Source organism: Modestobacter sp. DSM 44400, from assembly GCF_900107175.1.
Taxonomy (GTDB): domain Bacteria; phylum Actinomycetota; class Actinomycetes; order Mycobacteriales; family Geodermatophilaceae; genus Modestobacter.
Genome location: NZ_FNOZ01000017.1, coordinates 1 through 88,408, shown reverse-complemented (window position 1 = coordinate 88,408; position 88,408 = coordinate 1). Strand labels below are relative to the sequence as shown.

The 88,408-nt window shown below is 73.6% G+C and carries 90 protein-coding genes, 1 tRNA gene, 2 pseudogenes and 2 riboswitches; of the genes and pseudogenes, 39 read left to right on the top strand and 54 right to left on the bottom strand.

What is annotated here, in order from left to right; all coding sequences use genetic code 11:
* Positions 1-142 precede the first annotated feature (142 nt).
* Together BLW04_RS12670 and BLW04_RS12665 are read left to right on the top strand one after the other, a co-directional pair.
* Positions 143-1,411, top strand: coding sequence for an aspartate kinase (locus BLW04_RS12670; protein WP_091541331.1), 1,269 nt, complete (start codon positions 143-145; stop codon positions 1,409-1,411).
* Positions 1,408-2,460, top strand: a complete 1,053-nt coding sequence (locus BLW04_RS12665; protein ID WP_091541327.1) for an aspartate-semialdehyde dehydrogenase — start codon at positions 1,408-1,410, stop codon at positions 2,458-2,460. The genes BLW04_RS12670 and BLW04_RS12665 overlap by 4 nt, the downstream gene beginning before the upstream one ends.
* Positions 2,461-2,540: 80 nt before the next feature.
* Here the strand turns inward: BLW04_RS12665 and BLW04_RS12660 are convergent, their stop codons facing one another.
* The 5 genes from BLW04_RS12660 to BLW04_RS12640 form a co-directional block, all read right to left on the bottom strand.
* Positions 2,541-4,337, bottom strand: coding sequence for a S9 family peptidase (locus BLW04_RS12660; protein ID WP_091541323.1), 1,797 nt, complete (start codon positions 4,335-4,337; stop codon positions 2,541-2,543).
* Positions 4,338-4,341: 4 nt separating this feature from the next.
* Positions 4,342-5,460 (bottom strand): hemolysin family protein, encoded by a 1,119-nt coding sequence (locus BLW04_RS12655; RefSeq protein WP_091541320.1) that lies wholly within the window; start codon positions 5,458-5,460, stop codon positions 4,342-4,344.
* A complete protein-coding gene (locus tag BLW04_RS12650) occupies positions 5,457-6,821 on the bottom strand; it encodes a hemolysin family protein (protein WP_091541316.1) in 1,365 nt (454 codons plus the stop codon). The genes BLW04_RS12655 and BLW04_RS12650 overlap by 4 nt, the downstream gene beginning before the upstream one ends.
* Before the next feature lie 71 nt (positions 6,822-6,892).
* Positions 6,893-6,969, bottom strand: a tRNA-Pro gene (locus BLW04_RS12645).
* Between the two features lie 148 nt (positions 6,970-7,117).
* Positions 7,118-8,029, bottom strand: coding sequence for a metallophosphoesterase (locus BLW04_RS12640; protein ID WP_091541310.1), 912 nt, complete (start codon positions 8,027-8,029; stop codon positions 7,118-7,120).
* Between the two features lie 69 nt (positions 8,030-8,098).
* On the opposite strand from BLW04_RS12640, the gene BLW04_RS12635 reads away from it, so the two are divergent.
* Complete coding sequence (locus BLW04_RS12635; protein WP_091541304.1) at positions 8,099-8,551, top strand: GatB/YqeY domain-containing protein; 453 nt, start codon at positions 8,099-8,101, stop codon at positions 8,549-8,551.
* Between the two features lie 97 nt (positions 8,552-8,648).
* Here BLW04_RS12635 and BLW04_RS12630 read toward each other — a convergent pair whose 3' ends face one another.
* The 4 genes from BLW04_RS12630 to BLW04_RS12615 all read right to left on the bottom strand — a co-directional run bounded on the left by BLW04_RS12630 (position 8,649) and on the right by BLW04_RS12615 (position 14,593).
* Complete coding sequence (locus tag BLW04_RS12630; protein WP_091541301.1) at positions 8,649-11,009, bottom strand: penicillin-binding protein; 2,361 nt, start codon at positions 11,007-11,009, stop codon at positions 8,649-8,651.
* 69 nt (positions 11,010-11,078) lie between these two features.
* The gene (locus BLW04_RS12625) at positions 11,079-12,197 is read right to left on the bottom strand and encodes a fatty acid desaturase (protein ID WP_217631019.1); all 1,119 of its coding nucleotides are present in this window, start codon (positions 12,195-12,197) and stop codon (positions 11,079-11,081) included.
* Positions 12,198-12,311: 114 nt separating this feature from the next.
* Positions 12,312-13,604: an ATPase BagB gene (locus tag BLW04_RS12620; protein ID WP_254781453.1), complete on the bottom strand. Its 1,293-nt coding sequence runs from the start codon at positions 13,602-13,604 to the stop codon at positions 12,312-12,314.
* Complete coding sequence (locus tag BLW04_RS12615; RefSeq protein ID WP_091541365.1) at positions 13,601-14,593, bottom strand: ATPase BagA; 993 nt, start codon at positions 14,591-14,593, stop codon at positions 13,601-13,603. Before BLW04_RS12615 ends, BLW04_RS12620 begins: the two co-directional genes overlap by 4 nt.
* A gap of 61 nt (positions 14,594-14,654) precedes the next feature.
* Between BLW04_RS12615 and BLW04_RS26705 the strand changes: the two genes are divergently transcribed.
* The 3 genes from BLW04_RS26705 to BLW04_RS12600 are packed head-to-tail and all read left to right on the top strand — an operon-like array spanning position 14,655 to position 16,097.
* Positions 14,655-14,822 (top strand): DUF4177 domain-containing protein, encoded by a 168-nt coding sequence (locus BLW04_RS26705; protein ID WP_091541295.1) that lies wholly within the window; start codon positions 14,655-14,657, stop codon positions 14,820-14,822.
* A gap of 10 nt (positions 14,823-14,832) precedes the next feature.
* Positions 14,833-15,303, top strand: a complete 471-nt coding sequence (locus tag BLW04_RS12605) for a RidA family protein (protein WP_091541292.1) — start codon at positions 14,833-14,835, stop codon at positions 15,301-15,303.
* Positions 15,300-16,097, top strand: coding sequence for an NUDIX hydrolase (locus tag BLW04_RS12600; RefSeq protein ID WP_091541289.1), 798 nt, complete (start codon positions 15,300-15,302; stop codon positions 16,095-16,097). Before BLW04_RS12605 ends, BLW04_RS12600 begins: the two co-directional genes overlap by 4 nt.
* Before the next feature lie 77 nt (positions 16,098-16,174).
* On the opposite strand, the gene BLW04_RS12595 is transcribed toward BLW04_RS12600, so the two are convergent.
* Complete coding sequence (locus BLW04_RS12595) at positions 16,175-16,849, bottom strand: Crp/Fnr family transcriptional regulator (protein ID WP_091541362.1); 675 nt, start codon at positions 16,847-16,849, stop codon at positions 16,175-16,177.
* A 146-nt stretch (positions 16,850-16,995) separates the two neighbouring features.
* A complete protein-coding gene (locus BLW04_RS12590; RefSeq protein WP_254781451.1) occupies positions 16,996-17,280 on the bottom strand; it encodes a hypothetical protein in 285 nt (94 codons plus the stop codon).
* Positions 17,281-17,431: 151 nt separating this feature from the next.
* Between BLW04_RS12590 and nth the strand changes: the two genes are divergently transcribed.
* The 5 genes from nth to BLW04_RS12565 are packed head-to-tail and all read left to right on the top strand — an operon-like array spanning position 17,432 to position 21,269.
* Positions 17,432-18,232, top strand: a complete 801-nt coding sequence (gene nth, locus BLW04_RS12585; RefSeq protein WP_254781449.1) for an endonuclease III — start codon at positions 17,432-17,434, stop codon at positions 18,230-18,232.
* Positions 18,229-18,822, top strand: a complete 594-nt coding sequence (locus BLW04_RS12580; protein ID WP_091541282.1) for a TlpA family protein disulfide reductase — start codon at positions 18,229-18,231, stop codon at positions 18,820-18,822. Before nth ends, BLW04_RS12580 begins: the two co-directional genes overlap by 4 nt.
* Positions 18,819-19,595 carry an NUDIX hydrolase gene (locus BLW04_RS12575; RefSeq protein WP_254781447.1) on the top strand — a complete coding sequence of 259 codons (777 nt, stop codon included), beginning with the start codon at positions 18,819-18,821 and terminating at the stop codon, positions 19,593-19,595. Before BLW04_RS12580 ends, BLW04_RS12575 begins: the two co-directional genes overlap by 4 nt.
* Positions 19,592-20,083: a plastocyanin/azurin family copper-binding protein gene (locus tag BLW04_RS12570; protein WP_091541278.1), complete on the top strand. Its 492-nt coding sequence runs from the start codon at positions 19,592-19,594 to the stop codon at positions 20,081-20,083. Before BLW04_RS12575 ends, BLW04_RS12570 begins: the two co-directional genes overlap by 4 nt.
* A 4-nt stretch (positions 20,084-20,087) precedes the next feature.
* Positions 20,088-21,269 carry a MarP family serine protease gene (locus BLW04_RS12565; protein WP_091541273.1) on the top strand — a complete coding sequence of 394 codons (1,182 nt, stop codon included), beginning with the start codon at positions 20,088-20,090 and terminating at the stop codon, positions 21,267-21,269.
* A 93-nt stretch (positions 21,270-21,362) separates the two neighbouring features.
* On the opposite strand, the gene BLW04_RS12560 is transcribed toward BLW04_RS12565, so the two are convergent.
* The 3 genes from BLW04_RS12560 to acs all read right to left on the bottom strand — a co-directional run bounded on the left by BLW04_RS12560 (position 21,363) and on the right by acs (position 24,954).
* A complete protein-coding gene (locus BLW04_RS12560; RefSeq protein WP_254781445.1) occupies positions 21,363-22,202 on the bottom strand; it encodes an alpha/beta fold hydrolase in 840 nt (279 codons plus the stop codon).
* 112 nt (positions 22,203-22,314) lie between these two features.
* The gene (locus BLW04_RS12555) at positions 22,315-22,815 is read right to left on the bottom strand and encodes a phage holin family protein (RefSeq protein ID WP_091541265.1); all 501 of its coding nucleotides are present in this window, start codon (positions 22,813-22,815) and stop codon (positions 22,315-22,317) included.
* A 177-nt stretch (positions 22,816-22,992) separates the two neighbouring features.
* Positions 22,993-24,954, bottom strand: coding sequence for an acetate--CoA ligase (gene acs, locus BLW04_RS12550; RefSeq protein ID WP_091541261.1), 1,962 nt, complete (start codon positions 24,952-24,954; stop codon positions 22,993-22,995).
* Positions 24,955-25,081: 127 nt separating this feature from the next.
* On the opposite strand from acs, the gene BLW04_RS12545 reads away from it, so the two are divergent.
* A complete protein-coding gene (locus BLW04_RS12545) occupies positions 25,082-25,813 on the top strand; it encodes a (2Fe-2S)-binding protein (RefSeq protein ID WP_254781443.1) in 732 nt (243 codons plus the stop codon).
* 60 nt (positions 25,814-25,873) lie between these two features.
* On the opposite strand, the gene BLW04_RS12540 is transcribed toward BLW04_RS12545, so the two are convergent.
* From BLW04_RS12540 to BLW04_RS12510, 7 genes are all read right to left on the bottom strand, one after another.
* Positions 25,874-27,190, bottom strand: coding sequence for an alpha/beta hydrolase (locus BLW04_RS12540; RefSeq protein WP_091541253.1), 1,317 nt, complete (start codon positions 27,188-27,190; stop codon positions 25,874-25,876).
* Positions 27,191-27,270: 80 nt separating this feature from the next.
* Positions 27,271-28,506 (bottom strand): uroporphyrinogen-III C-methyltransferase, encoded by a 1,236-nt coding sequence (gene cobA / locus BLW04_RS12535; RefSeq protein ID WP_091541250.1) that lies wholly within the window; start codon positions 28,504-28,506, stop codon positions 27,271-27,273.
* Positions 28,506-29,597, bottom strand: coding sequence for a nicotinate-nucleotide--dimethylbenzimidazole phosphoribosyltransferase (gene cobT / locus BLW04_RS12530; RefSeq protein ID WP_091541245.1), 1,092 nt, complete (start codon positions 29,595-29,597; stop codon positions 28,506-28,508). Before cobT ends, cobA begins: the two co-directional genes overlap by 1 nt.
* Positions 29,594-30,982 carry an Rv2231c family pyridoxal phosphate-dependent protein CobC gene (gene cobC, locus BLW04_RS12525; protein ID WP_254781440.1) on the bottom strand — a complete coding sequence of 463 codons (1,389 nt, stop codon included), beginning with the start codon at positions 30,980-30,982 and terminating at the stop codon, positions 29,594-29,596. The genes cobT and cobC overlap by 4 nt, the downstream gene beginning before the upstream one ends.
* An 87-nt stretch (positions 30,983-31,069) precedes the next feature.
* Complete coding sequence (locus BLW04_RS12520) at positions 31,070-32,461, bottom strand: cobyrinate a,c-diamide synthase (protein WP_091541242.1); 1,392 nt, start codon at positions 32,459-32,461, stop codon at positions 31,070-31,072.
* 103 nt (positions 32,462-32,564) lie between these two features.
* Positions 32,565-33,179 carry a cob(I)yrinic acid a,c-diamide adenosyltransferase gene (gene cobO, locus BLW04_RS12515; protein WP_091541238.1) on the bottom strand — a complete coding sequence of 205 codons (615 nt, stop codon included), beginning with the start codon at positions 33,177-33,179 and terminating at the stop codon, positions 32,565-32,567.
* A 76-nt stretch (positions 33,180-33,255) separates the two neighbouring features.
* Positions 33,256-35,334, bottom strand: coding sequence for a putative cobaltochelatase (locus tag BLW04_RS12510; RefSeq protein WP_091541233.1), 2,079 nt, complete (start codon positions 35,332-35,334; stop codon positions 33,256-33,258).
* Positions 35,335-35,394: 60 nt separating this feature from the next.
* Positions 35,395-35,521: riboswitch (cobalamin riboswitch) on the bottom strand.
* A 99-nt stretch (positions 35,522-35,620) separates the two neighbouring features.
* Between BLW04_RS12510 and BLW04_RS12505 the strand changes: the two genes are divergently transcribed.
* The 4 genes from BLW04_RS12505 (at position 35,621) to BLW04_RS12490 (ending at position 37,896) form a co-directional block, all read left to right on the top strand.
* A complete protein-coding gene (locus tag BLW04_RS12505) occupies positions 35,621-36,109 on the top strand; it encodes a hypothetical protein (RefSeq protein WP_139306833.1) in 489 nt (162 codons plus the stop codon).
* Complete coding sequence (locus tag BLW04_RS12500; RefSeq protein WP_091541225.1) at positions 36,106-36,399, top strand: transcriptional regulator; 294 nt, start codon at positions 36,106-36,108, stop codon at positions 36,397-36,399. Before BLW04_RS12505 ends, BLW04_RS12500 begins: the two co-directional genes overlap by 4 nt.
* Positions 36,400-36,480: 81 nt before the next feature.
* On the top strand, positions 36,481-37,539 hold the full coding sequence (locus BLW04_RS12495; RefSeq protein WP_091541352.1) for an AbrB family transcriptional regulator: 1,059 nt from the start codon (positions 36,481-36,483) through the stop codon (positions 37,537-37,539).
* Between the two features lie 24 nt (positions 37,540-37,563).
* Positions 37,564-37,896, top strand: coding sequence for a hypothetical protein (locus tag BLW04_RS12490; RefSeq protein ID WP_254781438.1), 333 nt, complete (start codon positions 37,564-37,566; stop codon positions 37,894-37,896).
* A 16-nt stretch (positions 37,897-37,912) separates the two neighbouring features.
* Here the strand turns inward: BLW04_RS12490 and BLW04_RS12485 are convergent, their stop codons facing one another.
* The gene (locus tag BLW04_RS12485) at positions 37,913-38,461 is read right to left on the bottom strand and encodes a type II toxin-antitoxin system PemK/MazF family toxin (RefSeq protein ID WP_091541222.1); all 549 of its coding nucleotides are present in this window, start codon (positions 38,459-38,461) and stop codon (positions 37,913-37,915) included.
* Positions 38,462-38,716: 255 nt separating this feature from the next.
* On the opposite strand from BLW04_RS12485, the gene BLW04_RS25885 reads away from it, so the two are divergent.
* Positions 38,717-38,911, top strand: a complete 195-nt coding sequence (locus BLW04_RS25885; protein WP_139306832.1) for a hypothetical protein — start codon at positions 38,717-38,719, stop codon at positions 38,909-38,911.
* A gap of 130 nt (positions 38,912-39,041) precedes the next feature.
* On the opposite strand, the pseudogene BLW04_RS28395 reads toward BLW04_RS25885, so the two are convergent.
* The 5 genes and pseudogenes from BLW04_RS28395 to BLW04_RS12460 form a co-directional block, all read right to left on the bottom strand.
* Positions 39,042-39,134: pseudogene (locus BLW04_RS28395) on the bottom strand (VOC family protein); the annotation flags it as partial.
* A gap of 47 nt (positions 39,135-39,181) precedes the next feature.
* Positions 39,182-40,681, bottom strand: a complete 1,500-nt coding sequence (locus BLW04_RS12475) for a cobyric acid synthase (RefSeq protein WP_091541218.1) — start codon at positions 40,679-40,681, stop codon at positions 39,182-39,184.
* Entirely contained in the window at positions 40,678-41,343 is a 666-nt protein-coding gene (locus tag BLW04_RS12470) for a lysophospholipid acyltransferase family protein (RefSeq protein ID WP_091541215.1), read from the bottom strand. Before BLW04_RS12470 ends, BLW04_RS12475 begins: the two co-directional genes overlap by 4 nt.
* A gap of 112 nt (positions 41,344-41,455) precedes the next feature.
* Positions 41,456-42,202: a PAS and ANTAR domain-containing protein gene (locus tag BLW04_RS12465; protein WP_091541211.1), complete on the bottom strand. Its 747-nt coding sequence runs from the start codon at positions 42,200-42,202 to the stop codon at positions 41,456-41,458.
* 200 nt (positions 42,203-42,402) lie between these two features.
* Positions 42,403-43,368 (bottom strand): cobalamin biosynthesis protein, encoded by a 966-nt coding sequence (locus BLW04_RS12460; protein ID WP_091541208.1) that lies wholly within the window; start codon positions 43,366-43,368, stop codon positions 42,403-42,405.
* Between the two features lie 113 nt (positions 43,369-43,481).
* On the opposite strand from BLW04_RS12460, the gene def reads away from it, so the two are divergent.
* From def to cobM, 3 genes are all read left to right on the top strand, one after another.
* Entirely contained in the window at positions 43,482-44,039 is a 558-nt protein-coding gene (def, locus tag BLW04_RS12455; RefSeq protein ID WP_091541204.1) for a peptide deformylase, read from the top strand.
* Positions 44,036-45,259: a precorrin-6y C5,15-methyltransferase (decarboxylating) subunit CbiE gene (gene cbiE / locus BLW04_RS12450; RefSeq protein ID WP_091541201.1), complete on the top strand. Its 1,224-nt coding sequence runs from the start codon at positions 44,036-44,038 to the stop codon at positions 45,257-45,259. The genes def and cbiE overlap by 4 nt, the downstream gene beginning before the upstream one ends.
* 79 nt (positions 45,260-45,338) lie before the next feature.
* Positions 45,339-46,079 carry a precorrin-4 C(11)-methyltransferase gene (gene cobM / locus BLW04_RS12445; protein WP_091541196.1) on the top strand — a complete coding sequence of 247 codons (741 nt, stop codon included), beginning with the start codon at positions 45,339-45,341 and terminating at the stop codon, positions 46,077-46,079.
* Between the two features lie 71 nt (positions 46,080-46,150).
* On the opposite strand, the gene BLW04_RS12440 is transcribed toward cobM, so the two are convergent.
* Positions 46,151-47,242 carry a cobalt-precorrin-5B (C(1))-methyltransferase gene (locus BLW04_RS12440; protein ID WP_091541192.1) on the bottom strand — a complete coding sequence of 364 codons (1,092 nt, stop codon included), beginning with the start codon at positions 47,240-47,242 and terminating at the stop codon, positions 46,151-46,153.
* Between the two features lie 17 nt (positions 47,243-47,259).
* On the opposite strand from BLW04_RS12440, the gene BLW04_RS12435 reads away from it, so the two are divergent.
* A complete protein-coding gene (locus BLW04_RS12435; RefSeq protein WP_254781436.1) occupies positions 47,260-48,015 on the top strand; it encodes a cobalt-precorrin-6A reductase in 756 nt (251 codons plus the stop codon).
* Positions 48,016-48,085: 70 nt separating this feature from the next.
* On the opposite strand, the gene BLW04_RS12430 is transcribed toward BLW04_RS12435, so the two are convergent.
* The gene (locus tag BLW04_RS12430; RefSeq protein WP_091541185.1) at positions 48,086-48,988 is read right to left on the bottom strand and encodes an SGNH/GDSL hydrolase family protein; all 903 of its coding nucleotides are present in this window, start codon (positions 48,986-48,988) and stop codon (positions 48,086-48,088) included.
* A 205-nt stretch (positions 48,989-49,193) separates the two neighbouring features.
* Between BLW04_RS12430 and BLW04_RS12425 the strand changes: the two genes are divergently transcribed.
* The 6 genes from BLW04_RS12425 (at position 49,194) to BLW04_RS12395 (ending at position 55,618) form a co-directional block, all read left to right on the top strand.
* On the top strand, positions 49,194-49,856 hold the full coding sequence (locus tag BLW04_RS12425) for an HAD hydrolase-like protein (protein WP_091541182.1): 663 nt from the start codon (positions 49,194-49,196) through the stop codon (positions 49,854-49,856).
* Complete coding sequence (locus tag BLW04_RS12420; RefSeq protein WP_091541179.1) at positions 49,853-50,797, top strand: FAD-dependent oxidoreductase; 945 nt, start codon at positions 49,853-49,855, stop codon at positions 50,795-50,797. The genes BLW04_RS12425 and BLW04_RS12420 overlap by 4 nt, the downstream gene beginning before the upstream one ends.
* 96 nt (positions 50,798-50,893) lie before the next feature.
* A complete protein-coding gene (locus BLW04_RS12415; RefSeq protein WP_091541176.1) occupies positions 50,894-51,382 on the top strand; it encodes a hypothetical protein in 489 nt (162 codons plus the stop codon).
* A complete protein-coding gene (locus BLW04_RS27545) occupies positions 51,379-52,215 on the top strand; it encodes a GNAT family N-acetyltransferase (RefSeq protein ID WP_217631017.1) in 837 nt (278 codons plus the stop codon). Before BLW04_RS12415 ends, BLW04_RS27545 begins: the two co-directional genes overlap by 4 nt.
* Before the next feature lie 116 nt (positions 52,216-52,331).
* Positions 52,332-54,032 (top strand): GTPase family protein, encoded by a 1,701-nt coding sequence (locus BLW04_RS12400; protein ID WP_091541172.1) that lies wholly within the window; start codon positions 52,332-52,334, stop codon positions 54,030-54,032.
* On the top strand, positions 54,029-55,618 hold the full coding sequence (locus tag BLW04_RS12395; protein WP_091541168.1) for a GTPase: 1,590 nt from the start codon (positions 54,029-54,031) through the stop codon (positions 55,616-55,618). Before BLW04_RS12400 ends, BLW04_RS12395 begins: the two co-directional genes overlap by 4 nt.
* A gap of 13 nt (positions 55,619-55,631) precedes the next feature.
* On the opposite strand, the gene BLW04_RS12390 is transcribed toward BLW04_RS12395, so the two are convergent.
* The 8 genes from BLW04_RS12390 to BLW04_RS12355 form a co-directional block, all read right to left on the bottom strand.
* The gene (locus tag BLW04_RS12390; protein ID WP_091541160.1) at positions 55,632-56,867 is read right to left on the bottom strand and encodes an MFS transporter; all 1,236 of its coding nucleotides are present in this window, start codon (positions 56,865-56,867) and stop codon (positions 55,632-55,634) included.
* Between the two features lie 101 nt (positions 56,868-56,968).
* Positions 56,969-58,468, bottom strand: a complete 1,500-nt coding sequence (locus BLW04_RS12385; RefSeq protein ID WP_091541156.1) for a precorrin-2 C(20)-methyltransferase — start codon at positions 58,466-58,468, stop codon at positions 56,969-56,971.
* Positions 58,465-59,085, bottom strand: a complete 621-nt coding sequence (locus BLW04_RS12380; RefSeq protein ID WP_091541153.1) for a precorrin-8X methylmutase — start codon at positions 59,083-59,085, stop codon at positions 58,465-58,467. Before BLW04_RS12380 ends, BLW04_RS12385 begins: the two co-directional genes overlap by 4 nt.
* Positions 59,085-60,272, bottom strand: a complete 1,188-nt coding sequence (gene cobG / locus BLW04_RS12375) for a precorrin-3B synthase (RefSeq protein WP_091541149.1) — start codon at positions 60,270-60,272, stop codon at positions 59,085-59,087. Before cobG ends, BLW04_RS12380 begins: the two co-directional genes overlap by 1 nt.
* Before the next feature lie 28 nt (positions 60,273-60,300).
* Positions 60,301-61,116 (bottom strand): DUF4383 domain-containing protein, encoded by an 816-nt coding sequence (locus BLW04_RS12370; RefSeq protein WP_091541145.1) that lies wholly within the window; start codon positions 61,114-61,116, stop codon positions 60,301-60,303.
* Between the two features lie 136 nt (positions 61,117-61,252).
* On the bottom strand, positions 61,253-61,582 hold the full coding sequence (locus BLW04_RS12365; protein ID WP_091541141.1) for a tetratricopeptide repeat protein: 330 nt from the start codon (positions 61,580-61,582) through the stop codon (positions 61,253-61,255).
* A complete protein-coding gene (locus tag BLW04_RS12360) occupies positions 61,579-62,004 on the bottom strand; it encodes a hypothetical protein (protein ID WP_091541138.1) in 426 nt (141 codons plus the stop codon). Before BLW04_RS12360 ends, BLW04_RS12365 begins: the two co-directional genes overlap by 4 nt.
* 19 nt (positions 62,005-62,023) lie before the next feature.
* Positions 62,024-63,478 (bottom strand): GntP family permease, encoded by a 1,455-nt coding sequence (locus BLW04_RS12355; protein ID WP_091541135.1) that lies wholly within the window; start codon positions 63,476-63,478, stop codon positions 62,024-62,026.
* Positions 63,479-63,671: 193 nt separating this feature from the next.
* On the opposite strand from BLW04_RS12355, the gene BLW04_RS12345 reads away from it, so the two are divergent.
* The gene (locus BLW04_RS12345) at positions 63,672-64,178 is read left to right on the top strand and encodes an FKBP-type peptidyl-prolyl cis-trans isomerase (protein WP_175484030.1); all 507 of its coding nucleotides are present in this window, start codon (positions 63,672-63,674) and stop codon (positions 64,176-64,178) included.
* Between the two features lie 27 nt (positions 64,179-64,205).
* Here the strand turns inward: BLW04_RS12345 and BLW04_RS12340 are convergent, their stop codons facing one another.
* Positions 64,206-64,580: a type II toxin-antitoxin system VapC family toxin gene (locus BLW04_RS12340; RefSeq protein ID WP_091541128.1), complete on the bottom strand. Its 375-nt coding sequence runs from the start codon at positions 64,578-64,580 to the stop codon at positions 64,206-64,208.
* Positions 64,577-64,825, bottom strand: coding sequence for a type II toxin-antitoxin system Phd/YefM family antitoxin (locus BLW04_RS12335; protein ID WP_254781434.1), 249 nt, complete (start codon positions 64,823-64,825; stop codon positions 64,577-64,579). Before BLW04_RS12335 ends, BLW04_RS12340 begins: the two co-directional genes overlap by 4 nt.
* 353 nt (positions 64,826-65,178) lie before the next feature.
* Here BLW04_RS12335 and BLW04_RS12330 point away from each other — a divergent pair, with 353 nt between their 5' ends.
* The 5 genes from BLW04_RS12330 to BLW04_RS12310 all read left to right on the top strand — a co-directional run bounded on the left by BLW04_RS12330 (position 65,179) and on the right by BLW04_RS12310 (position 71,547).
* On the top strand, positions 65,179-65,979 hold the full coding sequence (locus BLW04_RS12330; RefSeq protein ID WP_091541118.1) for a sensor histidine kinase: 801 nt from the start codon (positions 65,179-65,181) through the stop codon (positions 65,977-65,979).
* Positions 65,967-66,025: riboswitch (cobalamin riboswitch) on the top strand. (Overlaps the previous gene by 13 nt.)
* 59 nt (positions 66,026-66,084) lie before the next feature.
* A complete protein-coding gene (gene cobN, locus BLW04_RS12325; protein ID WP_091541114.1) occupies positions 66,085-69,750 on the top strand; it encodes a cobaltochelatase subunit CobN in 3,666 nt (1,221 codons plus the stop codon).
* A 43-nt stretch (positions 69,751-69,793) separates the two neighbouring features.
* A complete protein-coding gene (locus tag BLW04_RS12320) occupies positions 69,794-70,873 on the top strand; it encodes a WD40/YVTN/BNR-like repeat-containing protein (RefSeq protein ID WP_091541110.1) in 1,080 nt (359 codons plus the stop codon).
* A 97-nt stretch (positions 70,874-70,970) separates the two neighbouring features.
* Positions 70,971-71,255, top strand: a complete 285-nt coding sequence (locus BLW04_RS12315) for a MoaD/ThiS family protein (RefSeq protein ID WP_091541106.1) — start codon at positions 70,971-70,973, stop codon at positions 71,253-71,255.
* 31 nt (positions 71,256-71,286) lie between these two features.
* A complete protein-coding gene (locus BLW04_RS12310) occupies positions 71,287-71,547 on the top strand; it encodes a hypothetical protein (RefSeq protein WP_139306831.1) in 261 nt (86 codons plus the stop codon).
* A 12-nt stretch (positions 71,548-71,559) separates the two neighbouring features.
* On the opposite strand, the gene BLW04_RS12305 is transcribed toward BLW04_RS12310, so the two are convergent.
* From BLW04_RS12305 to BLW04_RS12295, 3 genes are all read right to left on the bottom strand, one after another.
* Complete coding sequence (locus BLW04_RS12305; protein ID WP_091541100.1) at positions 71,560-72,330, bottom strand: adenosylcobinamide-GDP ribazoletransferase; 771 nt, start codon at positions 72,328-72,330, stop codon at positions 71,560-71,562.
* On the bottom strand, positions 72,327-72,893 hold the full coding sequence (cobU, locus tag BLW04_RS12300) for a bifunctional adenosylcobinamide kinase/adenosylcobinamide-phosphate guanylyltransferase (protein WP_091541096.1): 567 nt from the start codon (positions 72,891-72,893) through the stop codon (positions 72,327-72,329). Before cobU ends, BLW04_RS12305 begins: the two co-directional genes overlap by 4 nt.
* Positions 72,894-73,128: 235 nt before the next feature.
* The gene (locus tag BLW04_RS12295; RefSeq protein ID WP_091541093.1) at positions 73,129-73,692 is read right to left on the bottom strand and encodes a histidine phosphatase family protein; all 564 of its coding nucleotides are present in this window, start codon (positions 73,690-73,692) and stop codon (positions 73,129-73,131) included.
* 38 nt (positions 73,693-73,730) lie between these two features.
* Between BLW04_RS12295 and BLW04_RS12290 the strand changes: the two genes are divergently transcribed.
* Both BLW04_RS12290 and BLW04_RS12285 read left to right on the top strand, forming a co-directional pair.
* Positions 73,731-74,531 carry a Fic family protein gene (locus tag BLW04_RS12290; RefSeq protein WP_217631016.1) on the top strand — a complete coding sequence of 267 codons (801 nt, stop codon included), beginning with the start codon at positions 73,731-73,733 and terminating at the stop codon, positions 74,529-74,531.
* Positions 74,532-74,651: 120 nt separating this feature from the next.
* A complete protein-coding gene (locus BLW04_RS12285; protein WP_091541089.1) occupies positions 74,652-75,620 on the top strand; it encodes an aldo/keto reductase in 969 nt (322 codons plus the stop codon).
* Positions 75,621-75,634: 14 nt separating this feature from the next.
* Here the strand turns inward: BLW04_RS12285 and BLW04_RS12280 are convergent, their stop codons facing one another.
* Together BLW04_RS12280 and BLW04_RS12275 are read right to left on the bottom strand one after the other, a co-directional pair.
* Entirely contained in the window at positions 75,635-75,907 is a 273-nt protein-coding gene (locus tag BLW04_RS12280; RefSeq protein WP_139306830.1) for a hypothetical protein, read from the bottom strand.
* Positions 75,908-75,994: 87 nt separating this feature from the next.
* Positions 75,995-76,843, bottom strand: coding sequence for an HAD family hydrolase (locus tag BLW04_RS12275; protein WP_091541083.1), 849 nt, complete (start codon positions 76,841-76,843; stop codon positions 75,995-75,997).
* 126 nt (positions 76,844-76,969) lie between these two features.
* On the opposite strand from BLW04_RS12275, the gene ssd reads away from it, so the two are divergent.
* On the top strand, positions 76,970-78,046 hold the full coding sequence (gene ssd / locus BLW04_RS12270) for a septum site-determining protein Ssd (protein WP_091541080.1): 1,077 nt from the start codon (positions 76,970-76,972) through the stop codon (positions 78,044-78,046).
* Complete coding sequence (locus tag BLW04_RS12265) at positions 78,043-78,912, top strand: TadA family conjugal transfer-associated ATPase (RefSeq protein WP_254781432.1); 870 nt, start codon at positions 78,043-78,045, stop codon at positions 78,910-78,912. Before ssd ends, BLW04_RS12265 begins: the two co-directional genes overlap by 4 nt.
* Positions 78,913-78,937: 25 nt before the next feature.
* Here BLW04_RS12265 and BLW04_RS12260 read toward each other — a convergent pair whose 3' ends face one another.
* The 4 genes and pseudogenes from BLW04_RS12260 to BLW04_RS12250 form a co-directional block, all read right to left on the bottom strand.
* Entirely contained in the window at positions 78,938-79,372 is a 435-nt protein-coding gene (locus BLW04_RS12260; RefSeq protein WP_091541076.1) for a hypothetical protein, read from the bottom strand.
* 60 nt (positions 79,373-79,432) lie between these two features.
* Positions 79,433-79,516: pseudogene (locus BLW04_RS29640) on the bottom strand (HGGxSTG domain-containing protein); the annotation flags it as partial.
* Positions 79,517-79,641: 125 nt separating this feature from the next.
* Positions 79,642-81,081: a major capsid protein gene (locus BLW04_RS12255; protein WP_091541072.1), complete on the bottom strand. Its 1,440-nt coding sequence runs from the start codon at positions 81,079-81,081 to the stop codon at positions 79,642-79,644.
* Positions 81,082-81,453: 372 nt separating this feature from the next.
* Complete coding sequence (locus BLW04_RS12250) at positions 81,454-81,780, bottom strand: hypothetical protein (RefSeq protein ID WP_091541069.1); 327 nt, start codon at positions 81,778-81,780, stop codon at positions 81,454-81,456.
* 224 nt (positions 81,781-82,004) lie between these two features.
* Between BLW04_RS12250 and BLW04_RS12245 the strand changes: the two genes are divergently transcribed.
* Positions 82,005-82,298: a hypothetical protein gene (locus BLW04_RS12245; protein WP_091541062.1), complete on the top strand. Its 294-nt coding sequence runs from the start codon at positions 82,005-82,007 to the stop codon at positions 82,296-82,298.
* A 92-nt stretch (positions 82,299-82,390) separates the two neighbouring features.
* Here BLW04_RS12245 and BLW04_RS12240 read toward each other — a convergent pair whose 3' ends face one another.
* The 6 genes from BLW04_RS12240 to BLW04_RS26695 all read right to left on the bottom strand — a co-directional run bounded on the left by BLW04_RS12240 (position 82,391) and on the right by BLW04_RS26695 (position 88,067).
* The gene (locus BLW04_RS12240; protein WP_091541058.1) at positions 82,391-83,026 is read right to left on the bottom strand and encodes a recombinase family protein; all 636 of its coding nucleotides are present in this window, start codon (positions 83,024-83,026) and stop codon (positions 82,391-82,393) included.
* A gap of 109 nt (positions 83,027-83,135) precedes the next feature.
* Positions 83,136-83,456: a hypothetical protein gene (locus BLW04_RS12235; RefSeq protein ID WP_091541054.1), complete on the bottom strand. Its 321-nt coding sequence runs from the start codon at positions 83,454-83,456 to the stop codon at positions 83,136-83,138.
* Positions 83,457-84,589: 1,133 nt separating this feature from the next.
* Positions 84,590-85,210, bottom strand: coding sequence for a hypothetical protein (locus tag BLW04_RS12230; RefSeq protein WP_091541050.1), 621 nt, complete (start codon positions 85,208-85,210; stop codon positions 84,590-84,592).
* Positions 85,207-85,785 carry a hypothetical protein gene (locus BLW04_RS12225; RefSeq protein ID WP_091541047.1) on the bottom strand — a complete coding sequence of 193 codons (579 nt, stop codon included), beginning with the start codon at positions 85,783-85,785 and terminating at the stop codon, positions 85,207-85,209. Before BLW04_RS12225 ends, BLW04_RS12230 begins: the two co-directional genes overlap by 4 nt.
* Positions 85,785-87,809 carry an AAA family ATPase gene (locus tag BLW04_RS12220; RefSeq protein WP_139306827.1) on the bottom strand — a complete coding sequence of 675 codons (2,025 nt, stop codon included), beginning with the start codon at positions 87,807-87,809 and terminating at the stop codon, positions 85,785-85,787. Before BLW04_RS12220 ends, BLW04_RS12225 begins: the two co-directional genes overlap by 1 nt.
* Positions 87,810-87,911: 102 nt before the next feature.
* On the bottom strand, positions 87,912-88,067 hold the full coding sequence (locus tag BLW04_RS26695; protein WP_175484029.1) for a hypothetical protein: 156 nt from the start codon (positions 88,065-88,067) through the stop codon (positions 87,912-87,914).
* Between the two features lie 124 nt (positions 88,068-88,191).
* On the opposite strand from BLW04_RS26695, the gene BLW04_RS27540 reads away from it, so the two are divergent.
* A partial coding sequence (locus BLW04_RS27540; RefSeq protein WP_217631015.1) for a transposase family protein occupies positions 88,192-88,408 on the top strand: 217 nt, incomplete at its 3' end.

Here is an 88,408-nt window from a genome sequence, read left to right as displayed (position 1 = left end):
CGCTACGACAAGAAAGCCGTCAACTACCGCGCCGGGATCGTCCTCGCCAGCATGATCATCTGGCTCACGACATGATCCAGGAGACACGCCCTAGGGCGCGCATGCGCCGGTCGGAGCCGCTGCGCCGGTAGTCTGTGGACCCGTGGCCCTTGTCGTGCAGAAGTACGGCGGTTCCTCCGTCGCGAACCCCGAGCGCGTGAAGCGCGTGGCCGAGCGCATCGTCCAGACCAAGAAGAACGGCGACGACGTCGTCGTGGTGGTCTCCGCTATGGGCGACACCACCGACGAGCTCCTCGACCAGGCCAGCCAGATCACCGCCGACCCGCCCGGTCGCGAGCTGGACATGCTGCTCACGGCCGGCGAGCGCATCTCCATGGCGCTGCTGGCGATCGCCATTTCCACCCACGGCTACGAGGCCCGCTCGTTCACCGGCTCGCAGGCCGGGGTGATCACCACCTCCAGCCACGGCCGGGCGCGGATCATCGACGTCACCCCGGGCCGGCTGCGGCAGGCGCTGGACGAGGGCTCGATCGTCATCGTCGCCGGCTTCCAGGGCGTCAGCCAGGACACCAAGGACATCACCACGCTCGGCCGCGGCGGGTCGGACACCACCGCCGTCGCCGTCGCCGCCGCCCTGCGCGCCGACGTCTGCGAGATCTACACCGATGTGGACGGCGTCTTCACCGCCGACCCGCGCATCGTCCCCAACGCCCGTCGGCTGGAGACGATCACCTACGAGGAGATGCTCGAGCTGGCCGCCTCCGGGGCGAAGGTGCTCATGCTCCGGTGCGTCGAGTACGCCCGACGGGAGAACATCCCGGTGCACGTCCGCAGCTCCTACTCACAGCTCCCCGGCACGATCGTCGCCGGCTCGATGGAGGACCTCACCGTGGAACAGGCCATCATCACCGGCGTCGCGCACGACCGCAGCGAAGGCAAGATCACCGTCTACGGCGTGCCGGACCGGCCGGGCGAGGCCGCGCAGATCTTCCGCGTCCTGGCCGACGCCGAGATCAACATCGACATGATCGTGCAGAACGTCTCGGCCGAGGCCAGCAAGCTCGCCGACATCTCCTTCACCCTGCCGGTCAGCGACGGCCCGACCGCGCTGGCCGCGCTGGAGCGGGTCAAGCACACCGTCGGCTACACCGACCTGCGCTTCGACCAGCACATCGGCAAGGTGTCGCTGGTGGGCGCCGGCATGCGGTCACACCCGGGTGTCTCGGCCAAGTTCTTCGGCGCGCTCGCCGACGCCGGGGTGAACCTGGAGCTGATCAGCACCTCGGAGATCCGCATCTCGGTGACCTGCCGGGACACCGACGTCGACCTCGCCGTCCGCGCGGTGCACGACGCCTTCGATCTCGGCACCGATCAGGCCGAGGCCGTCGTCTACGGAGGGACCGGACGATGAGCAGCTTCGCCCGTGACGGCTTGCGGGTCGGCATCGTCGGCGCGACCGGCCAGGTGGGCGGCGTGGTGCGCCGTCTCCTCGCCGAGCGCGCCTTCCCCCTCGCCGAGTTGCGGTTCTTTGCCTCGGCCCGCTCGGCCGGCAGCACCCTGCCCTGGGCCGGCGGCGAGATCACCGTGGAGGACGCCGCGACCGCGGACCCGGCCGGCCTGGACATCGCCATCTTCTCCGCCGGCGCGACCACCTCCCGGGCGCAGGCGCCGCGCTTCGCCGCGGCCGGGGTGACCGTGATCGACAACAGCTCGGCGTGGCGGCGGAACCCCGACGTCCCGCTGGTGGTCAGCGAGGTCAACCCGCAGGCGCTGGCCGAGATGCGCAGGGGCATCATCGCCAACCCCAACTGCACCACCATGGCCGCGATGCCGGTGCTCGCACCGCTGCACGCCGAAGCGCAGCTGACCCGGATCGTCGCCAGCACCTACCAGGCGGTGTCGGGCAGTGGGGTGGCCGGCGTGGAGGAGCTCGACGGCCAGGTGAGGGCAGCCGTCGACAAGGCCGCCGAGCTCACCCACGACGGTTCGGCGGTGACCTTCCCCGAGCCGCAGAAGTACGTGCGACCGATCGCCTACAACGTGCTGCCGCTGGCCGGCTCGATCGTCGACGACGGATCGTTCGAGACCGACGAGGAGCAGAAGCTCCGCAACGAGAGCCGCAAGATCCTCGGCATCCCTGACCTGCTGGTCTCCGCCACCTGCGTGCGGGTGCCCGTGTTCACCGGGCACTCGCTGTCGCTGAACGTCGAGTTCGCCCGCCCGCTGTCGGTCGATCGGGCCACCGAGCTGCTCGCATCCGCTTCCGGAGTCGAGCTCTCCGACGTCCCGAACCCGCTGCAGGCCGCCGGCCGCGACCCGAGCTACGTGGGTCGCATCCGGCAGGACCCGGGCGTCCCCGACGGCCGCGGCCTGGCGCTGTTCATCAGCAACGACAACCTGCGCAAGGGCGCGGCGCTGAACACCGTGCAGATCGCCGAACTCATCGCCGCCAACCGCTAGCGGAACCGCCAAAATGGCCATTTCGGCGGCAGGGGGATCCGGTCACCTTCAGCGGTCGGCAAGAATGGCCATCGTGGCCCTCAGGGCTTCACGTGCCGCAACGCGAAGTCCAGAGCCACCTCCACCTGGCGGATGGTCTCCTCGACCACCAGCGACCCGTGGCCGGCGTCGAACCGGTACACCTCGTGCGGCTTGCCCCGCTCGTCCAGCGCGGTGAGGTAGTTGTCGATCTGCCGGATCGGGCAGCGCGGGTCGTTGGCGCCGGCGACCACGAGCATGGGCGCGGCCACCGCATCGACGTAGGTCAGCGGCGAGGAGCGCACGTAGACGTCGTGCACCTCGGCCGGCGAGCCCCCGAACAGCGCACGGTCGTAGGCACGCAGGCCCTCCATCTCGTCCTCGTAGGCGGCCAGGTAGTCCGCCACCGGGACCTCGGCGATGCCTGCGGTCCAGCGCTCGGGCTGGGTGCCCAGGCCGAGCAGGGTGAGGAATCCACCCCACGAGCCGCCGGACAGGATGGTGCGGAACGGGTCGACCACGCCCTCGGCGACCAGCGCGTCGTAGACGGCAGCGACGTCCTCGAGCTCGGTGAGCCCCGGCCGGCCGGTCAGCGCGTCCCGCCACTCGCTGCCGTAGCCGGTCGACCCGCGGTAGTTCACGTGCACCACGGCGTACCCGGCGTCGACGTAGGCCGCCCGGCGGGCGCGGTAGGAGTCGTCGTCCTGCGCCTCCGGCCCGCCGTGCACCAGGAAGGCGGTCGCGTACGGGGCGGTCCCGGCCGGGCGGACCAGCAGGGCGTGCACGTTGCCACCGGGGCCGGGCACCCAGCGGTCCTCGACCGGGTACGCGGCCGGCGGCTCGTTGCCGGGGGCGGCCAGGACGACGGGACCGTCGGCCCGGCGGATCACCGGCGGCCGTTCGGACGACGACCAGGCGAGTTCCACGCTGCCGTCGGGCCGCGCCGTGGCGCCGCGGACGACGCCGCGCGGGGTGTCCAGCGCCTGCACTGTCCCGGTGACCAGGTCGTAGCGGTACAGCTCGCTGCGCGCGGCGGTGTCGTGCCCGACGAGCAGCGCGGTGCCGTCGGGGTACCAGCCGGCGGTCACGTCGCCGGGCAGGTCGAGCACCAGCTCGGTTTCGGCGCCGCTGACGACGTCCCAGACCAGCAGCTCCTCGCGGCCGCGCCGTTCGTGGCCGACCAGCAGCCGGGTGTCACCGGGCCGCGGGGCGAAGGCGAGCGCGTGCAGTCCGCGGCCCTCGCCGTCCCACTTGTCGGCGACCACCGACCGGTCGGTGGTGCGCACCACCCGCAACGCCGGGTAGCGGGGGTCGCCGTGCTCCGAGTGGGAGTAGACGAGCAGCGTGTCGTCGTGGGACAGCGCATCGACGCCGGCGGTGTCCGGAGTCGAGTAGAAGACCGACGGGGTGCCGCCGAGGGGGCCGAGCCACAGCTCGCTGCCGTCGTCGGTGGACCGGCCGACCGCGACCATGACCCGGCCGATCTCCAGCCCGGCGGGGTAGGCGGGCCCCACGTCGGGGAGCGCCACCGCGTCGTCCCCGCCGGCGAAGGGCTGGGTGCACCAGACGCCGAACTCGTCGCCGTCGGTGTCGGCGAACCACCAGATCGTCTCGCCGTCCGGGCTGAGGGTGCCGTACGCCGTCCCGTTGGGCCGGTCGGTGACCTGGCGGTGGGTGTCGGTGTCGCGGTCCCAGGCGTACTGCTCGACGACGCCGCTGACGTCGGAGGAGTACAGGCAGCGCTGGGGGGCGTCCTCGGCCCAGTCGGGGAGGCTGACCCGCGGGGCGCGGAAGCGCGCCTGCCAGCGGGCGGTGATCTCGGGCGGCAGGGCGGTGGCAGGGGTCGGCTCGGCGCTCACCGGCTCATCTTCCCCCGGCGCCCGCACCCGCTGTGCCCCCGGCCCGAGCCCCGACCTCCGACGCGGTGCCGGCCAGCGCCTCTTGGCGGCCGTCGACGACGGCGTCCCGGACGTCGCCGATCAGCGTCTCCAGCACGTCCTCCAGCGCCACCAGGCCGAGCAGCCGGCCGTCGGCGACGACCCGGCCCAGGTGTGCGCCCGAGCGGCGCATCGCGTGCAGCACCTCCGGCAGCGGCTCGTCGGGGGAGAAGTCGACGAAGGCGTTGACCGCCTGGTCCGGCACCGGCTGGTCGCGGGACGTCGGCCCCGAGCCCAGCACGTCCTTCACGTGCACGTACCCGATCAGCGCACCATCGGCGCCGCGCACCGGGTACCGGCTGAAGCCGTGCTCGGCGACCACGCCCTCCAGGTCCCGGGGCGTGGAGTTCCGCGGCACGGTGACCAACGAGTCGGGGAAGAGCATCACCGAGCCCGCGTCGTGCTGCTCGAAGGTGAGCGCACCGGCGGCGAGCTCGCTCACCTCGCTGCCCAGCAACCCCTGCTGCCGCGACTGGCTGATCATCGAGCGGATCTCCGACTCGTCGAAGCTGGCCGAGATCTCGTCGGTGGGCTGCACGCCGAACAACCGGACGAAGCCGTTCGCGGTCACGTTGAAGAACCAGATGAAGGGCTTGAGCAGCCGCACCAGGACGGCGAGGGGTGGGCCCAGGGCGATCGCGGCGCGGTCCGGGCCGGCGATGGTGATGTTCTTGGGCACCAGCTCGCCCAGCACCATGTGCAGCACGGTGACCAGTGCGAGGGCGATCACCAGCGACACCGGGTGCAGCAGGGCATCGGACGCGCCGACCGCCGCCAGCGGTGCCTCCACGAGGTGTGCGACTGCGGGCTCGCCGACCGCACCGAGGCCCAGCGAGCACAGCGTGATGCCCAGCTGCGCGCCGGCCATCATCTGGGACACGTCGCGCATCGCCGCGAGGGTCTTCTGCGCCCGCACCGAGCCGGCGGCCGCCCGCGGCTCGATCTGGTCGGCCCGGGCGGACACCAGGGCGAACTCCGCGGCAACGAAGAAGGCGTTGCCCAGCAGCAGGGCGACGAGCAGCAGGAGGCTCAGGACCTCGTTCATGCCTGCGCCACCGCCTGCTCGCGACCCGCCGGTGCGCCCGGAGCGTCGTCCCGGCCCTGGTCGTCGTCCTGGGGCAGTGGCAGGGCGCGCAGCCGCGCCACCCGCCGTCCCTCGACGCCGGTGACGGTCAACCGGACGCCGCCCACCTCCACCGCATCGCCCTCCTCGGGCAGCCGGCCGAGCCGTTCTACGACGAAGCCGGCGATGGTCTCGTAGCGGCCCTCCGGGACGTCGATGCCGGTGCGGTCGCGCACCTCGTCGGGGCGGAGCAGGCCGGAGACGTCCCAGCCGCCGCCGTCGACCCTGCGCAGCTGCCGGAGCGGGCGGTCGGTCTCGTCGGTGATCTCCCCGACCAGCTCCTCGACGATGTCCTCGAGGGTCACGATGCCGTGGGTGGCGCCCCACTCGTCGACGACCAGCGCCAGCTGAAGGCCCTGCTCGCGGAGCTGGTCCAGCAGCGGGTCCAGCCGCAGCGACGAAGGAACGGCGAGCACCGGGGCGGCCAGCTCGCCGGCGGTCCGCTGCTCGCGCTCGGCGTCGGGGACGGCGACGGCGTTCTTCACATGCACCACGCCGGTGACCTCGTCCAGGTCGGCGCCGTAGACCGGGAAGCGGCTGTTGCCCGAGCGGATGGCGGCGTCGATCACGTCGGCGGCGGTGGCGCTCGCGCTCAGCGTCCACAGCCGGGTGCGTGGGGTCATCACATCGGTGGCGTACTTCTCGCGCAGCCCCAGCGAGCGGCTCAGCAGCCGGGCGGCGACGGGAGAGAGGTCGCCGTCCTCGGCCGACCGGCGGGCCACCGAGGCCAGCTCCTCGGCGCCCCGGACGTCGTCCAGTTCCTCCCTCGGCTCGATTCCCATCCGGCGCACGATGCCGTTGGCCAGCGCCTGCAGCACCCGGACGACCGGGCCGGTCACCGTGGTGAAGGCGCGCATGCCCGGGGCGACGAGCGAGGCGGTGCGCAGCGGGCGGGCGATGGCCAGGTTCTTGGGGCCGAGCTCGCCCAGCAGCATCTGCAGGAAGGTCGCCAGCGCGATCCCCATCGCCACGGCCACGGGACCGACGGCGCCCTCGGGCAGCCCGAGCCCGGTCAGCACCGGTTCGAGCAGCCCGCCCAGCGCCGGTTCGGCGAGGAAGCCGACGATCAGCGTGGTGAGTGTGATGCCCAGCTGGGCGGCCGACAGCTCGGTCGACAGCCCGCGCAGCGCCCGGACCACGCCGGCGGCACCGCGGTCACCGGCGTCGGCGGCCTGCTGGGCCTGCCCGCGGTCGACGGTCGTGAAAGCGAACTCGGCTGCCACGAAGAAGCCGGTCAGTGCGGTGAGCAGCACCGCGGCCAGCAACAGCAGCCACTCGGTCATCCGTGCACCTGTGCCCGGCGCGAGAGGCCCGGAAACGACTCAGGGACCGCCGATCGGCGGTCCCTGAATGCTGGTCGGGGTGACAGGATTTGAACCTGCGGCCTCGTCGTCCCGAACGACGCGCGCTACCAAGCTGCGCCACACCCCGAGGTGCGCGGACAACTGTAACCGACGCACCTGGCGGCCGTTCGGCCCCCTGCAGGGTCCCACCGCCGAGCGTCGGGACGTGCTGGAACGGCCCCGCTGCAGGGTCCTGCCGCGAGCGTGCGAGTGGCGGGGGGCAGCGGGGTCCTTTTTCAGCCGGTCCGGGCGGTCAGGGTCAGTAGTGTCGCCTCCGGCGGGCAGGCGAAGCGCACCGGGGCGTACGGGCTGGTGCCCAGGCCGGCCGAGACGTGCAGCCACGTGCCGGCCGGGTGCTCCGGTGACGGGTCGGCCCAGCGGTGCAGCCAGCGGACGTGCTCCCGGTCGAGGCCACAGTTGGTGACCAGGGCGCCGTAGAAGGGCACGCGCAGCTGGCCGCCGTGCGTGTGCCCGCACAGCAGCAGGTCGTAGCCGTCGGCGGCGAAGCGGTCTAGCACCCGGGGCTCGGGGGAGTGGACCAGGCCCAGCCGCACGTCAGCGGCCTGGTCGGCCGGGCCGGCCACCAGCTCGTAGCGGTCCCGTTTGAGGTGCGGGTCGTCCAGTCCGGACAGGCTGATCCGCCGGCCGTCCACGGTGAGCTCCCCACGGGCGTTGGTGAGGTTGGCCCACCCGCGGGCGATCATGCCGTCGCGCAGGTCCCGCCAGGGCAGATCGATGCCCTGCACCCGCTTGTGCTCGGTCCGGAAGTACTTCAGCGGGTTCTTGGGGCGCGGGGCGTAGTAGTCGTTGCTGGACAGGACGAACGCGCCGGGGAGGTCCATCAGCGGGTCCAGCGCCTGCAGCGTGGCCGGCACGGCCGCCATCCCGGCCAGGTTGTCGCCGGTGGTGATGACCAGGTCGGGCTCGAGTGCGGCCAGCCCGGCGACCCACTCCTGCTTGCGGGTCTGACCGGCGGTCATGTGCAGGTCCGACAGCTGCAGGACCGTCAGCGGCCGGGAACCCGGGGCCAGCACCGGCACGTCGAAGCGGCGCAGTGTCCAGTGGGTGCGCTCGTAGAGGCTCGCGTAGGCCACGGTCGCGGCGCCGGTGGCGAGGACAGCGGTGGGGACGGCGGTGATCGCGCGCATCCCGGAAGACTAGGGGGCGCCGCGGGAAAGCCGTCGTCCCCGCCGGCGGGCGGGTGGGAGGCTGAGGGCGTGCCCCAGCTGAAGGACCGACTCCGATCCGATCTGACCACCGCCATGAAGGCCCGCGACGAGCTGCGCACCGCGACGCTGCGCATGGTGCTGTCCGCCGTGAGCACCGAGGAGGTGTCCGGCAAGGAGGCCCGCGAACTCTCCGACGACGAGGTCCAGGCCGTGCTGCGCCGGGAAGCGAAGAAGCGCCGTGAGGCGGCCGAGGCCTTCGCCGGTGCGGGCCGGGCCGACCAGGCAGCGCGGGAGCAGGCGGAGGAAGGGGTTCTCGTGGACTACCTGCCCGCGCAGCTCGAGGACGCCGACCTGGTCGCCATCGTCGCCGACGTGGTCACCCGAACCGGCGCGTCGGGGATGAAGGACATGGGCAAGGTCATGGGGGCGGTGACCCGGGAGGTGGCGGGCCGGGTCGAGGGTGGCCGGGTGGCCGCCGAGGTCCGCCGCCAGCTCGGCTGAAGAAGGACCCCGCTACCGGCCCCGCTCCGGCCCGGCCCGGCCCGGCTGCAGGGTCCCGCTGCAAGTGTGCGACCAGTGGGGGCAGCGGGGTCCTGTTTCAGCCCGGCAGGCCGTCGCCGTTGGTGTCCGGCGGCGGTGCCGGCGCGGCCGGAGGAGCGGGGGCCGGTGCGGGGGCCGGCGCGGGGGCCGGCGCGGGTGCCGGCGCGGGTGCGGGGGCCGGCGCGGGTGCCGGCGCGCGGCGGCGGCCCCTGCCGTTGCTCACCTGGATGGTGACCTGCTGGCCGGGATTGGCCGCTGCGCCCGCCCGCGGGCTGGTGCCCAGGAACGTCCCGGCCGACTGGGCGCTGGTGACCTGCGCGGTCCGCGTGGTGTAGCCGGCCTGGGTGAGGGCTTCCTGGCACGCGTCCACCGAGTCGCAACTCGGCACCGTCGGTCGGTTGCCCGCGACGACGACCGGGTCGGCCGGCGGGAAGTCGTGCGCCGGCTCATTGGCCAGGATGGGCGCCATCGCATCGTGGTAGATGGTGGCGGGCTTGTTGCCGCCGTAACCGCCGACGTTCTCCTGCTTCTTGGGGTTGAAGACCATCACGCTGGCCGTGTAGTCGGGCGTCGACCCGATGAAGGTGGCCGAGTTGTTGTCCTGCGAGGTACCGGTCTTGGCGGCGATCTGGTGCCCGGGGATCGCGGCCCGCTTCGCGGTGCCGAAGGACTGCGTGGTGTCCCCGATCATGATCTGGTTCAGCGTGGTGGCCACGCCGGCGGGGATGGCCTCGGGGGTGCACTGGTCGCCGGCGTACACCGGCGTCCCGTCCTCCTTCAGCGCCGGCTCACCGTTACTGCCCAGGATCGAGACCAACGGCGTGGGCGCGCACCGGGTGCCGTTGGCGGCCAGCGTGGAGTAGGCACTGGCCAGGTCCAGCGGGCTGGTGGCGTAGGGGCCGAGGGTGAAGGACCCGTTGTTCTCGGCGATGATCTGGTCCAGCGACTTCTGGTTGGGCTGGTCGAAGTGCATGCCCATCGCCGCGGCCATCCGGGCCGGCGCCTCGATGGTGCCCAAGGCGTCCTCCAGCGCTACGAAGTAGGTGTTGGAGGACATGACCAGCGCCTTCTCCATGTCCAGCGTGTCGGGGTAGTTGTTGCCCACGTTGCTGATCGTGTACGGCTTGCCGCCGTTCTTGTAACGCTTGGACGTGTACGGCTGCGGGGTGGTGATCGTGTAGTGCGAGCCGTAGCCCTGCGCCAGGGCGGCCGCGGCGGTGAACGTCTTGTAGGTCGAGCCGGCGCCGGCGCTGGCCGTGGTGTTCAGGTTCACCGACTCGCACTCGTACTCGCTGCAGCCGTAGCGGCGGTTGACGCTCATCGCCAGCACGTGCCCGGTGCCCGGCTGCACGGCGGTGAAGACACCGGCCAGGTCGTTGCCGCCGCCCATCGGGAGGGTATTGAGCACCGCCTGGTCGCCGGAGGCCTGGATGTCGGGGCGCAGCGTGGTCTGGATCGTCCAGCCGCTGTTCTCCAGCCGGGTCTTGGTGATCTTCAGCTGCTGGCTGAGGTAGGTCTGCAGGTAGTCGCAGAAGTACCCGCCGATGGTGGCCGAGGAGCAGCCGTTCGGGGCCTTGGCGCCTTCGGCGGCGGTCTGGATCGGGCTGGCGGAGACGTCGGCCAGCTCCTGATCGGTGATGTGGCCCAAATCGTGCATCCGGTTCAGCACCTGGTTACGCCGGGTCTGCGCGGCCTCGGGGTAGGCGATCGGGTTGAACTTGGGGCTCTGCACCAGGCCGGCCAGCACGGAGGCCTGGGGGAGGGTGAGGTCGGCGGCGTTGACGCTGAAGTAGGTCTGTGCGGCGGCCTGGATGCCGTAGGCGCCCGCGCCGAAGTAAGCGATGTTGAGGTAGCGGGTGAGGATCTCGTCCTTGGAGTAGGTCTGCTCCAGGGCGAGGGCCAGCCGGGCTTCCTTGAGCTTGCGGCCCACGGTTTCCGCGTCGGCTGCCTGGCGCTCCTCGCTGGTCTTCGCCGTCTGCAACAGGGTCTGCTTGACCAGCTGCTGGGTCAGCGTCGAGCCGCCCTCCTCGACGCCGCCGGCGGCCACGTTGGTGACCAGCGCGCGCAGCGTGCCCTGTACGTCGATGCCGTTGTGCTCGTAGAAGCGGGAGTCCTCGATGTCGACGATCGCCTGCTTCATGATCGGCGCGATCTGATCCGCCGTCGCCGGGGTGCGGTTGTTCGAGTAGAACTCCGTGATCAGCGACCCGTCCGCGGCCAGCACCTTGGTGTTGCCGTTCGGCGTCTGGTCGGTGAGCTCCACCGGCAGGGCGTCGAGCAGGGAAGCGGAGTTGCGGGCCGCGAGGCCCGTCCCCCCGACCCACGGGAACAGCATCGCGGCGACCAGGACGCCGGCCGCGACGACCATCGCGACCAGCTTGCCCAGGGCGCCGAGGCGGAAGCGCGCAGTATCAGACATCGCAGGCCAAGGTACCTGTCTCCGCGGGGGTGGTGCTCTGCCTCGGACCCCGACGCGCAGGCGTCTCGGTCACGGCGCGCCGTACCGGTTCGCTCGCGCGAAGGTGCCCATGTCGTTGAACCGGACGCCGTTGGCCGCGAGCACAGGGTGGATGTCGCGCTCCATCAGCTGACGCACGTAGCACGGGTCGGCCACGTAGAAGTGGTGGATCGGGTGTGTGCTGCCGAAGTTCAGGCAGAACACCTGGAACGGCATGAGGTACCAGCGGTTGAACACCTGGGTCTGCTGGAGGACGTTCCCCTGCTCGACGTCTCCCTGGTAGTGCATGTTGCTGCTGATGAAGTGCAGGCAGAAGCCGCGCCACACGTTCGGGCCGACCCACACGACTGTCAGCACGGTCAGGGCGTGCAGCAGGCCGTGCGGCACCGACGCACCCAGCCACCCGGCCACGTGCAGGCCCAGGAACGCGTACCAGATGCTGATCGCCACCGGTGTCAGTCCGACGCTCGCCTTGAGGATGGTCCGGCGCCACAGCGCGTCCTCGGCGTCCTTCGGCTTCGTGGTCACGATCCGCACCAGCGCCGGCACGTAGGGGTCGAGCAGGCTGTAGAGCCGGACGACGCCCCACGGCTTGCCGTTGGTGATCGACACCTCCTCTATGTCGTCCGGCAGGCCCGAGTAGGCGTGGTGCCTCAGGTGCAGCCGGATCCGGAAGACCGGGTTGATCGTGTACGGGCGGATCGCCCAGACGCCGAAGAGCAGCCCGTACCGGACCGCGCGGTGCCGGCGGAAGTACAGCGCGTGGATGAGGTCGTGCTCCACCTCGTGCCCGACCGCGGCGAACGCGGCCGAGAGCAGCAGCGTGACGTACCAGGGCAGGACGCCGGTCAGGTACAGCGCGCCGCTGCCGGCGAAGCCGAGGACGGCGACGGCGAACGCCGCGAGCCCGAGCGCGTCCTGGTGCCGCAGCACGGGGTGCTCCCGGCGGAGCTCCTGGGACCGCTGGCGGATCGCCGAGGTGATGACCCGCGCCCGCGCCCGGTCGTCGGCGGACAGGCCCGTGGTGTCGACCGGGATGTCGACGTCGGAGAGGTCCAGGGCGACGGCGTCGCCGGTTCGGAAGAGACCAAGCCCGTCGCCCGTCGGCCGCCCGACGTCCATTTTGTCGGTCCGGGGTGCTGCGGTCATCGGCTGCCTCACTCGAGTGGGGGAACGGTCGGCGCACCGTAACCGTGCGTGACCGGCCCGTCGAGATTGTGACCCCGCGTGTCACTCGCCACCTCCCCGGAGGTGGTGGGGGTCTCAGCTGGCGGGCTGGCGGACCGGCAGCACCCGGCTGCGCGGCGTTCCGGTGGGGGTGTCGCCCTCGGCCCCCAGCAGCGCGGCCGCCATCGTGCGCAGCCCGTCCAGGTCGTGCACGTCACCGGCCGCGGCCGGCACGGTCCGGATGCCGACCTCCGGGTGGGCGCTGGTGAACCGGTCGGCCAGCCGCTGCTCCCGGATGGCCAGGGTCATCCGCTCGGCGTGCACACGCAGCGCCCCGGCGGCGAGCTTGGCGCCCTTCCCGCCGGCCTCGGCCACCGCCTCCGCGGCGGCCTCCGCGCGGGTGGCCGACAGCTGGGTGGTCGCCGGCGGGTGGGTGCGGTTGAGCACCAGCCCGGCCAGCGGCATTCCCTCGGTGGACAGCCGGTCGACGAAGTAGGAAGCCTCCCGTAGTGCGTCGGGCTCGGGCGCGGCGACCACCACGAACGACGTCCCCGGCTGGCGGAGCAGCTCGTAGGTCGCGGTCGCGCGCTCGCGGAACCCGCCGAACATGGTGTCCAGCGCCGAGACGAACGCGGAGATGTCGGTCAGCAGCTGCCCCCCGAGAATCTTGCTGATGATCCGGCTGAAGATCATGAAGCCGGCCCCGACCAGCCGGACCCCGGCGCGGCCGCCGGCCCGGGCAGGTGCGGTCAGCAGCCGGATCATCGTGCCGTCGAGGAACCGGCTCATCCGGTTCGGGGCGTCCAGGAAGTCCAGCGCCGAGCGGGACGGGGGGGTGTCGACGATGACCAGGTCCCACCGCTCGCTGGCCCGCAGCTGCCCCAGCTTCTCCATCGCCATGTACTCCTGCGTGCCGGCGAAGGAGGAGGACAGCGCCTGGTAGAAGGGGTTGACCATGATCTGCTCGGCCCGCTCGGGGGTCGAGTGAGCGGTGACGACGTCGTCGAACGTCCGCTTCATGTCCAACATCATCGCGTCGAGCCGGCCGCTGGCCCCGGGGACCTCGACCTGCCGCGGCTCGTTGTCCAGCTCCTCCAGCCCGAGGGACTGGGCGAGCCGGCGGGCCGGGTCGATGGTGAGGACGACGACGGTGCGGCCGGCCTCGGCCGCGGCCAGCGCGAGGGCCGCCGACGTCGTGGTCTTTCCCACCCCGCCCGACCCGCAGCACACGACGATCCGGGTGTCCGGGTCGGCGACCAGCGCGGCCAGGTCCAGCGCCGGCGCGGTGTGGCCCTGCTGGGGAGTGGTGCCAGGCCCGGTGCTGTGCTCTCCTCGTGAGGTCGCCCGCTCGCTGCTGTGCTCACCTCGTGAGCTCGCCCGCTCGCTCACGCCGCGGCCTCGGTGCTCAGGTGGCCCTCGAGCCGGCCGGCCAGCTCGAACAGGCAGCCGACGTCGATCGGGCCCACGGACAGCGGCAGCTCCACCGTCGGGCGGCCGAACGCTTCCACCTCACCGCGCAGCGCGTCCTGCGCGACCCACCGCTGGGCGTGCTCGACGGCCTCGGCGGCCAGCCCGGCGACCACGTCGGGGCCGCCGGGCAGCGCGGCGGCCGCCAGGGCGGGGGCCAGATCGGCGCCGGTGAGCCGGCCCTCCGACGTCCGGGTCAGGCTGGCCGCCGGCAACAGCGGCTCGGCGGCCATGTTCACCACGACCGAGCCGACCGGCAGCCCGGCGGCGGTCAGGTCCCTGATCGCGTCGGCGGTCTCCTGCACGGGCATGTCCTCCAGCAGGGTCACCAGGTGCACCGCAGTCTGCGGGGAGCGGAGCACCGCCATGACCCCGTCGCTCTGGGTCTTGATCGGACCCGACCGGGCGAGGCCGGCGACCTCGCCGGTGACGTTCAGGAAGCGGGTGATCCGGCCGGTGGGCGGGGCGTCGACAACGACGGCGTCGTAGACGTGCCGGCCCTCGCGGCGTCGGGACACCGCCTCCTTGATCTTGCCGGTGAGCAGCACGTCCCGCAGCCCCGGCGCGATGGCCGTGGCGAAGTCGACGGCGCCCATCTTGCGCAGCGCCCTGCCGGCGCGCTTGAGGTTGTAGAACATGTCCAGGTACTCGAGGAAGGCCGCCTCGACGTCGATGGCCAGGGCCTTCACCTCGCCGCCGCCGCGGGTGACCGCCACCCGGCGCTCCTCGTAGGGCAGCGGCGGCGTGTCGAAGATCTGGGCGATGCCCTGCCGGCCCTCGGTCTCGATCAGCAGGACGTGGCGGCCGTCGGCGGCCAGGGCCAGGGCGAGGGCGGCGGCGACCGTGGTCTTCCCGGTGCCGCCCTTGCCGGTGACGATGTGGCACCGCACGGACGACGACTGGAGGCTCACCCGCACCAGCCTACGAGCGGTGGCGGACTCGGGCCCGTCCCGGCTGCGCTAGCGTCGCCGCATGAGCGAACGCCGCACCTGGGAGTACGCCACCATCCCGCTGCTGATCCACAACACCAAGGCGATCCTCGACTCGTGGGGTGTCGACGGCTGGGAGCTGGTCACGGTCCTGTCCGGGCCGGGCGGGGGCGACCAGCTGGTCGCCTACCTCAAGCGCCCGTCGAACTGAGGTCCCGGCAATGACTTCCCCGGCACCGTCCTGGCACGCCCGTCTCGCCGAACTGGGTGTCCGGCTGCCCCCGGTGGCCGCTCCCGTCGCGGCCTACGTGCCCGCGGTGCGCACCGGGCAGCTGGTCTTCACCTCCGGGCAGCTGCCCTTCGTCGACGGCGGGCTCCGCCGCACCGGCAAGGTCGGGGGCTCGGTGGAGATCGAGGAGGCCGCGGCCGACGCCAAGGTCTGCGTGCTCAATGCTCTGGCCGCCGTCGATGACCTGGTCGGGCTCGACTCCGTCGCGCGCATCGTCCGGGTGGTCGGCTACGTGGCGAGCGCCGAGGGGTTCACCGGCCAGCCACGCGTGGTCAACGGGGCGAGCGAGTTCCTCGGCCGGGTGTTCGGTGAGGCCGGCCAGCACGCCCGCAGCGCGGTCGGGGTGGCCGAGCTGCCGCTGGGCGCCCCGGTCGAAGTCGAGCTGACCGTTGAACTGAGATGAGTGAGGCAGTGCCCATCCGGCAGGCGGCGACCGTCCTGCTGCTGCGCGACGGCGCGGCCGGGGTGGAGGTCTACCTGCTGCGCCGCACCAAAGGGATGCCCTTCGCCGGCGGGATGACCGCCTACCCGGGAGGTGGGGTCGACCCCCGCGACGGCGACACCGACGTGGCGTGGGTCGGTCCGGCGGAGGGGGAGTGGGCAACCGCCTGGGGCTGCGACGAGCGCACCGCCCGCGAGCTGGTCTGCGCCGCGGTGCGGGAGACCTTCGAGGAGGCCGGCGTCCTGCTGGCCGGCCCGGCCGACGGGCCGAGTGTCGTCCCCGACGTGTCCGGCGACGAATGGGAGGCCCAGCGGAAGGCGCTGCTGGCCCGCGAACTGTCGATGGCCGAGCTGCTCGCCGGCCGCGGCCTGGCGCTGCGGGCGGACCTGCTGCGGCCCTACGCGCACTGGATCACCCCGCCCGGGGAGAAACGCCGATACGACACCAAGTTCTTCACCGCGCTGATGCCGGTCGGCCAGGAGGCGCGCGACGTCTCCGGCGAGGCCGACGAGGCGGTGTGGACGACGCCATCCGCGGCACTGGCCGAGTACGCCGCCGGCACCCGCCCGATGCTGCCGCCGACGGTGCACACGCTCCGCCAGCTCGAGTCCTTCCCGGACGCGGCCGCCGCGATCGCCGGCTCACCTCCCGCGTCGCTGGAGCCGATCAGCCCGACGTTCGAGCAGACCGACGAGGGTGTGCTTGCCGTGCTGCCCGACGGCACCCGCATCCGGATCCCACTTCCAGTGAGGTAGCGGAACCGCTGGGCGGTGCTGTCCAGCACATCAGGAGGGGGCCTGCGGCCCCAGGTGAGGAATGGCTTCGCGAAGCCTCACCTGGCGCGCCGGCGCAGCCGCTCCTCGTCGAGGACGACGACCGACTTGCCCTGCAGCTGGATCCAGCCGCGGTGCACGAAGTCGGCGAGCGCCTTGTTCACCGTCTCGCGGGAGGCGCCCACCAGCTGGGCGAGCTCCTCCTGGGTCAGATCGTGCTTGACCCGCAGCCCGTCGGTCTCGCGGCTGCCGAAGCGGTCGGCCATCTGCAGCAGCGCCTTGGCCACCCGGCCGGGGACGTCGGTGAAGATCAGGTCGGCGACCGAGTCGTTGGTGCGCCGCAGCCGGCGGGCCAGCACCTGCAGGAGCCGCTCACCCACCTCGGGGTGCGCCTCGATCCAGGGCCGGAGCATCGTCTGCGGCATCTTGGCCATCCGGACGTCGGTGACCGCGGTCGCCGTGGCCGTGCGCGGGCCGGGGTCGAACACCGACAGCTCACCGAACTGGTCGGAGGGACCCATCACGGCCAGCACGTTCTCCCGGCCGTCGGGGGCACGGCGGGACAGCTTGATCTTCCCGGAGAGGATGACGTAGAGGCTGTCGCCCGGCTCGCCCTCGTTGAAGACGACCCGGCCGCGCGGCAGCGTCACCGTTTCCAGGGAGCTGGCCACCGGCTCGACGGACTCCTCCGACAAACCCTGGAAGAGCCCGGACTGGGCAAGGACCTCGTCCACGTGCACCTCTCGCAACGTCCTCACGGGTGCGATGGCGACCCGCGTCACGGGCAGTCTAGGGCCTGTGGAGATCCGCACCACTGCGGAACGTCACCGGGATGCCCACTCTGGGTGGGACCGGCGGCGCGGCCAGGCCGGGTACCGTGTCAGTCCAGGTCAGAGTCGTCGTCGATGGACCGGACGCCCCGGTCGGTGACGGCCCGCCGGCCCGGGGGTGAAGCCGGCCGGCGCCGGCGGAGGCGCCACCGGGTCATCGCCCGGCGGATGCCTGACTGGGCGAGTGCGTCCACCTCGCCTACCGTCGCCGAGCCCAGGAACTCCTCCACCTCGCGCTGGGACGTGGGACGCCGCAACGGCTCCTCCACGCGCTCCATGACCAGCAGGAAGGCGATCAGCAGCGGTGGGAACAGGATGACGATGAGGGCGACCACGCAGCACCTCCTCGGCGACGTCTCCGGGCGGGTCGACCCTGGGGGGTCAACGGCGTCCAACGGGCGGGCCGCCCGGCGGGGTCCGGGGCGGCGCCCCGCCGTCGAGTATGACCCGTCGATGGGTGTCAGCAGCTCGGCCTACCCTCGTCGCGTGTCCCAGCCCGTCCTCCAGTCGGACCTCATCCGCTCCGTCAAGGCCCGGCGCCCGGGCCGGGCCGCGCGCCTCGGGGTGTCACCCTTCGACCCCGACGAAACCCCACTGGCCCGCACCCGGCGGGCCCGGCGGATGGCCCGCGAGCTGGCCGACATCCATTCCGACGCGCACTGCGAGCTGGACTTCACCACCCCGCTGGAGCTGCTCGTCGCCACGGTCCTGTCGGCGCAGACCACCGACAGAATGGTGAACCGGGTCAGCCCGGCGCTGTTCGCCCGCTACCCCGATGCGGTGGCCTACGCCGGAGCCGACCGGGGGGAACTCGAGGAGGTCCTCAAGCCCACCGGCTTCTTCCGCGCCAAGGCGAACTCGGTCATCGGCCTGGGGCAGACGCTCGTCGAACGGTTCGCCGGCGAGGTGCCCGGCAACCTGCCCGATCTGGTCACCCTCCCCGGCGTCGGCCGCAAGACGGCCAACGTCGTCCTCGGCAACGCCTTCGAGGTGCCCGGGCTGACCGTCGACACCCACTTCGGCCGGCTGGTCCGCCGCTTCGGCTGGACGGCGGAAGAGGACCCGGTGAAGGTCGAGACCGAGGTCGCCGAGCTGGTGCCGAAGAAGGAGTGGACGATCTTCTCCCACCGGGTGATCTTCCACGGCCGGCGTGTCTGCCACGCCAAGAAGCCGGCCTGCGGCGCGTGCGGGCTGGCCGCCTGGTGCCCCTCGTTCGGCATCGGGCCGCTGGACCCGGAGGTGGCCGGCAAGCTGGTCAAGAGCCCGGCCGCCTCGGACACCGAGTGACCCGCCCGTCCCGGCTGGCCGCCCCGCTGCTGGCGGTGGCCCTGCTGCTCGCCGGCTGCGCCAGCGGCTCGGACGACGACATCGCGGCCGCCCCCTCCAGTGCCGACGAGGTGGTGCCGGCCGACACCGACCTCGCCCCCTGCCCGGACCAGCCCGACCAGCCGGCGGCCGACAGCGACGTGTCCGACCTGCGCTTCGACTGCTTCAACGGCGGCTCCCTCGACTTCGCCAAGGCCCCCGGCGTCCCGACCGTGGTCAACCTCTGGGCCAGCTGGTGTGGTCCGTGCCGGGAGGAGCTGCCGATCGTGCAGCAGCTCGCCGACGCGTCCGGCGACCAGCTCCGGGTACTGACCGTCAACAGCCAGGACCGGGTCTCCGCCGCCACCTCTTTCGCGGCGGACGCCGGCATCACCATCCCGACCGCTGTCGACGCCAGCGGTGACCTCGCGGCCGGACTGGGCCTGCGCGGGCTGCCGTACACCCTCTTCCTCGCCGCCGACGGGTCGGTCGCCTACGTCCAGCGGGTGCCGGTCGACTCGCTGGCCGAGTTCGAGCAGCTGGTCGCCGAGCACCTCGGGGTGCAGCTGTGACCGCCACGGCGGACCTACCCGAGTACCTGCAACGCATGGTGGCCACCGCCGCAGACCTGCCGCTGCCCCGCCGGCACGGGAAGCCCAGCGAGACCGCTCGCCGGTCGGCGGTGCTGATCCTGTTCGGCGAGGGACAGGGCGGGCCGGACGTGCTGCTCATCGAGAAGTCCCAGCGGCTGCGCAGCCACGCCGGGCAGCCGGCGTTCCCCGGTGGCGGCGCCGACCCCGGGGAGGACTACCCGGTCGGCACCGCATTGCGCGAGGCGCACGAGGAGGTCGGCGTCGACCCGTCCGCGGTGCGGGTCGTCGCCACGCTGCCCGAGCTGTTCCTGGGCCCCTCGGACAACGTCGTAGTCCCGGTGGTGGGTTGGTGGGACGACCCGCGCGACATCGCCACCGGCGACCCGCACGAGGTCGCCCGGGTGGCCCGAGTGCCGCTCGCCGACCTGGTCGACCCGGCCAACCGGTTCCGCGTCCGGCACCCGGCGGGTTATGTCGGCCCGGCCTTCGGCGTCGCCGGCATGGTCGTGTGGGGCTTCACCGCCGGGCTGTTGGACGCCGTCCTGGAAGCGGCCGGGCTCAACCGGCCGTGGGACGACCGCGACGTCCGCCCGCTGGCCGTCCTGCCGCCCTCGCAGGAGTGGTCCGGTGAGGAGGAGGCCGAAAACGCCGACGTCGACCCGCTGGACGCGGACGTGGCCGACCGCGCCGCGCCGACGGTCGCCGAGGACGCCGGGTCACCGGCCGCGCCGCGTACGGTTCCGGGGCGATGAGCACCGCCCGCCGCACTCCACGCACGACGACCCTGCGCGCGCGCCGGCGGCGCGTACCCGCGGCCGCGCTCGGCGGTCTGCTGCTGGTGCTGGGCCTGCTCGCCGGGTGCGGCAACGGCGAGCCGACGCTGCCCGCGGCGACCCGGACGGCCGACGCGGCGGTGGGCACCGTCAGCGCCGCCCCGGACGGGGTCCAGGAGATCACCCTGGAGACCGGCGACGACTATGTCTTCACCCCGGTGAACTTCACCGTCGCCACGGGGCAGGTACGGCTGACCGTGCGCAACACCGCCACGCAGCTCACCCACAACTTCGCCTTCACCCCCGGCACGGGCCCCTCGACGATTGCCGAGGGCATCCCGCTGCTGGCGCCCGGGGAGTCGGACACCATCGAGTTCACCGTGACCGCGGCCGGCAACTACCCCTTCGAGTGCAGCTTCCACACCGCTCTCGGGCAGGTCGGCACGATGACGGTCAGCGGCGGCTGATCCCGTGTCCGTGGTGGACCTGGCGCTGATCGCGCTCGCCCTGCTGTTCGCGCTGTCGGGGTTCCGGCAGGGCCTGATCGTCTCGGTCGCCTCGTTCGTCGGCTTCTTCGGTGGCGCGGTGCTCGGCGCCCAGCTGTCCGGTCCGCTGGCCGACGACCTGGCCGACTCCACGGTGACCCGGGTCTTCGTCGCCCTCGTCGTCGTGCTGGCCGGGGCGCTGCTCGGCCAGTTGCTCGCCGGGGTGATCGGGCGGGCCGTCCGCAAGCGGGTCACCTGGGAACCGGCCAGGGCCGTCGACGCCGTCGCCGGGGCCGTCGTGTCGGCGCTCGCCGTCCTGCTGGTCGCCTGGATGGTGGCCATCCCGCTGGCGACCTCGCCGTTCCCCGTGGTGGCCGGCCAGGTCCGGCAGTCGACGCTGGTGCAGGCCGTCGACCAGGGCGTCCCGGACGGCGTCCGCTCGCTGTACGACTCGCTGCGGGAGGCCATCGACCGGCAGGGCCTGCCCGACGTACTCGATCCGCTCACCCCCACGCAGGCCCGCGACGTACCCGCGCCGGACCAGACGCTGCTGGCCAGGCCGGTCGTCGACAACGTCAAGGGGTCGGTGGTGCAGATCCGCGGCATCGCGATCTCCTGCGCGCGGCAGATCGACGGCTCCGGTTTCGTCTACGCCGACCAGCGGGTGATGACGAACGCGCACGTGCTGGCCGGGGTCACCGAGCCGGTGGTCACCGCGGAGGGCGAGAGCTACGACGCCACACCCGTCTACGTCGACGCCGAGACCGACGTCGCCGTGCTGTCGGTCCCCGGCCTTCCGGAGCTGCCGCTCGCCTTCGCGCCGGCTCCGGTCGACACCGGTGCCGACGCCATCGTGATGGGCTACCCGGGCGGCGGCGGGCTGTACGTCGGACCGGCCCGGGTGCGGGACCGCGGGGAGATCAGCGGCCCGGACTTTCGGGCGGACCAGACCGTGCAGCGCGACGTCTACGCCCTCTTCGGCCAGGTGCGGGCCGGAAACTCCGGCGGGCCGCTGTTGGCCACCGACGGCTCCGTGCTCGGGGTGGTCTTCGCCTCGGCCATCGACGACCCGGACACCGGCTACGCACTCACCGCCGCGGAGGTCAGTGACGCCGCCCGGGTCGGGCGGACCGCCGTCGCCGCGGTCGACACCGGCCCCTGCGAATGACCCACCTCCGGTGTAGGAGCGGACCGGCTACGCCGGGCTGCCGAGCCTCTTCGGTCCGGCCTTCGGCCCGATCTGACGATGGCTCCGCGATCGTCAGATCGCGAAGTCGGCGATCGCGGCGGTGACCTCAGCCGTTGCCTCCTCGTGCGGGAAGTGGCCCACGCCGGGTAGCTCGCGCCACTCGTAGGCGCCGGCCACGTAACGGTCCGAGCCGCGGGCGGTGGCCGGCAGTACGCAGCTGTCGACCGCGCCGTGCAGCTGCAGCGTCGGGGCGGTGATGGGCGCGGCCATCCGGCGGGCGAACCGCAGCCCGTCGGGGCGCACCTGGGACCGCCCGGCCCAGCGGAAGTACTCCATCGCCCCGTAGGCGGCCTGCGGGATCCGGGTCGCCGATCGGTAGCGGTCCACCGCCTCGGCGAAGTCGGCGGTCTGTACCCAGTCCGGCCCCGACCAGCGGCGCATCAGCTCGGCCACCGGGTCGTCGTCGGCGCGGGTCAGCTGCCGCTCGGGCAGCCGGGGCAGCTGGAAGGGCAGTGCGTAGGCCGACGCCCGGCGCTGACCCGCATCGGCCATCCCGGCCCGCATCCGGCGGGGGTGCGCGGTGCCCAGGACGACGAGCTTGCGTACCGTCCGCGGGTGCAGCGCGGCCATCGTCCAGCCGACCAGGCCACCCCAGTCGGAGCCGACGACGACGGCGTCCTGTTCGCCGAGCGCCCGGACGACGGCGGCGGCGTCGGAGGCCGCGGTCGGCAGGTCGTAGCCGCGCGGGGGCTTGTCGCTGGCCCCGTAGCCGCGCAGGTCGGGGGCGACCACCCGCAGCCCGGCGGCCGCCAGCCCGGTCAGCTGCGCCCGCCAGGCCCACCAGAACTGGGGGAAGCCGTGCAGCAGCAGCACGAGCGGGCCCTCGCCGGCCTCGGCGGCGTGCAGCCGCACGCCGTTGGCGGAAACGTCCCGGTGTGCCCAGGGACCGGGCAGCAGGACGCTCGTGGCATCGGGGCGCCCGGCGGGGCCGGGGCCGCCGGCGGGGGTGGTCAGTTCGGCGCGGTCAGCTCAGGCGGGCGTGCGGATCCTGTCGCACGACCTGGCCGTTGCGGACCACCGGCAGGTCGTGCTGCCGCTGCCCCGGGGCCTTGCGGCGCATCACGTCGGGGAGGTCGTGCAGCGTCTCGAGGGTGCGCTCGGGCTTCTCGATCTTCTTCAGCATCCGCCACCCCACCAGGCCGGCGAGCCCGGCGATCAGCAGGAGGAAGGCGAACACGATCAGGTAGGCGACCCAGCGGGCCAGCCCGAGCCAGGTGAGGAACTCGGCCAGGGCGATGAAGAAGAAGATGCCGGCGAAGGCGGCCATGACGCCCGCGACGGCGAAGGAGGCGATGCTCACGCCGCCGCGCTTGACCGACGTCCCGACCTCGGCCTTGGCCAGCTCGATCTCGCTGCGGATGAGCGTGGAGACGTCGGTCATGGCGCTCTTGGCGAGCGTGCCGAGCGAGGGCTCGGCCGGCCCGCCGGTCGGGCCGGGGACGTGCGTGGAGACGCTGTGGGCCACGGGGGTTCCTCCCTGGTCAGCGCCGATGTGCAGCGCGGTCGTTTCGCTGATCGTGCCGCATCATCGCGTCGCGCGCGTCCCGGTCCCCTCCTGAGGCCCCCTCCTCGGCCTCCCCGAGCGTCAGATGGCCCCCTGCAGGGCGCGCCCGAGCCTGCGAGGGGACCCAGGAGGGGTCCGTCAGTCTTCCTTGGCGCCGGGGAGCTTGCTGCTGATCAGGTCCATCACCGAGGAGTCGGTGAGCGTGGAGACGTCGCCCAGTTCCCGGTTCTCGGCGATGTCGCGCAACAGCCGGCGCATGATCTTGCCCGAACGGGTCTTGGGAAGCTCGGCAACGACCATGATCTGCCGCGGGCTGGCGATCGGCCCGATCTCCTTGCGGACGTGCTGGCGCAGGGTCTTCACCAGTTCTTCACCGGAGTCCTCGGCGTCCCCGCGCAGGATCACGAAGGCCACGATGCCCTGACCGGTGGTCGGGTCGGTGGCGCCGACGACGGCGGCCTCGGCGACGGTCGGGTGACTGACCAGCGCGGACTCCACCTCGGTGGTGGAGATGCGGTGCCCGGACACGTTCATGACGTCGTCGACCCGGCCGAGCAGCCAGATGTCGCCGTCCTCGTCGAGCTTGGCGCCGTCCCCGGCGAAGTAGACGCCCGCGCCGTACCGGCTCCAGTAGGTGTCCTTGTAGCGATCGTCGTCGCCCCAGATGGTGCGCAGCATCGCCGGCCACGGCTCGGTGAGCACCAGGTAGCCGGTGGCGCCGGCCTCGATGGGCTTGCCCTCCTCGTCGACCACGCTGGCCGCGATCCCGGGGAACGGGCGTTGCGCGGAGCCGGGCTTCAGCGTCGTCACGCCGGGCAGCGGGGTGACCATGTGCGCGCCGGTCTCGGTCTGCCACCAGGTGTCCATGACCGGGCAGCGGCCGCCGCCGATGATCTTGTGGTACCAGAGCCATGCCTCCGGGTTGATCGGCTCACCGACCGACCCGAGCAGCCGCAGCGAGGACAGGTCGAAGCCGGCCGGCACGTCCTCGCCCCACTTCATGAACGTGCGGATCGTGGTGGGCGCCGTGTAGAGCACCGTCACGCCGTACTCCTGGACGATCTCCCACCACCGGCCCTGGTGCGGGGTGTCCGGCGTGCCCTCGTACATGACCGAGGTGGTCCGGTTCGCCAGCGGCCCGTAGACGATGTAGCTGTGGCCGGTGACCCAGCCGACGTCGGCCGCCGTCCAGAAGACGTCGGTGTCGGGCTTGATGTCGAAGGTCGCCCAGTGGGTGTAGCTGACCTGGGTCAGGTAGCCACCGGAGGTGTGCAGGATGCCCTTGGGCTTCGCCGTCGTCCCGGACGTGTACATGATGTAGAGCGGGTGCTCGGCGTCGAAGGAGTCAGCCTGGTGCTCGGTCGACTGGCCGCCGACCACGTCGTGCCACCAGAGGTCGCGGCCCTCGGTCCACTCCACTTCCTGCTCGGTCCGCTTCACCACCAGCACGCTCCGGACGCCCTCGGTCTTCGTCAGAGCCTCGTCGACGTTCGGCTTGAGCGCGCTGGGCGCCCCGCGTCGGTAGCCGCCGTCGGCGGTGATCACGACCTTCGCACCGGCGTCGGTGATCCGGCTGGCCAGCGCGTCGGGGGAGAAGCCGCCGAACACGACCATGTGGACGGCGCCGATCCGGGCGCAGGCGAGCATGGAGACCACTGCCTCCGGGATCATCGGCAGGTAGATCGCCACCCGGTCACCGGACTGGACGCCGAGCTCGGTCAGCGCGTTGGCCGCCCGGCACACCTCGTCCTTGAGCTGGGCGTAGGTGATCGTCCGGGTGTCGCCGGGCTCGCCGACCCAGTGGTAGGCGACCTGCTCGCCGTGGCCAGCGTCGACGTGCCGGTCCACGCAGTTGACCGCCACGTTGAGCTTCCCGCCGGCGAACCACTTGGCGAACGGCGGGTTGCTCCAGTCCAGCGCCTGGTCCCACTCCTGGGTCCAGTCCAGCCGGCGCGCGGCGTCCTCCCAGAAGCCGACCCGGTCGGCCGCGGCCCGCTCGTACGCTTCCTCGCCGACATTGGCCTGCGCGGTGAACTCCGCTGGCGGGGGAAAGCCGCCTTCGGGGTTGGTCAGGCCGTGGGCCTCGGTCGTTCCGCTCATGTGGCACCTCCGGATCCGGGCGCCGCCGTTCCGGCCGGGCGGCGCTGACTCTCATGCACAACCTATGGCTTCGGTCACCCCCGCGTCGCCCGGACCTGACCTGCCCCGGAGGCGCAGACTGTCCGGAGTGAGGGACGAGGAGAGCGACGACGGCGCGCAGGCTGCCGTCGCAGCCCGGCTGCCCGGTGCGGCCGCGCTCGGGCTGGTCGCCCCGCCGATGGGCGTGGTGGTTCCGGCGACCCGGCTGGCCGACGCGTGGTGGACGGCACACGTGCTCACCGAGCGGGCCGCGCGCCAGCGCACGACCGACCGCCGGGTGCTGGCCACGGTGTGGTGGTATTCGGTGTCGAGCGTGCTGCTGACCCCGGCGCTGGCCGGGCTGGTCACCGGCCGGCCGCTGTCGGCCCGGCTGTCCGACACCCGGCTGCACCTGCTGTCCGGCGGGGTGCCGATCGCGGCGACCACCGCCGCCGGCCACTCCACCGACCTGGAAGCGGACCTGCGCGGCACGCTCACCGCGGTGGTCGGCGCGGTCGCCGAGGCCGGCGGCACGCGCACCCGCCCGCTGTGGGCCATCGCCACCGACTCCCTCGCCAACCGGCTGCTGGCGCTGGGCCGGGCGGTCGGCGACGTGGACGCCGTCACCGCGCTGGCCGGACCGCTGGCCGCCGCGATCGGGGCGCCGATGCCCGCCCCGCGCTACGTCGAGGTGGTCGGCACCCGCTTCACCCGGCGGGCGTCCTGCTGCCTGCTCTACCGGGTCCCGCACGAGGCCGTCTGCACCTCTTGCCCGCGGCGGGACCCGGCCGAACGCCAGGTGCTCCTGGAGGACGCCGCCGCCCGGATCCCCCCGGCATAGGAAGCTCTGCACCCGGTTCCGGCGCGAGAACCGGGGGGAAAGCTTCCTATGCCTGGTCCGTCAGCTGCAGTCCTGGGTGTCGAAGTCCCGCTGCGGCATGGTGAACCGGCAGCCGTAGCGGGGGTCGGCCACCACGGTCGGGTTCAGGACGTCGTCCCCCTCCGGCCGGACGCCGTCCTCCACCCAGGTGACCAGGTCGGCGAACGCCTGCTGGTACTCCTCGGGGCTGAAGTCGCAGTGCGCGACGCCGCGGATCGCCCGCTGCACCAGCAGGTCGGAGTTGCCGCGCCGGGCGGCGTCCCGGGCGTACTCCTGTTCCATGCTGAATGGCACGAACAGGTCGCCGAGGTCGTGCATCGTCAGCACCGGGATGCGGAACCTTCCGTCGATGGTCGGCACGCCGGACAGCCCGCGGTGGCTGCGCGCCGCCTCGACCCGCAGGACCTCGGCGTTGAGCGCCTGCTCCTCCGCGGTCAGCGCCGGGTCCGCATCGAGCTGGTAGACGGTGTCGGCGTTGCCGCCGACGGCTCCCTTCTCCTCGCCGAGGCCGGGGAAGACCGGGTACACGGTGAACAGGAAGTTCGCGAAGTTTGCGAAGCCGGCGTCGAACAGCGGCCGCTCACCGCCGGTGCGCTGCTCGGTGACCGCTCGCAGCTCCTCACCGGCCGGGGTGAGGGCGTCAGGCAGCCCCAGCTCGGTCTTCATCTGCGCGGCGGTCGTCGTCACGTAGTCGGCCGGGGCCGGGTAGACCGGCGGGGTGTCGGTCAGCGCTTGCGCAGCGGCGTTGTAATCGAGGAACGTGTCGAACAGCCGGCGGTCGCCCATCACGCCGCAGACCGGCATCGCGCCGACGTACTCGGCCCGGTACTTCTCGATCGAGACGCCGGTGACGTGGCCGCCCATGGAGACCCCTGCGAGGTAGCGCTGGTCGGGTTTGCCGACGGCCTTGTCGAAGTACCTGACCAGCCGGTGCGTGCTCTCCACCCCCGAGTCGACGTCGTAGCCGTTCTCGTCGTAGCTGGACGCCGCCCAGGCGTAGCCGTGGTCGACCAGGTACTGCCGCAGGCCGTCGGGCGGCGCACTGACGGTGAGCTCGGCGCCGGTGCCCCGGTAGCCGTGGGCCCACATCACCAGGTCGCCGTTCCAGTGGTCGGGCACCTCGATCTGGTACCCGGCGCCCTGGAGCACGCCCCAGGTGCGGGTGGTCGTCGTTCCGGGGAGCGCGTCGAAGGGAAGGGTCGCCTCGTTGACGAAGTAGTCGACCTCCGGCGGCTGCGGGTACCGCGTCGGGGCGGCCGAGGCCGGGCTGACCAGCGTGGTGGTGAGCAGGCCGAGGGCCAGGGGCACCAGGAGGGCGCGGATGCGGTGGCGGGTCATGGAGGGCCTTCCGGACGGTGACGGTGCGCCGACGGTAGCCCCGAGTGACCAAGATCACACAGCGAGCACCCGGCCGGCGCTCAGGCACCGAGGGAGACGACGTCGCCGACCACCCACACCGCGGGCGGCCGGACACCCTCGTCGGCCAGCGTCCGGGCCAGCCCGGCCAGCGTCGTCCGCAGCATCCGCTGCGCGGGGGTCGCCCCGTCGGAGACCACCGCCACGGGGGTGTCGGCGGGGCGGCCGTGCTCGACCAGCGCGGCGGCGATGGCCGGCGCGGTGTCCACGCCCATCAGCACGACGACGGTCCCGCGCAGCTTCCCCAGCGCTGCCCAGTCGACCAGCGAGGCGGGGTGGCCGGGGGGCACGTGCCCGGAGACGACGACGAACTCGTGGGTCATCCCGCGATGGGTGACCGGCACGCCGGCCAGCCCCGGGACGGCGATGGCGCTGGTCACGCCGGGCACCACCTCGACCGGAATGCCGGCGGCGGTGCAGGCCGCGAGCTCCTCGTAGCCGCGGCCGAAGACGAACGGGTCCCCGCCCTTGAGCCGCACGACCCGCTTGCCCGCCCGGGCCCGGTCGATGAGCAGGGAGTTGATCTGCTCCTGGGCCATCGCACGCCCGCGCGGCAGCTTGGAGGCGTCGATGACCTCCACGCCCACCGGCAGCGAGGCGAGCAGACCTTGCGGGGCGAGGTGGTCGGCGATGACGACGTCCGCGGTCGCCACCGCCTGCCGCCCGCGCACGGTGACCAGCCCGGGGTCGCCGGGTCCGCCGCCCACCAGGACGACGCTGCCCGGCGCCCCGGTGGGTGCCCGGGAGGCCCGGTCGGCGATCGAGCCGTCGGTCAGCCCGGCCAGGACGGCGTCCCGGACGCCGACGGCCCGCTGGGGGTCGCCCCCGCCGTGCACACCGACCACGAGGTCGCCCTGCCTGCCGACCGCCGGGGTCCAGACGCTGGACGCGGACCGGTCGTCGGCCCGGGCACAGAAGATCCGCAGCCGCTCGGCCTCCTCGGCCACCGCCGCGTTCACCGCCGGGTCGTCGGTGGCGGCCACCGCGTACCAGGTCCCGGCCAGGTCGCCGCGGACGTAGCGGCGCGGGTGCCAGGTAACCGCGCCGGGGGCGACGAGGGCCTCCAGGGCCGGCGTGACCTCGGGGCTGACGACGGTGACGTGCGCGCGGGCCTCGAGCAGCCCGGCGACCCGGCGGTGGGCCACCTGGCCGCCGCCGACGACGACGACCCGACGGCCACCGAGGCGCAGGCCGACCGGGTAGACCGCGGCGGAGCCCGGATCGGGTGGAGGGCTCATCAGCTCTTCTCGGTGACGCCGGCGGAGTCGAACGTCGCCACGTCCTGCAGCGCCCGGGCGGCGCTGGCCACCAGCGGCACCGCCAGCAGCGCGCCGGTGCCCTCGCCCAGTCGAAGGTCCAGGCCCAGCAGCGGGCGGAGGCCGAGCGCCCGCAGCGCCAGGGAGTGTCCCGGCTCGGCCGAGGTGTGCCCGGCCAGCGCGTGCTCCAGCGCGGTCGGGCACAGCGCGGCAGCGACCAGCGCGGCCGCGCCGGCGATGACGCCGTCCAGCAGCACAGGGACGCGCGCCGCTGCGGCGCCGAGCACGAACCCGGCCAGCGCGGCGTGTTCGAGGCCGCCCACCTCGGCCAGTGCCGCCAGCGCCTGCTCCGGTGTCGCCGGCCGCGCCGGCACCCGGGCGACGGCCCGGGTCACGACGTCGACCTTGCGGGCCAGCGTCGGGTCGTCCACGCCGGTGCCACGCCCGGTGGCCGCGACCGGGTCGGCGCCGGTGAAGGCGCAGATCAACGCAGCGGACGCCGTGGTGTTGGTGATCCCCATGTCGCCGGTGACCAGGCAGCCGTGCCCGTCGGCGAGCGCCGTCGCCACCTCGATGCCGACCTCGACCGCCCGCCGGGCCTCGTCCAGGCTCATCGCCGGACCGACCGCGAGGTCAGCGGTACCGCGGCGGACGTTGCGGTCCCACAGCGCCGGGGCGGGCTCGGCGGGCGTGGCCACGCCGACGTCCACAACCACGACATTGGCTCCCAGTTGCGCGGCGAAGGCGTTGATCACCGCGCCGCCGGCGACGAAGTTGGCGACCATCTGGGCGGTCACCTCCTGCGGCCACGGGGTGACGCCCCGGGCGTGCACGCCGTGGTCACCGGCGAAGACAGCGACTGCGGCCGGGGTGGGCAGCGGTGCCGGGCACCGGCCCGCGGTGCCGGCCAGCTGCGCGGCGACGTCCTCCAGCACGCCGAGGGCGCCCGGCGGCTTGGTCATCCGGTCCAGCCGGTCGCGGGCGGCCCGCTCGGCGGCGGCCTCCCGGGGGCGGACGGCGGCGATGGTGTCGCCCAGGAGGGTTCCCGGGAACGGAGGTGGGTCGGTGTTCAACGGTGCTCCTCGGGGACGTCCATCCGGGCAAGGATCTCAGCCAGCGCGGCGGCGAACGCACGCGAGGTGGCGGGTTCCCGGACGGCGACCCGCAGATGGTCGTCGGACAGGCCCGGGAACGTGTCGCCCCGGCGCACCGCCCAGCCGGCGTCGCGCAACCGCTTTCGCACCGCCGCGCCGCCGGGCACGCCGAGGAGCACGAAGGACGACGTCGGTACCCCGATCACCTGCACCGAGGGCGGCAGGGCGGCCAGCAGCGCGGCCCGGTGGACGGCGGTCTCGGTGGCGAGGGCGGCGGCCTCGGTGCGGGCGGCCTCGCTCGTGCAGGCCACCAGTGCGGCCAGCGCCGGCGTGGACACCGGCCAGTGCGGCTGCGCGGCGGCCAGCGCGGCCACCAGGTCCGCAGGCCCCAGCGCGTAGCCGACCCGCAGCCCGGCCAGGCCCCAGGTCTTGGTCAGGCTGCGCACCACCAGGACGCCGGGCAGGTCGCCGCGCCCGACCAGCGACGCCGGTTCCCCGGGCACCGTGTCGGCGAACGCCTCGTCGACCACGAGCACCCGCCCGGGCCGGGCGAGCGCGGCGACGGCGGCGGCGGGGTGCAGCACCGAGGTGGGGTTGGTCGGGTTGCCCAGCACGACCAGGTCGGCGTCCTCGGGGACGGCGGCGGGGTCCAGCCGGTAGCCGTCCTCGCCGCGCAGGTGCACCCGCTGCACGGCGTGCCCGGCCGCGCGCAGCGCCGCCTCTGGCTCGGTGAACGAGGGGTGCACGACGAACGGCCGCCGCGGCCGGAGAGCCCGGGCGACCAAGGTGAAGACCTCGGCCGCGCCGGCGGCCAGCAAAACCTCCTCCTCGGCCCGGCCGTGCACGGCGGCCACGGCCCTCCGGGCCGGCCCGGGGTCGGGATAGGCGGCGCTGTCCTCGACCGCGGCGTGCAGCACGGCGCGCAGCCAGGCCGGCGGGGCGCCGGCGCGCACGTTGACCGCCAGGTCGACCAGCCCCGGCGCGAGTTCGACGTCCCCGTGGTGGTGCAGGTCCTCGTCGGTCCGGGCGACCGCGACCGTCACCCGCCCGTGCACCGTCCTGCCGACGACCAGCTGCCCGCCGCCGAGCAGCGCGGCGGCCTCGGCGACCGAGGGCGTGCCGACGGCGGCGGCCACCCGGGCCGACGGCGCCGGCACCGGCACAGCGGCCAGCGCAGCCGCCGGGTGCCCCGTCAGCGGCCAGCCCCGCCGCTCGGCCGCCTCGCGCAGCCCGGGTTCGGTGGCCCGGACGTCGAGGGTGGCGAGGGTGACGCGCCCGGTGGAGGCGGGCACGACGGCGTCCAGCGCGGCGAGCACCTCCTCGGCGGGCACCCCGGCCGAGGCGCCGACGCCGACGGTCATCATGCGCGGACGCCGGGGGAGCTGGGCAGCGCGGCGAGCAGGGCGGCGGCGATCGTCCAGCCCAGCGTGTGGACGGGCGGGTGGACGCCCTCAGCGATGTGCACTGAGCACGCCCACCCGGGCCGCGGCGGCGACGAACCGGCCGGCCATTCCCGGCGATCCCGCCCAGTTCAGGTGCAGGTAGCTGGCGTGCACCGACCCCTGCGCGAACCCCTCCGGGCCGTCGGCGCTCCACTGCCAGGCTGGGGTCGCGCCGGCGCCCGGGTCGGCGGTGGTGCGGTGGAACTCGTGACCGCGCACCCGGGTGCCGGCCGCAGCGAGCACGCTGTCGGTGAGCGCCACCGCCGCGCGGTAGCCCAGGGCCAGCCGGGAGTGCATCGCGGTGCCGGTGTCCAGCACGCCGCACATCGGTGCGCCGTCCAGTTCCCGGGACAGGTACAGCAGCCCGGCGCACTCCGCGGCGATCGGGCCGCCGGCGGCGGCGAGGGCGGCGACTGCCGTCCGCAGGCCGACGTTGGCGCTCAGCGCACCGGCGTGCACCTCGGGAAAGCCGCCGCCGACGACCAGCGCGCGGGTGCCCTCGGGCAGCGCCTCGTCCGTCAGCGGGTCGACGGTTCGGACGTCGGCGCCCGCGGCGGCGAGCAGCTCAGTGGTCTCGGCGTAGCCGAAGGTGAACGCCGGTCCGCCGGCGACGGCGACCACCGGCCGGCCTTCGATCGGGGTCACTTCGGCGGCCGGGTCCCAGGGGGTGTCGTGCAGGTCCGGAGCCGAGCGGGCCAGCCGGAGGACGGCGTCCAGGTCGACGCCCGCCTCGACGACGGCCCCCAGCGCACCGACCGTCCGCACGGCCTGCGCCGAGCGTTCGGCGGCCGGCACCAGGCCCAGGTGCCGCGAGGGGGTGTGCAGCGCCTCGATCCGACGCACCGCGCCCAGCACCGGGACCCCCGCCGCGCCCAGTGCCTCGCGCAGGATCGTTTCGTGCCGGTCGCTGCCGACCCGGTTGAGGACGACGCCGCCCAGGCGCACCGCCGGGTCGAAGGTGGCGAACCCGTGCACCAGCGCGGCGACACTGCGGGCCTGCGCGGCGGCGTCCACCACCAGGACGACGGGCGCCGCGAGCTGGGTGGCGACCTGTGCGGTGGACCCGTAGCCGGGCTCGACGCTGGCGTGGGCGGCGCCGTCGAACAGGCCCATGACGCCCTCGACCACCGCGACGTCGGCCGGGCGCGGGGTGAGCGCGCCGTGCAGGAACAGCGGCACGATGCGGTCCTCGCCGACCAGCCAGTTGTCCAGGTTGCGACCCGGGCGGCCGGCGGCCAGACCGTGGTAGCCGGGGTCGATGTAGTCCGGTCCGACCTTGTGCGGGGAGACGGTGAGGCCGCGGGCGGTGAGCGCGGCGATCAGGCCGGTGGCGATCGAGGTCTTGCCGGCGTTGCTGGCGGGCGCGGCCAGCACGATGCGCGGGACCCGGTGTGCGCTCACCGGCCGACCCCCTGATACGTGTTGATCATCGGCATCTGGCCGCGACCGTTCGGCGTGTCGCTAGCCATTCGCCGATGATCAACAGAGGAGGCGGGCGCGGCGGTCACCACTCGATCCCCCGCTGGCCCTTCTGCCCGGCGTCCATCGGGTGCTTGACCTTGGTCATCTCCACGACCAGGTCCGCCGCCTCGATGAGCGCCGGGTGGGCGTTCCGGCCGGTGATCACCACGTGCTGGCTGCCCGGCCGGTTCGTCAGGGTCTCCACCACGTCCTCGACGTCGACCCAGCCCCAGGTCATGGGATAGGTGAACTCGTCGAGCACGTAGAACCGGTGCGCCTGCGCGGCCAGGTCGCGCTTGATCTGCGCCCAGCCCTCGGCGGCGTCGGCGGCGTGGTCGGTCTCCTCGCCGTGCTTGCGCGACCACGACCAGCCCGAGCCCATCTTGTGCCAGATGACCGGCCCGCCCTCGCCCGTCGTCTCGTGCAGCCGGCCGAGCGCGGTCAGCGCGTTCTCCTCGCCGACCTTCCACTTGGCGCTCTTCACGAACTGGTACACCGCAACCGACCAGCCCTGGTTCCACGCCCGCATGGCCATGCCGAACGCGGCGGTGGACTTGCCCTTCATCTCCCCGGTGTGCACCGCGAGCAGCGGGCGGTTGCGGCGCTGGCGAGTGCTCAGCCCGTCGGCCGGGACGTCGCTGACCTGGCCCTGGGGCACTAGTCCTCCTCGTTGGCGCTCGTCGGCCGGGTGCCTCGGCGCCCCGTGCTGATGGGTGAGCTCGCGCGCTTGCTCACTAGGCCGCCTTCCGCGCGTTGCGCACCGTGCTCGCCAGTGACTCCGCGGCCAGTTCTTCCAGGCGAAGCGTCTGCGCTCCCAGGACCGTGCCGAGGCTGCCCGCCAGGCCCAGCCGCACCGGTCCGGACTCGCAGTCGACGACGACGCTCGCCGTTCCGGCCGCCGCCAGCATCGCGGCGGCGCGGCGGGCGTCGGCCAGGTGGTTCCCGCCGCGGGCACCGGTGGCCCGGCCGTCGGTGACGACCACCAGCAGCGGACGGCGCTGCGGGTCGCGCACCCGCTCCACCCGCAGCACCTCGTGCGCACGCAGCAGCCCGGCGGCCAGCGGCGTCCGGCCGCCGGTGGCCAGGCCGGTCAGCCGCGAGGCCGCGGCCTCGACCGACCACGTCGGCGGCAGGGCCAGCTCGGCGTCGCCGCCGCGGAAGGTGATCAGCCCGACCTTGTCCCGGCGCTGGTAGGCGTCCAGCAGCAGGGAGAGGACGGCGCCCTTCACCGCGGCCATCCTGGAGCGGGCGCCCATCGACCCGCTGGCGTCGACGACGAACAGGACGAGATTACCCTCCCGTCCCTCGAGCGTGGCCTGGCGCAGGTCCTCCCGCTCCAGCCGCAGCCCCGGCCCGGTGCGGCCACGGGCCCGCTGGTGCGGAGCCGCGGCGAGCACGGTGTCGGTCAGGTGCAGCTTCGTGACGGCGCCCTCGGGACGCCGGGAGCCGACCACCCGGCCGCGCTCGCTGCGCGCCCGGGACCGCCGACCGGCCGCCCCCGCGCCGATGCCGGGGACCTCCAGCCGGCGGGTGCGGAACGGGTCGGACGGCGCGACCGCGGCCTTTTCCGGAGCCGGGGTCGCGTCGGTGTGCCCGCCGCCCTCGCCCCGCGGCGCCGTCGTGGGTTCTTCCGCCTCCCCAGGCAAAGGATCCTTTCCACCGGTATCGGGCTCCGATCCGCCGGTAGAGCTTCCTTTGCCTGGGGCGGAGCCGCGCCCGGGGGAGGGGTCGTCGGGGGTCGGGCCGCCGCCGTCCGGGCCGTCGGTCGGGGGCTCGTCGTCGGGGGAGTCCGGGCCGTCGTTCTCGGGGCGGGCGTCGGACAGCGCCTGCTCCAAGGTGTCGTCGTCCAGGCCGGGTGCGTCGAAGGGGTTGCGTCGTCGGCGGTGGGGGAGGGCGAGCCGGGCGGCGACCCGGACGTCATCCTCGGTGACCTCCGTGCGACCGGCCCAGGCGGCGTGCGCGATGGCGGCGCGGGCGGTGACCAGGTCCGCCCGCAGGCCGTCGACGTCGAATGCCGCGCAGACCGAGGTGACCTGGCGCAGCGCGGCGTCGGAGAGGACGACCTGGGGCAGCAGTGCTCGGGCGGCGGCGATCCGCTCGGCGAGCGCGGACTCCTCGCCGGCCCAGGCGGCGGCGAAGCCGGCCGGGTCGGCGTCGGAGGCGAACCGGCGGCGGACCACCTCGGCGCGCAGCGTGGTGTCCCGGGGGGCCGCGACCTCGACGGTCAGCCCGAAGCGGTCCAGCAGCTGCGGGCGGAGCTCGCCCTCCTCGGGGTTCATGGTGCCGACCAGCAGGAAGCGCGCCGCGTGCCGGACCGACACCCCCTCCCGCTCGACGTAGGCGGTGCCCAGCGCGGCGGCGTCCAGCAACAGGTCGACCAGGTGGTCGTGCAGCAGGTTGACCTCGTCGACGTAGAGCACGCCCCGGTTCGCGGCGGCCAGCAGACCGGGCTCGAAGGCCTTGACGCCCTCGGTGAGCGCGCGCTCGAGGTCCAGCGCGCCGACGACCCGGTCCTCCGACGCGCCGACCGGCAGCTCGACCAGCCGGGCCGGACGGGACAGCGACGGCTCCTCGGGGGAGTGCGGTCCGTCGGGGCAGGCCGGGTCGGGAGCGGCCGGGTCGCAGGCGAAGCGGCAGCCGGCGACGGCGTCCACCGGCGGGAGGACGGCGGCCAGGGCGCGCACCGTCGTGGACTTGGCGGTGCCCTTCTCCCCGCGCACGAGCACCCCGCCGACGGCGGGGGAGACGGCGTTGAGGAGCAGCGCCAGACGGAGGTCGTCCATGCCGACGACAGCGCTGAAGGGGTAGGTCACGAGAGACCACGGTTCCTCTCCCCGGGTGTCCGCGCCCGGAGGTGGCAGGGACGACGGCTGGAGTCTCCTGGCTCCCGGATCGGCGCCCGTCCCCGCCTTCCCGCCCGGTGAGGGGCAGTGGCGTGCATGGGGTCGGACTCCCCGGTCACAGTGGCGGGACCGCGCCGGAATCGCACCGGACTTCCTCCACTGCCGTCGCAGTTCGGGGTCATTCCACCACGCGTCCCGGCCGCGGCACACCCCGTCCTCCTTGCCGACCTGGAAAGCGATTGCCCTACTTTCCGACATGGAAAGTGACGAGCGGCCGGCGGCCGCCTCGGGAAATCCGACCGTGCAGGCGGCCGCCCAGCTGGCCGTCCTGCGCGCCGACCGGGCCGCGGTGGCCGAGCGGGCGATGCAGCCGTGGTGGTACGACGCGCTCCTGGGACTGCTGGTGTTCGGGCTGGTCAGCTCCTACTCGGCGCACGAGTCGTGGGTGACGGCGGTCGCCCTGGCGCTCTTCCTCGCCGGCTGCTGGGCGCTGATGGTCGTCTACAAGCGGATCACCGGCTTCTGGGTCAACGGCATGCGCCCCGGCCGTACCCAGCGGGCCACCCGGGTGTGGCTGCTGGGCTACGTGGTCGTCCTGGCCCTGGCCCTGGCCGCGGGCGCGGAGTACGGGGCCGGCCTGCGCGGCGCGATGGTGGTCGGCGGGGCCGTCCTCGGAATCGGCGTCGCGCTGATCAGCCGGTGGTGGAGCCGGATCTACATCGCCGAACTGCGCGAGGAGCTGTGACCGCCGTCCGACCGCACTTCGACCCGGTGGTGCACGCGCCGCCCCGCCTGCAGATCTGCGGGCTGCTGGTCGCCGTCGACACCATGGACTTCGCCGCCGTCCGCGATGCCGTCGGGGTGAGCGACTCGGTGCTGTCCAAGCACGTCAAGCAGCTCGAGGAGGCCGGGTACGTGAAGGTCCGCAAGGCCACGATCACCTCCCGGGTCCGCACCAGCCTCGCGCTGACCAAGGCCGGCCGGGCGGCCTTCGCCGCCCACGTCGCCGAGCTCCGCCGCATCACCGGCGCCTGAAGAAGGGCCCCTCCCGGGTCCACTCGCAGGCTCGGGGACGCCCTGGAGGGGGCCGACTGGCGCTCGGGCAGAGTGACCCGCGTGGACGGCGGGTGGCGGCGGCTGCTGCTCGACTGGGCGGTGGTCCTCCTGGCCGCCGTGGTCGTCAGCGTCCTGCTCGGCCTGCTGCACATTCCTTCCCCGGCACTGTTCGGCGCACTCGTCGCGGGCCTCGGCCGGGCGCTGGTGCGGCCGATCCGGCTCGCCGTTCCGCAGGTCGCGGGAACGGGCGCGCAGGCCGTGATCGGCGTCTCGATCGGCGGGCTGGTCGAGGCCGGGACCTTGCGCAGCCTCGCGGCGCACTGGGTGTCGGTGCTCGCGGTGACGGTCGCCACCCTGCTGGTCAGTCTCGTGGCCGGGCAGCTCATGCGCCTGCATCCCGATGTCAGCGCGGTGACCGGGGCCTTCGCGTTGATCGCCGGCGGCGCTGCCGGGGTGACCGCCATGGCCCGGGACCTCGGTGCGGACGAACGGGTGGTCGCCGTCCTGCAGTACCTGCGGGTGCTGCTGGTCCTGGTCGCGATGCCCGTGGTGGCCACCGTGGTGTACGGCGCGTCGGGCGGCTCCGGCGCCGCCGCGGCCGCGGGCGGGCCCGGCTGGCCGGCGGGGTTGCTGTTCACCGGAGTCTGTGCCGTGGTCGGCGTGCTGATCGGGCGGCTCGCCCGGGTGCCGGTGGGGATGCTGCTCGGGCCGATGGCGGTGGCCGCCGGGCTCGAGCTGGCCGGGCTCTCCGCCGGCGCCACCGTGCCGGGGTCCGTCGAGTCGGCTGCCTTCCTCGCCATCGGGCTGCAGGTGGGCCTCAGCTTCACCCGGGACAGCCTGCGCCTGGTGGGCCGTGCCCTTCCGCTGGCGCTCGTCCTCATCGTCTGCATCGTGCTGGCCTGCGCCGGTCTGGGCGCGGTGCTGTCCGCCACCGCCGGGGTCACGCCGTTGGAGGGCTACCTCGCGACCACACCCGGCGGGATCTACGCGGTACTGGCAACGGCGACCGGCAGCGGGGCGGACGCCACCTTCGTGCTGGCCGTCCAGGTGCTCCGGCTGTTCGTCATGCTGTTCTCCGCGCCGCTGGTCGCGCGCTGCTTGCGACCCCGGCCGGCCTGAGGTTGTCGGCCGGTGCGGCGGCGGATGCCTGACCGCAGGCCATCGCGCGCCTACCCTGGTCGAGGTCTGACCGAGCCGAGTGAGGGGGTCCCGCTGTCCGACGACGTTGCGGCCGCGACGAGCACGAGCACCGAGGACGCCGTCCTGCAGTTCGTCGGCGGTCCCCTCGATGGAAGGGTCGAGGTGCGCGAGGCCCGGCACGGCGCCCCGCTGCCCACGATCACCCACGTCCACCTGCATGCCGGGCCCAAGGTCGTGCACCGCTACGACCTGCAGTCGGCGGACGGCCAGGGCGGGGTCTACCAGCTGCGCCCGCCGGTGCGCCGGGCCGCGCACGACGAGTCGCCCACGGGCTGAGGCTCGCCCGCCGAGGTCACCAGCGGTGTACCCGGCGGACCTCCGCGGCGACCTCGTCGAACCGCGCCCGGTTCAGCACGGCACCCTCCCGTCGCACGTCGGCCGGATCCAGCCGTAGCACCCGGTCCACGCGCACCTCGCTGGGCCGGCCCTGCCGGTCCCACGCACCGCTGCCGACGTCCACCCACGACCGGCCGTGGCGGGCCTCGTCGGCGGCGTCCAGGTCGTGGTCCTTGCTGCTGAGCATCAGACCGAGCAGTGTCCCGCCCTGACGTGCGACGACGAGCACGGGGCGGTCCTTGCCGCGTCCGTCGTCCTCCTCGTAGGGCACCCACGCCCACACGATCTCGCCGGGGTCGGGTCGGCCGTCGGCCCGCGGGCGGTACTCGAGGTGGATCGCCTCCTCCCCAGGGCGAGGAGTGCCGGCCGGCGGCCTCCGCCGCCCGCGGGCCGGGATTCGCGGGGACGCGCCGTTCCGGACGCCGCGCCGCAGCGACCGCGTTCCCTCGCGCAGTGCCACCGTCGCCAGCCGTCCGAGCACGCTCCGCCAACCACCGTTCGACATGCACCGGGACGCTAGGACATCGGCGCAGCGGACGACGCCGGCGCGCTGTCGGGGCCCGTAGTGGCCCGGCCAGCTGACATTGCGCTCCGCTGTCAGCGCGTCGCTGGACGTGATGACTACACGCATGTGATTCTTGTGACAGGTGGGGCGTCGATCGGTACCAACCGGTCACACCCGCGGTTCGAACCGCCGAGACGGGGTCACACTCTCCTCGGCGGCTCGACCACCAGCTGCCACGGGGGAAAGAGCGCGCAGATGAACACAGCCCAGCCGGCCCGACCGGCGACGGTTCCAGCCACTCCGGTGCGGGCCAGTGCGCTCGCTGCCTGGCAGCTCGTCGAGGATGCCCGTAACCGGCCCGAGCGCCGCCCGCGCAACGACCGCAGTCGGGTGCTCGCCCAGCGCGCGGTCGCCGACCGCCGGGCCGAGCGGGAGCGCCGCGCCAGCTGACGGCACTCGGGCGCGCCCGGTAGTCAGGTCGGGCAGAGCTCGTTGCCCTCCGGATCGGCGATCGTACCCAGCGGTGCGGGCCCTGCCGGCCCTCGTGCAGCACGGTCGCCCCGCGGGCGACGAGCCGCTCGACCTCGGCATCCACCCGGTCGGCGCCGCCCCGGACGTCCAGGTGTACCCGGTTCTTGACCGTCGCCGGCTCGGGGACCAGCTGGAAGAGCACCCGCGGCGCGCCCCCGGTCGGGTGGCCGGACGGCGTGCGGGCCCGACTCAGCGCGGGCTGAACCCGGCCGGGAGCAGCGGCAGGCCCGCCGGTGGGCCGGACTCGACCAGTCGCCACAGCGCGTCGGTGTCGGCGTGCTCGGCGACCAGGTCACCGAGGGCGTCCAGCCGGGCCTCGCGGACGGCGGCGAAGTCGGTGTCCGGGGCGGGCACGAAGCGGCGGCCGCTGATCCGGGCGACCTCGGCGAGGAAGGCGCGGCGGAATCCGTCGTCCTCCAGCGCGCCGTGCCACGTCGTCCCGAACACCGACCCGGCGCGGGCGCCGTCCAGGAAGGGCTCCGCGCCCTCGTCGACGGCGACGACCCCGTGGTGGATCTCGTAGGCGTGCACCGACTGGCCCAGCGCCGTCCCGACCGGGCGGCCCAGGGTCTTCTCCCGGGCGAACCGGACGTCGGTAGGCAGCAGCCCGAGCCCCGGGACGACGCCGGCCCCGGACTCCACGTCGTCGCAGATGGTGCGGGCCAGCATCTGGTGCCCGCCACAGATGCCCAGCACGGCCCGCCCCTCGGCGGCCCGTCGGGCGACGGCGTCGGCCAGGCCGGTGGACCGCAGCCAGCCCAGGTCGGCCACGGTGGAGCGGGTACCGGGCAGCACCACCAGGTCGGCGTCGGCCAGCTCTTCCGGGCGGGTGGCGTAGCGCAGCAGCACCCCCGGCTCGGCGGCGAGCGCGTCCAGGTCGGTGAAGTTGGACAGCCGGGGCAGTCGGGCGACCGACACCCGCAGCACGTCCTCGCCGTGCGGCGGGCCGGCGGAGGCGCGGGCGGCGTCCACGCCGAGGGAGTCCTCGACGTCAAGCTCCAGCCCGGACCGCCAGGGCAGCACGCCCAGCGTGGGGCGGCCGGTCAGCGCGGCCAGCTGCTCGAGGCCGGGGGTGAGCAGCCGGACGTCGCCACGGAACTTGTTGACCAGGAAGCCGGCGACCAGCCGCTGGTCGGCCGGGGGCATGAGGGCGACGGTGCCGTAGAGCGCGGCGAAGACCCCGCCCCGGTCGATGTCGCCGACCACCACGACCGGCAGCTGGGCCGCGGTGGCCAGCCCCATGTTGGCGATGTCGTCGGCGCGCAGATTGATCTCGGTGGGGGACCCGGCGCCCTCGCAGACGACGACGTCGAACCGGGACCGCAGGTCGGCCAGGCTGGCCAGCACCTGCTCGAGCAAGGCGGGCTTCATCGGCCGGTAGGACAGCGCGGTGACCTCGGCGACCGGGCGGCCCAGGACGACGACCTGGCTGGAGTCCGCACCACCGGGCTTGAGCAGCACCGGGTTCATCGCCGCCTCCGGCTCGACCCGGGCGGCGGCGGCCTGCATCACCTGCGCCCGGCCGATCTCCGCCCCGTCGGCGGTGACCATCGAGTTGTTGCTCATGTTCTGCGCCTTGAACGGCGCCACCGAGACCCCCTGCCGGGCCAGCCAGCGGCAGATCCCGGCGGTGACCACGGACTTGCCCGCGTCGGAGCTGGTGCCGGCGACCAGCAGCGCCCCGTTCACGGGGCGGCGGTCGTGGTTCCCCAGCCGGCCTTCTCCTGGCCGGACAGCTCCGCGATCGCCTCCATCACGCGGTCGGTGACCACCCGACGGGCCGGGCCCCGGCCGGCCTGGCCGCGCTGCTCATGGAAGGTAAGCGGCGTCCCGAAGGTGATCGAGACCCGGTGCGGCCGTGGCCAGCTGGCGCCGACCGGCTGGACGCGGTCGGTCCCCGCGACCGCGACCGGGACGACGGGGCAGTCGGCGGTGAGCGCCAGCCAGGCCACCCCGGTCTTGCCCCGGGCCAGCCGGCCGTCCTTCGAACGGGTGCCCTCCGGGTAGATGCCGAAGGCCCCGCCGGTCTGCAGCACCCCCAGCGCGGTGTCCAGCGCGGCCTGGGCCGCCCGGTGGGTGCCGCGTTCCACCGGCAGCGCCCCCAGGGCGGTGAACAGGGCGCGCTGCAGCCACCCGGTGAAACCGCTGCCCTGCCAGTACTCGGCCTTGGCCAGGTAGCCGACCTTGCGCGGTGCCACCAGCGGGATGGCGATGCTGTCGATGAACGACAGGTGGTTGCTGGCCAGGATCACGGGGCCGGTGGCGGGCACGTTCTCCCGGCCGGTGATCGTGGGGCGGCAAGTCAGCCAGAACAGTGGTCTCAGCACGAACCGGACGAGCAGGTAGAACACGCGCAGGCCTCCCCTCGCCTCGTCGCGGTCCTGGCGCCGGCACGGATCGGGCGGCGCTGGGCGCTGGGCGCATCATCGCTGACGCCGGGGTCGACCGGACGGGCAGGGCCGGTCAGGCCGCGGGGGCTCCCGGCGGGCAGGCATCGTGCAGAATCGCCCGGACGTCGGCGGGCAGGGCAGTTCCGCCACCGGCCGACTCGACGATCGCGGTGGCGACGTCGCGCACCTTGCGGTGGGTGTGGCTGGAGATGTGGGTCAGCAGGTCGAAGGCGACGCTGTCCGCGCAGCCCATCAGCAGCATCAGCACGCCCTTGGCCTGCTCGATCGACACCCGGCTGACCATGGCCGTGCGCAGTTGCTCGATCTCGGACTCCAGGGCGCGGATCTGGTCGCCGGGCTCCGCGGCGGCCCGGCCGTCGGTCACGTCGATGACGAGGCCGCTCAGCGCGGTCGCCTCGCCGTCCGAGCTGATCTCCAGCTCTCCGACCAGGACCGCGGTGCGGATCTCGCCGTCGCTGCGGACCACCCGGTGCTCCACGGCGAACGGGACGCCGGCGGTGCAGGCGTCGGTCACGGCCTGGCGGACCCGCGGGCGGTCGGCAGGGTGCACGCCGGCCAGCAGCAGCGGCACGCCGGGCATCGCCGTGCCGGGAGTGAGCCCGTGCAGCGCGAAGAACTGGGGGGACCACCACCACTGGTCGGCCTGCAGGTCGTACCGGTAGCGACCGGCCGGGCCGTCGCCGGCCGGACGAGCCGCAGGCGGGACGGGGATGTGCTCGGTAGAGGACGCCGGAGCGGGAGCCGGGGCCGGGGATCGGCGGGCCCGGGGGGTGCGCGGTGGCGTCGACGTGAGGCTCATCGGGGAAGACCGATCTCTCCGGGGCACCGAGACTCCGGTGGGGCTGCGGCCGCCGGTGTCTCAACGTGCCGCGCACCATCGGCCCCGCCAGAGGGCCGACCGCTTCGGTGACCGGAAAACTACCGCTGTCGGCCCGGGATACGCATGTCGTGGCGGGGTCTGCGTGCCGGGCACCCCGGCCTGGCGATGACTCCTGGTGATCAGCTCGTGACGACGCCGGGCTGCCCGCCACCGCGGCGCAGTCGGCTGACCGCGGCCAGCGCAGCAGCCGTCGTCCACACCACGCGGGACAGTCGGGTCGCCCGGCGGACGTCGCCGCGCACCGGCGGCTGACCGTCGCCGAGGGGCGGCCGCTCCTCGACCCGGCTGCCGTAGACGTTGCGGCCGCCGAGCCGGACGCCCAGGGCGCCGGCCAGCGCGGCCTCGCAGCGTCCGGCGTTGGGGCTGGGGTGGGCGGCGCCGTCCCGCCGCCAGGCCCGCCACGCCCCGGCAGCCGAGCCGCCGGCGACCGGGGCGGCGAGCACGGTGAGCGCGGCGGTCAGCCGGGCCGGTGCCCAGTTGAGGACGTCGTCCAGCCGCGCGGAGGCCCAGCCGAAGCGTTCGTACCGCGCCGACCGGTACCCGACCATCGCGTCGAGGGTGTTGGCCGCCCGGTATCCGAGCAGCCCGGGCAGGCCGGCGACCGCGCCCCAGAACAGTGGGGCCACGGCGGCATCGGAGGTGTTCTCCGCGACCGACTCGATGGTGGCCCGGACCAGCTCCGGCGCACCGAGGTCGCGCGGGTCCCGGCCGGCGAGCGTGGGCAGGTGCGCCCGGGCGGCGGGCAGGTCCCCGGCCTCCAGGTGGCCGGCCATGGTGGTCGCGGCCCGGTCCAGGGAGGTGCCCCCGAGCACGGCCCAGGTGGCCACCGCGGTGACCGTCGTCCGGGCCAGCGGGCGGGCCGCGGTGAGCCGGTGCAGCGCCGTCCCCAGGCCGGTCGCCGTCCCGACGGTCAGCAGCGTGTAGCCCGCGCCCGCGGCGCGGGAGTCGCGCCACACCCGGCGCTCCAGCGCGGCGGCGGCCTGCCCGAAGCCGGCCACCGGATGGCCCCGGCGGGGGTCGGCGAACAGGCGGTCGGCGGCGGCACCGAGGGCGAGCCCGGCGGCGGTCGCGGCATGTACCGGCATGGGCCGACTGCGGATGCTTGTGCCCTGGGTCGCCCGGCGATTCAGAGCACAAGCTTCCGCAGTGGACATCGCGGTCACTGTAGGGACAGCAGACGTCCCTAGGATCGACGGTCATGCGCCTGCCCGGCCGTTACGACGGCGTTGCCCGGCCGATCGTCACCTACGGATCGGACCCGGTCCTGCACCGTCCGTGCGCGCCGGTGACCACCTTCGACCGCGAGCTGCGGCACCTCCTGCTGGACATGTTCGCCAGCATGGCCGCCGCCGACGGGGTGGGGCTGGCGGCCAACCAGATCGGTGTCGACGCCCGGGTCTTCGTCATCGACTGCCCGGACGCCGAGGGCGAGGACGTCGTCGGTTACGCGGTGAACCCGGTGCTCACCATCCTGGAGCCGGTCGGCGACGAGCCCGCGGTCGAGCGCACCGAGGAGGGCTGCCTGTCGGTGCCGGGCCCCTACGCCGAACTGGAACGGGCCTTCCGCGCCCGGGTGGACGGCGTCGGCGTGCACGGCGACCCGGTGTCGATCGAGGCCACCGGCATGGCGGCGCGCTGCCTCCAGCACGAGGTCGACCACCTCGGCGGAACGGTCTACGTCGACCTGTTGCCCGCCGAGCGGCGCGAGCAGTTGCTGGCCGAGGCCGCCGGCCCGGACGGTGAGCTGCCGGCGTGACGACGGCACCCGAGGGGTGGACCGTCACCGTCGTGGGCGTCGGCGCCGACGGCTGGGACGGGCTGTCGCCGGCCGCCCGCCGGGCGGTCGAGGGCGCCGAGGTGCTGCGCGGCAGCGCACGTCAGCTGGGCCTGGTCCCCGGCTGTGTCGCCGCGGAGCGGGTGCCCTGGCCCTCGCCGATGGGTCCGGCGCTGGACGAGCTGCCGGCCGCGCACCCCGGCCGGCGGGTGGTGGTGCTGGCCAGCGGCGACCCGATGACCTCCGGGGTCGGCAGCTCGTTGGTCCGCCGCTTCGGGGCCGCCGCCGTCGACGTCGTCCCACACCCCTCCGCGGTGACGCTGGCCTGCGCGCGGCTGGGCTGGGCGGTGGAGTCCGTGGAGGTCGTGCCGGTGGTCGGGCGGTCGGTGTCCCTGGTGGCCCCGCACGTGACGCCGGGAAGGCGGCTGGTGGTGCTCGGCTCGGACACCACGACGCCGGCCGCGGTGGCACGGCTGCTCACCGCCGCCGGCTACGGCGCGAGCCGGCTGACCGCGCTGGCCCAGCTGGGTGGCCCTGCGGAGCACCGGTTCACCGGCCTTGCCGCCGACTGGCCGCACGCCGCGACCGATCCGCTGGTGCTCACCGCCGTCGAGGTGGTCGCCGATGCCGGAACGGTCCCGCTGCCCACCGTCCCTGGGCTGCCGGACGACGCCTACGCCTCCGACGGCCAGCTGACCAAGCGGGACGTGCGGGCGGTGACGCTGTCCCGGCTCGTGCCGCTGCCCGGCCAGCTGCTCTGGGACGTCGGCGCCGGTGCGGGGTCGATCGGCGTCGAGTGGATGCGGGTGCACCCCTCGTGCCGGGCGATCGCGGTGGAGGCGCGCCCCGATCGGGCCGCGCGGATCACCGCCAACGCGACCCGGCTCGGCGTTCCGGACCTGCAGGTCGTCGAGGGCGCGGCGCCCGAGGCCCTGCTCGGGCTGCCGCAGCCGGACGCCGTCTTCGTCGGTGGCGGCGCGACCACCCCGCTACTGCTGGACGCCTGCTGGGAGACCCTTGCGCCGGGCGGGCGGCTGGTGGTCAACGCGGTGACGGTGCAGAGCGAGGCCGTGCTCGCCGAGTGGCACGGCCGCTGGGGAGGCTCGCTGACCCGGCTGTCGGTGGCCCAGGCCGAGCCGGTGGGCGGCTTTCTCGGCTGGAAGACCGCGATGCCGGTGACCATCTGGTCGGTGACGAGGTGAGCGCCAATACCGCTGTAAAGGCCCCGCTTGCTGTCGCCTCTACTGCGGTGATGGCGAAGCCGGACCGGAGGACGACGTCATGACGGTGCACTTCATCGGGGCTGGGCCGGGGGCAGCCGACCTGGTCACCGTGCGGGCGGCGCGGCTGATCGCCGCCTGCCGGGTCTGCCTCTACGCCGGTGCCCTGGTGCCGCGGGAGCTGCTCGACACGGCTCCGGACGGCGCCCGGCTGGTCGACACCGCCGACCTGGACCTCGACCAGATCACCGCCGAGCTGGTCGCCGCGCACGAGGCCGGGCTGGACGTCGCCCGACTGCACTCCGGCGACCCGTCGGTCTACAGCGCGATGGCCGAGCAGATGCGCCGGCTGGACGCGGCCGGGGTTCCGTACGACGTCGTCCCCGGGGTGCCGGCGTTCGCAGCGGCCGCGGCCAGCCTGAAGCGGGAGCTCACGGTGCCCGGGGTGGCGCAGACCGTCGTCCTGACCCGGACGTCGGCGCGCTCGACGCCGATGCCGCCGAGGGAGGAGCTGGCCGCCTACGCCGCGACCGGCGCGACGCTGGTGCTGCACCTGGCCGTGCAGCGGATGGACGACCTCGCCCCCGAGCTGGCCGCGCACTACGGCACGGACTGTCCGGTCGCGGTGGTGGCGCGGGCCAGCCGGGACGACGAGCTGGTGCTGCGCGGGACGCTGGCAGACATCGCCGATCAGGTCACCGCGGCCGGGGTCCGGCGGACGGCGGTCGTGATCGTGGGCCGGGCGCTGAGCGCTGACCAGTTCCCGGACAGCCATCTCTACTCGACCACCCGGCCCCGATGAAGGCAGAAGGACCCCCTCCTCCTCCCCCTCACCCCTCGCAGGCCCGGGGCGGTGCCCGCGAGGGGGCCGGGCTACGTCCGGCCGACGATGGCGCCGCCCCGATCGATCACGACCACGTCCACCTCGACCGGGGCGCCACGGAGCACGTCGAGCGATGTCTTCCGCGCGCCGGCCGCAACCAGGTCGCCCAGCGGCAGGCCGGCGGCGGCGCACTGCTGCAGCGCGTCGAGGGCGGTGTTGGCGCCCAGCATGCACTCGACCAGCTCCGCGGACCCGCCGGCGTCGGCGACCAGCGTCGCCAGCGCCGCGAAGGAGACCTGCGAGCGGGCCGAGTGCAGGTCCAGGTGCCCGTCGGCGAGCTTGGCGAGCTTGCCGATGCCACCGGCGATGGTCAGCCGCGGCACCGGGTGGCGGCGCAGGTACTTCAGCACGGCGCCGGCGAAGTCGCCCATGTCCAGCAGTGCGTCCTCGGGCAGGCCGTAGAGCTCGCTGACCGTCCGCTCGCTGGTCGAGCCGGTGCAGCCGGCCACGTGGGTGTGCCCGGCGGCGCGGGCCACGTCGACGCCGCGGCGGATCGAGTCGATCCAGGACGAGCACGAGTACGGGACGACGACCCCCGTCGTCCCCAGGATGGACAGGCCGCCGAGGATCCCCAGCCGCGGGTTCCACGTCTTGCGGGCCAGCTCGGCGCCGTTCTCCACCGACACCTCGATGACGACGTCCCCGGTTCCGTCGAAGCGCTGGGCGACGGCGGCGACGTGCTCGGTCATCAGCCGGCGCGGCACCGGGTTGATCGCCGGTTCGCCCACGGCCAGCGGCAGCCCGGGCTTGGTCACCGTGCCGACGCCCTCGCCGGCCCGGAACACCACCCCGGTGCCCGGCCCGCCCACGGTCACGGTCGCCGAGACCAGCGCGCCGTGGGTGACGTCGGGGTCGTCGCCGGCGTCCTTGACGATGCCGGCCGTGGCCGTGCCGTCGCCGAGCGACTCCCGCGCCAGCGCGAACGTCGGGTGCTTGTCATGGGGGAGGTCGATGCTCACCGGGTCGGGGAACTCGCCGGTCAGCAGGGCCGTGTAGGCCGCGGTTGTCGCCGCGGTGGCGCAGGCGCCCGTCGTCCAGCCGTGCCGCAGGCCCGTGCTCTTCTCGCGCCCGGCCTCCGTCACGTGGCCATCGTGCCTCGGTGGCACGGGTGAGCGGGCAGGTGCTGGTGCTGGGCGGCACGGGGGAGGCCCGCCGGCTGGCCGCGGCGCTGGTCGCCGAGGGCGTGGACGTGCTGTCCTCGCTGGCCGGGCGGGTCGCCGAGCCGGTGCTGCCGGCCGGCGACGTGCGGATCGGCGGGTTCGGCGGCGCGCAGGGGCTGGCCGACTGGCTGGACGAGCACCGGCCGCGCGCCGTCGTGGACGGCACGCACCCCTTCGCGGTGCAGATCACCGGCAACGCCGTCCGCGCCGCGCAGGCGACCGGTACACCGCTGCTCCGCCTGCACCGCCCCGGCTGGACGCCCCGGCCGGGGGACACATGGCGATTTGTCGACACGTTGACCGACGCCGCCCACGCGGTCGCCGCGTTCGGCACCGTGTTCATCACCACCGGCCGGCAGGGCGTGGCTGCGTTCGCCGGAGTGCCCGGGCACTGCCTGGTCCGCTCGGTCGACCCGCCGGACACCCCGCTCCCGCCAGGGGCGACGCTGCTGCTGGCCCGCGGGCCGTTCAGCGTCGCCGACGAGGTGGCGCTGATGCGCGAGCACGGGGTGGACGTCGTCGTCACCAAGGACTCCGGCGGCTCCCTCACCGAGGCCAAGCTGACCGCGGCGCGGGAGCTGGGCCTGCCGGTGCTGCTGGTTCGCCGCCCGCCGCTGCCCGACGGCATCTCCACGGTCGCGACGGTGGAGGAGGCCCTTGCCTGGGTGACGAGCCGCTCGGCTCGGCCACGCTGAGGGCGCCTGGGTCCTGCCGGTCCCAGGCGCCCTCGAGCCGGCAGGTCAGGCCCCACCGGTGTGCGGTGGGTCAGAGGCCCAGCTGTGCCAGGGTCTGCTCGGCCATCGCGGCCTCCCCGGTGGCGTTCGGGTGGACCGGGTAGGCGTTGACCGGCCCGCTGAACGGCTCGACCCAGCGCTGACCGACCGGCTGGCAGGCGTCATGGCCCGCCGAGCTGACCGACATGTCGACGAACCGGCTGCCGGTCTCCGCGGCCGCCTTCTCCACGGCGCCGTTGAGGGCCAGCGCCCACTCGTCGACGTAGGGGACGTCACCCATCGAGATCGGCATCGACGGGTAGCAGGCGAGGACGCCGGTGTCGGGCAGCACGCGCGGGTAGCCGAGGATTACGACAGTGGCGCGGGGAGCCTTCTGGTGGACGGCGGTGAGCGCGCGCACGAGGTTGGGGTAGGTCTGGTCGGCGACGATGTCGGTGAACTTCGACCCGTACTGCTTCTCACAGGGGTTGCCCGCCACGTCGTGAGTGGTCAGCGACGCGGTGATGCAGCCGGTGAGAATGCCGGTGAACGCGCCGCCGTCGTTGCCGCCGATGGTCATGGTCACCAGTCGGGTGTCCTTGGTGACCGTGTCCAGCTGCGGGGGTGCGCCCGTGTTCGGCTGCGAGGTGAAGAAGTCCGACGTCTTCGCGCCGCTGCAGGTGACGTCCATGAAGGACAGGGGCTGTGTGACGGCGGCGATGTCGTGGGCATAGTTCAGCTGCGAGCGGCTGCACGCCGGCGGTGATCCCAGGACGAACGGGGCCACGCCCGCCGCGGACGAGTAGCTGTCACCGAGCGCGACGTACGGGGAGGTCTCGATGAAGTGCCCTGAAGCGGTCGGCGGCGAGTCCTTTGCGACGGCGGGGAGTGCGGTGACGACTCCCATCGTGGCGGCGAGGACGGCCGTGGCCAGGGCGGTGACGGTGCGGCGCATGCGGCCTCCGGTGTCCGGATCGGCGACTCTGCCGACCGGTGAACGAGCGGTGGTGCGCCGTCTTCGCGCCCGACCGCAACCCTCCCGTGCTGGAAGCGGTCCACGTCATACTAAGGAGGGGCATCGGACCAGACCACACGGGCCACTGCGCCGGCCCGCCGGCAAGGTCGTCCCGGCAGTTCCATCTCGTTCCGGGTCGGTCCGAATGGGCCTGTCCCAGCGATTGGTGCTGTTCGACCTGGACGGAACGCTCGTCGACTCCGCGCCCGGCATCGGGGCCTCGACCCGGGTGGCCGTTGCCGAGATGGGGCTGCCCGAGCCGACGCCGGCACAGCTGCGCGCGATGGTCGGCCCCCCACTGCAGGACGGCTTCGCCACCACGTTCGGCCTCTGCGGGGACGACGTCGACCGGGCGGTGCTCGCCTATCGGGCGTGCTACGCGGCCGGCGCGATGCTGGACGCCCCGCCGCACCCGGGCATTCCCGAGTTGCCCGCCCAGCTGCGGGCCGAGGCGGCGACGCTGGCGGTGGCCACCAGCAAGCCGGCGGAGTTCGCGGTGCAGATCCTGGCGCATGTGGGGTTGTTCGGGCAGTTCGCCGGGGTGCACGGCGCGACGCTGGACGGCGCCGTCCGGCACAAGGAGCTAGTGGTGGCCGCAGCCGCGGCGCTGGCCGCCCACCCGGACGGCGAGCGCCCGGTGCTGGTGGGCGACCGGGCGCAGGACGTGTTCGGCGCCTTGGTGCACGGGCTGCAGTGCATCGGCGCCGGCTGGGGGCCGGCGCCGGGGGGTGAGTTGGCCGCGGCCGGGGCGGCCGTCGTCGTGGCCACGCCCGCTGAGGTGCCGGCGGCGCTGGCGGTGCTCCGGTGAGGCGGGTCACCGTGGTCGGCGGCGGCGTGATCGGGCTGAGCATCGCCGCCGAGCTGGCCCGTGCCGGCAACGCGGTGACCGTGGTCGCGGACCGGTCCGCCACGGACAGCGTGTCCGCCGTCGCCGCCGCCGTGTGGTTCCCCTACCGGGCCGGGACGTCGCCCGCCGTCCCCACCTGGCTGGCGCGCTCGCTGGTCCGGTTCGCCGAACTCGCCGCCGACCGGGCCACCGGGGTCGACCTGCGGGAGGGGATGGTCGTCGAGCGCCGACCCGGCGCCGACCGATCCTGGACGGCGGCGGTCCCCGAGCACCGCGAGGCGACGACAGCCGAGCTGCCGCCCGGAGCCCTGGCGGGGGTGCGGGCAACCGTTCCGGTGATCACCGTGCCCACCTACCTCGCCTGGCTGCACGCCCGGTGCGACCGGCTCGGCGTGCGGTACGTCCGCCGCACCGTCGGCTCGGTGGACGAGTGCGCAGCCGATGCCGACCTCGTGGTCGTCGCGGCCGGCCTGCGTTCCGGGGAACTCGTGGACGACGACACCCTGTACCCGATCCGCGGGCAGGTCGTCCGGCTGCCCAACCCGGGGATCACCGAGTGGGTCACCGACGACGACAACCCGGCCGGCGTGACCTACGTCGTCTCCCGCCGGAACGACGTCGTCTGCGGCGGTGTCGCCGAGGTCGAGAACTGGGACCTCACCCCCGACCCCGACACCGAGGCGGCGATCCTGCGGCGCACCGCGGCGCTGGTCCCCGCGCTGGCCGGGCTGCCCGTGCTCTCCCGGGACGTCGGGCTCCGGCCCGGGCGGGACACCGTCCGGCTGGAGCGGGTCGAGGGCCACGCGGTGCCCGTGCTCGCCTGCTACGGCCACGGCGGTGCCGGCGTCACGATGTCGTGGGGATGCGCGGAGGCGGTCGCCGACCTCGCGCGCGGCAGCTGACCGCACCGGCCCGCGGCGATCCTCGCGGCGCGTTTCTGTCGGACCCGGCGGGCACACTCGGACCCGACGACGTCCGTCCGTAGCCTGGAGGCCGCAGTGATCGGTGAACCACGGGCAGCCGACCTCGACCTGGTCGACCTGGAGAGCGCGCTGCTGCGCGCCGCGGTCGGCGACTACGCGGCCGAGGCGGCCGTCCTGCTGCTCGCCAACTCCGGCCACTGGCTGCCCCAGCTGCAGGCGGCCGGGCTGATCGCGATCGCACTGGACGGCGACGCCGCCGACGGCGGCCCGTGGGCCGCCGTGCAGTGGGGCGAGCTGGACGGCGCGCTGCGGCGGGGGACCGTCACCGGCACCGGCGGGCAGCTGCGGGTCCTGCGGGCCGCGGCCAGCCTCGCCGACGGGCAGGCCGTCGACCTGGCCGACCTGACCGCCGGGCTGGACCGGGACGAGCTGACCTTGCTGTTGGCCGCCGTGTCCCATGCCGCGGGCAGCCACGAGCACCACGTCGTCGTCCGCGACGCCGAGGGCGTTCCGCATGTCGGCGCCCTGCTGGGGCCGGTCGTCGCCTGGCCGACGGCCGAGTGAACGATGTCGACATCCGCACCGACGACGACCGCCGCGTGACCGTGGTCGCCGTCCTCGACGTCCCACCCGAGGGTGTGCAGGCCTTCCAGCGGTACGAGAGCCGCGTCCTGCCGCTGCTGGCCCGCCACGACGGCTGGCTGGACCGCCGACTCCGCAGCGCGGATGGAACCACCGAGGTGCACGTCCTCTCCTTTCCCTCCGACGAGGCGTACCGGGGCTACCTGGCCGACTCCGAACGGGTCGGCTCCGAGCCGCTGCTCGCCGGCGCGGACGTCGGCCGGCGGGTGCTGGAGTTGCTGGTGGACGTCGGCCCGCCGTTGCCGGTGCGGGCGGAGATCGTCCACCTGAACCTGCCCGCGCTGGAGGCGCTCGCCGCCGGTGACCTGGCGGCTGCGGGCCCGCTGACGCCGGTGCCTGTGACGCCCTACCTCGTCGGCAGCGAGTGCCGGGGCGTGTGGCGGATGCGGGCGGCCCAGGTCGCCGCGGACCCGGTGAGCGCCGCCTGGGTCACCGGTCTGGTCTGGGATCCCGACGGGCAGCGCACCGTCGGCCGGGCCGGCTTCCACGGCCCGCCCGATGCGGCCGGGATGGTCGAGGTCGGGTACTCCATCGACCCGGCACACCGGCGCCGCGGCCATGCCCAGGCTGTCCTGCGTGTGCTGCTGGCGCGAGCCGTTCGGGAGCCCGCGGTGCGCACGGTGCGGGCATCGGTCCGGCCGGACAACACCGCCTCCCGCGACCTCGTGCTCGCCCACGGTTTTCGGCAGGTCGGCGAGCAGGACGACCCCGAGGACGGGCTCGAGATCGTCTACGAGGTGCCCGCCGGGTCGTGACGTAGGCGGAGGCGGTGCGTTCCTCCGCATGGCGGCAGGTGCCGCCGGTTGAGCCCGTTCCCTGGCCGTGATCATGTCGAGGGGTGAGCGGGCCTGAAGTCGGGCAGGTATCGGGCATGACCGCACCGCCCGGGCTGCCCGATGCCCTGCAGCTGCTGCGCGACCGGGTTGCCGCGGCGCCGCTGACGCTGGGCGTCCCCGGCCGGGACGACGCTCTCCGGGCCGCCCGCGGCGTCGTCGACCAGGTCGACGACTACCTGCTCCCGCGGCTGCGGAACCTCGACGCCCCGCTGCTCACCGTGGTGGGCGGCTCGACCGGCGCGGGCAAGTCCACGCTGGTCAACAGCATCCTCGGTGCCACGGTCACCACCCCGGGCGTGCTGCGGCCGACCACTCGCGCCCCCGTACTGGTCTGCGCCCGCGCGGACCGGGCGCAGTTCTCCGGCGACCGCGTCCTCCCCGGCCTGGCCCGCACCACCGGCGGCGAGGCCGGCCCCGGCGGCCTGCAGCTGGTGACCACCGACGCGCTGCCCGCCGGGCTGGCCCTGGTCGACGCCCCCGACGTCGACTCGGTCGTGGAGGCCAACCGCGACCTGGCCGGCCAGCTGCTGGCTGCCGCCGACCTATGGGTGTTCGTCACCACCGCCGCCCGCTACGCCGACGCCGTCCCGTGGGACCTGCTGCGCACCGCGCGGGAGCGGGGCACCGCACTCGCCGTCGTGCTCGACCGGGTGCCGCCCGAGGCCGTGCGCGAGGTGGCCGACGACCTCTCCGGCATGCTGCAGCGCGCCGGGCTGTCCGCGGCCCGGCTGTTCGTCATCGAGGAGCGCCCGCTCACCGATGGCTTCCTGCCCGAGGAGCAGGTCGCGCCGCTGCGCGGGTGGCTGCACGCGCTGGCCGCCGACCAGGAGCAGCGGGCCGCCGTCGTCCGGCAGACCCTCGCCGGCGCGCTGCAGAGCATGGACGAGCGGGTCAGCGCGATCGTCGCCGCCGTCGAGGACCAGACCGTCGCCGCCAGCGCGCTGGAGACCGCGGCCGAGGCGGCCTACGCCGCGGCCCGCGCCGGAGTGGACGAGGGCGTGGCCAACGGCAGCCTGCTGCGCGGTGAGGTGCTGGCCCGCTGGCAGGAGTTCGTCGGCACCGGCGAGTGGATGCGCGGCCTGCAGGCGCAGGTCGGCCGGCTCCGCGACCGGGTCACCGCCGCGTTCACCGGTCGGGCCAGCCCCGCCGACGACCTGCGCGGCGCGCTGGAGTCCGGCGTGGAGACGCTGCTCCGCGCCGAGGCCGACAAGGCCGCCGAGCGCACCGTGACCGCCTGGCGCGGACTGCCCGGCGGGCTGGGCCTGCTCGCCGGCCGCGAGTCCGAGCTCGAGGGCGTCTCCCCGGCGTTCACCGGTGCGGCCGCCGACGCGGTGCGCAACTGGCAGGGCACCGTGCTGGACCTGGTCCGCAGCCAGGGGGCGGACAAGCGCACCCGGGCCCGCTTCCTGTCCTGGGGCGTCAACGGCGCCGGCGCGGTGGTGATGGTCGCCGTCTTCGCCTCCACCGCCGGGCTCAGCGGCGCCGAGCTGGTCATCGCTGGCGGCACGACCGCGGTCGGGCAACGGCTGCTGGAGGCGGTGTTCGGCGACGCGGCCGTGCGCCAGCTCGCCGCCGCGGCGCGTACCGACCTGGATCAACGGGCCGCCGACCTGCTGGACGGCGAGCAGGCCCGGTTCACCGAGCTGCTGGACGCCGCAGCCCCCACCCCGGGCAGCGCCGACGAGCTCCGCGACGCCGTCCGGATGCTCGCCGCCGCCCGCGGAGCACGTGCGTGAGGCGGTCGGAACTGCCGCTGACCGACCGGCTGGCCGCGCTGCGTGAGGCGGTCGAGGTCGCCGAGGAACGCCTGGAGGTCCCCGAGGTCGCCCGCGCCCGCACCCTGCTGGCCAAGGCCGGTGCCCGCGAGGCCCTCGGCGACGCGACCGTCGTCGCGCTGGCCGGCGCAACCGGCAGCGGGAAGTCCACGCTGTTCAACGCGCTGTCCGGCAGTGAGGTCAGCACCCCCGGCGTCCGCCGGCCCACCACCGGCGTCGCGCACGCCTCCGTGTGGGGCGAGCACGGTGCCGACCGGTTGCTCGACTGGCTCGAGGTGCCCCGCCGGCACCGGGTGGCCGGCGGCGAGCCGGGCCTGGACGGTCTGGTGCTGCTCGACCTGCCCGATCACGACTCGATCCGGCTGGAGAACCGGCTGGAGGTCGACCGGCTGGTGGAGCTGGTCGACGTGCTGGTCTGGGTGCTGGACCCGCAGAAGTACGCCGACGCAGCCGTCCACGAGCGCTACCTGGCTCCGCTCGCCGGGCACGCCGGGGTCCTGGTCGTCGTCCTCAACCAGGTCGACCGGCTCGACGAGCCGGCAGCGCGGGCCTGCCTGGCCGACCTGCGTGGGCTGCTGGACAGCGAGGGCCTGGCCGCGACGCCGGTGGTGGCGACGGCCGCCCGCACCGGAGCAGGGCTGCCCGAGCTGCGCGCCGAGCTGGCGAAGCGGGTGGCTGCCCGCCGGGCGGCGACCGACCGGCTGGCCGCCGACGCCCGCTCGGCGGCCGGGGCGCTGGCCGTGCACTGCGGCAGCGGTGACTCCACCTCCCGCAGCCGGTCGCGCATCGCCGACGAGCGCGAGGGCCTGGCCGATGCCCTTGCCGACGCCGCGGGGGTGCCCGCCGTCGTCACCGCAGTCGAGCGGTCGGCCCGCCGCCGGGGCGCGGCGCACACCGGCTGGCCGCTGCTGCGCTGGGTGGGCAAGCTCCGGCCCGACCCGCTGGGCCGGCTGCACCTGGGCGACGAACGCGCCCGGACGTCACTGCCCCAGGCCGGCGCGATGCAGCAGGCCGCGGTCAGCGCCGCGTTGCGGCGCGCCCGGGACGACGCCGGGGACGGCCTGCCGCAGGCCTGGCGGGACGACCTGCGGCGCACCGCCGAGGTGTCCGAGGAGCGGCTGGCCGGCCAGCTGGACCGCGCCGTCGCCGGAACCGACCTCGGACCGGAGCGCACCCCGCTGTGGCAGCGCGCGGTCGGCGGGTTGCAGTGGCTGCTCGTGCTGGTCGCCCTGACCGGCGCGCTGTGGCTGCTCGGGCTGGTCGCGCTGGGCTGGCTGCAGCTGGACGACGTCGTTCCGCTGCCACGGGTGGAGGGGCTGCCGCTGCCGACGTTGCTCCTGGTCGGCGGGCTGCTGGCCGGATTCCTGTTCGCGCTGGTCGCCCGGCCGTTGGTCGACCTCGGCGCCCGGCGGCGCGGCAGACAAGCCCGGCGCCGGCTGGCCGCGCGAGTGGGCGAGGTCGCCGACGCGGAGGTGATCGAGCCGCTCGCGGAGGCCCAGGAGGACCATCGGCGGTTCTGCGCGGCGGTGACCCGGGCGCGGTCCTGAGCTCAGAGAACGGTCAGGCGACCGGCTCCCGGGAGCGGACCGGCGCGGCCGCGGGCTCGACGGTCACCGGCTGCCGGCGGACCACCAGCCCGGCGACCGCGGTGAGCGCCAGCACGATCACCGCGCCGCCGTAGACCTCGGCGGTCAGCGCCAGGCCGACGGAGGTGGCGGCGACGCCGGCGGCGATGGCCGGCACGGAGAACGCGAGGTAGCTGGCGGTGAAGACCGCCGACAGCAGTCCGGCCCGCTCGCCGGGCGCGACGCCCTGGGTGACGGTGGCGATGGCGCCGAGGAACGCGGCGCCGAAGCCGAAGCCGGAGACCACGGCGGCGGCGAAGAAGAGCCAGGTGGAGACGGTGGCCAGCGCGACGATGGTGCCGGCGATGCCGACGACGAAGACCAGCGCCCCGGTCACCATCGCCCGGGCGGGGGCGACGCTGCGCATCCCCAGCGAGCCGACCAGGCCGGTGCCGTTGAGCGCCAGGATCAGCAGGCTGCCGACCAGGTGGTCGTCGATGCCGAACACGGTGGCCACCAGCGACGGGCCGAGGGAGGCGTAGAGACCGCCCAGTGCCCAGGTCGCCAGCAGGCACGGCAGCACGGTGATGAACGCCGGCCGCTGTGACCTCGGCACGTGTACGCGGGAGAGCAGGGAGCGCAGGGCGCCCGGCCGCTGCGGCGACGACTCCGGCAGGAAGACCATGATCGCGACCGCGGCGAGCACGAAGGCAGCGGCGAGCACGCTGAACACCCAGTCGGTGGGATCGGCGACGTACTCCACGAGCAGCCCGGCGGCTACCGCGCCCAGCGACAGGCCGAAGCCGGGAGAGGCGCTGTTGACCAGCGGACCCAGCGGCTTCTCCGGCCGCTGCAGGTCCAGCAGGGCCGCGCCCATCGCGCCGGTGAGCGCCCCGGTGCCCAACCCCTGCACGATGCGGGCGGCGATCAGCCAGCCGACGCCGTCCGCGACGAGGAACAGCACCATGGCCGCGGCCTGCATCAGCAGTGCCCCGGCCAGCACCGGACGGCGGCCGATGTGGTCCGACAACTCGCCGACGATCAGCAGCGCCAGCAGCAGCGCGAAGGCATAGACGCCGAAAATCAGCGTGAGCACACCGGAGGAGAAGCCGAACCGCTCCTGATAGACACGGTACAGCGGCGAGGGGACGCCGGAGGCCGCGAGCACCAGCACCAGCAGGAGGGCGACGGACCAGAAACCGGCCGGTCGGGACAGACGCAGGGACGGCACGACCGGTAGCAAGCCGAAACCGCTGGTCGGTGTTCCCGTCCCGAGGCCACCCTGCAGGGGCCCGCTCCGAGCTTGCGAGGAGTGGGGGGCAGGGTGGTCCTTCAGCAGCCGGGGTAGTGGCGGGAGGTGAACACCTGGCCGGACGGCGCCACCTGCGTCTGCGACGAGCCGATCAGCACCAGGCAGCGCATGTCGACCGTGTCCGGCTTGAAGTCGCCCAGCGTGGTCACGGTGACCTTCTCTTCCGGCCCGCCGACGTCGCGGCCGACGACCACCACCGTGTCCGGTCTCTTCACCTCCAGCAGCACGTCGCGGGCCTCGGCCAGCTGGTGCGGCCGGGCCTTGGACCGCGGGTTGTAGAGGGCGATCACCAGGTCCGCGGCGGCGGCGTGCCGCAGCCGGTCGACCACGACGTCCCAGGGCTTGAGGACGTCGGACAGGCTCAGGACGGCGAAGTCGTGCCCGAGCGGCGCCCCCACCCGGGAGGCCACGGCCTGCGCCGCGGTCAGGCCGGGCAGCACCCGGACCTCGACGCCGGCGAACTCTGGCTGCGCGGCCACCTCGAGCACCGCGGCGGCCATCGCGAAGACCCCGGGGTCGCCGCTGGAGACCACCGCCACCCGCCGTCCGGACTGCGCGAGCCGCAGCGCCGCCGCGGCCCGCCCGGCCTCCACCCGGTTGTCGCTCGGGTGCCGGGTCTGCCGGGGGTTGGCCGGCACCCGGTCCAGGTACGGGCCGTAGCCGACCAGGTCATCGGCGCAGGACAGCGCCTCGGCGGCCTCGGGCGTCGTCCAGCTGCGCTTGCCTGGGCCGAGCCCCACGACGACGACCTCACCGGTGCGCGGTTCGTCCTCCCGCGGCTGTTCCGGCCCCGGGACCGGCCCGGTCAGCTCGCTGGGCAGCAGGGCGAGGGAGAAATAGGGGACCGTGTCCGGGTCGACCTCGGCCAGCGGCATCGTGCGCTGTTGCGTCGTCGTCGCCCGCTCCACGTAGAAGGCGCGGTCGAGCACGCCGGCGGCCTCGAAGGCGTCCCGGACGTTGCGGAACGTCCGGCCCAGCTTCAGCACCGCGGCCGAGTCGGTGGTGGCCAGCCACTCGGCGAGCTCCTCGGTATCCAGCGTGCCGGGCAGCACCGTGAGCACCTCGTCCCGCTCGACCAGTGGCCGGCCGAGCACCGCCGCGGCGCCGCTGACGCTGGTCACGCCGGGGACCACCTCGGTCGGGTACCGGTGCGCCAGCCGCTTGTGCATGTGCATGTAGGAGCCGTAGAAGAACGGGTCGCCCTCGGCGAGGACGACGACGTCCCGGCCGGCGTCCAGGTGGGCGGCGAGCCGCGCGGCGGCGGCCTCGTAGAACTCGTCGATCGCGCCCTGGTAGCCGCCGGGGTGGTCGGTGGTCTCGGTGGTGACCGGATAGACCAGCAGCTCCTCGACCTGGCCCGCGCGCAGGTACGGCGCGGCGAGTGCTCGGGCGACCGAGCGGCCGTGCTGGGCGGCATGGAAGGCGACGACGTCGGCGGCGCCGATCAGCCGGGCGGCCTTGACGGTGACCAGCTCGGGGTCGCCCGGGCCCAGCCCGACGCCGTAGAGACGCCCCGTCATTCGACCGTGCTCGCGATCGCGTTGACGGCGGCGGCGGTGATCGCGCTGCCGCCGCGGCGGCCGCGGACGACGAGGAAGTCCAGGTCCGAGGCGGCAAGGGTCTCCTTGGACTCCACGGCACCGATGAAGCCGACCGGGATGCCGATGACGGCGGCCGGGCGGGGTGCTCCGGCGGCGACCATCTCCAGCAGATGGAACAGCGCGGTCGGGGCGTTGCCGATGGCCACCACCGCGCCGTCCAGCCGGTCGCCCCACAGGTGCATCGCCGCGGCGGTGCGCGTCGTTCCCAGCTCGCGGGCAAGATCGGGGATGCGCGGGTCGTTGAGCGTGCAGACCACGTCGTTGTCCTTGGGCAGCCGGCGGCGGGTGATCCCGGCAGCGACCATCTGCGCGTCACAGAGCACGGGGGCGTCGGCGTGCAGTGCCTCGCGGGCCCGGGCCACCACGTCGGGGGAGAAGGCGACGTCGGCGACCAGGTCGACCTGCCCGCAGGCGTGGATCATCCGGACCGCCACCTGGGCGATGTCCTCCGGCAAGCCCGAGAGGTCGGCCTCCGCGCGGATGGTGGCGAAGGACTGCCGGTAGATCTCGGCGCCGTCGTGCTCGTAGTCGTACATCAGTCTCTTCCGATCCGGTAACCGGCCGGCGTCGCGACGACGTCGACGGCTGCGCCGTGGGGGCGTCCGCAGCCCCGCTCGCACCCCACCCAGTGTTGGCGGGCGCCGCCGGCGGGCAGCGTGCCGCCGACCACCGCGGCGGCGGCGTCGGCGCGGACGTCGGCCAGCGACTTCGCGCAGCCCGGCCGCCCGGCGCAGGTGGTGACCAGCCGCCAGGGGCTCGCCTCGTCGAACACCATGCCCGACCGGTGCAGGTCCACGGCGGCGTCATCGACGGTGTCCTCGGTCAGGTCCGGGACGACGACGGTCCGCCACGGCGTGAGCTCCACCTCCGGCGCGAGCCCGGCCAGCAGTTCGGCCTGCGCGGCGGACAGCACCCCCAGCGGCACCAGCGCGGCCAGCGCGGTCCGCCCGTCGAGCTGCGGCAACGCGCCCACCGGGCCGTTCACCGGCGGCGCAGGCACCCCCACCGGGCGGCCACAGTGGCCACGTTGGCCGGAAAGGCGGGCGGTGACCTGTTCCCGCCCGTCAGTGAGTTCGGCGAGCCGCCAGGCGCCGGTGCCCTGGGCATCGCGCTCGGCGAGGAAGGCACGGGTCGCGGCCAGCGCCAGGACGACGGCGCCCGCGGGGTCGACGCGCAGCCCGGAGTCGCGGCCGGCGAGCAGCAGCGCCACCGAGGTGGGGGAGAGGGCGAGCAGGCCGACGTCGCCACCGAGGCCGGCCACGTCGCCGCGGCCGTCGTCCAGGGTGGCGAGGTAGCGGCCGGGCAGGCCGGCCAGGGAGGCGTCGGCGCAGAGGCCGGCATCCAGCGCCGCCGCCCAGGGCCGGACGTCGACGTGCCCACCCGCCGTCCGGCCGGACAGCCCACTGGCCAGTACGTTGCGGACCCGCTCATGCGTGGCGCTGGGCAGCAGACCCGCGGCGGCCAGCCGGTCGCCCAGCTCGGTCTCCGTGCCGACCGCGAGGCCGCGGAGCTGCACGTTGCCCCGACTGGTGAGCTCGAGCGACCCGTTGCCCAGTTCGCGGGCGGCCGCGGCCAGCGCCCTCAGCTGACCGGCACGCAGCGAGCCGCCGGAGACCCGGACCCGGGCCAGCCCTCCGTCGGCCGCCGGATGGGTCTGCAGCGCACCCGGACAGGCGTCGATCCGCGTTCGGGTCGGGATGGCGGACGTCGCGGCAGAGTTCATGGCGTCCGCGAGGCTACTTCCCGGCCGGCTACCCCTCCCGGTGCCGCCGTCCGCGGGTGGGGGCCACGGCACGATCGGTCCAGCGGCCGGGAGCAACGGGCCGGGTGGGCGGCGTTCGCGACGGGAGGCCGAACTCCATCCATACCCGGCGCCGTTGTCCGCGGGTGTGGACCTGGGCCATGGCCCGCACCCGGCGCCGCTGGTCGTCGGTGGCCCGGTGCTCGGTGACGGCGATCTCCGCCTCGCGCATGGCGGCCTCCGCGGCGAACTCCTCAGGCGTCGACGGGTGGGACTCCGGCGGCTCGGTCTCCTCGCCGTGCGGGTGCGCGTACGGGCTGTCGGGCGGGAGGTTCCCGGAGACCCGGCCGTAGGCGCCCAGGGTCAGCAGCACCAGCCCGACGGCGATCGAGAACAGCACGTTGCTCATTTCGAAGGCGAGGAAGTTCCAGCCGGTCCGCAGCACCGCCAGGTTTCCCAGCGCCGACAGCAGGAACAACGACCCGACCAGGATCATCACCATCGAGGCGACCCGCGGCCCACAGAGGTCGGCTCCGATGAGGACGACGGCGGTGAGCACCGACAGCGCGGACAGCAGACCGTTGGAGGAGAGGCCGAGGATGCGCTGGCCGTCGGTGGAGAAGAAGTCGAGCCCGCCGGCGAACCCGAGCAGCCCGAAGACCAGCAGGAACGCGGCGACGACGAGCGCACCGGCCCGCTGGACGAGGTACACCCGGCTGCCAGCCGGTTGCTCGTCGGCGCGGCCCGAGCCGGCGATCCCGTCACCCGGGGGTTCGTGCTGCTCTCCGCTCGTGCGGTACGGCAGAAGGTGAGTTCTCCGGCTCATGGTGGGCTCCCTCGCTAGGAAGCAAGTGTATTCCGCTTCCGGCGGCCCGAGAGCGCTCCGAGCGGATGAGGTGATGCGCAGATGAGGCGCCGTCCCCGGCCGGGAAGGCGCCCCATCTGCACAATGCTCCGAGGGTTCAGTCGGCGCCGAGGGCGTCGGCGACCCGGTGGTGGACGACGGCGTCCGCGGCCCGGCTCTGCCGTTCCAGCGTGCGGGCCAGCGCGCGGCGGGCCCACCCGTTGGACGGGGCCAGCTCCACCAGCCGGGTCAGCGTCTCCTCGGCGCGGCGCAGCTGGGCAGAGGCGAAGTAGCTGCGGGCGAGCAGCTCCAGCGCGGCGGCGTTGGACGGCTCGGCGGCGACCACCGGCTCCAGGATGCGAGCGGCCTCGGTGGGCTGTCCCATCGTGACGTACAGGTCGGCGCGCAGGTACTCGGAGTGCAGGTCGATCTCGTTCGGCTCGGTCATGGTGCTCCTCCCACCGCGGTGAACACCCCGGCCACCCCGCTGCTTCCCGGTGCCTCCACCGAGGCCGGCGGCCGTCGACGGGCCGCCGCCGCGGTAGCGGTCCTCAGCCGGGCCGGCGCCGCCGTGCGGCCAGCAGGGTGAGGACGGCGACCGCCGTAGCCAGCAGGAACCCGCCGCCGATGGCCGGCTGGTCGTCCGCGCCCAGGCTGGTGCTCAGCGAGTAGACGCCGGCGCCCGGCTGCCAGGGTCGCGCCGTAGAGCCGGCTGCCGTCCAGGTCCCGGGCGGCCAGCGGCAGCACGGTGATGTACGCGATGCCCTGGACGGCGGCGGCGAACTCGGCGAGCAGCAGCGCCAGCAGCAGCCGCCCGCGACGGTCCGCGAAGACGGCCCGCAGCGAGGTGCCGGGAACCGTGCCGGTCACGGGTGGGTCGGCCCGCCGGTCAGACGATGACCGACAGCACCAGCACCCCGATCAGGCCCACCACGGAGATGATCGTCTCCATCACCGACCAGCTCTTGATGGTCTGGCCGACGGTCATCCCGAAGTACTCCTTGACCAGCCAGAACCCCGCGTCGTTCACGTGGGAGAAGAACAGTGAGCCGGCCCCGACGGCCAGCGCCAGCAGCGCGGTCGTCGGCTTGTCGAGATCGGCGGCCAGCGGAGCGACGATCCCGGCCGCGGTGATCGTGGCAACCGTTGCCGAGCCGGTGGCCAGCCGGATGCCCACGGCCACCAGCCAGCCCAGCACCAGCGGAGAGAAGTTCGCGCCCTCGGCGGCATCGGCGATCAGGCCGCTGATCCCGGAGTCGACGAGCAACTGCTTGAAGCCTCCGCCTGCGGCGACGATCAGCAGGATGCCGGCGATGGCCGGCAGGGACCCGCCGAGGGTGTCGGAGATCTTCTGCCGGCCGAAGCCGACCGCGTTGCCGAGGGTGAACATCGCGACGATGACGCCGGCCAGCAGGGCGATGACCGGTGTACCGATGATGTCGGAGATCGAGCGCAGCGTGCTGCCGTCGTCCAGGGTGAGCTCGCCGATCGCGCCCAGCAGCATCAGCACCACGGGGAGCAGGACGGTGGCCACGGTGGCGCCGAAACCGGGCTGGTGGCGCGGTCGGGCGTCGTCCCGGGCCGGGTCCCCGACGCCGCCCAGGTCTTTGCCGGCGTCGATCGATCCCGCTCCCGTCGAGCCGGTCTCCCGGCCCCCCGCCGCAGCGCCGACCAGGGCGGTCGGTGTGGCGACGTGCAGCCGGGCGCTGATGAAGCTGCCGAACACCGGGCCGGCGAGGATGACGCACGGGATCGCCAGGATCAGGCCGAAGAGCAGGACCAGGCCCAGGCTCGCGCTCAGGCTGCTGATCGCGACCAGCGGACCGGGGTGCGGCGGGATGAACCCGTGCAGCACCGACAGGCCGGCCAGTGCCGGGATGCCCACGCGGAGCACCGGCTGGCTGCTGCGGTGGGCGACCAGCAGCACGATCGGGATGAGCAGGACGACGCCGATCTCGAAGAACAGCGGGATGCCGATCAACGCGGCGACCCCGCCCATCGCCCAGGGCAGCGCCCGGGGGCCCACCCGGTCGACGATCGCGGTCACCACCCGGTCGGCGCCGCCGGAGGCGGTGAGCAGACCACCGATCATCGCGCCGAGGGCGATGAGCAGGCCGACGCTGCCGACGGTCGACCCCACCCCGGCGGTGAAGCTGGTGACGATGTCGCTGACCCCCACCCCGGCGATCACGCCCAGGACGGCGGAGCCCAGGATCAGCGCCAGGAAGGGGTGCACCTTGAGCACGGTGATCAACACGACCACCACGGCTATACCGATGAGTGCGGCGGCGATGAGCAACGTGGAGCTGCTGGTGTGGTCGACCTCGGCGGCCAGGAGGCTCATCGGTGGTGCTCGGTGCGCGCGGTGGAGTTCATGATCAGCAGTTTCGACCTCCTGCTCTCAGCCAGCAACCAGGTGGCCACACGCCGCCGTTCAGTACTGTCCGGAGGGCCGTCCACCGCGACCGCACCGACCGCGACGGGCTCCGCCCCGTCGTTCCCCGACTCGAGCAGCTGCTCGGCCAGGAGACCTCCCCATGATCCGCCGCACCGCCCCGCGGGCACTGCTCGCCCTGCTCGTCGCCGCGTCGCTCGCTGCCTGCGGTGGTAGCGACGAGGAGTCCCCGACGGCAACGGCCGAGCCGGCCGCTGGGATCTCCACCGACCTGAGCGTCGCGCCCGAGGTGCCGCCGGCAGACGCCCCACCGCCCGGCGACCTGCAGGTGAGTGACATCGTGGTCGGCTCCGGGCCGGAGGCCGTCGACGGCGCCACCGTGGCGGTGAAGTACGTCGGTGCCTTCTACGAGACCGGTGAGCAGTTCGACTCCTCCTGGCGCCGCGGCGCCGACGAGACCCTGCCGGTCACCCTGGGCGCCGGCCAGGTCATCCCGGGCTTCGAGCAGGCGATCACCGGCATGCGGGTCGGCGGCCGCCGGCTGGTCGTCATCCCCAGCGATCTCGGCTACGGCGCGCAGGGCCAGGGCCCGATCCCCGGTGGCGCCACCCTGGTCTTCGTGCTGGACCTGGTCGAGGTCGGCGTCTGACGGACTCGTCCGGCGGCCGGCTGCGGATCAGGTCGTCAGGAGAGGTACGCCGTACTCCGCGAACCGGGGATCCCGCGTGACGACCGTCAACCCCTCGGCGATCCCCTGTGCGATGAGCATTCGGTCGAAGGGATCCCGATGATGGTCAGGCAGGCGGGCGGCGGCCAACGCGTGGCCGGCGGAGATGGACAGCGGGGTAAAGCCGTTGTCCGCGATCTCTGCTTCCACGTCGGCCGGGCCGGAGAGCTTGCCGATGGCCTGTTTGATGCCGATTTCCCAGCACGAAGCGGCCGAGACGACGGCGAGTTCCGCGGTGGCGATCGCTTCCGTCGCCTCGCCCGTCAGGCGCGTATCGCCGTCCAGCCACCAGAGCAGGACGTGGGTGTCGAGCAGGAGCCTCACGGCAGTTCGCCGCGAAAGGCTGCCGCGAGTTCCGCCGGCAACTCGTCGAAGTCGTCCGTCATGTGTATCTGACCGCGCGCACTGCCGGGAGCCCGCCGCGGAACTGGATGTCCCACCGGGACCAGCCGCACCAGCGGCCGTCCGGAGCGGGCGATGACGACGTCCTCGCCGGCGAGTGCCCGGTCGATCAGCCGGGACAGCTGCGTCTTGGCCTCGTAGACATTCACCGGTTCCAGAACTCCCATCCCGGCACCGTACTGCTGGTTGGTCTGGTTGGCCAAGAAGTCGACAGGCCGTTCCGCGGCCGCTGCGGCACGCCCCGGGCCGGCGGTCCGCCGCCGGGCGGCGTGCCTGCGGACGGGGCCTCGGACCGTGGACGGCCGCTGGGCGCGTCGCTGCCCGGCGTCGGGGCGGTGCTCGCACCCGACGGCGACTCCACGGCGGTCGACGAGCTGGTGGCCTGGCTGCCCTCGTCCGGGCCGGAGGACGCCCCGGCCGCGATCGTCAGCCCGAACGCCGCCGCCAGTCCGGCTGCACCCAGCAGACCCCGGACCGCCCCGGCACCGAGCTGGGCCGGACCGCCTCCGCGTTCGACGACATGCTCGACGAGCTGGTCGGCGCCGAGGACCAGGCCCGCCGGGCCGAGGCGGGGATGCGGGATCTGCTCAGCGACGCCGCGCACGAGCTCCGCACCCCATTGGCCGCGGTCCGGGCCTCGGTGGAGACGGTCCTGCGGACGAACCCCCCGCGGGAGCGCCGGGAGGAGCTGCTGGCCGGAGCGGTCCGCGAGCTGGCGCGCTCGGGGCGGCTGGTCGCCGACCTCCTGGACGTCGCCCGGCTCGATGCCGGATCCGGCCCGGCACTGGACCTGACCGATGTGGACCTGCGGTCGCTGGCCGAGCGCCGCGCCCGGCGGTTGGTGACCGGTGAAGCAGCCGTGACGGTCGAGGGAGAGTCGGTCGACGTACGGGTGGACGCCGACCGCATCACCCAGGTGCTGGACAACCTGCTGCGCAGCGCGGTCCGAGCCGCCGGACCGAACGGGCACGTCGCCGTCGTCGTCCGGTCCGCGACCGGCCGGGCCGAGGTCGATGTCGGCGACGACGGCCCGGGCGTCCCGCCGGCGGAGCGGGAGCGCATCTTCGACCGTCTGGTCCGGCTCGACGCCGCCCGCAGCCGGGACGGAGGGGCGGGGCTGGGCCTGTCCATCGCCCGCGGCTTCGCCCGGGCGCACGGCGGTGACGTCGTCTGCCTGCCCGCGGCCGCGGGCGCCCGCTTCCGGCTGAGCCTGCCGCTCGGCGGTCCGCAGGCCGCAGGCACGGACGGTGCCGGAACTCCATCACCGGCAGCGACCGGTACGGTCGCGGGCAGCACGGCAGTGCAGCAGGGAAGCCGGTGAGAACCCGGCGCGGTCCCGCCACCGTGACCCGGGGAACCGGGAGAGCCAGACACCTCGGCTGCCGTGTCCGACGACCCGGGGCGCGGACCCCGAGGGAGGCACTCCATGAGCGCACGCACCTTCGCCCTGCTGTCCACCAGCGACACCGACCTGCTGTCGGCGCGGTCGTGCGGCGCGGACTGGAAGCTGGCCAACCCCGCCCGCCTGGACGCCGACGGCATAGTGGGAATGGCCGCGGGCAGCGACCTCGTCGTCGTCCGGATCCTCGGCGTCCGGCGGCAGTACGAGGACGTGCTCGCCCCGCTGCTCGCCGGCTCCGTGCCGGTTGTCGTCCTCGGCGGGGAGCAGGTGCCCGACGCCGAGCTGATGGAGCTCTCGACCGTGCCGATGGGCGTGGCCACCGAGGCGCACGGCTACCTGGCCCAGGGCGGACCGGACAACCTCGCCCAGCTGCACGCCTTCCTCGGCGACACGGTCCTGCTGGACGGGGAGGGCTTCGACCCGCCGTCGGTCGCACCGGAGTGGGGCGTGCTGGAGCGGGAGTCCCGAGGCGACGGCCCGGTCGTCGCCGTCCTCTACTACCGGGCGCACCACCTGTCCGGGAACACCGGCTTCGTCGAGGCGCTCTGCTCGGCGATCGAGGACGCCGGCGGCCGCGCGCTGCCGGTCTTCACCGCCTCGCTGCGCACCGTCGAGCCCGGCCTGGTCGACGTCCTGCGCACCGCGGATGCCCTCGTCGTCACCGTGCTCGCCGCCGGCGGGTCGAAGCCCGCAACCGCCCAGGCCGGTGGGGACGACGGCGCCTGGGACGTCGGGGAGCTGGCGAAGCTCGACGTCCCGGTGGTGCAGGGGCTCTGCCTGACCACCAGCCGCGCCGTTTGGGCGGCCAACGACGACGGGCTCTCGCCGCTCGACGTCGGCAACCAGGTCGCCATCCCCGAGTTCGACGGCCGGCTGATCAGCGTGCCGTTCTCCTTCAAGGAGACCGACGCTGACGGGCTGACCTCCTACGTCGCCGACCCCGAGCGGGCCGCCCGGGTCGCCGGAACGGCGGTCGCCCATGCCCGGCTGCGACACACCGCACCTGCCGAGCGCCGCATCGTCGTCATGCTCAGCGCCTATCCGACCAAGCACGCCCGGATCGGCAACGCGGTCGGCCTGGACACTCCGGCGTCCGTCGTCCGGCTGCTGGCCGCGATGGCCGGCCAGGGCTACGACATCGGCCCCTTCGACGGTCCCGGCGCGCTGCCCGGCGTGGCCGACCTGGACGGCGACGCGCTTATTCACGCCCTCATCGCCGCCGGTGGGCAGGACGCCGACTGGCTCACCTCTGAGCAGCTGTCGGGCAACCCGGTGCGCATCGGTGTCTGCGAGTACCGCGCGTACTTCGACACGCTGCCCGCCGAGCTGCGGAAGGCGATGGTCTCCCACTGGGGTAAGGCGCCCGGGTCCCTGTTCGTCGACGAGACCGACGGCGCGATCGTCTTCGCCGCGCTGCGGGCCGGGAACGTCGTGGTGATGGTGCAGCCGCCGCGTGGCTTCGGGGAGAACCCGATCACGATCTACCACGACCCGGACCTGCCGCCGTCCCACCACTACCTGGCCGCCTACTGGTGGCTGCGGTCGCAGCAGTCGGCCGGCGGCTTCGGGGCGCATGCGATGGTGCACGTCGGCAAGCACGGCAATCTGGAGTGGCTGCCCGGCAAGACCGTCGGCATGTCCGCGGCCTGCGGGCCGGACGCCGCGATCGGCGACCTCCCGCTGGTCTACCCGTTCCTGGTCAACGACCCCGGCGAGGGCACCCAGGCCAAGCGCCGGGCACACGCCACGCTCGTCGACCACATGGTGCCGCCGATGGCCCGCGCCGACTCCTACGGCGACATCGCCCGGCTCGAGCAGCTGCTCGACGAGCACGCCAACATCGCCGCGATGGACCCGGCGAAGCTGCCCGCCGTCCGCCAGCAGATCTGGACGCTGATCCAGGCCGCCAAGCTCGACCACGACCTGGGCCTGGCCGACCGCCCGCACGACGCCGAGTTCGACGAGCTGATCCTGCACGTCGACGGCTGGCTGTGCGAGATCAAGGACTCCCAGATCCGCGACGGCCTGCACGTGCTCGGTGCGCCGCCGACCGGTGCCAACCGGGTCGACCTGGTGCTGGCGATGCTGCGTGCCCGGCAGATCTGGGGTGGTGCGGTGGCGCTGCCCGGACTGCGGGAGGCGCTCGGACTGACCGAGGACGGCACCGCCGGGCTGCACGCGACCGACGCGGTCGAGGCCCAGGCCGCGGCGCTGGTCGCCGGCATGGAGGACCGCAACTGGGCGTCCGCGGCGGTGCCGCTCGTCGTCCGCGAGGTGCTGGAGCGCGAGGACGAGGCGGTCGCCGCCGTCCTTCGGTTCGCCGTCGACGAGATCGTGCCCCGGCTGGAGCGCACCACGGATGAACTGGACATGACGCTGCACGCACTGGAGGGCGGTTACGTGCCGGCCGGGCCGTCCGGCTCGCCGCTGCGCGGGCTGGTCAACGTGCTGCCGACCGGCCGGAACTTCTACTCCGTCGATCCGCGGGCGATCCCCTCCCGGCTGGCCTGGGAGACCGGGTCGGCGATGGCCGAGTCGCTGGTCTCGCGTTATCGCGACGACCACGATGGCGGGTTCCCCCGCTCGGTGGGGCTGTCGGTGTGGGGCACGTCGGCCATGCGGACGGCGGGTGACGACATCGCGGAGGTGCTGGCGCTGCTCGGCGTCCGGCCGGTCTGGGACGACGCCTCCCGGCGGGTCACCGGCCTGGAGCCGATCCCGCTCGATGAGCTGGGCCGGCCGCGGATCGACGTCACCGTGCGGATCAGCGGGTTCTTCCGGGATGCCTTTCCGCACGTGGTGACCATGCTGGACGACGCGGTGACGCTGGTGGCGGGGTTGCCCGAGTCCGACGACGAGAACTTCGTCAAGGCACACGTCGACGCGGACGAGTCGACGCACGGAGACCGGCGGCGGGCGACCACCCGGGTGTTCGGCTCCAAGCCCGGCGCTTACGGGGCGGGGCTGCTGTCGCTGATCGACTCCCGCAACTGGCGCGGGGATGCCGACCTGGCCGAGGTCTACGCCGTGTGGGGCGGCTACGCCTACGGCCGCGGGCTGGACGGCGTCAACGCCCGGCCGGACATGGAGACCGCCTACAAGAGGATCGCGGTGGCGGCCAAGAACATCGACACCCGAGAGCACGACATCGCCGACTCCGACGACTACTTCCAGTACCACGGCGGGATGGTCGCCACCGTCCGCGCGCTGACGGGGACGGCGCCGGAGGCATACATCGGCGACTCCACCCGGCCCGAGCAGGTCAGGACCCGCTCGCTGGTCGAGGAGACCTCGCGGGTGTTCCGCGCCCGGGTGGTCAACCCGAAGTGGCTGGCCGCCATGCGCCGGCACGGCTACAAGGGCGCCTTCGAGCTGGCGGCGACCGTCGACTACCTGTTCGGCTACGACGCGACGACCGGCGTGGTCGCCGACTGGATGTACGAGAAGCTGGCCGAGACCTACGTGCTGGACCCGGAGAACCGGGCGTTTCTGGAGGAGTCCAACCCCTGGGCGCTGCACGGCATCGCCGAGCGGCTGCTGGAGGCCGTCGACCGGCAGATGTGGGCCGAGCCGGACCCGGCGTTGCTGGCCGAGCTGCAGCAGGCCTACCTGGACACCGAGGGCGACCTCGAGGGCGGCGACAAGGACCCCGTTCCCCCCACGCCTCGCAAGCTCAGCGCGGGACCCTGAACGGGGCCGATGAGTTCGTCGTATCCCGGCGGTCTACTGGTGCATGGACACCACACTGCTGGCGATCGGCACCCGCAAGGGGCTCTGGCTCGCGACGAGTGAGGACCGGCGGAGCTGGTCGCTCTCGCAGCCGCACTTCCTGATGACCGAGGTGCCGAGCATCGGCATCGACACCCGCGGTGGGCGTACCCGGCTGATGGTCGGCCTGCGCTCGGAGCACTGGGGCCCGACGGTGTTCCACTCCGACGACCTGGGCGCGACGTGGACCGAGCCGGAGAACGGCGCGATCCGCTTCCCGGCCGACACCGGCGGGGCGGTGGAACGCATCTGGCAGCTGCAGCCGGACTCCGCCGACCGGCCCGGCGTGGTCTGGGCCGGCTGCGAGCCGCACTCGCTGTGGCAGTCGACCGACAGCGGGGAGCACTTCGAGTTGAACCGCGGCCTGTGGGACCACCCGCACCGTCCCGAGTGGCAGCCGGGGGGCGGCGGCGCGGCGGTGCACACCGTCGCGCCCGGGCCGGACGGGACCGTGCACGTCGCGATGAGCGCCGGTGGCGTCTACCGCAGCCGGGACGGCGGGAACTCCTGGGCGGCGCGCAACTCCGGGATCTCCGCCTACTTCCTGCCCGGCCCGGCGCCGGAGTTCGGCCAGTGCGTGCACAAGATCGCCCGCGACGCCGTCGCCCCCAGCCGGCTGTATGCGCAGAACCACCACGGCGTCTACCGCACCGAGGACGACGGCGACACCTGGACCTCCATCGCTGACGGGCTGCCCGCGGACTTCGGCTTCGTGATGCTGACCCATCCGCACCGGGCGGGCACCGTGTGGGTGGTGCCATTGGTGGCCGACGGCGAGCGGATCCCGCCAGAGGGTCGACTTGCGGTGCACCGCAGCGACGACGCCGGGTCCAGCTGGCGGCGGCAGTCGGCCGGTCTACCGGACGTGGAGTTCAACGCCGTCCTGCGGGACGCCGCCGCCGTCGACGCCGGCGACCCGGTCGGGGTCTACCTGGGCACGCGCGGCGGCGACGTCTACGCCAGCGCCGACGAGGGGGAGACCTTCACCCAGGTCGCCGGCCACCTGCCCGACGTGCTCTGCGTGCGCGCCGCGGTGCTGCCGTGACCGAGCTTGCGAGGTCACGCGAGGACACAGCACCGCCGGCAGCGGAGCCGACGAGCTGGGGGCTCCTCCCGCTTGCGGGGGACAGCGAGGAGGACGCGTGACCGTGCGGGTGCTGCTCCCCAGGCTGTTGGCCGACTGCACCGGTGGCCGCACCGCCGTCGACGTCGACCTCGGAGGTCCGGGAACGGTGCGTGCCCTGCTCGACGCGCTGGCGGCGGACCATCCGGTGTTCGACCGGCGGGTGCGGGACGAGACCGGGGCGCTGCGCCGGCACGTGAACGTCTACGTCGACGGGGAGGACGTCCGCCGCGCCGACGGGCTGGCGACGGCGGTGCCGCCGAGCGCGGAGGTGATGGTCATCCAGTCGGTTGCTGGTGGCTGAGGGCGACGCCACGCCGCCTGAGGGGCGCGTCGTGAGCGCATCGGGCGTTCTGTCCGGGATCGCGGAGGACGGTGGCGGGATGGGCATCCTCGGCAAGCTGATGGGCACGGCGGAGACAGCGGCGCGTGGGGGCAAAGCAGGCCGGGCGGGCCGGTCCACCGGTCGCCCTGCGGCCGGCCGCCGCGGCATGGGCACCGGTCGCACGACGCGCGGTGCGGCGGGCGGGCGCGGAGGCGCCGGAGCCTCCGGCGGGCTGGGCAGGCTGCTCGGCTCGCTCACCAAGCGTCGTTGACCGGCGCGGCGATCAGCTGAGCAGGACGGCGGCCGCCAGGAGAGCGGCCGCCGTCGTCACCTCGCCCATCGCGCCCATCACGTCACCGCTGACCCCGCCCAGCCGGGCCCGAGCGCGCCGGTAGAGCGCCTCGGCGGCCGCCCACCCGAGGACGACGGCCAGCAGCAGCTGGCCGCCGCCGGTCAAGCTGAGGCCGAGCAGCCCAGCGGCGCCGAGGGTGACCGCAGCCGCGACCACCACCGCGGCGGACAGCCAGGCACCCGACACGGTGCCGGCCACGGCCTGCCCGAGTGACGAGCCGTCGGCGATCGCCACCCCGCGCAGCCCGGTGCGGGCCATCGCCAGCCGGGCCCCGACGACCACCACCGGCAGCGCCAGCCAGCCCCCGTCGATCGGGAGGAGGGCGGCCAGGCAGGCCGCCTGCAGCAGCAGGGTCAGCATGAGGGTCACCACGCCGAACGGCCCGACGTCCCCGGCGCGCATCACCGCCAGGGCGCGCTCCCGCCCGCGAAGCGGGCCGAGCCCGTCGGCGGTGTCGGCCAGCCCGTCCAGGTGCAGGCCCCTGGTGAGGGCGGCCAGCACGGCGAGGGCCAGGACCGCGCCGACCAGTGGAGTTGCGTAGCGGGCCCCGAGCCAGCCGGCCGCGGCGGCCAGCGCGCCGAGCACCAGGCCCACGAGCGGCGCCCAGGGCAGCACCCCGCGGGCCGAGGCCGCTGCCGGGACACGGGCGATGCTCAGCAGAGCGAACGCCTCACCCGGCCCGGCCCACCACCGTCGGCTCATCGCAACTTCTGTGGCAGCCCCGCCACCACGAACCACACCTCGTCGGCGGTGGCGGCCAGCCGCTGGTTGACGGTGCCCAGGGTATCCCGGAACAGCCGCCCGGCCCGGGTCTCCGGCACCACGCCCAGGCCCACCTCGTCGCTGACGGCGACCACGTGTGCGGGGGTCATCACCCAGTTGTTGATCAGCGCGTCGCAGCGGGCCGCCAACCGCTCCAGCGCCTCGGCCTCCCCGCCCCCCGGGCCCGCCGCCGCGTGCGCGCCGGCCGCCTCGGCGGTGTCCCACACGCCGGTCTCGTCCATCAGCGCGGCCACCCAGGTGGTGACGCTGTCGATCAGCACCGTGCCGCGCCGCAGCAGCTCGGAGGGCGCCGTGGTCTCCAGCGTCGTCCAGCCCGCCGGGCGCCGGTTCCGGTGCGTGGCGATGCGAGCGGACCACTCTGCATCGGTCGGGTCGCCGCTGGAGGTCGCGAGGTAGACGACGTCGTCCCGGCCGGCGACGAGCGACTCGGCGTGCGCGGACTTCCCCGACCGGGAGCCGCCCAGCACGAGCACCCTGCTCATTGCTCGGCTCCGGTCTCGTTCCGCTCCTCGGTCGGCGACACGGGTCGCCTCCGCGGTCGTTCCGCTCCTCGCTCGACTACATGAATCGCCTCTGCGGGCGCTCCGCTCCTCGCTCGCTGGCGCTCGCTGCGACGCTCGCTTCCTGGCGGCTCCGGGCATCTCGCTGCGATGCTCGCAGCCTGCCGGCTCTGGGTATCTCCCTGCGATGCTCGCTCAACCGTCGCCTTTGCGGCGCTCATGTCAGCACCAGCCGGGTCACCGAGCCGTTGTGCGGCGTGACGGCCGGCAGCTGGTCCGGCCCCAGGCCGGCGACGACGGCCAGCACGGCGCGGATCGTGTCGCCGTGGGTGACCAGTGCCACCACCGGAGCGGGCGGGTCGGCCTTGAGCGCGGCCAGGTACCCGGCGACCCGGGCGTGCAGCTGCGCCAGGCTCTCCCCACCCTCGGCCGACCAGTGCGGGTCGGTCCAGTCGACGAGGTCCCAGAGCTCCCGGGACGGGCGGCCTTCGAGCACGCCGTACCCCTGCTCTCGCAGCGCCGGCGTGGTGTCCACCGGCAGTCCGGTGCTCCTGGCGCAGTGCTCCGCGGTCTGCACCGCCCGGCGCAGGTCGCTGGATACCAACGCGCCCGGCCCGGATCCGGCCCGGGCCAGCTCGGCCAGTTCGGCGGCCGCCGCGGCCGCCTGCTGGTGTCCGAGCTCGGTGAGCGGGACGTCGGCAGTCTGTCCCTGCATCAGCTCGGCGGCGTTCCACTCGCTCTGGCCGTGCCGGACGAGCAGCAGGGTCAACGGGAGGGCCATGGTGAGCGCAGCCTAGGCGGGCTCGTACCGTCGCAGCCGTGAGCATCCCGCTGCGGCCCGGCGCCGCCCGCCCGGCGGCCCGCCCGGCGCGACGCCCCACCGGCCCTGACCCGCTGGCCCCGCTGCTCGACCTGACCGGGGTCCGCGACGCCGCCGAGGAGGCCCGCGCCGCCGTCGACCGGTTGCTCGCGCACCGGGTGCTGCGCCGGGAGTCGGCCGGGGTCAGCATCGAGTCGGCGCTCCGCGGCGCCCGGGCCTCGGCGACGCTGGAGGGGGCGGCGTACCCGCTTGCCGACGTCCGGGCCGGCACGGTCGAGGACCCCGTCGTTCAGGGCGCGCTGCGGGTCTCGGTCGGGCTGGGTTCCATGGTCGACACGTGGGACCGGGCGCCCGGCCAGGTGCTCGCGCGCCTGCACGTGCTCGCCGCCGCCGACCTCGCCGAACCGGCCGCCCTCGGTCGTCCCGCCGGGCACGCCGGGGCGCGGCTGGGTGGGCTGTTCTCACTCGTCACCGGCACGACCGCCGTCCCCGCCGTGCTGATCGCCGCGGTCGTGCACGGAGAGCTGGCCGCCGTGGCGCCGTTCGGCACCCAGGACGGCGTGGTGGCCCGGGCGGCTGCCCGGTTGACCGGGATCGCCCGCGGCCTGGACCGCAAGGCGGTGTCGGTGCCCGAGGTCGGCTTCGTAGAGCTGGGGCCGGCCGAGTACGCCGCCGCGCTGGACGGCTACCGGTCCGGGACGCCGGACGGGGTCGCCGGGTGGCTGGCGCACTGCTGCCGGGCCACCGCTCACGGCGCCCTCGAGGGCCTGGCGATCTGCGAGAGCCTGCAGCGGGGCTGAGCACATCGTCGTCCTCCGGACGACACCGCGGCCACATGCCCTCCCTGGCTGCCGATGAGCCGCTTCGTCCCTCGGTCGGGAGCCCTGCGGGAACCGTTGGGGTCACCGAGACTGGCTTTCATGCGCTTCCTGGAGGTCGACGGTCTCGGTCAGGTCAGCCGGGTGGGTCTGGGCACCTGGCAATTCGGTTCCCGCGAATGGGGATACGGCTCGGACTACGCCGAGGGCCCGGCGGGGGACATCGTCCGGCGGGCCCGGGAGCTGGGCGTCACGCTGTTCGACACCGCCGAGGTCTACGGCTTGGGCCGCAGCGAGCGGATCCTCGGCGAGGCCCTCGGCGGTGAACGCAGCTCGGTGGTGGTGGCAAGCAAGGTCTTTCCGGTCGCGCCGTTCCCGGCCGTCGTCCGCAACCGGTACGAGGGCAGCGCCCGCCGGCTGCAGCTGGACCGCATCCCGCTCTACCAGGTGCACCAGCCCAACCCGGTCGTCCCCGACTCGGTGACCATGACCGGGATGGGCGCGCTGCTACGTAAGGGCCGGATCGGCGCCGTCGGCGTCTCCAACTACTCCCTGGAGCGGTGGCAGGTGGCCGACACCGCGCTCGGCCGCCCGGTGGTCAGCAACCAGGTGCAGTTCTCGTTGGCCCATGCCGGCCCGCTCGCCGACCTGGTGCCGTTCGCGGAGCGGGAGGACCGGATGGTGATGGCCTACAGCCCGCTCGCCCAAGGCCTGCTCGGCGGTCGGTACTCCGCCGACCACCGGCCCGGGGGAGTCCGGGCGATGAACCCGTTGTTCGGCACGGAGAACCTGCGTCGGGCCGAGCCGCTGCTGGCCTTGCTGCGCGAGGTGGCGGCCGCCCACGACGCCAGGCCGGCCCAGGTGGCGCTGGCCTGGCTGCTCGGGCTGCCGCGGGTAGTGGTCATCCCCGGGGCGTCCAGCGTCGAGCAGCTGGAGTTGAACGTGGCCGCGGCCGACCTGGAGCTCACCGCGAGCGAGCAAGCCGACCTTACGACGGCTGCGCAGGCGTTCAACCCGGTCTCCTCGGCGCGCACGCTGGTCGACTCGGTCCGCAAGAAGCTCGGCGTCTGACCGGCGCGTCGGGGTCAGGAGGGGTCGAGGGCCAGCCCGACGACGGCGGCCACCAGCACGCCGACCAGGGCGGCCACCGCCGCGACCAGCCACTGCCCGGTCAGCGCGCCACCGGCGGCCGACAGCAGCACGGCCAGCCACGGACCGCTCAGCGACACCGCCAACCCCACCCGGGTGGCAGTGGGACGCGGTCCGCGCACCGGCGCGGTGCGTGCGGTATGCCCGAAGAGCACCGCGCCCGTGCAGGCGGCGGCCACCGCCAGCCAGGCGAGGACTGCGGTCGTCATGCCCGGCAGGATCGCCGATCGGGCGGCGCGGCGCACGGGGGCACGCCGAGGAAGGCAGGCCTCCGGCCGGGCGGGAACCCGGGGCACTCAGGCGCCGCGGCGCCGCCAGCGGGCCGGGACCGGGGGCACGGTCGCAGCGGCCGCGTCGGCCATCCGCAGCGCTCGCCGGCGGGCGTACCAGGCGAGCCCGGCCACCGCGGCCCCCACGCCCATGGCCGCGCCGGTGACCATCGGCGTCCGGGGGCCGGAGAAGCGGGACTGCAGCCTGACCGGTCGGGAGAAGGTGAGCACCGGCCAGTCGCGCTCGACGGCGGCCTTGCGCAGACCGCGGTCGGGGTTGACGGCGGTCGGGTGGCCGACCACCTCGAGCATCGGCAGGTCGGTGATCGAGTCGCTGTAGGCCCAGCAGTCGGCGAGGTCGTAGCCCATCTCGGCGGCGACCTGACGGATGGCGACGGCCTTGTTCTCCCCGTAGGCGTAGAAGTCGATCTCGCCGGTGTACTTCCCGTCGACGGTCACCATCCGGGTGGCCACCGCCCGGTCGGCGCCCAGCATCTCCCCGATCGGGCCGACCATCTCCGCGCCGCTGCTGGAGACGATGACGATCTCCCGCCCCGCCGCCCGGTGCTCCTCGATCAGGTCGGCGGCCTCGGCGTAGACCAGCGGGTCGACGATCTCGTGGAGCGTCTCCCGGACGATGTCGGCGACCACGGCGGCGTCCCAGCCGGTGGTCATGGCGGTGATCTGGCTGCGCAGCCGCTCCATCTGATCGGCGTCGGCGCCGGCCAGGGAGAAGACGAACTGGGCGTAGGCCCCCTTGAGGACCGCCCGGCGGTTGATCAGCCCACCCTGGAAGAACGGCCGTCCGAACGCCAGGGTGCTGGACTTGGCGATGACGGTCTTGTCCAGGTCGAAGAACGCAGCAGCGCGCGTCATGATCCACGAGGGTAAGGCCAGCAGCTCAGGACGCCGCTGGGCTCGCCGTTGTCCACACCCTTTCGGGTCGTCCACAGATCCACCGGGGGCCTTCCGCCACGGCTCCGGCCCGGCTGCGCTGACGGGGTGTCCCTCTCCGCATCGGTCGCACCTGCTCCCCGTCCGCTCGTCGTCAGTGCGGACGACGTGCTCCTCGACGACCTGCTCCGCCTGGTGGCCGCTGCCGGCTGCACGCCCGAGCTGACCACCGGCGGCAGCGCACTCCGGCGCGCCCACCGGGACGCCCCGGTCGTGCTGGTCGGCGGTGATGCGCTGACCGCGGCGCCGGTCCGGGCGCTGCCACGGCGTCCCGGGCTGCTGGTGGTGCTGGCCGAGGACCCCGCGCCAGAGGCGTGGGCCGCGGCCGTCGACCTCGGTGCCGAGCGCGTCGTGGTGCTGCCCCGCGATGAGCTGTGGCTGGTGGAACGGGTGGCGGCCGCGGTCCGGGCGCCGGTCCGGCCGGGCTGGCTGGCGGTCGTCGGCGGCTGCTGCGGTGGCGCGGGCACCAGCACGCTGGCCACCGCCCTGGCGTTGGCGGCTGCTCCCGGCGCGGGCGGCGGCGTGCTTCTCGTGGACGGTGACGGCTGGGGCGGCGGACTGGACCTGCTGCTGGGCGCCGAACGGGCTCAGGGGCTGCGCTGGCCGGAGCTGAGCGGGCTGAGTGGCCGGGTGGCCGGCGCCGCGCTGGTCGCCGCGCTGCCCGAGGCCGGCGGCGTCCCGGTGCTGGCTGCCTCCCGGGACGCCCCCGAGGACGTTCGCGAGGAGGCGCTGGCCACGGTCCTCCGGGCGGCTCGGGACGGCGGGCACGGCGTCGTCCTCGACCTGCCCTGCCGGGGCCGGCCGGCCGAGACGGTGCTGGCCGACGCCGATATGACCGTCTTGCTGGTACCGGCCCGGCTGCGCGCCGCCGCGGCGGCCCGGGCGTTGCTGACCGGCGGCGGCTGGTCCGGTGCCCGGGTGGTCAGCCGCCCGGTGCCCGGCGGGCTGTCCCGGAAGGAGGTCGCCGACGTGGTGGGTCGCCCGGTGTTCGCCGAGCTCGGACATGACCGGTCGGCGGTGGCCCGTGGCGAGCGGGGTGAACCGCCGTCGGTCGCCGCCCGGTCGCCGCTGGGGGTGCTGAGCCGGCAGCTGCTGGTCGAGCTGCCGCGGGACGGGGCCCGGTGACGTCCGCGCGCCCGACGGGGCCGCTGGTCGACCGGGTCAGGGCACGGCTCGCCGCGGTGCCCGGCACGCCGACGCCGGGGGCCGTCGCCGCGCTGGTCCGGGAGGAGACCGGCGGGCTGCTGGGCGACCGCGCCGTGCTCGCTGCCGTCCGGGAGGCAACCGACGAGCTGTCCGGCGCCGGCCCGCTCGAGTCGCTGCTGCGGGCGCCGGGGGTGACCGACGTGCTGGTCAACGGTCCGCGGGAGGTGTGGGTGGACCGGGGCGCCGGGCTGGAACGGGCCGTGGTCGGTTTTCCCGACGAGGAGGCGGTCCGGCGCCTGGCCGTCCGGCTGGCTGCTGCGGCCGGCCGCCGGCTGGACGACGCGGCCCCCTGGGTGGACGCGGCGCTGCCCGACGGCACCCGGCTGCACGCCGTGCTGCCCCCGGTCGCAGGTTCGGGCACCTGCGTGTCGCTGCGCGTGCTTCGCCGGGCCCGGCTGACCTACGCCGACCTCGCCGACCGCGGTGCGCTGCCCGGCGCCGCGGTCGACCTACTGGCCGCCGTGGTGGAGCGCCGGCTGGCCTTCCTGGTCACCGGCGGAACGGGCAGCGGCAAGACGACGGTGCTCTCCGCGCTGCTGGGGCTCGTCGATGCGGGGGAGCGGCTGGTGCTCTGCGAGGACGCTCCGGAGCTCTCCCCGGAGCACCCGCACGTCGTGCGGCTGCTGACCCGGCCGCCCAACGTCGAGTCGGTGGGCGCGGTGAGCCTGCGGGACCTGGTGCGCCAGGCGCTGCGGATGCGGCCCGACCGGCTGGTCGTCGGGGAGGTGCGTGGCGGGGAGGTTGTCGACCTGACGCAGTGCCGTCGTTCGAATACCGGCCTGTAGGGCGTCTAGACGGTATATCCCCTGGTCAGAACGGTACGGGCTGGGGGATCGGATCGTCGGAGACGATCTCCGCGTCGATCACGTCGCCCATCTTGTGCGAGTCACCGGTCTTGACCAGCTCCGTCATGTGACGGCCGATCGCCCGGCGAACGCGGTCGCTGTGCGGGTCGAGCCCGAAGTCGCGGAGCGTGGCTTCGACCGCAGCTTCTAGGACGTCCAGGGTGCGCTCCGACACCACGGCCTTGCGCTCGTCGACCTTGCTGGTGACCATCCCTCCGGCCAGCTGGCGCAGATGGTTGCGCTCGGCCGAGTAGACCGCCAACAGCGCTCCGTCGTGCGGCTGAAGCGTCAGCTGGCGCTGGTACCAGTCGATCCGCCCCTGGGTCCGATCGAGCTCCTCCTGGAGTGCGTCGACCGCCGAGATGGACCGGGGGACGCCGTGCTTGTCGGCGAGTTCCATGGCTTTCTGCTCCGCGACTCGCTCCACAGCCTTGCCTCTCGTTCGGGGAGCCGAGCCGCCGTGCATCCGGCACCGCTGCTGACCGTGCATGGCGGGCTGCTGGCAAGAGCCGCCGTCTCGCCGGGTCGCGCCACAGAGCCTCATGTGGTCGACCGGTGCGACCGAGAGTCGGGCCGCTGGCTGGCCCCCGTGCTGCACGCACACCGGCTGGTCAGGGACAGCGATGTACGTGCAGCCGGGTGTCGTGCAGCGCGGGTCGCGCTTGCCCATCAGGCAGCGGCCCGGCTGATGCCGGACGGGGTGACGGCCTGGCTGATGCGGAACGCCTCGCCACCGCGGTGCAGCACGGCCTCGAAGCCCTCGGAGAACATCTCGAAGTCGTTCGCCGCGTTCAGCTCCGAGTCCCGCACGATGCCCAGGTCCAGCGTGCCGCCGTCCATGAACTGGAACGCCCCCGCCGGGAACATGTAGCTGACGATCTCGGTCGGCCACGCGTTGACCGGGCCGGGGTCCTGGACGTCGAAGTGCTGCCCGGCCTCCCCGTCCAGCGCGAACGTCGGAGCCAGGTTCCGCGCAGCGAGGTAGCCGATCAGCTCGGCGTCGGTCACACCCTCACGAGCGTCACCGGGCTCCTGCATCGCCAGGTCAGAACGCAGGATGCCCTTCGACCAGTGAGGGAGGACCAGCTGCAGCGGCGCGTCCTGAGCCATCCGCAGCCGGTCGCGCATCCCCGTGGCGGCGCGGTCGAGCAGCGGCAGCAGAACCCGCGTCGCACCGACGCCAGCGCCCTCGCCGGCCGCACCGGACACCGCCGTGGACAGCGCCCCGATCTGGGTGAGCAGCTGCTGCTCGGCCACGCGGGCGTAGACGGCAAGCGCCAGCTCGGTGATCCGGGTGACGTACTCGGGGAAGGCGCGCGCCAGCGTGTTGCCGCACAACAGCCGGTTGGTGACGGCCATCAGGTCGACCACGACTTCCGTGCTCATCGGCACCCGGAGGATCGGCTTGCGCACGGCCGGGTCGGTGACGGCGGCGATGTCGTTCGCCATCGACCAGATGCCCACCGACCCCTCAAGGTCGGCCAGGGTCGGCGGCCGAACGAAGCGGACGCCACCGCGTGTAGCGGTGAAGCTGGGCAGCGCGTCCCGGACGGGCCGGTCAGCGACCTCGAACCCGGCGATGGCGTAGTCGACGGCCTCCGGCGTGCCGAGCCCGCCAGCGGCAACCAGTGCCTGCGGCTGCGCCAGCTGCGCGGCGACGTACTGGGCGTGCTCGGCGGCAGCGGCCTTGAACACGGCAGCCGTGGCGATCGGGTCGTCGGTGGTCAGAGTCCGGTCGGCGGACCGCTGGACATGCAACTTGGCGACCTGGGTCTTGCCGATGCGCGGGTCCGAGGCCGACCGCTTCATGGCGTCGGCGAACTCGTGACCAAGCGAGTCGCCGTCGTTCAGGTCGACGCCGCTGGCGGTGATGGCCGTAGCGGATCCGCTGCCGACGCGGTTGGGCCGCCGGTCAGCCGGAACAACGAAGGTCGTCGCGCTCGCAGTGATCGCGCCGCCGTTGTTGCGCCGCTGCATCTCCGTCTTGACGAGCATGGAGAACGAGGCCAGTGACTGCAGCTCTCGGGTGCTCAGGTTGGGATCGCCGCCCGCCGCCTCAGCACGACTCTGAAGGATGTCGATCAGTTCCTGGAGCTCGTACTCCGACAAGCTGGTGATGTTGTCAATCAGGTACTGAAGGCGGCTGTCCGACTCGGCGGACGGCTTCGCGGTAGACGGGGCGGGCGCAAGGCCCTCTGTAAGACGACCGGGCATCGGAAGCTCCTGGGTGCGTGATCACGTGTGATCGACTCGCACATCCGGGAGGGCCGCCATGGCGCTACATGCGCCACCGGTTCACCGCTGCTGCCCTCGCACTAGGCGCCAGGCCGTCGCTCTGGCGTTGATCGTAACGAGTCGAGGGCGGCCAGCAGCGGTCTATGACCGAGCGCAAGCCAGGGAGCCGTACCTCGAGCAGCGACGGGCGCACTCATGACGATGGCCCGGTCCAGAGACCGGGCCATCATCGGCGAACCGGAACCGTCAGATGACGACGACGACCGTTCCGTCCTCGAGGATGTTGACGTCGATGACGTCGTTGATGTCGACGTCAACGTTGTTGTTGTTCAGGAAGTTCTGGAACGCGTTGTTGAGGATCCGGTTCCTGTTCAGCACGTTCTGCACCGCCACGTTCACGTCGTCGACATCGACAACGGTCACGGTGACGTCCTGGAGTTGGACCACGGCCGCGATCAAGCCAGCAGCGCCACCTGCGGCGGTGTTCGTCGGTGCGGCGGCGGCCGGCGCGGCCACGCCCAAGCTCAGCGCTCCGGCTACGGCGGCGGTGGCGATGCCCTTGGAAAGCTTCACGGATAGCTCCTTCTGGGAGAGGGGTTGCTAGACACCACCTTCCCCCCGTCGCCCCGGACAAACACCCGGCACGGCAAGTCGCCAGGAACAGGCCAGAGCGGACTACCGGCCCTTGATCATCTGGCGGAAGAGAGGGCGGGGTTCAGGGCGATCGCGGCCGAGGTGCGGAGGGTGACGACGGAGGACGAGGACGAGGCCGACGATCTTGGGTTCCTCTGCGACACGTGGCCAAGGGGGCGAACGCCGCCGCCGCTCGCTCGAAGATCGGCAAGTTGCTCGATGAGACTGGCGTCGGCTTCTGGGACGTGGACGTCCAGACGCTGGCGACACCGGAGCTGGGTGGTTCCTGGCCGGTGCTGGAGGACCTGCCGCCGGGCCGAGTTGCGGGAGCTGGTCGAGACCTGACCGGTTCCCCCAGCGCGGAGCTGGGAAATTTCGCTCGCGACCAGTCGGTGGTCTGCGCTGATGGCCTGATGGACGCACAGGTCATGGGTTGCCGGGGTCACCGGCTGAGATGACCTTCAAGTAACACGACGACGCCCGCTGCGAGATTGTTCGCAGCGGGCGTTGTCGCGTCTTCAGCACGGCGCTCAGCCGCTTGACGCCGGGGCTACGCGGCTCGGGTGAGGACAGCCCGGACGGTGGCCGGGTGCCAGCGGCTGCCACCCCTGGCGGTGGGCACACCCTCGGCGTTGAAGCGGTCGGCGATCGCGGCCAGGGTCGCGCCGCTGGCACGCAGCTCGATGACCCGATGGGCGACGTCCTCCGGCAGCGACCGAGGCCGACCCAACTTAATGCCCTTGGATCGCGCCGCCGCGAGCCCGTCGCGTGTGCGCTGCTTGATCATGTCGCGCTCGAGCTGCGCGGCAGCGGACAGGACATGGGCGGTGAAGCGGCCCATCGGCGTCGTCAAGTCCAACCCAATGTCCAAGATGATCAACGCCCAGCCCGAGGTCTGCGCCCGGTCCACGAGAGCAGCGAAGTCCGCGACCGAGCGGCTGACCCTGTCGATCTTGCTCGCCACGATCGCGTCGGCCTGGCCCGACTCGACCAGCTCGATGGCGCGCAACCAGCCCGCGCGCCGGTCTAGATGCCCGCCAGACACGCCGGCGTCCTCGGTCCAGGCAACGATCGCCCAGCCCCGAGCCGAGGCCGTAGAAAGGATCTCGTGGCGTTGCGCGTCGAGCCCATGGCCAGTGTCGGCTTGCTCCCTTGTGCTGACTCGGAGGTAGGCGACGACGTTCACCAGGGCTCCGCGTCCGGGTCGTCGGGGTCAACGGGCGGGCCGCCGCGCTCGTCATACCCGTCGAAGTCGTCGGCCTGGTCGTCGTCGCCAGGGGAGGGGAGCGGCTCGGTCACTTGGCGACCTTGAAGGTCAGGCGGGCCGAGGCGTCCTCGACGTCGAAGCGGCGGACGGCGATCTTGATGCCTACCTGGCGCGCGGCGCGGTGCAGCTCGTTGGCCACGGTGCTCAGCTCGTTGGCACCCTTGCGCCCTTCGAAGGGCTTGGTGCTGAACCGGCCGGGCAGCTCGCGGCGCTTGTGGTCCTTCGTGGCGTCGGTGACGAGCTGGACGAACGCGGGGTCAGCGGCCCGGCGACGGGTCGCGGCGGCCGAGGGGAAGTCGGCCTCGGCGGCGACGGTGGCACCAGCGGCGAGGGCGGAGAAGTCGATCATGGCGGTTGCCTTCCTGGGTTCCTGACGTGCGTGCTTGAACGCTCAAGCAACCCAGACGAACGTAACTGCTTAGCAAGGCTATGTAAACGAGACGCTCGTTTGGTGCAAGTCGGCCCACCGCGATCTTGAGTCCGCGATCTTGTTCCGTCGCGTCGCGCTGGGGTGGCGCCCAGGGGACGGGCAGTCAGGTGGTGGGGCTGGGGTTGGCGCCCAGACGCCCATGCCTATGAGTCCGGTCGTCAGACCTCTCAGGGCAGGTATCGGAATCGAATCGGCTGGTCCGGATAAGTCATCTTAATGCCCGACAAGATGGTGTGGCCCAGAATTACATTAGGATGATAAGCGGTCGTTTCACTCTGATCGCCCGGGAAATATAGAGACTGAGACGGAGTCCCCGGGGAGATCATCGTGGCGACCACGTTAGATCCGACTCGGGGCTCGCTCATCGCAGCGCCTTGTATCGCTAACGCGAGAATTTGAGCCACTGGCTTGAGCGAGCTGGTGTGCCGCTCTATGCGGCGTCGGTAGCGGGACACTGAGTTTAGCGCCGCCGGATGTAGTCGCTGCCCGTGAACGGTGATGGAGGCGGGTGGCATCTGATACGTAGTGGCCCTGAAACTCATGTTCGGCTGTTCGCTCCATCCGGCGTCCGGCAGGTTCGTGATGACGATTCCCAGCCGACGGTTGTCAGCGCCGACTCCTATTGCGAGAAAGAGTAGGCCGGTGGACTTATGGTTCACGACTCGCCGAGTCGAACGAAGTTTTGCCGTCGCTAAGTCTGCGAAACTGGTCGGGTTCCAACTGTCGCCGGAGGTAGTCCTACTGAGGGCGCTGGTCATGAAGTCGTGTGTGGACTCCTCCGCCCTCGGGCCAAGGCGTGCCAAGCCCGTGTACGCCATGACAAGTGCGTTGTTCCATACGACCTGCTTGTTTTCTCGATCCTCGGCGATACTTCCGTCGGGATATGTGAGTCGGCGGTCGGAGGCTAGGACAACTCCGTGGCGCGTCCACCCGGACATGAGCATGGTCACGGAGGCAACTTACGTGCTCCGGTAGACCGACAAGCAGCTGCTGAGGGGCGCCTGTGAAGCCGCCCCGCCGGCCGAGCCTAAGTGCTCGACCGGCAGTGGTCGTTACGCAAGCCGGTAGACGTCCTCGGGCTGCACATCGTCGGTTCCCCCGGTAGGCCAGGCCAACTGCACCGGCAGGTCGATCAGCCGGTCATGCCGCGGGCAGAGGTACGCGACCGGAAGGACGCCGAGGGTGCCCCTGTAGGTCCAGAAGGCGTCAACGTGGCGGTGGTCGTCGTAGAAGGGCAGCTGCCGGTGGAGCTGCACCTCGGCGGTGACGCCCTCGAACTCCAAGTCGGCCACCGGCGTCGAGCAGACGAAGCACACCGCGACGTCGGGCTCATCGCTGTGGTGAGCCAGATAATGCATGTAGAAGCAGTCCGGCTTGTTGCAGAGCAACCGCTCCGGATGCCGGGGGCAGAGCAGGGGCCGACGACCAGGCTCGGCATCCTCGACCGTGTCCATCGGCATGAACGCACGCGTGTTGATCTCGTCCATGATGTGAAGGCAGGACTGCACCCTGCGGCCCCTCAGAGCGGGACTCAGGGCGTTCTCGACCACCTGGGCCAGGCCACCGACGATCTTGGCGATGCCGGGGATCGCGCTGATCATCTCCAATCGAGACAGGTCCTCCTCTGACCAGTCGAGGTCGCCGGTGGGCTCAGGGTTGGGGTTGATGCTCATCGGTCGTTCTCCTTCAGGTGGGTGGTGTCGGTGTCCAGGCCGAGAGCGGCCTCGGCTTCGGTGATTTCGTGCATCAGGCGCAGGGCTCGTCGGCCATCGGCCTTGGTCAGCTCCGGGAGGGCGCGGGTTCGGCCCCAGCGGCGCGTCAAGGCATTCAGCGCGGTGGGGGACCGGACCTCTCGGCTGTGGACCGGGACGGCCCACTGGCGGCGATCTTGGGTCATCACCAAGTACCAGCGGCGGCGGCCGTCAGTCGGGCTCTCCCACAGCTCGACGTCTTCGACGTGGACGCCGAGCAGCTCCGACAGCTGGCGCAGTTGATCGCTCTCACTGGACGCGTCCGGTGGACGGCCCCGGTGGACAGGGGGGGTACTACGTACCCCCACCCTGTCCTGTCCGACGACGGGACAACGACTGTCCGACGGGTGGACACTCTGTCCGACGGACCCGCTGACCAGCAGTTTCTCGGAAGTTGTGTTGTCCTCCCGTCGGACAAGACGGTCGATCTCATCGGACAAGCCGGGTCCGACGGGCTCCTCGACCGGCCGGTCCGTGGCCGACTGATCGGCGGCCATCAGAGCGCCACCGCCAGCCGGTAGACCGGCCGGTTGCTCGGTCCGTCGCGGAGAACGTCGCCGCTCTCCATCAGCGCCGTCAGCGCCCGCTGAACGGCCTTGGTGTTGGCCTCGGTGTGTTCGGTGATCTGGCCCGCTGTGGCTGACCGAAGCACGGCGAGCGCGGCCCGCACCTTGGCCTTGATGTCACCGTCCAGCAGTTGCCGGATGCCGTCGTTGGGGACCAGTACGCCGGACTTCTCGACGGCCTCGAACCGCAGATGAAGGTCATCGAACGGTTCGCCGTCGTTGCGCTTGGACTGCCGCAGCATGACCATGCCCGGGTTGATGCGGCTCAAGGTCATCATGTCGGTGACCGCCGCCTCGATGGCACTGGAGCCGCGGTACTCGCCGCTCCGGTTGGTGTGGTGCACCAGCTGGACGGCGCAGGCCGACGACTCACGGATCGCGTGCGCGGCTTCGAGCGCACGGCCCATGTCCTTAACGGAGTTCTCGTCAGCACCGGCGGTAGCACGCGCCAGCGTGTCGATCACCACCAGCGCCGGGCTCAGCTCCGCGACGACTTCGACCAGACCGCTCACCCAGCCGGGATCGAGCAGCGGCACCGTCGACGGGTAGAACATCGCGTTCGAGCCGACGATGAGCCCGCCGTTGTAGGCGCGCCATGCATCGCGGCGCAGCCGCAGGCCGCGTGCACCTTCGGCGTAGACGTAGAGCACGCGGCCCTGCCGGACAGACCGGCCGTGCCAGGGCTGGCCGGCGGCGATGCACAGCGCCCAGTCCAGCTCCAGCAGCGTCTTGCCGGTGCCCGGTGCCGCGATGAGCATGCCTACCGCGTCGGCGGGAAGCAGATCGTCACCGATGAGAAACTCCGGCTCCGGCAGCAGGTCCAGCTCGTCCTCGGCCAGCAGCCGAGACCGGATGTACGCGGCCCGCGTCTGCGGCGACTCGATCGGCGTGACCGGAGCCGGGGGAGTGGTGGCGACCAGCGCCGCCGCTGCCTCGGTCTGCCAGGTCTCGGCCGTCGGCTCCGAGTAGTTCGCCCACGCGTTGTCCACCTTGGCCAGCGCCGTCTCCAGCAGGAACGTGTTACCCACCGGCTGTACGAAGTCGCGGTGCCGCAGCTCCATGAGCCGCTTCGCCTTCGTCTTGATCGACATGGAGTTCCGCAGCGACGACGCGAACCGGAACGCGACGTCGTCGCGCTCACCCGGACCGACCGGCGATCCGAAGTCCCACAGGTCGTCGCGCGCCCCAGCGAGATCATCGACGTTGCCGCCGATGGGCTCGCCGCGACGATCGCCGCGCTGACGCGTCCGCAGGGCCGTCAGGAGGACGTCAGGCAGGTCCGCGACCTGCACCGACGAGTCGACCGGCTCATAGCTTCCGGCGGGCTTGCCCTTCGACGGATCAGCGGCCACCCGGCTCCCGGCGGCGACGACGTACCCGCCGGTGGACTTGTAGTCCACGCCCGGCAGCCAGTCCGTCTGGTTGCCCAGCGACGTGCCCGGCGGCATCCGGAAGTAGAGGTGCACGCCACCGCGCGGAGTCCGCACCGTGAAGGTCGGCGGCAGCGTGATCCTGTTGTGCCACAGGAAGTCGTCCAGCGACTGCTCGCCGAAGAGCCAGAGAGGACCCTCCCCGTCACCGGGATCGACTTCCTTGGTGTCGCAGTCGATGACCACAAAGCCGGACAGCCCGCAGTTGATGCCGAAGCTGTCATCGCCTTCGACAGCAGGCCATGTCAACCTCGTGAGCTGCCAGCCCGGCTCCTTGGCGACGCGTCCATTCAGCCGCACAAACGATGCGTCGGTGTACTGGATGACGGGGGCATCGGCCTCAGCCATAGCAGTCACAACCTCGTTACTCTGAGTCATAGCGAACCTCACATGACGAGGCTCGTGAGGGGTGACTGGCAGGCCGCCCCGACGCGGTGTGGTGGGTGGAGAGTGAAGAGGGTCCAGTCCTGACGCCTGGGCCCTCTTTGCTTGTCGAGGACCCGGACCGCAGCAGCGACGACACACGCTCGACGGTCGCCGGGTCGCTCAGCGGCACGGGCACGCTCGCGGCCATGCAGCCGACCCAGAGAGCGTGCTTGGCGATGAGGGAGAGATCGTCAAGAGCGCTCATCGCTGGGCCGCCGACTTGCGCCGCAGCCCCGGCGGGAGCGGGCGGCAAACCTCGGCCAGCGACTCGGCGGTGAAGAGGTCCGACAGCGGGACCCTGAGCAACTTGGATGCCGCCTGGCGCAGCTCGTCAGTCGGCGGCACAACCCCGCCCATGGCGGCTCTTCGAACTTGAGGGGGAAGAAGGACATGATCTTGTGAGGATCGCGGCCTCGGGCTGAGAAGCCCGTGGCCCCTCGATGCTGACGGTGGATACGAGCCGACAGCAGAGGGGCCACGAGTGAGTTCAGACGGTACGACGATCCTGTTCGGCCTGCCCGGAGTTCGAGTGCGCGAGGTGCTGCGCGCCGCGGACGGGACCCGAGTCGTGCACGTGATCACCGAGGAGGAGACCGCGGCGGCGTGCCCGGTGTGCGGGGTGGTCTCGACCAGCGTGCGGCAGCGCCGGACGACATCGCCACGGGATCTGCCCTACGGGGAGGCGCCGCTGGCGGTGC

Excerpts from the sequence above, each read along its gene's own strand:
- BLW04_RS12665 (WP_091541327.1), top strand. The coding sequence starts at position 1,408 with ATGAGCAGCTTCGCCCGTGACGGCTTGCGGGTCGGCATCGTCGGCGCG.
- BLW04_RS12655 (WP_091541320.1), bottom strand. The coding sequence starts at position 5,460 with ATGAACGAGGTCCTGAGCCTCCTGCTGCTCGTCGCCCTGCTGCTGGGC.
- BLW04_RS12650 (WP_091541316.1), bottom strand. The coding sequence starts at position 6,821 with ATGACCGAGTGGCTGCTGTTGCTGGCCGCGGTGCTGCTCACCGCACTG.
- BLW04_RS12640 (WP_091541310.1), bottom strand. The coding sequence starts at position 8,029 with ATGCGCGCGATCACCGCCGTCCCCACCGCTGTCCTCGCCACCGGCGCC.
- BLW04_RS12630 (WP_091541301.1), bottom strand. The coding sequence starts at position 11,009 with ATGTCTGATACTGCGCGCTTCCGCCTCGGCGCCCTGGGCAAGCTGGTC.
- BLW04_RS12625 (WP_217631019.1), bottom strand. The coding sequence starts at position 12,197 with ATGACCGCAGCACCCCGGACCGACAAAATGGACGTCGGGCGGCCGACG.
- BLW04_RS26705 (WP_091541295.1), top strand. The coding sequence starts at position 14,655 with ATGAGCGAACGCCGCACCTGGGAGTACGCCACCATCCCGCTGCTGATC.
- BLW04_RS12605 (WP_091541292.1), top strand. The coding sequence starts at position 14,833 with ATGACTTCCCCGGCACCGTCCTGGCACGCCCGTCTCGCCGAACTGGGT.
- BLW04_RS12600 (WP_091541289.1), top strand. The coding sequence starts at position 15,300 with ATGAGTGAGGCAGTGCCCATCCGGCAGGCGGCGACCGTCCTGCTGCTG.
- BLW04_RS12570 (WP_091541278.1), top strand. The coding sequence starts at position 19,592 with ATGAGCACCGCCCGCCGCACTCCACGCACGACGACCCTGCGCGCGCGC.
- acs (WP_091541261.1), bottom strand. The coding sequence starts at position 24,954 with ATGAGCGGAACGACCGAGGCCCACGGCCTGACCAACCCCGAAGGCGGC.
- BLW04_RS12540 (WP_091541253.1), bottom strand. The coding sequence starts at position 27,190 with ATGACCCGCCACCGCATCCGCGCCCTCCTGGTGCCCCTGGCCCTCGGC.
- cobA (WP_091541250.1), bottom strand. The coding sequence starts at position 28,506 with ATGAGCCCTCCACCCGATCCGGGCTCCGCCGCGGTCTACCCGGTCGGC.
- cobC (WP_254781440.1), bottom strand. The coding sequence starts at position 30,982 with ATGATGACCGTCGGCGTCGGCGCCTCGGCCGGGGTGCCCGCCGAGGAG.
- BLW04_RS12505 (WP_139306833.1), top strand. The coding sequence starts at position 35,621 with ATGGAAAGTGACGAGCGGCCGGCGGCCGCCTCGGGAAATCCGACCGTG.
- BLW04_RS12490 (WP_254781438.1), top strand. The coding sequence starts at position 37,564 with ATGCCTGACCGCAGGCCATCGCGCGCCTACCCTGGTCGAGGTCTGACC.
- BLW04_RS12485 (WP_091541222.1), bottom strand. The coding sequence starts at position 38,461 with ATGTCGAACGGTGGTTGGCGGAGCGTGCTCGGACGGCTGGCGACGGTG.
- BLW04_RS25885 (WP_139306832.1), top strand. The coding sequence starts at position 38,717 with ATGAACACAGCCCAGCCGGCCCGACCGGCGACGGTTCCAGCCACTCCG.
- BLW04_RS12465 (WP_091541211.1), bottom strand. The coding sequence starts at position 42,202 with ATGAGCCTCACGTCGACGCCACCGCGCACCCCCCGGGCCCGCCGATCC.
- BLW04_RS12460 (WP_091541208.1), bottom strand. The coding sequence starts at position 43,368 with ATGCCGGTACATGCCGCGACCGCCGCCGGGCTCGCCCTCGGTGCCGCC.
- def (WP_091541204.1), top strand. The coding sequence starts at position 43,482 with ATGCGCCTGCCCGGCCGTTACGACGGCGTTGCCCGGCCGATCGTCACC.
- cobM (WP_091541196.1), top strand. The coding sequence starts at position 45,339 with ATGACGGTGCACTTCATCGGGGCTGGGCCGGGGGCAGCCGACCTGGTC.
- BLW04_RS12430 (WP_091541185.1), bottom strand. The coding sequence starts at position 48,988 with ATGCGCCGCACCGTCACCGCCCTGGCCACGGCCGTCCTCGCCGCCACG.
- BLW04_RS12425 (WP_091541182.1), top strand. The coding sequence starts at position 49,194 with ATGGGCCTGTCCCAGCGATTGGTGCTGTTCGACCTGGACGGAACGCTC.
- BLW04_RS12400 (WP_091541172.1), top strand. The coding sequence starts at position 52,332 with ATGACCGCACCGCCCGGGCTGCCCGATGCCCTGCAGCTGCTGCGCGAC.
- BLW04_RS12385 (WP_091541156.1), bottom strand. The coding sequence starts at position 58,468 with ATGACGGGGCGTCTCTACGGCGTCGGGCTGGGCCCGGGCGACCCCGAG.
- BLW04_RS12380 (WP_091541153.1), bottom strand. The coding sequence starts at position 59,085 with ATGTACGACTACGAGCACGACGGCGCCGAGATCTACCGGCAGTCCTTC.
- cobG (WP_091541149.1), bottom strand. The coding sequence starts at position 60,272 with ATGAACTCTGCCGCGACGTCCGCCATCCCGACCCGAACGCGGATCGAC.
- BLW04_RS12370 (WP_091541145.1), bottom strand. The coding sequence starts at position 61,116 with ATGAGCCGGAGAACTCACCTTCTGCCGTACCGCACGAGCGGAGAGCAG.
- BLW04_RS12365 (WP_091541141.1), bottom strand. The coding sequence starts at position 61,582 with ATGACCGAGCCGAACGAGATCGACCTGCACTCCGAGTACCTGCGCGCC.
- BLW04_RS12355 (WP_091541135.1), bottom strand. The coding sequence starts at position 63,478 with ATGAGCCTCCTGGCCGCCGAGGTCGACCACACCAGCAGCTCCACGTTG.
- BLW04_RS12345 (WP_175484030.1), top strand. The coding sequence starts at position 63,672 with ATGATCCGCCGCACCGCCCCGCGGGCACTGCTCGCCCTGCTCGTCGCC.
- BLW04_RS12335 (WP_254781434.1), bottom strand. The coding sequence starts at position 64,825 with ATGGGAGTTCTGGAACCGGTGAATGTCTACGAGGCCAAGACGCAGCTG.
- BLW04_RS12330 (WP_091541118.1), top strand. The coding sequence starts at position 65,179 with ATGCTCGACGAGCTGGTCGGCGCCGAGGACCAGGCCCGCCGGGCCGAG.
- cobN (WP_091541114.1), top strand. The coding sequence starts at position 66,085 with ATGAGCGCACGCACCTTCGCCCTGCTGTCCACCAGCGACACCGACCTG.
- BLW04_RS12320 (WP_091541110.1), top strand. The coding sequence starts at position 69,794 with ATGGACACCACACTGCTGGCGATCGGCACCCGCAAGGGGCTCTGGCTC.
- BLW04_RS12305 (WP_091541100.1), bottom strand. The coding sequence starts at position 72,330 with ATGAGCCGACGGTGGTGGGCCGGGCCGGGTGAGGCGTTCGCTCTGCTG.
- cobU (WP_091541096.1), bottom strand. The coding sequence starts at position 72,893 with ATGAGCAGGGTGCTCGTGCTGGGCGGCTCCCGGTCGGGGAAGTCCGCG.
- BLW04_RS12295 (WP_091541093.1), bottom strand. The coding sequence starts at position 73,692 with ATGGCCCTCCCGTTGACCCTGCTGCTCGTCCGGCACGGCCAGAGCGAG.
- BLW04_RS12285 (WP_091541089.1), top strand. The coding sequence starts at position 74,652 with ATGCGCTTCCTGGAGGTCGACGGTCTCGGTCAGGTCAGCCGGGTGGGT.
- BLW04_RS12280 (WP_139306830.1), bottom strand. The coding sequence starts at position 75,907 with ATGACGACCGCAGTCCTCGCCTGGCTGGCGGTGGCCGCCGCCTGCACG.
- BLW04_RS12275 (WP_091541083.1), bottom strand. The coding sequence starts at position 76,843 with ATGACGCGCGCTGCTGCGTTCTTCGACCTGGACAAGACCGTCATCGCC.
- BLW04_RS12260 (WP_091541076.1), bottom strand. The coding sequence starts at position 79,372 with ATGGAACTCGCCGACAAGCACGGCGTCCCCCGGTCCATCTCGGCGGTC.
- BLW04_RS12235 (WP_091541054.1), bottom strand. The coding sequence starts at position 83,456 with ATGATCGACTTCTCCGCCCTCGCCGCTGGTGCCACCGTCGCCGCCGAG.
- BLW04_RS12230 (WP_091541050.1), bottom strand. The coding sequence starts at position 85,210 with ATGAGCATCAACCCCAACCCTGAGCCCACCGGCGACCTCGACTGGTCA.
- BLW04_RS12225 (WP_091541047.1), bottom strand. The coding sequence starts at position 85,785 with ATGGCCGCCGATCAGTCGGCCACGGACCGGCCGGTCGAGGAGCCCGTC.
- BLW04_RS26695 (WP_175484029.1), bottom strand. The coding sequence starts at position 88,067 with ATGGGCGGGGTTGTGCCGCCGACTGACGAGCTGCGCCAGGCGGCATCC.